Origin of the sequence: Pseudomonas sp. GGS8 (assembly GCF_024168645.1) — a bacterium.
In the GTDB taxonomy this organism is placed as follows: domain Bacteria; phylum Pseudomonadota; class Gammaproteobacteria; order Pseudomonadales; family Pseudomonadaceae; genus Aquipseudomonas.
Map to the genome: position 1 here is coordinate 3,994,209 of NZ_JALJWF010000001.1, position 115,343 is coordinate 4,109,551.

Annotated in this window: 72 protein-coding genes and 3 pseudogenes (2 of these 75 cut by a window edge); 42 read left to right on the plus strand and 33 right to left on the minus strand. The window is 61.1% G+C overall.

Annotated features, from left to right (window positions below; translation table 11 throughout):
• Positions 1–1,719: the 5' portion of an aconitate hydratase AcnA gene (acnA, locus tag J3D54_RS18120; RefSeq protein ID WP_253420929.1), read on the minus strand. It extends 1,023 nt beyond the left edge of the window; 1,719 of the gene's 2,742 nt are visible here — the first part of the coding sequence; it begins with the start codon at positions 1,717–1,719; its stop codon lies beyond the left edge, outside the window.
• 222 nt (positions 1,720–1,941) lie between these two features.
• Here acnA and rlmM point away from each other — a divergent pair, with 222 nt between their 5' ends.
• Both rlmM and tusA read left to right on the plus strand, forming a co-directional pair.
• On the plus strand, positions 1,942–3,015 hold the full coding sequence (gene rlmM, locus J3D54_RS18125) for a 23S rRNA (cytidine(2498)-2'-O)-methyltransferase RlmM (protein WP_253420932.1): 1,074 nt from the start codon (positions 1,942–1,944) through the stop codon (positions 3,013–3,015).
• A gap of 177 nt (positions 3,016–3,192) precedes the next feature.
• Positions 3,193–3,444 carry a sulfurtransferase TusA gene (tusA, locus tag J3D54_RS18130; protein WP_007907805.1) on the plus strand — a complete coding sequence of 84 codons (252 nt, stop codon included), beginning with the start codon at positions 3,193–3,195 and terminating at the stop codon, positions 3,442–3,444.
• On the opposite strand, the gene J3D54_RS18135 is transcribed toward tusA, so the two are convergent.
• Complete coding sequence (locus J3D54_RS18135; protein WP_253420935.1) at positions 3,441–4,850, minus strand: MATE family efflux transporter; 1,410 nt, start codon at positions 4,848–4,850, stop codon at positions 3,441–3,443. The genes tusA and J3D54_RS18135 overlap by 4 nt on opposite strands.
• A 345-nt stretch (positions 4,851–5,195) precedes the next feature.
• Here J3D54_RS18135 and pdxB point away from each other — a divergent pair, with 345 nt between their 5' ends.
• Complete coding sequence (gene pdxB, locus J3D54_RS18140; RefSeq protein ID WP_253420948.1) at positions 5,196–6,338, plus strand: 4-phosphoerythronate dehydrogenase PdxB; 1,143 nt, start codon at positions 5,196–5,198, stop codon at positions 6,336–6,338.
• Positions 6,339–6,527: 189 nt separating this feature from the next.
• On the opposite strand, the gene J3D54_RS18145 is transcribed toward pdxB, so the two are convergent.
• On the minus strand, positions 6,528–6,707 hold the full coding sequence (locus tag J3D54_RS18145) for a PA1571 family protein (RefSeq protein WP_253420951.1): 180 nt from the start codon (positions 6,705–6,707) through the stop codon (positions 6,528–6,530).
• 257 nt (positions 6,708–6,964) lie between these two features.
• On the opposite strand from J3D54_RS18145, the gene J3D54_RS18150 reads away from it, so the two are divergent.
• Positions 6,965–8,758: an ABC transporter transmembrane domain-containing protein gene (locus tag J3D54_RS18150; RefSeq protein ID WP_253420954.1), complete on the plus strand. Its 1,794-nt coding sequence runs from the start codon at positions 6,965–6,967 to the stop codon at positions 8,756–8,758.
• 79 nt (positions 8,759–8,837) lie between these two features.
• On the opposite strand, the gene J3D54_RS18155 is transcribed toward J3D54_RS18150, so the two are convergent.
• On the minus strand, positions 8,838–10,766 hold the full coding sequence (locus J3D54_RS18155) for a transglycosylase SLT domain-containing protein (protein WP_253420979.1): 1,929 nt from the start codon (positions 10,764–10,766) through the stop codon (positions 8,838–8,840).
• A 213-nt stretch (positions 10,767–10,979) separates the two neighbouring features.
• Between J3D54_RS18155 and J3D54_RS18160 the strand changes: the two genes are divergently transcribed.
• The gene (locus tag J3D54_RS18160; RefSeq protein ID WP_253420981.1) at positions 10,980–12,902 is read left to right on the plus strand and encodes an ATP-binding cassette domain-containing protein; all 1,923 of its coding nucleotides are present in this window, start codon (positions 10,980–10,982) and stop codon (positions 12,900–12,902) included.
• A 78-nt stretch (positions 12,903–12,980) separates the two neighbouring features.
• On the opposite strand, the gene J3D54_RS18165 is transcribed toward J3D54_RS18160, so the two are convergent.
• Positions 12,981–13,418, minus strand: a complete 438-nt coding sequence (locus J3D54_RS18165) for a universal stress protein (RefSeq protein ID WP_007933196.1) — start codon at positions 13,416–13,418, stop codon at positions 12,981–12,983.
• A gap of 104 nt (positions 13,419–13,522) precedes the next feature.
• Between J3D54_RS18165 and J3D54_RS18170 the strand changes: the two genes are divergently transcribed.
• The 7 genes from J3D54_RS18170 to J3D54_RS18200 all read left to right on the plus strand — a co-directional run bounded on the left by J3D54_RS18170 (position 13,523) and on the right by J3D54_RS18200 (position 21,949).
• Positions 13,523–13,960 (plus strand): hypothetical protein, encoded by a 438-nt coding sequence (locus J3D54_RS18170; protein WP_253420984.1) that lies wholly within the window; start codon positions 13,523–13,525, stop codon positions 13,958–13,960.
• 514 nt (positions 13,961–14,474) lie between these two features.
• Positions 14,475–16,622, plus strand: coding sequence for a fatty acid oxidation complex subunit alpha FadB (gene fadB / locus J3D54_RS18175; protein ID WP_253420987.1), 2,148 nt, complete (start codon positions 14,475–14,477; stop codon positions 16,620–16,622).
• Between the two features lie 30 nt (positions 16,623–16,652).
• The gene (gene fadA / locus J3D54_RS18180; RefSeq protein ID WP_007933190.1) at positions 16,653–17,828 is read left to right on the plus strand and encodes an acetyl-CoA C-acyltransferase FadA; all 1,176 of its coding nucleotides are present in this window, start codon (positions 16,653–16,655) and stop codon (positions 17,826–17,828) included.
• Between the two features lie 99 nt (positions 17,829–17,927).
• Positions 17,928–18,164 carry a DUF1653 domain-containing protein gene (locus J3D54_RS18185; protein ID WP_007933188.1) on the plus strand — a complete coding sequence of 79 codons (237 nt, stop codon included), beginning with the start codon at positions 17,928–17,930 and terminating at the stop codon, positions 18,162–18,164.
• A gap of 114 nt (positions 18,165–18,278) precedes the next feature.
• Complete coding sequence (topA, locus tag J3D54_RS18190) at positions 18,279–20,906, plus strand: type I DNA topoisomerase (protein ID WP_253420991.1); 2,628 nt, start codon at positions 18,279–18,281, stop codon at positions 20,904–20,906.
• Between the two features lie 143 nt (positions 20,907–21,049).
• Positions 21,050–21,574, plus strand: coding sequence for a DUF6586 family protein (locus J3D54_RS18195; RefSeq protein WP_253420994.1), 525 nt, complete (start codon positions 21,050–21,052; stop codon positions 21,572–21,574).
• Positions 21,575–21,715: 141 nt separating this feature from the next.
• A complete protein-coding gene (locus tag J3D54_RS18200) occupies positions 21,716–21,949 on the plus strand; it encodes a hypothetical protein (protein WP_007933173.1) in 234 nt (77 codons plus the stop codon).
• A gap of 94 nt (positions 21,950–22,043) precedes the next feature.
• Here the strand turns inward: J3D54_RS18200 and sulA are convergent, their stop codons facing one another.
• On the minus strand, positions 22,044–22,517 hold the full coding sequence (sulA, locus tag J3D54_RS18205) for an SOS-induced cell division inhibitor SulA (RefSeq protein WP_007933172.1): 474 nt from the start codon (positions 22,515–22,517) through the stop codon (positions 22,044–22,046).
• Positions 22,518–22,527: 10 nt separating this feature from the next.
• Entirely contained in the window at positions 22,528–23,136 is a 609-nt protein-coding gene (gene lexA, locus J3D54_RS18210) for a transcriptional repressor LexA (RefSeq protein ID WP_007933171.1), read from the minus strand.
• Positions 23,137–23,365: 229 nt separating this feature from the next.
• On the opposite strand from lexA, the gene J3D54_RS18215 reads away from it, so the two are divergent.
• From J3D54_RS18215 to J3D54_RS18235, 5 genes and pseudogenes are all read left to right on the plus strand, one after another.
• Entirely contained in the window at positions 23,366–24,073 is a 708-nt protein-coding gene (locus tag J3D54_RS18215; RefSeq protein WP_253420997.1) for a TetR/AcrR family transcriptional regulator, read from the plus strand.
• 155 nt (positions 24,074–24,228) lie between these two features.
• Positions 24,229–25,239 carry a beta-N-acetylhexosaminidase gene (gene nagZ / locus J3D54_RS18220; protein WP_253421000.1) on the plus strand — a complete coding sequence of 337 codons (1,011 nt, stop codon included), beginning with the start codon at positions 24,229–24,231 and terminating at the stop codon, positions 25,237–25,239.
• Between the two features lie 12 nt (positions 25,240–25,251).
• Entirely contained in the window at positions 25,252–25,989 is a 738-nt protein-coding gene (locus J3D54_RS18225) for an S-methyl-5'-thioinosine phosphorylase (RefSeq protein WP_253421003.1), read from the plus strand.
• An 11-nt stretch (positions 25,990–26,000) separates the two neighbouring features.
• Positions 26,001–26,201, plus strand: a pseudogene (locus J3D54_RS18230) (sigma-54-dependent Fis family transcriptional regulator); the annotation flags it as partial.
• 392 nt (positions 26,202–26,593) lie between these two features.
• A complete protein-coding gene (locus tag J3D54_RS18235) occupies positions 26,594–26,848 on the plus strand; it encodes a DUF1652 domain-containing protein (protein ID WP_253421006.1) in 255 nt (84 codons plus the stop codon).
• A gap of 48 nt (positions 26,849–26,896) precedes the next feature.
• Here J3D54_RS18235 and J3D54_RS18240 read toward each other — a convergent pair whose 3' ends face one another.
• The 3 genes from J3D54_RS18240 to J3D54_RS18250 all read right to left on the minus strand — a co-directional run bounded on the left by J3D54_RS18240 (position 26,897) and on the right by J3D54_RS18250 (position 29,001).
• Positions 26,897–27,253 (minus strand): hypothetical protein, encoded by a 357-nt coding sequence (locus J3D54_RS18240; protein WP_019579919.1) that lies wholly within the window; start codon positions 27,251–27,253, stop codon positions 26,897–26,899.
• 367 nt (positions 27,254–27,620) lie between these two features.
• The gene (locus tag J3D54_RS18245; RefSeq protein WP_253426651.1) at positions 27,621–28,022 is read right to left on the minus strand and encodes a lysozyme inhibitor LprI family protein; all 402 of its coding nucleotides are present in this window, start codon (positions 28,020–28,022) and stop codon (positions 27,621–27,623) included.
• 58 nt (positions 28,023–28,080) lie between these two features.
• On the minus strand, positions 28,081–29,001 hold the full coding sequence (locus J3D54_RS18250) for an ADP-ribosylglycohydrolase family protein (protein WP_253421008.1): 921 nt from the start codon (positions 28,999–29,001) through the stop codon (positions 28,081–28,083).
• 198 nt (positions 29,002–29,199) lie between these two features.
• On the opposite strand from J3D54_RS18250, the gene J3D54_RS18255 reads away from it, so the two are divergent.
• Entirely contained in the window at positions 29,200–29,688 is a 489-nt protein-coding gene (locus J3D54_RS18255) for an SRPBCC family protein (RefSeq protein WP_253421011.1), read from the plus strand.
• A 522-nt stretch (positions 29,689–30,210) separates the two neighbouring features.
• On the opposite strand, the gene J3D54_RS18260 is transcribed toward J3D54_RS18255, so the two are convergent.
• Positions 30,211–31,536: a PLP-dependent aminotransferase family protein gene (locus tag J3D54_RS18260; RefSeq protein ID WP_253421027.1), complete on the minus strand. Its 1,326-nt coding sequence runs from the start codon at positions 31,534–31,536 to the stop codon at positions 30,211–30,213.
• 89 nt (positions 31,537–31,625) lie between these two features.
• Here J3D54_RS18260 and J3D54_RS18265 point away from each other — a divergent pair, with 89 nt between their 5' ends.
• Both J3D54_RS18265 and J3D54_RS18270 read left to right on the plus strand, forming a co-directional pair.
• Complete coding sequence (locus J3D54_RS18265; protein ID WP_253421030.1) at positions 31,626–32,255, plus strand: LysE family translocator; 630 nt, start codon at positions 31,626–31,628, stop codon at positions 32,253–32,255.
• A 26-nt stretch (positions 32,256–32,281) separates the two neighbouring features.
• Positions 32,282–32,611 carry an antibiotic biosynthesis monooxygenase gene (locus tag J3D54_RS18270; protein ID WP_253421033.1) on the plus strand — a complete coding sequence of 110 codons (330 nt, stop codon included), beginning with the start codon at positions 32,282–32,284 and terminating at the stop codon, positions 32,609–32,611.
• A 37-nt stretch (positions 32,612–32,648) separates the two neighbouring features.
• Here J3D54_RS18270 and inhA read toward each other — a convergent pair whose 3' ends face one another.
• Positions 32,649–33,335 carry an isonitrile hydratase gene (gene inhA, locus J3D54_RS18275; protein WP_253426653.1) on the minus strand — a complete coding sequence of 229 codons (687 nt, stop codon included), beginning with the start codon at positions 33,333–33,335 and terminating at the stop codon, positions 32,649–32,651.
• A 90-nt stretch (positions 33,336–33,425) separates the two neighbouring features.
• Between inhA and J3D54_RS18280 the strand changes: the two genes are divergently transcribed.
• The gene (locus tag J3D54_RS18280; RefSeq protein ID WP_253421036.1) at positions 33,426–34,418 is read left to right on the plus strand and encodes a GlxA family transcriptional regulator; all 993 of its coding nucleotides are present in this window, start codon (positions 33,426–33,428) and stop codon (positions 34,416–34,418) included.
• A gap of 30 nt (positions 34,419–34,448) precedes the next feature.
• Here J3D54_RS18280 and J3D54_RS18285 read toward each other — a convergent pair.
• From J3D54_RS18285 to J3D54_RS18295, 3 genes and pseudogenes are all read right to left on the minus strand, one after another.
• Positions 34,449–34,574: pseudogene (locus J3D54_RS18285) on the minus strand (alpha/beta hydrolase); the annotation flags it as partial.
• Between the two features lie 77 nt (positions 34,575–34,651).
• Positions 34,652–35,041: a hypothetical protein gene (locus tag J3D54_RS18290; RefSeq protein WP_253426656.1), complete on the minus strand. Its 390-nt coding sequence runs from the start codon at positions 35,039–35,041 to the stop codon at positions 34,652–34,654.
• 495 nt (positions 35,042–35,536) lie between these two features.
• Positions 35,537–37,360 (minus strand): glycoside hydrolase family 15 protein, encoded by a 1,824-nt coding sequence (locus J3D54_RS18295; protein WP_253421039.1) that lies wholly within the window; start codon positions 37,358–37,360, stop codon positions 35,537–35,539.
• Positions 37,361–37,523: 163 nt separating this feature from the next.
• Between J3D54_RS18295 and J3D54_RS18300 the strand changes: the two are divergent.
• A pseudogene (locus J3D54_RS18300) lies at positions 37,524–37,688 on the plus strand (MFS transporter); the annotation flags it as partial.
• Between the two features lie 257 nt (positions 37,689–37,945).
• Here the strand turns inward: J3D54_RS18300 and J3D54_RS18305 are convergent.
• The gene (locus J3D54_RS18305; RefSeq protein ID WP_253421042.1) at positions 37,946–39,079 is read right to left on the minus strand and encodes a cupin-like domain-containing protein; all 1,134 of its coding nucleotides are present in this window, start codon (positions 39,077–39,079) and stop codon (positions 37,946–37,948) included.
• A gap of 142 nt (positions 39,080–39,221) precedes the next feature.
• On the opposite strand from J3D54_RS18305, the gene J3D54_RS18310 reads away from it, so the two are divergent.
• From J3D54_RS18310 to J3D54_RS18335, 6 genes are all read left to right on the plus strand, one after another.
• Positions 39,222–39,956: an alpha/beta fold hydrolase gene (locus tag J3D54_RS18310; protein ID WP_253421045.1), complete on the plus strand. Its 735-nt coding sequence runs from the start codon at positions 39,222–39,224 to the stop codon at positions 39,954–39,956.
• Positions 39,957–40,254: 298 nt separating this feature from the next.
• Positions 40,255–52,626, plus strand: a complete 12,372-nt coding sequence (locus J3D54_RS18315; RefSeq protein ID WP_253421048.1) for a non-ribosomal peptide synthetase — start codon at positions 40,255–40,257, stop codon at positions 52,624–52,626.
• The gene (locus tag J3D54_RS18320; RefSeq protein ID WP_253421052.1) at positions 52,626–66,125 is read left to right on the plus strand and encodes a non-ribosomal peptide synthase/polyketide synthase; all 13,500 of its coding nucleotides are present in this window, start codon (positions 52,626–52,628) and stop codon (positions 66,123–66,125) included. Before J3D54_RS18315 ends, J3D54_RS18320 begins: the two co-directional genes overlap by 1 nt.
• Complete coding sequence (locus J3D54_RS18325; protein WP_253421055.1) at positions 66,122–69,346, plus strand: amino acid adenylation domain-containing protein; 3,225 nt, start codon at positions 66,122–66,124, stop codon at positions 69,344–69,346. Before J3D54_RS18320 ends, J3D54_RS18325 begins: the two co-directional genes overlap by 4 nt.
• Positions 69,347–69,690: 344 nt before the next feature.
• Complete coding sequence (locus J3D54_RS18330; protein WP_253421058.1) at positions 69,691–72,168, plus strand: TonB-dependent receptor; 2,478 nt, start codon at positions 69,691–69,693, stop codon at positions 72,166–72,168.
• A gap of 480 nt (positions 72,169–72,648) precedes the next feature.
• A complete protein-coding gene (locus J3D54_RS18335) occupies positions 72,649–73,017 on the plus strand; it encodes a DUF6124 family protein (protein WP_253421061.1) in 369 nt (122 codons plus the stop codon).
• A 112-nt stretch (positions 73,018–73,129) separates the two neighbouring features.
• On the opposite strand, the gene J3D54_RS18340 is transcribed toward J3D54_RS18335, so the two are convergent.
• From J3D54_RS18340 to pvdM, 5 genes are all read right to left on the minus strand, one after another.
• Positions 73,130–77,305 carry a non-ribosomal peptide synthetase gene (locus J3D54_RS18340; RefSeq protein ID WP_253421064.1) on the minus strand — a complete coding sequence of 1,392 codons (4,176 nt, stop codon included), beginning with the start codon at positions 77,303–77,305 and terminating at the stop codon, positions 73,130–73,132.
• A gap of 29 nt (positions 77,306–77,334) precedes the next feature.
• The gene (locus J3D54_RS18345; protein WP_253421067.1) at positions 77,335–78,996 is read right to left on the minus strand and encodes a cyclic peptide export ABC transporter; all 1,662 of its coding nucleotides are present in this window, start codon (positions 78,994–78,996) and stop codon (positions 77,335–77,337) included.
• 80 nt (positions 78,997–79,076) lie between these two features.
• Positions 79,077–79,964: a formylglycine-generating enzyme family protein gene (locus J3D54_RS18350; RefSeq protein ID WP_253421069.1), complete on the minus strand. Its 888-nt coding sequence runs from the start codon at positions 79,962–79,964 to the stop codon at positions 79,077–79,079.
• A gap of 42 nt (positions 79,965–80,006) precedes the next feature.
• The gene (locus J3D54_RS18355) at positions 80,007–81,287 is read right to left on the minus strand and encodes an aminotransferase class V-fold PLP-dependent enzyme (RefSeq protein ID WP_253421072.1); all 1,281 of its coding nucleotides are present in this window, start codon (positions 81,285–81,287) and stop codon (positions 80,007–80,009) included.
• A complete protein-coding gene (gene pvdM, locus J3D54_RS18360; protein ID WP_253421090.1) occupies positions 81,284–82,654 on the minus strand; it encodes a pyoverdine-tailoring dipeptidase-like protein PvdM in 1,371 nt (456 codons plus the stop codon). The genes J3D54_RS18355 and pvdM overlap by 4 nt, the downstream gene beginning before the upstream one ends.
• Before the next feature lie 342 nt (positions 82,655–82,996).
• Here pvdM and J3D54_RS18365 point away from each other — a divergent pair, with 342 nt between their 5' ends.
• Complete coding sequence (locus J3D54_RS18365) at positions 82,997–84,625, plus strand: PvdJ/PvdD/PvdP-like protein (RefSeq protein WP_253421092.1); 1,629 nt, start codon at positions 82,997–82,999, stop codon at positions 84,623–84,625.
• 59 nt (positions 84,626–84,684) lie between these two features.
• Here the strand turns inward: J3D54_RS18365 and J3D54_RS18370 are convergent, their stop codons facing one another.
• Genes J3D54_RS18370 through J3D54_RS18380 form a run of 3 tightly spaced genes read right to left on the minus strand, consistent with a single transcriptional unit; the run spans position 84,685 to position 89,233 of the window.
• Positions 84,685–86,079 (minus strand): efflux transporter outer membrane subunit, encoded by a 1,395-nt coding sequence (locus J3D54_RS18370; RefSeq protein WP_253421094.1) that lies wholly within the window; start codon positions 86,077–86,079, stop codon positions 84,685–84,687.
• 7 nt (positions 86,080–86,086) lie between these two features.
• A complete protein-coding gene (locus J3D54_RS18375) occupies positions 86,087–88,060 on the minus strand; it encodes a MacB family efflux pump subunit (RefSeq protein WP_253421096.1) in 1,974 nt (657 codons plus the stop codon).
• Positions 88,061–89,233, minus strand: a complete 1,173-nt coding sequence (locus tag J3D54_RS18380) for an efflux RND transporter periplasmic adaptor subunit (protein ID WP_253421098.1) — start codon at positions 89,231–89,233, stop codon at positions 88,061–88,063.
• Positions 89,234–89,565: 332 nt separating this feature from the next.
• Here J3D54_RS18380 and J3D54_RS18385 point away from each other — a divergent pair, with 332 nt between their 5' ends.
• From J3D54_RS18385 to J3D54_RS18415, 7 genes are all read left to right on the plus strand, one after another.
• A complete protein-coding gene (locus J3D54_RS18385) occupies positions 89,566–90,048 on the plus strand; it encodes a sigma-70 family RNA polymerase sigma factor (RefSeq protein WP_301293394.1) in 483 nt (160 codons plus the stop codon).
• Positions 90,049–90,192: 144 nt separating this feature from the next.
• Positions 90,193–91,524 (plus strand): lysine N(6)-hydroxylase/L-ornithine N(5)-oxygenase family protein, encoded by a 1,332-nt coding sequence (locus J3D54_RS18390; RefSeq protein WP_253421103.1) that lies wholly within the window; start codon positions 90,193–90,195, stop codon positions 91,522–91,524.
• A 319-nt stretch (positions 91,525–91,843) separates the two neighbouring features.
• On the plus strand, positions 91,844–92,062 hold the full coding sequence (locus tag J3D54_RS18395) for a hypothetical protein (protein WP_253421105.1): 219 nt from the start codon (positions 91,844–91,846) through the stop codon (positions 92,060–92,062).
• 17 nt (positions 92,063–92,079) lie between these two features.
• Positions 92,080–94,797 (plus strand): magnesium-translocating P-type ATPase, encoded by a 2,718-nt coding sequence (gene mgtA / locus J3D54_RS18400; protein WP_253421107.1) that lies wholly within the window; start codon positions 92,080–92,082, stop codon positions 94,795–94,797.
• Positions 94,798–94,961: 164 nt separating this feature from the next.
• Positions 94,962–95,339, plus strand: a complete 378-nt coding sequence (locus J3D54_RS18405; RefSeq protein ID WP_253421109.1) for a response regulator — start codon at positions 94,962–94,964, stop codon at positions 95,337–95,339.
• A gap of 142 nt (positions 95,340–95,481) precedes the next feature.
• Positions 95,482–96,102: a response regulator transcription factor gene (locus J3D54_RS18410; RefSeq protein WP_253421111.1), complete on the plus strand. Its 621-nt coding sequence runs from the start codon at positions 95,482–95,484 to the stop codon at positions 96,100–96,102.
• Entirely contained in the window at positions 96,103–99,333 is a 3,231-nt protein-coding gene (locus tag J3D54_RS18415; protein ID WP_253421113.1) for a transporter substrate-binding domain-containing protein, read from the plus strand. It abuts the gene before it with no gap.
• Positions 99,334–99,336: 3 nt separating this feature from the next.
• Here J3D54_RS18415 and dkgB read toward each other — a convergent pair whose 3' ends face one another.
• A complete protein-coding gene (dkgB, locus tag J3D54_RS18420) occupies positions 99,337–100,140 on the minus strand; it encodes a 2,5-didehydrogluconate reductase DkgB (RefSeq protein ID WP_253421115.1) in 804 nt (267 codons plus the stop codon).
• Positions 100,141–100,305: 165 nt separating this feature from the next.
• Positions 100,306–101,214, minus strand: coding sequence for a LysR substrate-binding domain-containing protein (locus J3D54_RS18425; protein WP_253421117.1), 909 nt, complete (start codon positions 101,212–101,214; stop codon positions 100,306–100,308).
• Between the two features lie 105 nt (positions 101,215–101,319).
• Here J3D54_RS18425 and J3D54_RS18430 point away from each other — a divergent pair, with 105 nt between their 5' ends.
• The 4 genes from J3D54_RS18430 (at position 101,320) to J3D54_RS18445 (ending at position 105,152) form a co-directional block, all read left to right on the plus strand.
• Positions 101,320–102,186 carry a pirin family protein gene (locus J3D54_RS18430; RefSeq protein WP_253421119.1) on the plus strand — a complete coding sequence of 289 codons (867 nt, stop codon included), beginning with the start codon at positions 101,320–101,322 and terminating at the stop codon, positions 102,184–102,186.
• Between the two features lie 125 nt (positions 102,187–102,311).
• Entirely contained in the window at positions 102,312–102,938 is a 627-nt protein-coding gene (gene ycaC / locus J3D54_RS18435; RefSeq protein WP_253421121.1) for an isochorismate family cysteine hydrolase YcaC, read from the plus strand.
• Between the two features lie 143 nt (positions 102,939–103,081).
• Positions 103,082–104,527 carry a mechanosensitive ion channel family protein gene (locus J3D54_RS18440; RefSeq protein WP_253421123.1) on the plus strand — a complete coding sequence of 482 codons (1,446 nt, stop codon included), beginning with the start codon at positions 103,082–103,084 and terminating at the stop codon, positions 104,525–104,527.
• A 184-nt stretch (positions 104,528–104,711) separates the two neighbouring features.
• Complete coding sequence (locus J3D54_RS18445; protein ID WP_253421125.1) at positions 104,712–105,152, plus strand: carboxymuconolactone decarboxylase family protein; 441 nt, start codon at positions 104,712–104,714, stop codon at positions 105,150–105,152.
• Between the two features lie 9 nt (positions 105,153–105,161).
• Here J3D54_RS18445 and J3D54_RS18450 read toward each other — a convergent pair whose 3' ends face one another.
• The 3 genes from J3D54_RS18450 to J3D54_RS18460 all read right to left on the minus strand — a co-directional run bounded on the left by J3D54_RS18450 (position 105,162) and on the right by J3D54_RS18460 (position 108,736).
• A complete protein-coding gene (locus J3D54_RS18450; RefSeq protein ID WP_253421127.1) occupies positions 105,162–106,754 on the minus strand; it encodes a DHA2 family efflux MFS transporter permease subunit in 1,593 nt (530 codons plus the stop codon).
• Positions 106,751–107,878, minus strand: a complete 1,128-nt coding sequence (locus tag J3D54_RS18455; protein WP_253421129.1) for an HlyD family secretion protein — start codon at positions 107,876–107,878, stop codon at positions 106,751–106,753. Before J3D54_RS18455 ends, J3D54_RS18450 begins: the two co-directional genes overlap by 4 nt.
• Before the next feature lie 93 nt (positions 107,879–107,971).
• Positions 107,972–108,736, minus strand: coding sequence for a helix-turn-helix transcriptional regulator (locus tag J3D54_RS18460; protein ID WP_253421132.1), 765 nt, complete (start codon positions 108,734–108,736; stop codon positions 107,972–107,974).
• A 100-nt stretch (positions 108,737–108,836) separates the two neighbouring features.
• Here J3D54_RS18460 and J3D54_RS18465 point away from each other — a divergent pair, with 100 nt between their 5' ends.
• Positions 108,837–109,982 (plus strand): MFS transporter, encoded by a 1,146-nt coding sequence (locus J3D54_RS18465; protein ID WP_253421133.1) that lies wholly within the window; start codon positions 108,837–108,839, stop codon positions 109,980–109,982.
• A 61-nt stretch (positions 109,983–110,043) separates the two neighbouring features.
• Here the strand turns inward: J3D54_RS18465 and J3D54_RS18470 are convergent, their stop codons facing one another.
• On the minus strand, positions 110,044–111,195 hold the full coding sequence (locus J3D54_RS18470) for an MFS transporter (protein WP_253421135.1): 1,152 nt from the start codon (positions 111,193–111,195) through the stop codon (positions 110,044–110,046).
• A 165-nt stretch (positions 111,196–111,360) separates the two neighbouring features.
• Here J3D54_RS18470 and J3D54_RS18475 point away from each other — a divergent pair, with 165 nt between their 5' ends.
• On the plus strand, positions 111,361–112,353 hold the full coding sequence (locus J3D54_RS18475; RefSeq protein WP_253421137.1) for a diaminopimelate epimerase: 993 nt from the start codon (positions 111,361–111,363) through the stop codon (positions 112,351–112,353).
• 101 nt (positions 112,354–112,454) lie between these two features.
• Here J3D54_RS18475 and codA read toward each other — a convergent pair whose 3' ends face one another.
• The 3 genes from codA to J3D54_RS18490 form a co-directional block, all read right to left on the minus strand.
• Positions 112,455–113,699, minus strand: a complete 1,245-nt coding sequence (gene codA / locus J3D54_RS18480) for a cytosine deaminase (RefSeq protein ID WP_253421139.1) — start codon at positions 113,697–113,699, stop codon at positions 112,455–112,457.
• 13 nt (positions 113,700–113,712) lie between these two features.
• A complete protein-coding gene (codB, locus tag J3D54_RS18485) occupies positions 113,713–114,984 on the minus strand; it encodes a cytosine permease (protein ID WP_253421143.1) in 1,272 nt (423 codons plus the stop codon).
• Between the two features lie 310 nt (positions 114,985–115,294).
• Positions 115,295–115,343, minus strand: partial view of an alpha/beta fold hydrolase gene (locus J3D54_RS18490; protein WP_253421147.1) — the 3' portion only. Its footprint extends 782 nt past the window's final position; only the last 49 of its 831 coding nucleotides appear in the window; its start codon lies beyond the right edge, outside the window; it ends in the stop codon at positions 115,295–115,297.

The following is a 115,343-nucleotide window of genomic DNA, read 5'->3' on the forward strand; positions in this document are numbered from 1 at the left end:
CAGGGGCGGGGAGGCCAGCCAGTTGGTTTTCACCAGCGGATGCACACGACCTTCGAAGTTGCGGTTGCCCGACAGCACCGAGGCGACGGTCAGGTCGGCTTTCTGGATGGCTTTTTCGATCGGTTCCGGCAACGGTCCGGAGTTGCCGATGCAGGTGGTGCAACCATAACCGACCAGAGCGAAACCGAGTTCATCCAGGTAGTGTGTCAGGCCGGCTGCCTTGTAGTAGTCGGTGACCACTTTCGAGCCGGGAGCCAGCGAACTCTTGACCCAGGGTTTGCGCTTGAGGCCTTTCTCCACGGCTTTTTTTGCCAGTAGCCCCGCAGCCATCATCACGCTGGGGTTGGAGGTGTTGGTGCAGGACGTGATCGCGGCAATCACCACTGCACCGTTTTTCAGCCGATGCGTATGGCCTTCGTGGGCGTAGTCCGCTTCACCGATCAGATCGGCGTTACCCACCGCGACGCCACCGCCGCCCTCACTTTCGAGGCGACCTTCTTCCTTGCTGGTGGGTTTGATTTGCAGGCCGAGAAAATCAGTGAACGCTTGCGCGACATTCGGCAACGAGACGCGGTCTTGTGGGCGCTTCGGCCCGGCGAGACTGGCTTCGACGCTGCCCATGTCCAGGGCCAGGCTGTCGGTGAACACCGGTTCCTTGCCCGGCAGGCGCCACAGGCCTTGAATCTTGCTGTAGGCCTCCACCAATTTTACGGTTTGTGCGGTGCGACCGGATAGGCGCAAGTATTCCAGTGTCACCTCGTCCACCGGGAAGAAACCGCAGGTGGCGCCGTATTCCGGAGCCATGTTGGCGATGGTCGCGCGGTCGGCCAGCGGCAGATCAGCGAGGCCGTCGCCGTAGAACTCGACGAACTTCCCGACCACGCCTTTCTTGCGCAGCATCTGGGTCACCGTCAGCACCAGATCGGTGGCGGTAATGCCTTCCTTGAGTTTGCCGGTGAGTTTGAAGCCGATCACCTCCGGAATCAGCATCGACACCGGTTGGCCGAGCATCGCGGCTTCCGCTTCGATCCCGCCGACGCCCCAGCCGAGTACACCGAGGCCGTTGATCATGGTGGTATGGGAATCGGTGCCGACCAGGGTGTCCGGGAAGGCATAGGTGCGCCCGTCCTCATCCTTGGTCCAGACCGTGCGTCCCAGATATTCAAGGTTGACCTGGTGACAGATACCGGTGCCCGGTGGCACCACACTGAAGTTGGCGAAGGCGCTCTGGCCCCAGCGCAGGAAGGCGTAACGCTCGTGGTTGCGCTGCATTTCGATGTCGACATTCTGTTCGAAGGAGCTTGAGCTGGCGAACTTGTCGACCATCACCGAGTGGTCGATCACCAGGTCCACTGGCGACAGCGGATTGATGCGCTGCGGGTCGCCACCGGCCTTGGCCATGGCGGCGCGCATGGCGGCCAGGTCGACCACAGCGGGGACGCCGGTAAAGTCCTGCATCAATACCCGCGCGGGGCGGTACTGGATTTCGCGATCGGAGCGACGCTCCTTGAGCCAGGCGGCAATCGCCTTGAGGTCGGCGCCGGTAACGGTTTTTTCGTCTTCCCAGCGCAGCAGGTTTTCCAGCAGCACTTTCAACGACATCGGCAGTTTGTCCAGATCACCCAAGCTCTTGGCGGCTTCGGGCAGGCTGAAATAGTGGTAGGTCTTGTCGTCGACTTGTAAGGTTTTAAGGGTTTTCAGGCTATCGAGGGACGGCATTGAAATAACTCCTTTAAGTCCGCACGGCTACGGACGGAGGGAAGGGCAAAGGTTTAAACCTAGTCCTGTTTGGTGCTTAAGGCTAATAACTGGACCCTAAGGGCAAGTCCAAGGTTCCGATCTCGGCTATCATGCGCCGGTTTTCGTGACAGGCTTTGCTTCAACGCAAGCCTGGGCATCGCGCAGTGGCGCAATTTTTCCGCCAACTGCCCAGGAGTAAGAATGAACACCCTCTTTATGCATTGCCGGCCGGGCTTCGAAGGCGAAGTCTGTTCCGAGATTTCCGAACATGCCGCGCGGCTGAACGTGGCCGGTTATGCCAAGGCCAAGACCGCCAGCGCCTATGCCGAATTCATCTGCACCGAAGAAGACGGCGCCGAGCGCCTGATGCGTGGCCAGCGTTTCGCCGACTTGATCTTCCCGCGTCAGTGGGCCCGGGGGATCTTTATTGATCTGCCGGAAACCGACCGCATCAGCGTAATCCTCGCGCACATGGCGGACTTCCCGCTGTGCGGCAGCTTGTGGCTGGAAATGGTCGACACCAACGATGGCAAAGAACTGTCGAACTTCTGCAAGAAATTCGAAGTGCACCTGCGCAAGGCGTTGATGACAGCCGGCAAACTGGTGGAAGACCCCAATAAGCCGCGGCTGCTGCTGACCTTCAAGAGCGGCCGCGAAGTGTTCATGGGCCTGGCGGAGTCGAACAACTCGGCGATGTGGCCGATGGGTATTCCGCGCCTGAAGTTCCCCCGTGAAGCGCCGAGCCGTTCGACGTTGAAGCTGGAAGAGGCCTGGCACCATTTCATCCCCCGCGAGCAGTGGGACGAGCGCCTGCACAGCGACATGACCGGTGTCGACCTCGGTGCCGCACCTGGCGGCTGGACCTGGCAACTGGTCAACCGCGGCATGTTGGTGACCGCCATCGACAACGGCCCGATGGCCGAAAGCTTGATGGACACCGGTCTGGTGCAGCACTTGATGGCCGACGGTTTCACCTTCAAGCCCAAGCAGCCAGTGGACTGGATGGTCTGCGACATCGTCGAGAAGCCGGCGCGCAACGCGGCGATGCTGGAAGAATGGATTGGCGAGGGGCATTGCCGGGAAGCGGTGGTCAACCTCAAGCTGCCGATGAAACAGCGCTATGCCGAAGTGAAGCGTTTGCTGGAACGTATTGCCGAGGGGTTCAAGGCGCGGGGTATTCGGGTTGAAATCGGCTGCAAGCAGCTGTATCACGATCGTGAAGAAGTGACCTGCCATTTGCGCCGGCTTGACGTAAAAAAACCGAAAACCCGCTGATTCACACGGATCCCTGTGGGAGCGGGCTTGCCCGCGATGAGGACGGTACATTCAGCATTTATGCTGGCTGATCAACCGCTATCGCGGGCAAGCCCGCTCCCACAGGTCCGGTGTACGACACAGATGACGTCAAACCCGGCAATGCGCGACAATGCCGGCACGTTTCAGGAGTTAATCATGAGTGAAATGATCGATACGCCGGTCGACGGCACCCTCGATGCCACCGGCCTCAATTGCCCGGAACCGGTGATGATGCTGCACCAGCACATCCGTGACCTGGTGCCTGGCGGCCTGCTGAAGGTGATCGCCACCGACCCGTCGACCCGTCGCGACATTCCCAAATTCTGCGTGTTTCTCGACCACGAACTGGTCGCGCAGCACGAAGAGGCAGGCACCTACCTGTACTGGATCCGCAAGAAACTCGCTTAACCCGCCGAACGGTTGATGCGGATCCGCTTGCGCGCACTGCGCGCCAGGCGGATCGACAGCATCAGCGCCGCGCAACTCAAGCCGACGATCAAACCCTGCCACAGCCCGCTCGGGCCGCTCGGCGCGCCGAACCAATCGGTCAGGCCCAAGGCGTAACCCACCGGCAAACCGATGCCCCAATAAGCGAATAGCGTCAGGATCATTGTCACTCGCGTGTCTTGATAGCCGCGCAGGGCACCGGCCGCTGTCACCTGGATCGCATCGGAAAACTGGAACAGCGCCGAATACACAATCAGCATCGCGGCCACATGAATCACCGTCGGGTCGGCGGTGTAGATCGCGGCGATGGGTTCACGCAGCAACAGCATCAGGCTCGCCGACAGACAAGCGTAGGCCAGCGCCGTGCCCATACCAACCCCGGCGGCGAAGCGTGCTTCGCGCGGTTCTTCACGGCCAAGTGCCTGGCCAACCCGCACGGTCACGGCCATGCCGAGGGAGTAGGGGATCATGAACACCAGTGAGCTGAAATTCAGCGCAATCTGGTGCCCGGCGACCACAGTGGCGCCGAGGCTGCCGATCAGCAGGGCGATCACCGCAAAGATGCTCGACTCGGCGAACACCGCGATGCCGATTGGCAGGCCGATGCCCAGCAAGCTTTTGATCACCGCCCACTGCGGCCAGTCGAAACGGCTGAACAATTGACTCGACTGATAGGCCGGCGCCCAGCGCTCCCAGCCGGCCATGCCCAGCGCCATCATCCACATCACGATTGCCGTGGCCCAGCCGCAGCCGACACCGCCCATCGCCGGCACACCCAAGTGGCCGTAGATGAAGATGTAATTGAGCGGAATGTTCAGCGCCAACCCGCACAAACCCAGGACCATGGCCGGGCGCGTGCGACCCAGGCCATCACTGAAACAGCGCAGCACGTGATAGAACGCGACGGCCGGCAGCCCACTGGCGATGCCGTGCAGGTACTGCATGCACGGGCCGATCAGCTCGGGATCGACCTTCATGATGTGCAGGATCGGTTCGGCGCTGAACAGCAGGCCGGTCGCCATCAAGCCCACCACCAGCGCCAGCCACAAGGCCTGGCGCACGATCGGGCCGATCTCGCTGTGGGTGCCGGCACCGAAGCGCTGGGCGACTTTCGGGGTAGTGGCCAGCAACGTACCGGTCATCAACAGAAACACCGGCACCCAGATCGAGTTGCCGAGCGCGACGGCCGCCAGGTCGCGAGGCCCGACCCGGCCCGCCATCACCGCATCGACGAAGCCCATGGCGGTGGTCGCCAGTTGCGCAATCATGATCGGCAATGCCAGGCCGAGCAGGTTTTTCAGCTCCAGGCGAACCCGTGCCGGGCGGTTGAGGGAAATAGCGGCAGTGTGGTCAGTCACGGAATTCAAGGCGAAACGTCCAAAGGATTTTGATGCGCGAGGCGGCGCATTCTACGCCTTGACACAATGGTCAGGAAAAATCCTGTGTTGCGGATTTGTAAATGGTTTCGAACGTCGCGACATTCCCTGTGGCGAGGGGGCTTGCCCCCGTTCGGCTGCGAAGCAGTCGCCAATCCATTGCACGTGGTGTGTCTATAGCTGCACGTGCAGCTTCAAGGGGCCGCTTCGCAGCCCAACGGGGGCAAGCCCCCTCGCCACAGGGCGGTGGTGTCTCATCACTTCGAGTTGCGCAATGCCCGCTGGCCCACGACGGTCATCTGCGCCTAAACTGCCGGTCCGCCAAAGGAGCCTGCCATGTTGATTGTTGCCGACGAAAATATCCCGTTGCTCGATGCTTTCTTTGAAAGCTTCGGTGAAATCCGCCGAGTGCCGGGACGTTCCATCGACCGCGCCACTGTCGAGCAGGCCGATGTGCTGCTGGTGCGCTCGGTGACCAACGTCGACCGCACATTGCTCGAAGGCAGCAAGGTGCGCTTTGTCGGCACGTGCACCATCGGCACCGATCATTTGGATCTGGACTATTTTCAGCAGGCCGGCATCACTTGGTCCAGCGCGCCGGGCTGCAATGCCCGGGGTGTGGTCGATTATGTGCTGGGCAGCTTGCTGACCCTGGCCGAAATCGAAGGTGTCGACCTGACTCAGCGCACTTACGGCGTGGTCGGCGCCGGTGAAGTGGGCGGGCGCCTGGTCAAGGTTCTGCAAGGCCTGGGCTGGAACGTGCTGGTTTGCGATCCGCCACGACAAGCCGCTGAAGGGGGGGATTACGTCAGCCTCGAGCAGATCATCGAGCAATGCGACGTCATCAGCTTGCACACGCCGCTGGACAAGCAAGGCCCTCAGGCAACCTGGCATCTATTCGACAAGGGCCGTTTGACCCAGCTCAAGCCCGGCACCTGGCTGATCAACGCCAGTCGTGGCCCGGTAATCGACAACACGGCCCTGCGTCAGGTGCTGTTGCAACGCGAAGATCTGCAAGCGGTGCTGGATGTCTGGGAGGCTGAGCCTGAAGTCGATGTGGCGTTGGCGGAGTTGTGCGTCATCGCGACGCCGCACATTGCTGGCTACAGCCTCGACGGCAAGCAGCGCGGGACGGCACAGATCTATCAGGCGTTTTGCAAGTTCCTTGGGCAACCGGAACAGGTCAGCCTGAACGATTTGCTGCCAGCGCCATGGCTGTCAGCTGTGACGTTGAACGCCGACACCGATCCGGCCTGGGCGCTGGCGATGTTATGCCGTGGCGTGTACGACCCGCGCCGCGACGACGCGGATTTCCGCCGCAGCCTTGTAGGCAATGTGAGCGAACAGCGTGCGGCGTTCGATGCGCTGCGCAAACATTACCCGCTGCGGCGTGAGATCGATGGGTTGAAAGTGCGGATCGACGGGGAATCGCCGGTGTTGCAGAAGATCGTCGCGGCTTTGGGGGCTTTGGCGGTCTGAAGACCGTGTCGGCCCAATCGCGGGCAAGCCACGCTCCCACAGGTCATGCATCAATTTTGGAGTCGCGGTAATCCTGTGGGAGCGGCGGTGCGGCGATCCGACTTGCCCGCGATTGGGGGCGAAGCCCCCTCAAAAAGCATCCATAAAAAACCCGGCCAACAGGGCCGGGTCAAGAAGACGGTGGCTATATCACTTTTGTTCGGCAGGCTTGACCAATCGCTCTTCCAGTTCGCGGCAAGCGTCCTGGATCATGCTTTCAGTGATCGGTACTTCGCGCCCATCCTTATCAATAATCGAGCAACCCAGAGACTGGTCTGGCTGTGTGCGGATCACTTGAATCTTGTCGTCGCTGCTGTTTTGCAAGGACATGGCCTGTCTCCTCATCAGGTTGTGTGCTTACTGTAGAACCGCCAGGTGACCGGGCTGTGACAACTCCCTGCGATCTTCAGGTCGGCATCTTCAGTCCATCAGAAATACCCTGACGTTTCCACCCGGACTTTAGACCAATAATCTCTAGCCACTAGTCTAGGCGGTCATAATTAACCCGACTCATTGTGATTTACAGCGTTCAATCCGATTGAGCAGTGTAGGCTTGGTCGGGTCAAAACCATGGGTTAAACCTTCGGATGATCTTCATGTTCTCTGCCCGTCACCGCCGCGCCATTCGCTTGGCCAGCCGTTTCATCACGCCTTATCGCTGGCCGGCCTTCGGCGCCTTGTTGGCATTGATTGTCACTGCCGGCATCACCTTGTCCATGGGGCAGGGGATTCGCCTGCTGGTGGATCAGGGTTTCATGACCCAGTCGCCGCATTTACTCAATCAATCTATCGGCCTGTTCATGTTGCTGGTGATCGGTCTGGCAATCGGCACCTTTGTGCGGTTTTACCTGGTGTCGTGGATCGGTGAGCGCGTTGTCGCGGACATCCGCCGTCGGGTGTTCAACCACCTGGTCTACCTGCATCCAGGCTTTTATGAAGACAATCGCAGCTCCGAGATCCAGTCCCGGCTGACCGCCGATACCACGCTGCTGCAATCGGTGATCGGTTCTTCGTTGTCGCTGTTCCTGCGTAACGGGCTGATGGTGATCGGTGGGATTGTCTTGTTGTTCATTACCAATCCCAAGCTGACCAGCATCGTGGTGATTGCATTGCCGCTGGTGGTCGCCCCGATCCTGATTTTTGGCCGCCGGGTGCGCACCCTGTCGCGGCAGAGCCAGGATCGGATTGCCGATATCGGCAGTTATGTTTCCGAAACCCTGAGTCAAATCAAAACCGTGCAGGCCTACAACCATCAGGTTCAGGACGAGCAGCGTTTTGCCGCGACCGTGGAAGAGGCTTTCGACACTGCCCGCAAGCGCATCTTTCAGCGGGCCTGGTTGATTACCCTGGTGATCCTGCTGGTGTTGGGGGCGGTCGGGGTGATGCTTTGGGTCGGCGGCATGGATGTCATCGCCGGTCGGATTTCCGCCGGTGAACTGGCGGCATTCGTCTTTTACAGCCTGATCGTCGGCGGCGCCTTCGGCACATTGAGTGAAGTGATCGGCGAACTGCAGCGAGCGGCAGGGGCGGCGGAACGGATTGCCGAATTGCTGCGTTCGGAAAACATCATCCAGCCACCGACCCATGGGCTGGTGACCTTGCCTGAACGGGTGAAGGGCGATCTGGTGCTGCAAGATGTGCGCTTTTCCTACCCGTCACGTCCTGAAAGCTTTGCTGTCGATGGTTTGAGTCTGACGATCAACGCCGGCGAAACCCTCGCCTTGGTCGGGCCGTCAGGTGCCGGCAAATCGACGGTGTATGACTTGCTGTTACGTTTTTACGACCCCGCTGAGGGACGCATCCTGCTGGACGGTGTGCCGCTGACCCAACTCGACCCTCTGGACCTGCGCCGCTGCTTCGCCCTCGTCTCGCAAACCCCGGCGCTGTTCTTTGGCAGCATCGAAGAGAACATTCGCTACGGCCACCCGACGGCGACTTCGGACCAGGTCCAGGAGGCCGCGAAAATTGCCTATGCCCACGAATTCATCGAGCAAATGCCCAACGGCTATCAGACCCACCTCGGCGACGCGGGGCTCGGTTTGTCCGGCGGGCAACGCCAACGCCTGGCCATCGCCCGGGCGCTGCTGGTGGACGCACCGATCCTGCTGCTCGACGAAGCCACCAGCGCCCTTGATGCCCAGAGTGAGCACCTGATCCAGCAAGCCCTGCCCAGTCTGATGAAAAACCGCACCACGCTAGTCATCGCCCATCGACTGGCCACGGTAAAAAACGCCGACAGGATCGCGGTAATTGATCAAGGAAAACTGGTGGCGGTAGGGACGCATCAAGAGCTGATTGCGAGCAATGCGCTGTATGCCCGGTTGGCGGCGTTGCAGTTTAGTGATGGGCGCCATGCCCCAACCGACCAAGTAACCGACTAAGTAACCGACCAAGTAGAGCACCATAAAAAATGCCCGCATCAATCGATGCGGGCATTTTTTTCAGCGTTTCAAAGCAGGCTCATTGATCGTCAAAGTAACGTTCATGCCAATCCACCAGCGGCTGCGGTGAATTGAGCTTCTGGCCGTAGATCACCGAATACGACAGCACGTTCTGCACGTACTGGCGGGTTTCGTCGAACGGGATGCTTTCCACCCACACATCGAAGCTCAGGTGGTCGGCGCCGCGCAGCCATTGACGCACGCGGCCGGGGCCGGCGTTGTAGGCGGCGGAGGCGAGGACGCGGTTGCCGTTGAACTGGCTGTGGACCTGACTCAGATAAGCGGCACCGAGCTGGATGTTCTTGTCAGGATCGAGCACTTGTTGCGGCGAGGCCAGGGGAATGCTGAACTTGCGCGCGGTTTCCTTGGCAGTGCCGGGCATCAATTGCATCAGGCCGCTGGCGCCGACGCCGGAGCGGGCGTCGTCCATGAAGGCGCTTTCCTGACGGGTTATTGCGAACACCCAGCTCGAGTGCAGGCCACGGACCTTGGCTTCACGCACCAGGGTATCGCGGTGAGCCATCGGGAAGCGGATGTCCAGGTCGTCCCAGTACTGCGCCTGACTGATGGTGCGGATCGCCGGGAAATACCATTTCAGGTCGTAAGCCAGTTTCGCCTGGGCAACCATTTCATCACGGCTGAAGTGCCGGCTGACGTGATACCACTCGCGTCGGCCGTCGACGATCTGCCCGCGTGCATGGAACTCCAGCGCGCGGCGCACACCTGGGGTATTGCGCACCTTGTTGATCAGCGCCTGGCTGAGCACCAGCGGTTTGTTGATCAGCGAATAGGGCGACTGCGAACGGTCGGCCGCCAGGAAACCGTAGAAGTCACGCTCGCGAGCCAGGCCCTTGTAAAGCGTTTGCGCTTGCGGATTCTGTGGCTGCGCCAACTCCAGGGTGCGAGCCTGCCAGTAACGCCAGCGGTTGGTGGTGGCCAGGTCCTGAGGCAAGCGGCGGGTCAACTGATAGGCATCGTCCCAACGGGCCAGGCGCAACAGCAGGCGCAAGCGCCATTCCGACACCGTGTTGTCCCGCAGTTCCGGGTCGTATTTGGTCATCACGTCCAGCGCGCGGCTGTCGAAGCGTCGAGCGAGGGTCAGGCCGATTTCCCGGGCGATCGCGACTTTTTCGTCGCGGGAGAAGTGCATGCTGCTGGCGTAACCGTCGAGCAGCGCCATGGCCTTGTCTGGGTCCTGACGGGCCAGGCGGCGCAGGCCAAGGCTGACGATATCGGACATCGGTTCATCGGCGGGGATGAAGCGCGACGGCTGATTCAGCAGTTCGGGTTTCTGCGCCACATCCACCAGCAGGCGGCCGCGCGGGGCGAGGGTGGTCAGGCCATTGATCAGGCTGTTGGCCAACGGGTAGTTGCGCACGTGAGCGGCGAGCTTGGTGCGTTCCCAGCGTTTCTGTTCAGTCAGTTGACCATCGGCGGCCCACATGCCGAACACCGCATCGCATGCCTCGGGCTGGGTTTTGCCGCTCAGCCAGAGCTTGTCGGCACTGGCGTAGCCTTCGGCTTTACGGTTATGGCTGATCAGATACTGCGCGTTCAGGCAGTCCAGTTCGGTGAAATTGAGCTTGGGATCATAATATTTGACGAAGGTCGCCCAATCGCCGCGTTCAGCCAGCCAGCGCAGCCAGCGCAATTTCATCCAGTTGGCTTGCGGCAGGTCACCGTGTTCGGCGAGGAAGTTCTCGATTTCGGCATTGCTCGCGGTTTTCAGCCGCGCGGTCAGTTCGTCATAGGCCAGGTAAGGGGTCAGCGGATAATCGCTGAGCGCCTGGCTATAACGGAAATATGGGGCGGAATCGCCCTTGGCCAAGGCACGCTTGGCTTCGTCGTAATACTGGCGTTGGGTAGGCAGGTCTACCGCCTGGGCGGATTGAACGGCAGCGGCTGTAAGAAGCAAACACGAAAAAAGACTGAAAAGGCGACTGCGCATGAGACATCCGGGCAGAAAAATCATGACAAGTGCCGGCAAGACCGGCACCTAATTATCTGTAGCTTAGCCTTTTGCCAGCAACGGGTGAAAGCTTTGCCGACACGCCGGCATAAGTTCGCAACAATTGTTGTGCAGAGTGCTTCGACATTGAAATTGCCGGCCTTCTGTAGCCTCAAGTCAGGTAGAATGCGCGCCCGGTTTTTGGAGAAGCTCATGACCCTGCTCAAATTCAGCGATGTGTCCCTTGCTTTCGGCGCTATGCCGTTGTTGGACAAGGTGTCCTGGCAGATCGCCCGTGGTGAGCGGGTGTGCATCATCGGCCGCAACGGCACTGGCAAGTCCAGCATGATGAAGCTCGTCAAGGGCGACCAGAAGCCTGACGATGGCTCCGTTTGGCGCGCACCTGGCCTCAAGATTGGCGAATTGCCGCAAGAATTGCCGGTAGCCGACGAGCGGACGGTGTTCGACGTGGTCGCCGAAGGCCTCGACGGTGTTGGCGAGTTACTCGCGCAGTATCACCACCTGAGCCAGAACATCGTCACCGACGCCGATCTGGACAAACTGATGCACGTCCAGCACGACCTCGAAGCCCGCGATGGCTGGCGTTTGCAGCAATTGGTCGACAGCACCTTGAGCCGTCTGCAGTTGCCTGCCGACAAGACCCTCGCCGAATTGTCCGGTGGCTGGCGTCGTCGCGTCCTGTTGGCTCAGGCGCTGGTTTCCGAACCGGACCTGCTGCTGCTCGATGAACCGACCAACCACCTGGACATCGGTGCCATCGCCTGGCTCGAAGAAGCGCTGAAAGATTTCCAGGGCGCCGTGCTGTTCATTACGCACGACCGGTCATTCCTGCAGAACCTTGCAACCCGTATCCTGGAACTGGATCGCGGCGGCTTGATCGACTGGAACGGCGATTACGCCAGCTTCCTTGTGCACAAAGAGGCCACGCTGGCTGCTGAAGAAACCGCCAACGCGCTGTTCGACAAAAAACTGGCCCAGGAAGAAGTCTGGATCCGTCAGGGCATCAAGGCGCGTCGCACCCGCAACGAAGGTCGTGTCCGTGCACTGAAAGCCCTGCGCGTCGAGCGTAGCGAGCGTCGTGAGCGTACCGGCAAGGCGAACATTCAGCTCGATACCGCCGACAAGTCCGGCAAGCAGGTGATGGTGCTCGAGAACGTGAGTTTCGCTCACCCGGGTGGCCCGTTCCTGATCAAGGATTTCTCGATGGTCCTGCAGCGCGGCGACCGCATCGGTCTGCTCGGCGCCAACGGTACCGGCAAGACCACGCTGTTGAAGCTGATGCTCAGCGGTCTGCAACCGACCAGTGGCACAGTGGAAGAGGGGACGCGCATCGACGTGGCTTACTTCGACCAGTTGCGCCATCAGCTGGACCTGGAAAAGACCGTGATCGATAACGTGGCCGAAGGTCGCGACTTCATCGATATCGATGGCCAGAGTCGTCACGTGCTGAGCTACCTCGGCGACTTCCTGTTTAGCCCGCAGCGCGCCCGCACGCCGGTCAAGGCGCTGTCCGGTGGTGAGCGTGCGCGTCTGCTGCTGGCCAAATTGTTCAGCAAGCCGGCGAACCTGCTGGTGCTCGACGAACCGACCAACGACCTCGACGTGGAAACCCTCGAACTGCTGGAAGAGGTCTTGCTGACCTTCAACGGCACCGTGCTGATGGTCAGTCACGACCGGGCATTCCTCGACAACGTGGTCACCAGCACCCTGGTCTTCGAAGGCGAAGGCAAGGTTCGTGAATACGTCGGTGGTTATCAGGACTGGCTGCGTCAGGGCGGTTCGCCGCGCTTGCTGGGCGTGACTGAGAGCAAGTCCGGCAAGGCCGACTTGAACTCGGCTGTCGTGACGGCCGAACCTGCACCGGTTGCTGCAGCGGAGACGCCAGCGCCGGTGGCGAAGAAGAAGCTCAGCTACAAGTTGCAGCGCGAGCTGGAAGCCTTGCCTGGCCAGATCGAAGCCATGGAGCAGCAGATCGCGGTGGTTGAAGCGCAGATGGCGGATGCCGGCTTCTATCAGCGTCCTCCTGCCGAGACGGCTGCTGTGATCGCTCAACTTGAGCAGTTGCAGGCTGAACTCGACGTGATGGTCGAGCGCTGGGCCGAGCTGGATGCCTGATTGATCCGGCTATAAAAAAGCCCGGCTTCACTCGCGTGAATGCCGGGCTTTTTGTAAGGGGGTTATTGTTGCTTGTTGTCAGCTTTTTTGCAGGCGCACGGCAAGTACATCGCAAGGCGCGCCGTGCAGCACGTCATTGGCGGTGGAGCCGAGCAACAGTGCCAGACCATGCCGGCCATGACTGCCCACCACGATCAGGTCGCACGTTTGCTCCTTGGCAAGATGGTGAATCTCCTGGCGCGGCTGGCCGTAGGTCAAGTGGCTGTATTCCTTGGAGAGCTCCGGGTATTTCAGGATCAACCGCTCAAGGCGTTCCTTGGCCTGATCGAACTGTTGCTGTTGCAACTGGGAAAGGTCCATCGGCACGTCGCCGCCAAAAGCCATGGCCATCGGCTCGACGATATGCACCAGGGACAGCTTTGCGCCATTGCTCACCGAAAGTTCGCGGGCGCGGTGGATTACAGGATCGCACTCTTCGGTTAGATCTACAGCGACCAGAATATGGTGGTAGGGCATGAGGTGCTCCTCCTGAGGATTGCAATATTGGTAAGTATGGCTGGTTTCAAGCGCATTGGTTTCACAGTGACTCAATGGGCTCATCAAGAATCGGGAGTACAGATATGACGGTCTGGATAGTGGTGTCAATCCTGCTGGTGGTGCTGAGCCCGCTGGCCTGGTTGCGACCGTCTCGTGTCCAGAGCGGCCGCATGGCCCTACGCATGGAGGCGCGGCGTATCGGCCTTGCCATGCAATTGGCGCCCCAGGAGTGGCCGCACTGGCTGAGCCAGGAGCCGCCAAGCCCTTGCGCCCAGTACCACCGACCGCGCCGTGGTACTCAGCCCGCGTGCTGGAGCTATTGGCAGAAGGCGCCGGGTGTGTGGGTCAATCAGTGGCAGGAAGTCTGCGAGGATGGAGCGCTGCTGAATCATTTCGAAAAATTGCCTGCCAATGTCTACAAGGTCGAGGCAGACAAGCAAATGATCGCCCTGTATTGGGGCGAGAAGGGCGAAGCCGAGGTTCTGCAACAGATCGACGCTACGCTCAAGGCACTCGCCTGAACCCCGATCTGCTACAAAAGGCAATAAAAAGCCCGACATCGTCATCGGGCTGGGGTTGGCCAGGCAGGCCGGTAATTCTTTGTGGCACAGATCTTACGCTGGGCATTCGTCAAAAGCGTTCAAATTTTTTCTTCAGGGTTCCGCCAGCGTAGCTTGTTAAACACAGGTTGCCGCGAATTAGGGCGACTTTTCTAACTATTGATTCTATGAATGGCCTCACATGCATCAGCGTGTTGCAGGGCTTCGTGGTACGGAAGTGACCGGAAAGTCGCGTTTCAACCCGTATTTTGGGCGATTGACAATTGCCGGAAATTCCGTGAAGGTGACACACCCAAATCAAACGGGCGTATGAATTGAGCGTTTGTATTACAGGCCGCTCCTACAGAATCCCGACTATCGCGTTGGCGGGTGTGCCGGGTGAGTTGGCGTTAGCATTGACGATAAACGTCCCTGCCGAGCCAGCCGCCTGCGTCCGACGTGTACTGTTCAGCTTCCATATCGTGGAGATCAGTTGATGATTTACGAAGGTAAAGCCATCACGGTTAAGGCTCTTGAAAGTGGCATCGTCGAACTGAAATTCGACCTCAAGGGTGAGTCCGTCAACAAGTTCAACCGTCTTACCCTGAACGAATTGCGTCAGGCTGTAGACACCATCAAGGCAGATGCTTCGATCAAGGGTGTGATCGTCAGCAGTGGCAAGGACGTGTTCATCGTCGGCGCCGACATCACCGAATTCGTCGACAACTTCAAGCTGCCGGATGCCGAGCTTGTTGCTGGCAACCTCGAAGCCAACAAGATTTTCAGCGATTTCGAAGACCTCAACGTCCCGACTGTCGCCGCGATCAATGGCATCGCACTGGGCGGCGGTCTGGAAATGTGCCTGGCGGCAGATTTTCGCGTCATGGCCAGTACGGCCAAAATCGGTCTGCCGGAAGTCAAGCTGGGCATCTACCCAGGCTTCGGCGGTACCGTGCGCCTGCCGCGCATCATCGGTGCCGACAACGCTATCGAATGGATTGCCGCCGGTAAGGAAAACCGCGCTGAAGACGCACTGAAAGTCGGTGCCGTCGATGCCGTGGTCGACTCGCAGAAGTTACACGAAGCGGCGCTGAACCTGATCAAAGGCGCCATCTCCGGCACGTTTGACTACAGGGCCAAGCGTCAGCCGAAGCTCGAAAAGCTCAAGCTCAACGCCATCGAACAAATGATGTCGTTCGAAACCGCCAAAGGTTTCGTGGCCGGCCAGGCGGGCCCGAACTACCCGGCGCCGGTCGAAGCGATCAAGACCATCCAGAAAGCCGCGAACTTCGGTCGCGACAAGGCGCTGGAAGTCGAAGCCGCCGGTTTCGTCAAACTGGCCAAGACCTCTGCCGCACAGAGCTTGATCGGTCTGTTCCTGAACGATCAGGAACTGAAGAAGAAGGCCAAGGCCTACGACGAAATCGCCAAAGACGTGAAGCAGGCCGCCGTATTGGGCGCTGGCATCATGGGTGGCGGTATCGCTTATCAGTCGGCCTCCAAAGGTACGCCGATCCTGATGAAGGACATCAACGAGCACGGTATCGAGCAAGGTCTGGCTGAAGCCGCCAAGTTGCTGGTTGGCCGCGTTGATAAAGGTCGCATGACCCCAGCGAAGATGGCCGAAGTGCTCAACGGCATTCGTCCGACCCTGTCCTACGGCGATTTCGGTCACGTCGACCTGGTCGTCGAAGCCGTGGTCGAGAACCCGAAGATCAAGCAAACCGTGCTGGCCGAAGTCGAAGACAAGGTCAAAGAGGACACCATTCTGGCGTCCAATACCTCGACCATTTCCATCACCTTGTTGGCCAAAGCCCTCAAGCGTCCGGAAAACTTCGTCGGCATGCACTTCTTCAATCCGGTGCACATGATGCCGTTGGTTGAAGTGATCCGTGGCGAGAAGTCCAGCGAAGTGGCCGTTGCCACCACCGTTGCCTACGCCAAGAAAATGGGCAAGAACCCGATCGTCGTCAACGACTGCCCGGGCTTCCTGGTCAACCGCGTGCTGTTTCCGTACTTCGGCGGTTTCGCCAAGCTGGTCAGCGCCGGTGTGGACTTCGTCCGCATCGACAAGGTCATGGAAAAATTCGGCTGGCCAATGGGCCCGGCATACCTGATGGACGTGGTCGGCATCGACACCGGCCACCACGGTCGTGACGTCATGGCGGAAGGCTTTCCGGACCGCATGAAGGACGATCGTCGTTCGGCCGTCGACGTGCTCTACGAAGCCAAACGCCTGGGCCAGAAGAATGGCAAGGGCTTCTACGCCTACGAGACCGACAAGCGCGGCAAGCAGAAGAAAGTCGCTGACCCGTCGGTACTGGAAGTGCTCAAGCCGATCGTGTTCGAACAGCGCGAAGTCACTGACGAAGACATCATTAACTGGATGATGATCCCGCTGTGCCTGGAAACCGTGCGTTGCCTGGAAGACGGTATCGTCGAAACCGCCGCCGAAGCCGATATGGGTCTGGTCTACGGTATCGGTTTCCCTCCATTCCGTGGCGGTGCGCTGCGCTACATCGATTCGATCGGTGTGGCAGAGTTCGTTGCCCTGGCTGACCAGTACGCTGATTTGGGCGCGCTGTACCACCCGACCGCGAAGCTGCGTGAAATGGCCAAGAACGGTCAGAGCTTCTTCGGTTAAGCGCCCACACTAGAGCGAGAGTGAAAGTATATGAGCTTGAATCCTAGAGACGTCGTGATTGTCGACTTCGGTCGTACGCCGATGGGCCGCTCCAAGGGCGGCATGCACCGCAACACCCGCGCCGAGGACATGTCGGCACACCTGATCAGCAAGTTGTTGGAACGCAACGTCAAGGTCGACCCGAGCGAAGTCGAAGACGTGATCTGGGGCTGTGTGAACCAGACCCTGGAGCAGGGCTGGAACATCGCCCGCATGGCGTCCCTGATGACTCAGATCCCGCACACCTCGGCCGGCCAGACCGTCAGCCGTCTGTGTGGCTCGTCGATGAGTGCGTTGCACACTGCCGCGCAAGCAATCATGACCGGCAACGGTGACGTGTTCGTCGTTGGCGGCGTCGAGCATATGGGTCATGTGAGCATGATGCACGGTGTCGATCCGAACCCGCACATGTCCCTGTACGCGGCGAAAGCTTCGGGCATGATGGGCCTGACCGCAGAAATGCTCGGCAAAATGCACGGCATTACTCGCGAACAGCAGGACGCCTTTGGCGTGCGCTCCCACCAACTCGCCCACAAGGCGACCGTGGAAGGCAAGTTCAAGGACGAAATCATCCCGATGCAGGGCTACGACGAGAACGGTTTCCTGAAACTGTTCGACTACGACGAAACCATTCGTCCGGAAACCACCCTGGAAAGCCTGGCGGCTCTGAAGCCAGCGTTTAATCCGAAGGGCGGCACCGTGACCGCTGGTACTTCGTCGCAGATCACTGACGGTGCTTCGTGCATGATCGTGATGTCGGCACAGCGTGCCCAGGACTTGGGCATCCAGCCACTGGCGGTGATTCGTTCGATGGCAGTGGCAGGTGTGGACCCGGCGATCATGGGCTATGGTCCAGTACCGGCAACGCAGAAAGCATTGAAGCGCGCGGGCCTTGGCATCAACGATATCGACTTCTTCGAGCTCAACGAAGCTTTCGCGGCACAGGCCCTGCCAGTGCTGAAAGATTTGAAAGTGCTCGACAAGATGAACGAGAAGGTTAACCTGCACGGCGGCGCGATCGCCCTGGGTCACCCGTTCGGTTGCTCCGGTGCACGTATTTCGGGCACCTTGCTGAACGTGATGAAGCAGAATGGCGGCACCTTCGGGGTGGCTACCATGTGCATTGGTCTCGGCCAAGGCATCTCCACCGTCTTCGAACGCGTTTAAGCGTTTCGTCGATGGAAGCCGGGGCCATGTGCCCCGGTTTTTGTTTTTCCGGATTTATTTTTATTTTTATTTTGAAAAGATTTGAGTGAGGGCCAAAGCATGCCGATACAACCTGGGCTCTACCAGCATTACAAAGGTCCGCAGTACCGCGTATTCAGTGTTGCGCGGCATTCGGAAACCGAAGAAGAAGTGGTCTTCTACCAAGCCCTGTATGGCGATTACGGCTTTTGGGTACGCCCCTTGAGCATGTTCCTGGAGTCGGTCGAGGTTGACGGGGAACAGGTGCCACGCTTTGCTTTGGTGCAAGCCGAACCGAGCATTTTTCCGCAGCCATAAGGGGAGTGCGCGCAGAGCCCTGCGCTTGACCTCACCTTGTAGCCACTATATATAGCGGTGCCGCGTCAGGCGCATACCGCCTTTCACTTCTAGAATTCAGGAATTTTCTGATCCATGGGCAAATCGCTGGTCATTGTGGAATCCCCGGCTAAGGCCAAGACCATCAACAAGTATCTGGGTAACCAATACGTGGTGAAGTCGAGTATCGGCCATATCCGAGACCTGCCCACCAGCGGTTCGGCTAGCGCCAGCAAAGAGCCTGCCGCCAAGCGTGGCAAGGCCGCCGCAGGTGAAGGTCCGGTGCTCACGCCGAAAGAGAAAGCGCGCAAGCAGCTGGTCTCGCGCATGGGAGTCGATCCCGATCATGGCTGGAAAGCCAAGTACGAGATCCTCCCGGGCAAGGAAAAGGTTATCGAAGAGCTGCGCCGGCTCGCCAAAGATGCTGACACCATCTATCTCGCAACCGACTTGGATCGCGAGGGGGAAGCCATTGCCTGGCACCTGCGCGAAGCCATCGGTGGTGACGACAGCCGCTACAAGCGCGTGGTGTTCAACGAAATTACCAAAAAAGCGATCCAGGAAGCTTTCTCCCAACCGGGCGAGCTGGACATCGATCGCGTAAACGCTCAGCAGGCGCGTCGCTTCCTCGACCGTGTGGTGGGTTACATGGTTTCGCCGCTGCTGTGGGCCAAGGTCGCCCGTGGCCTGTCCGCTGGTCGCGTGCAATCGGTTGCGGTGAAGCTGGTGGTCGAACGTGAGCGTGAAATCCGCGCGTTCAACCCGGAAGAGTACTGGGAAGTTCACGCTGATCTCGGCACCGCCAAGGGCGCGACTGTGCGCTTCGACGTGGCTCGCGAGAAAGGCGAAGCCTTCAAGCCGCTCAACGAAGCCCAGGCCATGGCCGCGCTGGAGAAGCTCAAGGCCTCCAGCTACAGCATCGTCAAGCGCGAAGACAAACCGACCAGCAGCAAGCCGTCGGCACCGTTCATCACCTCCACCCTGCAGCAGGCCGCGAGTAATCGCCTGGGCTTCGGTGTGAAGAAAACCATGATGATGGCCCAGCGTCTGTACGAAGCCGGCTACATCACTTATATGCGTACCGACTCTACCAACCTCTCGGCCGATGCCGTGACGATGGCGCGTACATATATTGAAGGCGAATTCGGCAAGAAGTACCTGCCGGAAACCCCGAACGTCTACAGCAGCAAGGAAGGCGCCCAAGAGGCTCACGAAGCGATTCGTCCGTCCGACGCCAATACCGAGCCAAGCAAGCTGTCGGGCATGGAGCGTGATGCCGAGCGGCTTTACGAGCTGATCTGGCGCCAGTTCCTCGCCTGCCAGATGCTGCCGGCCCAATACCTGTCGACCACGGTCACCGTCGGTGCCGGTGACTTCGAGTTGCGCGCCAAGGGCCGCATCCTGAAGTTCGACGGTTACACTCGTGTCATGCCGCAAATCACCAAGCCAGGCGATGACGACGTGCTGCCGGACATGGCTCAGGGCGATGCGATGAAGCTGATCAAGCTTGATCCGACCCAACACTTCACCAAGCCGCCGGCACGTTACTCGGAAGCGAGCCTGGTAAAGGAAATGGAAAAACGCGGCATCGGTCGCCCTTCGACCTACGCGGCGATCATTTCGACCATTCAGGATCGCGGCTACGTGGCGCTGCATAACCGTCGTTTCTATTCGGAAAAGATGGGCGACATCGTCACTGAGCGTCTGGCCGAAAGCTTCTCCAATCTCATGGACTACGGCTTCACCGCCGGCATGGAAGAGAATCTCGATGACGTGGCCCAGGGCGAGCGCGACTGGAAAAACGTGCTCGACGAGTTCTACGGCGACTTCAAGAAGAAACTCGAAGTGGCCGAAAGCGCCGAAGGCGGCATGCGCGCCAACCAGCCGGTGATGACTGATATTCCATGTGTGGTGTGCGGTCGTCCGATGCAGATTCGTACTGCATCGACCGGCGTGTTCCTCGGTTGCTCGGGCTACAGCCTGCCGCCGAAAGAACGCTGCAAGGCCACCGTCAACCTGGTGCCGGGCGACGAAATCGCTGCGGACGACGAGGGTGAGTCGGAGTCGCTGGTTCTGCGCGGCAAGCACCGTTGCCCGATCTGCAGCACGGCGATGGATGCTTATCTGCTCGACGAGAAGCGCAAGCTGCACATCTGCGGTAACAACCCGGATTGCGCAGGCTACGAAATTGAAGAGGGCACATACCGTATCAAGGGCTACGAAGGTCCGAGCCTGGAATGCGACAAGTGCGGTAGCGAGATGCAGCTCAAGACCGGCCGTTTCGGCAAGTTCTTCGGTTGCACCAACGCAACCTGCAAGAACACCCGCAAGCTGCTGAAAAGCGGTGATGCGGCGCCGCCGAAGATGGATCCGGTGAAGATGCCTGAGCTCAAATGCGAAAAGGTCAACGACACCTACATTCTGCGTGACGGAGCTTCCGGCCTGTTCCTGGCGGCCAGCCAGTTCCCGAAAAACCGCGAGACCCGTGCTCCATTGGTCATGGAGATCGTGCCGCATAAAGATGAGATCGATCCGAAATACCACTTCCTCTGTGAAGCACCGAAGAAAGATCCTGACGGTCTGCCTGCAGTGATCCGTTACAGCCGCAAGACCAAAGAGCAATACGTGCAGACGGAAGTCGACGGTAAGCCGACTGGTTGGAAAGCGTATTACGATGGCGGCAAGTGGACGGTTGAAGACAAGCGTCCAGCAGCCAAGGCTTAAAAAGCCGCTGTAGATAAACAGGCCGCATGACAACCCTCGGGTTTTCATGCGGCCTTTTTGTTTTGGGCTTGCGGTGAGCTTGGGTGATCCACGACACTGTCAGACCTGCGTTAAGCAAATATTTCGTTGTGGAGGCTGCCGTCATGGCCCACGAACTCTATACCCGTACCAACCAGAAGATTTATTTCGCCGGTCTGTCGCTGGAAGCGCTCGCCAAGGCCGAAGAGGGGCGGGCGATGAACTCCCTGGCGCTGATTCAGGCCGGGCGCGAATCGGCGTTGTTTCACCTGTACGGAGCTCTGCTGGGGCTGTGCCATGAAATCGCCGGTTTCTATCGCTTACCTCAGGCCAATGCGCCGCGGGCAGAGATGCTGCTGACCCGCGAAGTGCTCGAAACCATCGCTATTCCGGAAATGTCCGAAATGGTCGAGTTGGCGCAAAACCCTGAAACCTGGCTGGCCAAACTGCTGTCGGCTTATGCCGCACTGTTTCAGCCGCCTCGTGCGCCGCACAAGCCCAAGGGCGATGTGACGCAGCCGCTCATTCTGGCCGTCAATCTGGACGAAGAAGAGGCGCCTGAAGAGCTGAGCCGGGAAGAACTGGAGAGCTGGCGGCAGAATCTGAAAAGCTTGGCGATCCGGTTTCGCGAAGGGCTGAACGAGTGCTGAAAGATTGAGTGTTTGGCGAATGGTCCGCTCAAAGAAGCGTGTTATCAGAAATTTTTCTTCGTGATGGCATCTGGTCAAGATCCCGAGCGAAGCTTGGCCGATGCCTATATAATCCCCGCCTTTCGTGGAGAACAGACCTTTATGCCAACGTCCTTTCTAGAAATTGTCGAGTTACCAGACGGCCGAATCGAGCTGCGTAGGGCCGAGGACGAGGGTTCTCTGGTTACTTTGGATTTCTCCGAGGATGCCAAGGCTTTCCTGCAAGGCCAGCACGTGGAAGTCGCCAAGGCGATGTTGAGTGTCGGTGTCCAGATGGCAGGACGCCTGGTTGAAGGCGAATTTGATAAGGAAGAGGGACCGCGGGTTCTTCATTGATCCCGCCCGTCGGATTTTGCGGATACCTCTACAGATCGGCTTCTCTGTCCTTGGAGAAGCCCCGCGCTGTTCAGCGCATACAGTGTTTTGTCAGTTAACCCAGTCGAATATTCAGACTTTGCGCATCCCCAGTACGGGCGGCGCTGATCAGCTGTTGCCGCGACGATGTGCTCAATGGGTTTAGCCAGCTGACGACCGTATGGCTGCGACCAAGTCGCAAGGCTTCACAGGTCAGCTGCTGAGCGCTCTGTGTACCGCGTGGTTGCAGCAGCAGAATGCGTTCACGGTTCAGGCCGGCGTCCCGCAGCCAAGCCTGGGTCAGGCTGGCGGGCGGGGCGATCAGAGTCAGCCAGCGAGCATCCTGGTCCTGACTCAGCTCCCTGAGGATGGGGGCCAGAAGGTTCAGGCAGTTCCCGGCCGCGCCACGCAATGACAGCTCGCTGAAGACTTCGGGCTCGGCGCTCCAGGGCGATTCGACCACGTCTTTCAGGATCGGCGCCAGCGGCTGCGCCATGAACGCCTCGAACAACGGGAGTTGGGCTTGCTGTGAAGTGTGTGGGAACTGCATAAAGCCTCCTTTAGCGGCGAATCACGCCGACGCTCAAGCCTTCGATCACCAGTTCCTGATCTTTCAGGTTGACTTCGATAGGGGCGAATTCAGGGTTTTCGGCAATCAGCCAGACCTTGCTGCCATCGCGCTTGAAGCGCTTGACGGTCACTTCGTCGCCGATCCGTGCCACTACGATCTGACCGTTACGGGCTTCACGGGTGGTATGGACGGCCAGCAGGTCACCGTCGAAAATGCCGACGTCCTTCATGCTCATGCCATGGACCCGCAATAGATAGTCAGCGCGAGGGTGGAAGAACGAAGGGTTGATGTTGCAGGATTCTTCGATGTGCTGCTGGGCGAGGATCGGAGCGCCCGCTGCCACTCGGCCGATGATTGGCAGGGTAGACTCGTCGGCCTTGGCTTCGAAGCCAGGAATGCGAATGCCACGGGAGGCGCCTGGGGTCATCTCGATCGCACCCTTGCGGGCCAGTGCCTTGAGGTGTTCTTCCGCTGCATTGGGCGATTTGAACCCCAGTTCCTGAGCGATTTCCGCGCGGGTCGGCGGGTAGCCGTTGTCTTCGAGGCAGCGTTTGATGAAGGCCAGAATCTCTGCTTGGCGTGGCGTCAGCTTTAGCATATTGATCGCTCTGTCTTTTTATACAGTGACTGGGATTATATACAGTGGACCGGTCTTGGCAATGCCCCTTTTTTTGCTGGCCGCTGGACGGTCATTCAGCTCGCCGATTGAAGCGCCAGTGTTGTATGGTTAAATAGCTGACCGACCATTCCAAAAACGAACCGCCAGACTTGACAAGGCCTGGGCTGAAACGTATGTTTCAAACAAGTGTTTGTCAGGCGGAGTAGCCATGGCCCAGTCGGAAACCGTTGAACGCATTCTCGATGCTGCCGAGCAATTGTTCGCGGAAAAAGGTTTCGCTGAAACCTCGTTGCGTCTGATCACCAGCAAGGCCGGTGTCAATCTGGCGGCGGTGAACTATCACTTCGGATCGAAGAAGGCGCTGATTCAGGCGGTATTCTCGCGTTTTCTCGGGCCGTTCTGCCTCAGTCTCGATAAAGAGCTGGAGCGCCGTCAGGCCAAGCCTGAGAACAAGCCGACCCTTGAAGAGCTGCTGGAGATCCTCGTCGAACAAGCCTTGGTGGTGCAGCCACGCAGCGGCAACGACCTGTCCATCTTCATGCGTTTGCTGGGGCTGGCTTTCAGTCAGAGCCAAGGTCACTTGCGTCGCTATCTGGAAGACATGTACGGCAAGGTTTTCCGCCGCTACATGATGCTGGTCAACGAAGCCGCTCCGCGCATTCCGCCGATCGAACTGTTCTGGCGCGTGCACTTCATGCTCGGTGCCGCGGCGTTCAGCATGTCGGGGATCAAGGCCTTGCGCGCGATTGCCGAGACTGATTTCGGGGTCAACACTTCCATCGAGCAAGTGATGCGTCTGATGGTGCCATTCCTGGCCGCGGGCATGCGTGCCGAAACCGGCGTCACCGACACCGCCATGGCCACCGCACAGCTGCGTCCTCGCGGCAAATCGACCCCGGTGGCCGCCAAGGTTTAACCGCACACGGGTGGGCGCGGCAGCTGACATCCGCTAAGCTAGTCGCCCATGCCGACTCTCGTTCTGAACCCCCTCATTGATGTCGCCGACCTGCCGGGCTCAGCCCATGGGGGCGAATTCGTGCGAGCCGGGTTTATCGTAACCAAGGAATTTCTATGACTGCTGGCCTGCAAGGCTCGTTGATGGTGGACGTCGCCGGTACCTGGCTGACGTCTGAAGATCGCCAATTGTTGCGCCAACCCGAAGTGGGCGGCCTGATCATTTTTGCCCGCAACATCGAACACCCGCGTCAGGTGCGCGAGTTGAGCGCCGCGATCCGCGCCATTCGTCCTGATCTGCTGCTGGCGGTGGATCAGGAGGGCGGTCGGGTTCAGCGACTGCGTCAGGGCTTCGTGCGACTGCCCGCCATGCGCGCCATCGCCGACAACCCGAATGCCGAATACCTGGCCGAGCAGTGCGGCTGGATCATGGCGACCGAAGTCCTCGCGGTCGGTCTCGACCTGAGCTTCGCCCCGGTACTGGACCTCGACTACCAGCGCAGTGCGGTGGTTGGCACGCGTTCGTTCGAAAGCGATCCGGAGCGCGCCGCCTTGCTCGCCGGTGCGTTCATCCGCGGCATGAACAGCGCCGGAATGGCTGCCACCGGCAAGCATTTCCCCGGTCATGGCTGGGCCGAGGCCGATTCCCACGTTGCGATTCCCAACGATGAGCGCAGTCTTGATCAGATCCGTGCCAACGACCTGGTGCCGTTCGCGCGATTGAGCAAACAACTGGCCGCGGTCATGCCGGCCCACGTTATTTATCCACAAGTCGATTCCCAGCCTGCCGGTTTTTCCCGCCGCTGGTTGCAGGACATTCTGCGCGGCGAGCTGCAGTTCGATGGCGTGATCTTCAGTGATGACCTGTCGATGGCCGGTGCACACGTGGTGGGCGATGCCGCCAGTCGCATCGAAGCGGCATTGACCGCCGGTTGCGACATGGGCCTGGTATGCAACGACCGCGCGGCTGCCGAACTGGCCTTGAGTGCCGCCCAGCGGTTGAAGGTCAAACCTTCAGCGCGTATTGCGCGGATGCGCGGGCAGGCGTACGCCAGCACCGAATACCGTCAAGACCCGCGCTGGCTGACGGCCGTCGGTGCGCTCAAAGAAGCTCAATTGATTGATTAAGGATTTTTCGTTATGACGGTTTACGCGATTATCGGTGGCACCGGCCTGACTGAACTCGAAGGCTTGAGCATTCGTCAGTCATTGGCGGTGGACACCCCTTATGGCGCGCCTTCGGCCGAGGTGCAGATCGGTGAATATGCCGGCAAGGAAGTGCTGTTTCTCGCACGTCACGGCCACCCACATCGCTTCCCGCCGCATCAGGTGAACTATCGCGCCAATCTATGGGCCTTGAAGCAGGCCGGCGCCGAAGCGATTCTCGCGGTCAATGCGGTGGGCGGGATTCATGCCGCGATGGGCACTGGGCATTTCTGTGTGCCGCATCAATTGATCGACTACACCAGCGGCCGCCAACACACCTATTTCGCTGATGACCTGGAACACGTGACACACATCGACTTCAGCTATCCCTACAGCGAACCCCTGCGCCAGCAATTGATCGCGGCGTTGGCGGCTGAAGGTGTCGGCTATAGCAGTCATGGCGTGTACGCCTGCACCCAGGGGCCGCGTCTGGAAACGGTCGCTGAAATCGCGAAGCTGGAACGTGACGGTTGTGACATCGTCGGCATGACCGGGATGCCGGAGGCAGCGCTGGCGCGTGAGCTGGAACTGGACTATGCCTGTCTGGCGCTGGTGGTGAACCCGGCGGCGGGCAAATCGACGGCGGTCATTACCATGGCCGAGATTGAACAGGCACTGCATGATGGCATGGGCAAAGTGAAGTCGACGTTGGCGCGGGTATTGAAAGGCTAAGCTCGACACTCTCGAGCGCCAGTCTCGACGTGCTGCTGGCGAGCAATCGGTTGTTGATCGATGCGGCGATGCCGGCCATCGACTATCTGACCGATCGCCAAGGCAAGGAAGGGCTGATCATCCTCACCAATTCCGACGCCACCATCCTCGCCGTCGAAGGTCGCGCCGACCGTCTCAAGGGCAGCGGCCTGCAAGACATCACCTTTGGCGCAGGGGCATGGTCTGGCCGTCGGCGGCCTCGACCCAGTCACCGCCGATGAGCATGCGCGGTGCGCGCTGGATGAACGCCGAAGTGGCGGGAAGCAGATAAGGGAGGGGCATGGCAAGACCTCTTGTTGTGCGTGAAAAAGGGGCTTGCTCACTGTTTGGCAATGGCTGTGTCAAGTGCCGGGAAGGGGCTGATAGCCCAGTGTCGGCGGGGTTTTGAGTGATGCGAGGGGCGGGTGACTCGCTTGGAGGTGTCGCAAATCGCGACAGCCCGATGAGACGACGAGCGACCTGTCACAGCCTTGAGACACCCGCTATTGAGGACTAGAATTTTCAGGCTAAAGGGTGAAATGACGGAGCATTTGCCCGGCATACATCTGGCGCGAGGGAGGTAGCGATGTTCCTATCACCTCTGGAAATCAAAAACATCATCGAGCAAAGTTTTCTGCCCGCCGTGTGCATCTGCAGTATGGAGGCAGACCAGTTCCTGACGATTCGGGTTTGCGATTGTATGACCGGCAAAGTGGATCTGGTGGCCACTCACGTACCGGTATGGACACTGGACAGTCCCCATGCAATTGCATCGCTGGTGGCTGATATGCGGTTGGAAATCGAGGCTCACAAAGGCGTTCACCCGACGTTCTACAGTTGAACCGATGTCACGCCGCACCTGTCGATGGTGCGGCGTGCGTCTGTCATGTCAGGACGGGATTTTTCGGGAAATCTCATCGAACGTGTCGCTGTCTACAGCTGCCAGCAACCTTCTTCCATCCTTGAGTGTGGCCAGAAAGGTTACCTCGGTTTCCTTGCCAGCCAACATGAAGCCGGCAATTGCGCCGATAGGCCCCAGCAACATGGCCCCCGCCACGCCGAAGCCGATGACATCCTTGATGTTGTTGATCGAATCCTCGTTGGCCACTTCTACACTCTTGAACAATGAGAGCGGGAGGGTGATGCCGGGCCACGGGTGAAGCGACGTCCTGAGCGTGAAAACGCCGTCTGTGTACTCTCCATCACCCTGCAGAAAGTCCCCCGCCAGGACCGTTATGCTTGCCATGTTCTTACCCTCTGACTGGCAATCGGTGAACCCTCATTTCGCGCCTGCACCGGAGCATCGTCAATCGCCGGGCGATGAAGTGTTCCGGCCGGGGGCCTCTATGCTTGTCTCACACTGCAACAGGTGTCGCGATATTAGACGCGGGCGATCTCGTTCAGACCCGCTCATAAGCCAGTGATTTCAAGTAACTGATTGATTTTTATAGTGATCGTTAAGCTGGCACGCGGCGCCTGAAAGGTCGCCTTCGCGGGCAAGCCTCGCTCCTACTCTGGAATTTTTTGGTGAACACACGATTTGTGTACCGCCGAAGACTCATATAGGAGCGAGGCTTGCCTGCGAAGAGGTCCTCAAGAACACCGCAGCAGCATCAAGCCTCAGGCACCGGACAGCTCAAATCCCCTTCCTTACACTTCAAGTAAGTCTTGAACGCTTCGACCCGCGCCTTGGTCAGCTCCGTGGTGCAGTTGCTGTAGATCAGCGGATACACGCTGCCACCTTCCACTCCGGATGCCGAGAACTTGCACTCGGCATCGCGAAACGCAATCCATGAGCGCTGGGCCCCGACCAGCAGTTTTTTGGTATCAGGGCTGTCCTTCAAGCGCGTGGTGATCTGCTGGTAAAGCGCATTCAGTTCTTGGTCGGCCGCCTTGTTCTGCTGCGCCGCGCACTGATTCATCGTCGTCTGGTCGGTGGCGTTGTCGCAGTTGGCGGCATGCGCAAGGGGGGTGAACAGCTGTGGCGTCAGCATCAGGAGAAAACGTGGAGGCATGGGAATTTTCACTGTAACAATGGAAAGATGAGGTTGCAGTGTAGCGAAGACGCAGGCTTCAGCTTGCAGCAAGGGCGCCTGAAGCCGCGAGTAATAGGTCTGCACAGGTCTGGATATCCTCGCGCATGTGCAACTTCGTCAGCCAACCGTCCGGGATCGCCTGCATACCGTAGTGGGCTCCGGCCAACTGGCCGACGATGGCGGCAGTGGTATCGGCGTCGTCGCCCAGGTTAGCGGCTTCGAGGATGGCAGCTTCAAAACTGCCCGTGTGGTGAAAACACCACAAGGCCGCTTCCAGTGATGCAACGCAGTAGCCGCTGCCCCGGATATCGTCTTTGGACTTGTCGAGGTAGTCGCCTCGGGCGATGGCCATGACTTTCGGTTCCAGGAGTATTGGCTCTGGCAGGCGCTGCAAATCCGGCTTGGTGGCGCCCAGCAATGCCTTGCGGAGCAGTTCGGCAAGCAACTGACAGCACTCGATGGCCTCTGGTGCAGCATGGGTGGTGCGCGAACTGTCTGCGGAAAACGTCTTGATCCGGTCTCGGTCGGGGAAGTAGTACAAAACTACCGGCGCTAGCCGCATCAGAGAACCGTTGCCTGCCGTGTCGGGATCGGTGGACCCAGCGAATGGCTGCCCGGTTTCCTGATAACGAGCCAGCGCTTCACGTACGGTCATGCCAATGTCGAAACATTCGCCGGTTGAACTCAGGTAACCCCATTGCCACCAGTTGAGGTAGCGCCCCATCTGGTCGGCCGCATCAAAACCTTTCTTGTTCAGCAGACTTTCTGCCAGGCAAAGTGCCATGGAGGTGTCATCGGTCCATTGCCCTGGCTTCAGATTGAACAGGCCGCCGCCAACCATATCAGTCAGGGGCTTGAACGAGCCGCGCGGCTGGAATTCGACACTGGTGCCGATAGCATCTGCGCAAGCAAGCCCTAACAGGGTTGCGCGATAACGCTCCGTGAGTGAAGGCTGCATGAATCTTCCTTGTAGGGGCCAACGTCGCTGTAAACGTTAGCAGTTTCAATCCGTTGACTGTGCCTTTCAAACTAGAACTTATGGCCAAAATCGAGGCCGAATATTTCAGGCATGCTTGCTTGTGGCACCCGTTTGATACAACTTTTAGGTTGGTCTTATGGGCTTTACAGGCCTACTGTTCAATACAGGAGGTGACTTATGAACCCTGCATCAGATCGCATCGAAAGGAAGATCTTGCTCAAGGCGCCGCGCTCGCGGGTCTGGCGCATGCTGGCCAATGCCGAAATGTTCGGGCAATGGTTCGGCGTGGCACTCAAAGGTAAACGCTTTGTCGCCGGCGAGTGGACCCAGGGGCAGATTACTTATCCTGGTTATGAGCACTTGTTGTGGAATGTCCTGGTGGAGCGGGTCGAGCCGGAGCGGGTGTTTTCGTTTCGCTGGCACCCGTATGCAGTGGAACCGGAAGTCGATTACTCCCAGGAGCCCACCACGCTGGTGAAATTCGAACTCCAGGACATGGGCGAAGACACGCTATTGACGGTCGTCGAGTCCGGTTTCGATCACATTCCTCAGTCGCGCAGGCTCAAGGCGTTCCGCATGGACAGCCGTGGCTGGGATGAGCAGATGAACAACATCGAACAGTTTCTGGCAGAAAACACCAAGACCCACGATCTTCAGGGAGGTTGATGGCTGCAGGCCGCGAAACTCGCGGCTTTGGCCCATGACGGTTGATACGTCTAAGGGTTTTCGGAAGGGCGGCTATGGCGAATGTCTTACACGCGGTAGTAGCTATGTCGTCTGTTGCAGATTGGATCCGAAGCGTAATCTAGCCCCATCAACTGAAGCACAGGAAGTGCTCCAGGGTCACGGATGATCGACCATAAGCAAGGATTGCTGCCGACAGGGAGTCGATATGGTCTTGGGAAAACCCGCTTCGGCGGGTTTTTTTTCGTCTTGAGAAAACTTCAACCTTATTCCCTACAAGGGCAGGTTCTGGTGTTGAGTGGTCAATGGCTTACACGCAGTCGGTGGTATGTCGTCTTTTGATGCTTCATCGATATGTTTAATCTGGATCCATCAACTGAAGCACAGGATGTGCTCAGGATCACGGATGATCGACCATACGCCAGGATGGCTGCCGACAGGATGTCGCAATGGTCTTGAGAAACCCGCTTCGGCGGGTTTTTTTATGGGCGTCAGAAAAATCCGTCAGATGTCCACGACTTCACGCAGAGTCTCCAGGGCGCGCTTCAACACGTCGAGGCTGATCGATCCCATGGCCACCCGCAGTGCTGGAGGCACATGAGCGGTCGTGGCAAAGGGATCGGCGCTGGTCACCTGCACACCTTTACGTTCCAGCTCGGCAACCGCAGTTTCGGCCCGTAAGCCTTCGGGCAATCTGAGCCAAAGGTAATAGGAAGCGGGATGCGCCACCCGTTCGCAATTATTCAGGATTTGCCGAGCCAGGTCCTGTCGCTGCCGGGCGTCCAGGCGCTTTTGCTCTTCGAGGTTGTCGACTTCGCCGCTATCGATCCAGCGGCAGGCCAGTGCGACGGTCAGCGACGGGGTGCTCCATGTCGACACGCGGATGGTTTGTTCCAGCGCCGGGATCATCGCTTTCGGTGCAACGATGAAACCGATGCGCAGGCCCGAGGCAACGCTTTTTGACAGGCCGCTGATATACAGCGTGCGTTGCGGGGCCAAGGTAAACAGCGGTTTGGGCGCCGGTTCTGCGAGGAAGGCATAGGCACCGTCTTCGATGATCAGAAAGTCGTAGCGTTCGGCCAATTGGACCAGGCGTTCACGGTCGGCGATGGACATCACCGTCCCCAACGGATTGTGCATCGTCGGCATGCTGTAGAGCGCCCGCACGGGGCGCCGTTTGCACAGCGCTTCCAGGGCGTCGAGGTCGGTGTGCCCGGCGATTTGCGGCAGGGCTTCGAGGTCCAGCCGATGGGCCAGGGCCAGGGTTTTCAGGCCGGGGTAGGTGAGGGCGTCGAGGGCCAGAATATCTCCCTGTTTGAGCAGTGCCATCAGCGTCACGGCAAGACCTTGCTGGGCACCGTTGACGATCAGCACCTGATCGCCACCCACCCGAATGTCCCGATTGCGTAAATGCCGGGCTGCCGTCTGCCGTTCATGGGCACGCCCGCCCTGAGGCGCGGAATGCAATAGCGCGTTGATATCCCCGCAGGCGGCAAGCGCTCGCAAACCCTCGCGCAATAACTCGTCCTGACCGGGTACCGACGGGTAATTGAAGGTCAGGTCCACCATGCCGACGCCCAGTGGTTGCTGTTCCAGCCCCAGTCCGCGTGGCAAGGACGTGTCGCGCACAAAGGTGCCGCGGCCGATTTCTCCGACCACCAGGCCCATCGCTTCCAGCTCGTGATAGACCCGCAATGCCGTGGCCAGGGCAATCCGTTCGCGCTGCATCAACGCGCGAATGGTCGGCAATTGTGTGGCGGGTGGCAGCTCACCGCTGCGAATCTGCCCGGCGAACTGATCCACCAGGCGTTTGTAGCGAATACGGGTCATGGGTGAGCGCTCTTTGTATCTGGATCAATTTTTTGTTTGTATCAGATTGGGGCTCTAACCTACAGGCCTTCCAGGATGGAGACTTCGCTGTGATTGACCCTGCGACCTTATCGATTTTCGTCGGCGCGGTGATGTTGTTGCTGCTGTCACCCGGACCGAACATGGCCTTCGTGATCAGCCATGGCGCCAGTTATGGCTGGCGCGGTGGTGTGGCGTCGGGATTGGGCATTGGCCTGGCCGATCTGATCCTGACGGCGCTGACCGCGATGGGCGTTACGACACTGGTTGCCAGTTGGCCGCCGGCCTTCGACCTGATCCGTTATGCCGGCGTCCTGTACCTGCTGTGGCTGGCGTTCAAGGCGTTGCAAAAGCCATCGGCCAGCGGCACGTCGGATGTTGCGCAGGTGCCGCTCAAGACCCTGCTGATCCGGGCGATGCTCAATAGCCTGTTGAACCCCAAGGCCTTGCTGTTTTTCATGGTGTTCCTGCCGCAATTCGTTAACGCGCAACGAGGCTCGATTGCCGTACAGCTGGTGCTGCTGGGGATGGTGCTGACCCTGGTCAGTGGCGTGTTTCACACCCTGCTCGGGGTTTTCGGCAGCACGGTCAGCCGGCGTATTTCCAGCACGTCGACATTCGCCAAATGGCAGTCATTGGGGCTGGCCGCGGTACTGCTGTTACTCGCCGTCCGGCTGGCCCTGATGACTCGTCCGGCCTGACTCATTCGCTGAAAAGGAACCTCTGCATGTACATCGCATCGTTTATCTACAAACCCGGGCAACGGGACGAGGAGTTCAACCGGTTGAGCACGTTGATCGACGAAGTCGCGATCAGCATCGAAGGGTTCGTCGGCACCCAATCCTGGTGTTCGGCCGATGGCGAGCTGGTCAACGCCAGTTACTACTGGCAGGACGAAACCTCTATCCGAGAGTTCGCCAGCCACCCCAAACACCTGGAGGCGAAGCGCCAGTACCGCAAGTGGTATGCGGGTTATCAAGTGGTGATCGCTAAAGTGGAGCGGGCTTATGGCGATGACTCGTTCGAGCTGTTTGTGCCGAATGGTCGGCGTGAGTGACTGGCTGCGGGGGCGATAGCTCCCGCAGCCATTTCTTTCACTGGAAGTTGAGTTTCGCCGCTGCACGTTCGGTGATTTCCGTACGTAATTTCAACGACCCGGCAGCACGTTTACGGGCTTCTTCCAGCACGCCGGCTGGCGCTGTCTCGGGGCTGCCTGACGCAAACGGTGGTGCCGGAGCGTATTCAAGCTGCAATTGCACCAGCTGTGCGGTGTCCTTATCGAACAACTCAGCGGCCAGGGTCAGGGCAAAATCGATGCCTGCGGTGATCCCGCCACCGGTCAGCAGATTGCCGTCGCGCACTACCCGATCCTTCACCGGGGTCGCCCCCAACAGCCCGAGCAATTCGTGATACGCCCAGTGAGTGGTGGCGCGCTTGCCCTTGAGCAACCCCGCCGCGCCAAGCACCAGAGCGCCCGTGCAAACCGAGGTGACATACCGCGCCGTGGCGGCCTGAACCTTGATGAAGGCCAGGGTCTGTTCATCCTCCATCAATGGCCCGACACCACCGCCGCCGGGAACGCAGATCACATCCAATGGCGGGCAATCGTCGAAGGTGATGGTCGGTTTCAGCACCAGCCCGGTACTCGCGGTGACGGGCATCAGGTCCTTCCAGATCAGATGCACCTTCACGTCCGGCAGTGAGGCCAGCACGTCATAAGGGCCGGTCAGGTCAAGTTGTTGAACCTGTGGAAACAACAGTAAACCGATCTGCAACGTCATGGCGTTTTTCTCCTGATTGGGGTGGACGACTTCACTGTAGGCTCGTAGGATCTGGCGCATACGCCAATAACCCCACGAATTACGCCAAACATGCCGAACCGCCCGAAAACCATTCATGTGCTGGCCTTCGCCAACGTGCAAGTGCTCGACGTCACCGGGCCGTTGCAGGTGTTCGCCTCGGCCAATGACATTGCCCGCCAGCAAGGTTTGCCACCACCCTATGCTCCGTCGGTGATTGCCAGCGGTGGCGGGGCGGTGATGTCGTCGGCGGGGTTGGCGCTATTGGCAGAACCGCTGCCGGACGGGGAGAGCGACACCTTGATCATTGCCGGTGGCTGGGGCGTTTACGCGGCAGCGCAGGACGCGTCACTGGTGGCGTGGGTGCGTGAGCATGCGCGAGGTTGCCGGCGGGTGTCGTCAGTGTGTACCGGCGCGTTTTTGCTGGCGGCCAGCGGTTGGCTCGACGGTCGACGGGTGGTGACGCACTGGACCCGCTGCGAGCAATTGGCGCAGCAGCATCCCAAACTGCAGGTCGAGCCCAACCCGATCTTCATCAATGACGGCCCGGTCTGGACCTCGGCCGGGGTTACCGCGGGCATCGACCTGGCCCTGGCCATGGTCGAACAAGACCTCGGCCGAACCATGGCCCTCGAAGTCGCCCGACAATTGGTGGTGTTTCTCAAGCGTCCGGGGGGCCAGTCGCAGTTCAGCGTGACCCTGTCTTTGCAGAAAGAAGGCAACCGATTCGACGACCTTCACGCTTGGATCAGCGAAAACCTCACCAAAGACCTCGGCATTCCGACCTTAGCCTTGCAGGCCGGCATGAGTGAACGCAGCTTCGTGCGCCACTACCGCGCCGACACCGGCCAGACCCCGGCCCGGGCCATCGAACTGATTCGGGTCGAGACCGCGCGACGGCTGCTCAGTGACACCGGCGTACCGATCAAACGGGTCGCGGTGCAATGCGGGTTTGGCAGCGAAGAGACCTTGCGCCGCAGCTTTCTGCGGGCCATGGGCGTGACACCGCAGGCTTATCGCGAGCGGTTTTCCGTCAGCCCTTCAGCAGATCCAGTATTGCCTTGAGCGTCGCTTCGGGCGCTTCTTCGGGAATGTTATGCCCGACGCCCGACCGCCCCAGTCATAACCGCACAAAGCGGCTTGTTTGATGGCGAACGCGTCCATCAGGTCCAGCAAGTCCTGGGCGAGGGCGGCTTGCTGGCCGGAGCGCAGGGTGTCAGGACATTTTGAATCTGCACTCGATGCTCCATTAGGCTCTCTATCAACGGCTGATTCAGATCGACCTGCGGCCTTACTGCTCAGGCTTCCACGTCCGCCACCTGATTGAAATACTTCGATCGATCCGGCGTAAACGTCACCACCATTTTGGTCCTGGAACAGGTCAACGCTCGTTCTGCGCTCAGATCAATATCCAGATCTTCACCGCGCAACCCCTGCCATTGGGCGAGGTACTTGAGGGAGCCGTATTTTTCGAGTTTCTTCAGGCTGCGATTGACGCCACCTTTCCAACCCAGCACCGGGAGTTCGCCGGTGAGGCATTGGTGGGCGAGGTCGGGGAAGCGGGCGGCGCGTTGGCGGCCGATTTCCCAGCATTTGATCAGGCCTTTGTCGGGACCTTCCCACAATTCAGTCCGATTCAGGCCTGATCGGAGTGGGGTATCAATGCTGCGATGGATGCGCTGGCTCATTCTGGTTCCTTGAATTCGGGTTTTGTTGGACAGCTCCGCTGTGCCCGTTGGGCGTGGATGGTAGGGATGGATGTAGGCGCTGGCAACAAGGTATTTCCGGATGTAGGAAAGAGTTACTACGTATTGAACGGGCAGGTTTGTGGAGTGTTTGTAGGCCGTTGGCTTACACGATCCTGTGGTGAGGGGGCTGGCCTCCGTTCGGCTGCGCAGCGGTCGAAAAGCCAGTAAATGCGCTGCTTCTGGAGGAATTTGGTTGAGCATTCGAGGGGCCGCTACGCGCCCCAACGGGGGCAAGCCTCCTCGCCACAGGTCGTCAGCAGTGTCAGGCGGAGGGTGTTTAAGTTCATTGCTTGTAAGCTTGGATCCTACAAAAAGAGTCGTAAAAGGGGATATTTCCGACGAGTTTTGGTGGTCACGACGGCGGCATCGAAGCCTGCGCCCACACAGCTGATCCCCTGTGGGAGCGGGCTTGCCCGCGAAGCAGGCGCCTCGGTCTCAAGGCTGCCAGAAGTTCTTTTCCCCGCTTAATTTACGATCCAGAAAACTCGCCGCGCTGATCAGCGCCAGGTGGGTCAGCGCTTGCGGTGTGTTGCCCAAGTGTCGGGCGTGGCTGTCGAACTCTTCGGCGTATAGCCCCAGCGGGTTGGCGTACCGCAGCAATTGCTCGAACTCCAGGTGCGCCTTTTCCACCTGGCCGGCGCGGGCCAGGCATTCGACGTACCAGAACGAGCAGGCGGCGAAGGCGCCTTCGGTGCCGGGCAGGCCGTCGATCTGGCTGTCGTCGTTGCGGTAGCGGTAGACCATGCCCGCGCGCACCAGGGTTTTCTCGATGGCTTCAAGGGTCGCGATCCAGCGCGGATCCTTGGCACTGACGAAGCGCACCAGCGGCATCAGCAGCATCGAGCCGTCGAGGCCGGTGCCGTCGATGTGCTGGACGAAATGCCCGCGTTCTTCATTCCAGAAGTTGCTCCAGATGTCGGCGTAGATCGCTTGACGAGTCTGGTCCCAACGGGCGAACGGGGCGGGCAGCGAGCGTTTGGAGGCCAGCCGGATGGCTCGATCCAGCGCCACCCAGCACATCAGTCGCGAGTGCAGGAAATCATACTGCTCGCCGCGCATTTCCCAGATGCCAACGTCCTTTTGTTGCCAGGTTTCGCAGACCTGATCGACCACTTCCACGGTGTGTTTCCAGCCTTCATGGGAGATCGCCTCACCATACTTGTTGACCAGGTACACCGCGTCCATCAGCTCACCGAAAATGTCGAGCTGGATTTGCTCATACGCCTGATTACCGATGCGCACCGGCGTCGCGCCGCCATGGCCGGACAGGTGCGAAAGTTCGGTTTCCGGCAGTTCCTGACGGCCATCGATGGCATACAGAATATTGAGTTTCATTGGCTTGCCACGGCAATCGCTGACCCTGCCGCGCAGCCAGCGCATGTAGGCGTTGGCTTCCTCGACGAAGCCCAGGCGCATGAAGGCGTACACGGTGAACGAGGCATCGCGGATCCAGGTGTAGCGGTAGTCCCAGTTACGTGCGCCGCCGGGTGTTTCCGGCAGGCCGAAGGTGGCGGCGGCGAGGATGGCGCCGTGTTTGCGCGAGGTCAGCAGCTTCAGCGCCAGGGCCGAGCGATTGACCATTTCCCGCCAGCGCCCGCGGTAATTGGACTGGCCGATCCAGTCGCGCCAGAACTTCAGGGTGCGCTCCAGGCACAGATCGGCGGCGCCTTCCTTGAAGCGCGGATCGTCAACACCGCCGAGCAGAAACTCGGCGCTTTGGCCCTGTTCGAGGGTGAATTCAGCAACCGCTGCGTTGTCCTCGATACGCAAGGGCTGATCCGAACACAGCTGCATGGGCGGCTGCCCGGAGGCCTCGAAATACACACTCCGACCACGTCCCCGGGCCGTGGTATGAGCCCGCGCATAGTCATGACGCGGGTTACAGAACATCCGTATCGTCGCTTGACCGCTGACCACACGCACCCGGCGCATCAACATCGGCCAATCATCCTCGCTGTCGCCGATGGGCAGCAGATCGGTGACCTCGACCACCGCATGATCGCTGAGCCAGCGGGTTTGCAAGACGTTAGTGTCGGGCAGGTAAATCTGCTCGCGGCGGGCGTCGGGCAGGTCCGGGGCCAGTTGGAAGATGCCCGCTTCGGGGCTGTCCAGCAGCGAGCAGAAGATCGATGGACTGTCGAATTCCGGCCAGCAGAAAAAGTCCACGCTGCCCTTTTCGTTGACCAGCGCCGCGCTGCGCATGTCGCCAATGATGCCGTGGGCATCGATCGCGCTTTGTCGTTCGGAATGATCAGCCATTGCCGCAGAACTCCTTGGACTGAGGGTCTAACCAGCTGACTGGTTTAAGCCGCAGAGAGTTCATTTGGCGACGAACCGGCGTTCACACTCAACCAACAATTCGCCGCTTTCCCGCAGGCCAACGTTTGTGGCAAGTTGCAAGCCCTTGTTGAGGCCCGATCCCATGGCAAACCCCTACCGCGAGCTGTTCCAAGCCCCAGGCGCGCGTGCCTTTATGCTGGCCGGGATGATTGCGCGCATACCGATTTCCATGACCGGCATCGGCCTGATCACCATGCTCTCGCAGCGCCAGGGCGGTTACGGCCTGGCGGGCTCCGTCGCGGCCAGTTCCGGCTGGCTGGTGGATGCATTTGGTGCGCGCAGCGGGTTTTGGGTGTCGATTGCCGCGGGTGCCGTGGTGCTGGGTTCGGCGGTGCAGAGTTTCCGCCATTTGAAATGAAGATTGACGGTGGGAGCAGGCTTGCCCGCGACTGCGTTTTTTCAGGTATTGCGCGTCATCGTTCATCGCGGGCAAGCCACGCTCCCACAGGTTCTGCGTCTTGACTTGGCATTAGGGCAAGCCCGCTTCCACAAGGGATGTTGTGGTTACCAGCCTCTTCCCGAGTTCACCCAGAAATTCACCGACAACGACGTCGAGACCGATTCCACCTGATGGAACCAGCCTTCGGGCAAAAACAGCAGATCGCCGGCCTCCAGGGTCACCCGCAAAAACGTCACGTCCTGCGCGCCGGGGAAGCGCTGGTAATCCGGCGCATCCGGGTTGAAATCACAACCGTCGAGCCCGCCCTGCGGGGCTGTTGACCAGGTGCCGAGCGCTTCGCGGTGATGGGGCGCGGCGAGGGTGAAGGTTTTCCGGCCCCAGACCTGAGCGAACAGGTTGTCGGTGTCGTCGCGATGCAGCGGTGTCAGCGTGCCCTTGGGGCCGATCCAGATGCGTGGCGGGATGAACAGCGCTTGATCGAAGTAGGGCGGGTACTTGATCTGCTCCATCAACTGCGCCGGCAGGATGTTGTTGCCCATATAGGCCGGGGGTTCGCCATCGGCGCTTTTCACCGCAGGAGTGTCCAGCGAGGCGATGAACTCGGCCATGGAGGTGGAGCGGAAATCCCGTTCCGTGGAGAAAGTTTTCTTCACGTAATCGCCATGGCGGGTGATGCCTTGCAGTTCGGCGAAATGCACCAGCGATGCTTCGCGGCTGAGCTTGAACAGAGGCCAGTCTTGCAGGGCATCGCTGATCACCAGCGGAATACCGTGGGGCAGGTAGCGAGTCTCGAACTCCAGCACTGACAATTCGCGACGTGGCCGGCGCTCCACCGAACGTTGGGTCGGCAGGCTGGCGGAGACCTTTTCGCTGAAACGCGGCGGGGTCGGGTAGCGCTTGTTCATGTCGACCTTTTCCACCACGCCGCCACCATGGCGGGCGTGCTCGATGATCTGCGGCAGCATCGTCGCCAGGCCCATGTTGCCGCCGATTTTCAAGCGGCCGCTGGCGAACAGCTCCTCGACATTGGCCATGCCGCCCATGATCCCGAGAAAGTCCTTTTCCGCGACTTCGATGGTCACGTCGGGGCTGGCATGACGGCCGGCTTCGGTGCGGCTGCTGGCCTTGACCTCTGACCAGTACGCCTGATGCGGGCCGAACACGAATTGAAAAACCCCTTCGATGCCGACGGCACCGGCATTGGCGAACAGTTTGCCCAGGATGGTCTGCAGGTCCACGGCGATGCCTCTTGTTGGTTTTGGTCTGAGCTGGTTTTTGTCTGAAGAGGAACGAGCATCCGCAGCGAAAATTTAACCGGCTCTGACTAATTTGCGCCGCTTGCGGACCGTCCTCCCTTACAGACGACTTTTTGAGGTAAACGTGGTGACCGAGTTGACCCTGCTGTGTCTGCCGTATTCTGGCGCCAGTGCCATGGTCTACAGCCGCTGGCGGCGCAAGTTGCCGCAGTGGTTGCAGTTGCAACCGGTGGAGTTGCCGGGGCGAGGTGCACGGTTCGGCGAACCGCTGCACACCGACATGCGCGCGCTGGCGATGCAATTGGCCTGGGAATTGCGTCCGACGCTCAAGGCGCCTTACGCCCTGTTTGGCCATAGTCTGGGCGCCTTGCTGGCGTGCGAGCTGGCTCATGCCTTTCGTGCGTTGGGTTGCCCGGAACCGGTGGCGCTGTTTGCCTCCGGAACGGCGGCGCCAACGATGCGCGCCGACTACGATCGGGGCTTTGCCGAGCCGAAAACCGATGCGCAGTTGATCGAGCAGCTACGCACGCTCAATGGCACCAGCGAAGAGGTGCTGGCCAATGAAGAGTTGATGAGCCTGACGCTGCCGATTCTGCGCGCGGACTTTCTGTTGTGCGGTCGTTTCCAGCCGGTGCAGCGGCCATTGCTCAAGTGCCCGGTGCATGTGTTGGGTGGTAAGGCCGACAAAGCCACCCCCGAACAGTTGATCGGTTGGAGCAAGGAAACCCACGGCAGCTTTTCGGTGGACATGCTGGCCGGTGGGCACTTCTTCATTCATGAGTACGAAGCCAAGGTGCTGCGGGTGATCAAGAATCAGCTGGAGGTTCATCATCGGCGGGGTGCCATGGCGGCTGTATAGATTGTGTGATCGATGCATAACCTGTGGGAGCGGGCTTGCCCGCGAAGCAGGCGACACGTTCTCTCAGGTACACCGCGTTTTCGTTCTTCGCGGGCAAGCCCGCTCCCACAAGATAGGCGTCAAGTTTGGCTGATGTGATTGGCCCCATGGCCTGTGGGAGTGGTTTTCATCGCTCCTGACCTACGCTTCACCTTCCTTCCTGATACTTGTTCTCAAACGCTAATTTTTCCGGTCTGCATTCGTTTCATAGGGACGACGTGCCTTTGTGCTTCCTGCCTACTGATCCGGATGCTAAGAAATGAATGCTGAAGACTCCTTGAAACTTGCTCGCCGGTTTATCGGGTTGCCCCTGGAAAAGCGCCAGATGTTCCTTGCGGCCTTGCACAAGGAGGGCGTGGACTTCGCCCGTTTTCCGATTCCACAAGGGGTCGAGGCCGAGGATCGGCAAGCGCTGTCCTACGCCCAGCAGCGCATGTGGTTCCTCTGGCAATTGGACCCGCACAGCGGCGCCTACAACTTGCCGGGCGCGGTGCGCCTGACCGGGAAACTGAACCTGCCAGCCCTGGAGCAGGCGTTCGTCAGCCTGGTGGCGCGTCATGAAACCCTGCGCACGGTGTTCCAGCGTCAGGCCGACGAGTCCCTGCAACAAGCACCAACCCGTGCGCCGCTGGTGATCGAGCAAGTCGATTTCAGCGCGCTGCCAACCCTTGAGCGCGAACAGGCCGTAGCCGAGGCCGCTCAGCAGCAATCATTGCTGCCGTTCGATTTGGCCGTCGGGCCACTGCTGCGGGTCAAGCTGCTCAAACTCGCCGAGCAGGAGCACGTGCTGCTGCTGACCCTGCACCATATCGTGTCCGATGGCTGGTCGATGAACGTGTTGATCGACGAGTTCATCCGCTGCTACGACGCCCATGATGCCGGCGCGCAACCGCCGCTCGCGCCGTTGCCGATTCAGTACAGCGACTATGCCTTGTGGCAACGCCGCTGGCTGGAAGCCGGGGAGCAGGCGCGGCAGCTGGAATACTGGCAAGCGCAATTGGGCTGTGATCATCCGGTGCTGGAACTGCCCACCGATCATCCGCGCCCGGCGATGCCCAGCTATCGCGGCACGCGTTATGAGTTCGGCATCGACGGCCAACTGGCCGAGCAACTGCGAGCCACCGCGCAGAAGCACAACATCACCTTGTTCATGCTGTTGCTCGGCGCGTTCAACGCGCTGTTGCACCGTTACACCGGGCAGACCGACATTCGCGTCGGCGTGCCGATCGCCAACCGCAATCGCGGCGAAATCGAAGGCCTGATCGGTTTCTTCGTCAACACCCAAGTGCTGCGCACCCGGCTCGACGGCCAGACCCGCGTGGCCGATTTGCTCAGTGATATCAAGGAAACCGCCCTCGGCGCCCAGGCCCATCAGGACTTGCCGTTCGAGCGACTGGTGGAAGCGTTGAAGCTGGAGCGCAGCCTCAGCCACACGCCGTTGTTCCAGGTGATGTACAACCATCAGCCGCAGGTGGCGGACATTTCCACGGTGACCACCGCCTCGGGCCTGGAACTGGGCGTGATCGAATGGGAAGGGCGCACCACCCAGTTCGACCTGACCCTGGACACCTATGAAAAGGCCGGCACACTGCACGCCGCGCTGACCTACGCCAATGACCTGTTCGATGCGCCGACCATCGAGCGCATGGCGCGGCACTGGACCCATCTGCTGCACGGCATGGTCAGCGATAGCCAGCGGTGCATCAGCGATTTGCCGATGCTTGAATCCGAGGAATACCAGCGCATCGTTCATGACTGGAACCGCGCTGACCCAGGTTTCGCCGATGACCTGTGCATTCATCAATTGATTGCCAGACAGGTCGCGATGATGCCGGACGCGCTGGCGGTGACCTTCGCGGCCAAACAACTGACTTACGCCGAGCTCGACAGCCGCGCCAACCCACTCGCCCACAAGCTGATCGAGTTGGGCGTGGGCCCGGAAGTGCGGGTCGGCGTGGCAATGCAGCGTTCCGATAGTCTGCTGGTAGCGCTGCTGGCGGTGCTCAAGGCCGGCGGCGCCTACGTGCCGCTGGACCCGGATTACCCGGCCGACCGCGTGGCCTACATGCTCGAAGACAGCCGCGCTTTGGTGCTGCTGACCGAGCAGGCTGTTGCGGCAACGTTGAGCATCGCTGCCGAGGCGCAAGTGTTGTTGATGGACAGCGCCGAGCCGTGGCTGGCCGCTTACCCAAACAGCGCACCGGTGACCCGCGTCACGCCGGATAACCTCGCGTACGTGATCTATACCTCCGGTTCCACTGGCAAGCCCAAAGGCGTGGCCATCGCCCATCGCAACGTGCTGGCGTTGATCGACTGGTCGCAATCGGTCTACAGCCGCGATGATATTCAAGGTGTGCTGGCCTCGACCTCGGTGTGCTTCGACCTGTCGGTGTGGGAGCTGTTTGTCACCCTGGCCAACGGCGGCTCGGTCATCATCGCCCGCAACGCCCTGGAGTTGCCGCAACTGCCGGCCCGCGATCAGGTGCGCCTGATCAACACCGTGCCCTCGGCGATCAATGCATTGCAGCGCGACGGGCAGATCCCGCCGAGCGTGCGCATCATCAATCTGGCCGGTGAGCCGCTGAAGCAGAGCCTGGTGGAGGCGCTGTATCAGCAGCCGACCATCGAGCATGTCTACGACCTCTACGGTCCATCGGAAGACACCACCTATTCCACCTGGACTCGCCGCCAGGCCGGCGGCAGCGCCAACATCGGCCGGCCGCTGAAACGCACCGCCAGCTATTTGCTCGACGCCGATTTGCAACCGGTGCCGCAGGGTGTATCGGCTGAGCTGTACCTGGCCGGCGCGGGCATCACCCGTGGTTACCTGGCGCGGCCGGGCATGACCGCCGAGAAGTACGTGCCGAACCCGTTTGCCAGCAACGGCGAGCGTCTATATCGCACCGGTGACCTGACCCGTTATCAGGTCGATGGCGCGTTGCAATACGTCGGGCGTATCGACCATCAGGTCAAGGTTCGTGGTTTCCGCATCGAGCTGGGTGAAATCGAAGCGCGGCTGTTGCAGCAGGACGCGGTCCGCGAACTGGCGGTGTTGGCTCAGGAGGGCGTTAGCGGTCAGCAGCTGGTCGCCTACATCGTGCCGACCGATGCCGCGGTGTTGGCGGACATTGCCGATGCTCAAGCGAACCTGCGCGAAATCCTGAAAGCCGCGCTGCGCCAACATTTGCCGGACTACATGGTCCCGGCGTATCTGCTGTTCCTCGAACAATTGCCGTTGACCCCCAACGGCAAACTCGACCGCAAGGCCTTGCCGGCGGTCGACGGCACCCAGCAGCAACGTGAGCACGTGGCGCCACGCACTGCGCTGGAAAAGTCGCTGGCGGCGATCTGGCAGGACGTCCTGGCCATCGACAACGTTGGCCTGGAAGACAACTTCTTCGAACTGGGCGGCGACTCCATTGTGTCGATGCAAGTGGTCAGCCGCGCGCGTCAGGCGGGCATCCTGTTGAGCCCCAAAGACCTGTTCCAGCACCAGACCCTCCGCAGCCTGGCGCAAGTGGCCCGCAGCGGTGAACAGAACCTGATCGATCAAGGTCCGGCCGTTGGCGCGGTGGCCCTGGCACCGGTGCAGCAGTGGTTCTTCGAGCAAGCCATCCCTGAGCGTCATCACTGGAACCAGTCGTTGCTGCTGGTCCCGCGCGAAACGCTGGATGCGGGGGCGCTGGGTCAGGCGTTGGCGCAGTTGCTCGCGCACCACGACGGTTTGCGTCTGCGTTATGAACAGACCGACGCCGGTTGGCAGCAGGCCTATGGCGCAGCGTCTGTTGAGTCGGTGCTGTGGCAACGCTCGGCGCAATCGCTCGAAGAACTGAATGCCCTGTGCGATAAAGCCCAGCGCAGTCTTGATCTGAGACACGGCCCATTGCTGCGAGCGCTGTTGGTGAACATGGCCGACGGCACGCAACGGCTGCTGCTGGTGATTCACCACTTGGCGGTGGACGGTGTGTCGTGGCGGGTACTGCTGGAGGATTTGCAGCAGTTCTATCGCCAGGCACGCGACGGCTCGACGCTGACGACGGCGGCGAAAACCAGCTCATACCAGCGCTGGGTGGCGCGTCTGCAAAGCCACCTGCCAACGTTCCACAACAGTGTCGATTATTGGCAGGCGCAACTGCGCGATGCAGCGCAACACGACTTGCCGTGCGACCGCCCTGACGGCGCGCTGCAAAACCGTTTTGAGCAGAAAGTCGAACTGACCTTCGACGCCGAACAAACCCGCAAACTGCTGCAACAGGCGCCGGCGGCTTATCGCACCCAGGTTAACGATTTGCTGCTGACCGCGCTGGCGCGGGCCGTGTGCCGCTGGACCGGGCAGGGCAGCACGCTGATCCAGCTCGAAGGGCATGGCCGCGAAGACCTGTTCGACGACATCGATTTGACCCGCACCGTCGGTTGGTTCACCAGTCTGTTCCCGGTCAACCTGAGCCCGGCCAACGATCTCGGCGCGTCGATCAAAACGGTCAAGGAGCAACTGCGCGCGGTGCCGGACAAAGGTCTGGGCTACGGCGTGCTGCGTTATTTGGCCGATTCGCAAACGAGCAGCGCACTGGCGGCCTTGCCGCAACCGCGCATCACCTTCAACTACCTGGGGCAGTTCGACCGTCAGTTCGACGAAGCGGCGTTGTTTGTGCCGTCCAGCGAAGGCAGCGGCGCGGCCCAGGATCCGTCGGCGCCGTTGGCCAACTGGCTGACGGTCGAAGGCCAGGTGTACGGCGGCGAGCTGTCGATGAGCTGGGGCTTCAGCCGCGAGATGTTCGACACCGCGACCATCCAGCAACTGGTCGATCAATACGCCGCAGAACTCAACGCATTGATCGAGCATTGCTGCACCCTCGAAGCCCCACAAGCCACGCCGTCGGACTTCCCGCTGGCGCGCATCACCCAGGTGCAACTCGATGCACTGCCGGTGGCCGTCGGCCAACTCGACGACCTCTATCCACTGTCGCCGATGCAACAGGGGCTGTTGTTCCACACCCTGTACGAGCAGGCGGCGGGTGAGTACATCAACCAGCTGCGGGTGGATGTGCAAGGCCTCGACCCTGAGCGTTTCCGCGCCGCCTGGCAGGCCACGATCGATGCTCAGGACATCTTGCGCACAGGCTTTGTCTGGCAGGGCGAACTGGAACAGCCGGTGCAGATCGTCCACAAACAGGTGCAATTGCCATTCACCGTGCTCGACTGGCGTGAGCGTGACGATCAGGTTCAGGCCTTGAGTGAGCTGGCCGATGCCGAACGCCAACAAGGGTTCGACCTGAGCCAGGCGCCGTTGCTGCGACTGGTGCTGGTGCACACCGCAGACGATAGCTGGCAGTTGATTTACACCCATCACCACATCCTGATGGATGGCTGGAGCAACTCGCAGTTGCTCGGCGAAGTCTTGCAGCGTTACAGCGGTCGCGTACCGATGGCCACCGGCGGGCGCTATCGCGATTACATCGCTTGGTTGCAGCGTCAGGATGCACAACTGAGCCAGGACTTCTGGCGCGAGCCGTTGGCCTCCTTGCAGGAGCCGACCCGACTGGCACGGGTAGTGTCCGGCAACGAAAGCCTGAGCGGGCATGGCGACCACTTCCAGACCCTGGACGTCAGTCGCACCCAAGGCCTTGAAGCCTTTGCCCGGCAACAGAAAGTCACCCTCAACACCCTGGTGCAAGCCGCGTGGCTGCTGTTGCTGCAACGCTACACCGGTCATGAAACCGTGGCGTTCGGCGCCACGGTGGCCGGGCGTCCGGCAGACTTGCCCGGCATCGAGCAAGCGGTCGGCTTGTTCATCAATACCTTGCCGGTGATCGGCGCGCCACGTCCGGACCAAAGCGTCGGCCACTGGTTGCAAGCGGTACAGGCGCAAAATCTCAGCTTGCGCGAGTTCGAACACACGCCGCTGGCGGACATTCAGCGTTGGGCCGGGCAGGGGGGCGAAGCGCTGTTCGACAACATTCTGGTGTTCGAGAACTACCCGATTGCCCAGGCGCTGCAACAGGGTGCGGAGCAAGGCGTGGTGTTCGGCGACGTCGCCAACCTTGAGCAAACCCATTATCCGTTGAGCGTTGCCGTGACATTGGGCCAGACCCTGACGCTGCATTACAGCTTCGACCGGGCGCATTTCTCCACGCCCGCGATCGAGCGCATCAGTGTGCACCTGCTGCAACTGCTGGAGCAGTTTGCCGAGTCGGCCGCACGCAACCTCGGTGAAATCGCCTTGGCCAGCGCTGCCGAACGGGCGCAGCAACAGGCCAATAACCAGCCGCAGCCGTACCCGGTGAATGTCGCCGTGCACCAGTGCATCGCCGAACTCGCCGCCCAGCGCCCGGAGCGCACAGCGGTGATCTTCGCCGGCCAGCGGTTCAGCTATGGCGACATCGACCAACGCGCTAATCAGTTGGCCCACGCCCTGATCGCGCGGGGTGTCGCCCCGGAAACCCGGGTCGGCGTGGCCTTGCCGCGCAGCGAAAGGGTGATCGTCGCGCTGCTGGCGGTGCTCAAGGCCGGCGGTGCCTACGTGCCGCTGGACACCAGCTACCCGCGCGAACGCCTGGCCTATCTGATCGAGGATTCGGGGCTGGCGTTGTTGCTCACCGATTCGTCGGTTTCTGCGCAATTGCCAGTGGATGATTCGGTCCCGGTGCTGGAACTCGACCGTCTCGATCTGCGCAGCCAATCCCTCACTGCGCCCAAGGTGCCGCTCGATCCGCAGAACCTCGCTTACGTCATTTACACCTCCGGTTCCACCGGTAATCCCAAAGGCGTGAGCGTCGCCCATGGCCCGCTGGCGATGCATTGCCAGGCCATCGGTCAGCGCTATGAAATGCGTGACAGCGACTGCGAATTCCACTTCATGTCCTTCGCCTTCGACGGTGCCCACGAGCGTTGGCTGACCAGCCTGACCCACGGCGCCTCGCTGCTGATTCGCGACGACAGCCTGTGGACGCCGGAACAGACCTACAACGCCATGCGCGAACACGGCGTGACGGTGGTGGCGTTCCCGCCGGTCTACCTGCAACAACTGGCCGAACACGCCGAACGTGAAGGCCACCCGCCGAAGGTGCGGATCTACTGCTTTGGCGGCGATGCCGTGCCCAACGCCAGTTTCGAGCGAGTCAAGCGCGCGCTCGATCCGGACTACATCATCAACGGCTACGGCCCGACCGAAACCGTGGTCACGCCGTTGATCTGGAAGGCCGGGCGCGACGTGCCGTGCGGCGCGGCCTACGCGCCGATCGGCAGTCGCATCGGTGACCGCAGCGCTTACGTGCTGGACGCCGACCTGAACCTGCTGCCCCAAGGCATGGCCGGTGAACTGTACCTGGGCGGCACTGGCTTGGCCCGGGGTTATCTGAACCGTCCGGGGCTGACAGCGGAGCGCTTTGTCGCCGATCCGTTCAGCGCGGTCGGTGGCTTGCTGTACCGCACCGGCGACCTGGTGCGGCAGCGGGCCGATGGTACGTTCGATTACCTGGATCGCATCGACAATCAGGTGAAAATTCGCGGTTTCCGCATTGAACTGGGGGAAATCGAAGCGCGCCTGCAAACCCTCGACGGGGTACGCGAAGCGGTGGTGGTCGCCCAGGAAGGCACCGCCGGCAGCGGCAAGCGTCTGGTGGCTTATGTGGTCGCCGATGCGCTCAACGCCGAACGTGCTGATTTCGCCGACAGCCTGCGCGAGCAACTTAAAGTCGCGCTGCCGGCGCACATGGTCCCGGCATATTTGCTGCTGCTTGAGCGCCTGCCGCTGACCCCCAACGGCAAACTCGACCGCAAGAACCTGCCCAAGCCGGACGTCAGCCAATTGCAGCAAGCCTATGTGGCGCCGCAAAGCGCGCTGGAGCAGCAACTGGCGACGATCTGGCAAGACGTGCTGAAACTCGATCAGGTCGGGTTGAGCGACAACTTCTTCGAACTGGGCGGCGATTCGATCATCTCGATTCAAGTGGTCAGCCGTGCTCGTCAGGCCGGAATCCGCTTCACCCCCAAAGACCTGTTCCAGCACCAGACCATTCAGGCACTGGCCACGGTGGCGCAGTTTGGCGAACAAGCCCAGGTCATCGATCAAGGGCCGGTGACCGGCGAATTGCCGCTGTTGCCGGTGCAGCGGGTGTTCTTCGAGCAGGCCATCCCCGAGCGTCAGCACTGGAACCAGGCGGTGATGCTCACACCGACGCAAAAACTGAATGCCAATGTGCTTGAGCAGGCGTTGAGCGCACTGGTTGTGCACCACGATGGCTTGCGCTTGAGTTTCGTCGAACAGGACGAGGGCTGGCAGGCACAGTACCGCGCGCCGGGCAGCCACACCGAGGCGTTGCTCTGGGCGGTCGACGTCGCCGACGCCACGGCACTGGAAGCGCTGGCCAACCAAGCGCAACGCAGCTTGAACCTGCAACACGGGCCGCTGCTGCGCGCGGTGCTGGCGAACCTCGATGACGGTACTCAGCGCATGTTGCTGGTGATCCACCATCTGGTGGTGGACGGCGTGTCGTGGCGGATTCTGTTTGACGATCTGCAAACCGCTTACCGTCAGCTGTTGACCGGCGAGCCCCTGCAATTGCCGGGCAAAACCAGTGCGACCAAGGTCTGGGCCGAGCACCTGCAAACCTACGCCCGCAGCGCGGAGCTGCGCAGCGAGCTGGCCTGGTGGCAACGGCAGTTGCACGGCGCCGACGTGGCGTTGCCGGTGGATAACCCCGAGGGCGGGCAACAGCACAAGCACGCACTGACGGTGCGCACGCAACTGAACAAGGCGCTGACCCGGCAACTGCTGCAAGACGCTCCGGCGGCGTATCGCACTCAGGTCAACGACCTGCTGTTGACCGCTCTGGCCCGCGTCATGGTGCGCTGGACCGGTACCGACAGCGCGTTGATCCAGCTCGAGGGCCATGGTCGTGAAGAGCTGTTCGACGGCGTCGATCTGACCCGCACCGTCGGCTGGTTCACCAGCCTGTACCCGGCGAAACTGACGCCGGTCGCTGACCTGGGTGGCTCGCTGAAACAGATCAAGGAACAGCTGCGCGCGATCCCGAACAAGGGCCTCGGTTTTGGTGCACTGGCCCATCTGGGTGACGACGCTGCGCGTCAAATCCTCAACCAATTGCCGGTGCCGTGCCTGACCTTCAACTACCTGGGCCAGTTCGACGGCAGCTTCACCGCAGCCGACGGCGCCTTGTTCGTACCGTGCAGTGACGCGGCCGGCGATGAACTGGACGCCCGGGCGCCATTGGCCAACCAGTTGGCCCTCAATGGTCAGGTGTATGGCGGCGAACTGAACCTGGGCTGGACCTTCAGCCGCGAACGGTTTAATGAGGCGACCATTCAAGCGCTGGCCGACGATTACGCCCAGGAACTGCAAGCGCTGATCGCCCATTGCTGCCAGGCCGGACAGCACGGCGTTACCCCGTCGGACTTCCCGCTGGCGCGCTTGAGCCAGGCACAACTGGACGGCTTGCCGCTGGCGCCGCAGTCGATCGAGGACCTGTATCCGCTGTCGCCGATGCAGCAGGGCATGTTGTTCCATGCCGTGTACCAGGAAACCTCCGGCGATTACATCAACCAGATTCGCCTGGACGTCGATGGGCTAGAACCCGAGCGTTTCCATCAGGCCTGGCAAGCGGCGGTGGAGGCCCACGACATTCTGCGCACACGCTTCGTCTGGCAGGGCGAACTGGAAAACCCGGTGCAGGTGGTCAGCAAGCACGCGCAGATGCCTTATAGCCTGCATGATTTACGCGCCCATCCGCAGCGCGATCAGGCCTTGCAGACGCTTGCCGACACGGAACGCCAACAGCTCAACTTGAGCGCACCGACCTTGTTGCGGTTGGTGATTGCGCGTATCGACGACCACCGTCATCACCTGATCTACACCAACCATCACATCCTGATGGATGGCTGGAGCAACTCGCAGTTGCTCGGCGAAGTGCTGCAGCGTTACAGCGGCCAGTTCAACGCCGCTCACAGCGGACGTTACCGCGATTACATCGCCTGGTTGCAACGCCAGGACACGGCGGCCAGCGAAGCGTTCTGGACCTCGGCGCTGCACGCGCTGGACGAGCCGACGCGCCTGGCCCAGACCGTCGCGAAACCACAAGCGTCTATCGACACCCAAGGTTATGGCGATCACTTCCAGGTGCTGGAGGCCGATCTGACCCTGCGTCTGGGCGAGTTTGCCCGGGCCGCGAAAGTCACCGTCAACACGCTGGTTCAGGCGGCCTGGTTGCTGCTACTGCAACGCTACACCGGTAAAGACACCGTGGCCTTCGGTGCAACGGTCGCCGGTCGCCCGGCGGACTTGCCGGGTGTCGAGCAGCAGATCGGGCTGTTCATCAACACCTTGCCGGTGATCGCCAGCCCTCGGGCCGAGCAATCGCTCACGAGTTGGCTGCAAGCGGTGCAAGGGAAAAACCTGGCGTTGCGCGAGTTCGAACACACCGCGCTGTTCGATATTCAGCGCTGGGCCGGGCAGGGCGGTGAAGCGCTGTTCGACAACATTCTGGTGTTCGAGAACTACCCGATTGCCCAGGCCCTGGAGCAGGGCGCCCCGCAAGGGCTGCGCTTTGGTCCGGTGGCCAGTGTCGAGCAGGCCAACTATCCGCTGACTCTGCTGGTGAGCCTCGACACGCAACTGTCGATGCACTTCAGCTATCAGCGCGGCAGTTTTGCGCCAGCGACGGTGACGCGATTGGCGGCTCATTTGCAGCACTTGTTGAGCCAGATGATCGACGCCGGTGAGCGCTGCCTCGGCGAGCTGGTGCTGTTGGATAAAACCGAGCAGCAACAAGTGTTGCTGGACTGGAACCCTACTGACGAAAGTTTTGCCCAGGAGCTGTGCATTCACCAGTTGATCGACCGCCAGGTCGCCGTCCAACCGGATGCACAGGCGGTGACCTTCGCGGCCAAAAAACTGACTTACGCCGAACTCGACAGCCGCGCCAACCCACTCGCGCACAAGCTGATCGAGTTGGGGGTTGGCCCGGAAGTGCGGGTTGGCGTGGCGATGCAGCGTTCCGATAGCCTGATGGTGGCGTTGCTCGCGGTGCTCAAGGCCGGCGGCGCCTATGTGCCGCTGGACCCGGATTACCCGGCCGACCGCGTGGCCTACATGCTTGAGGACAGCCGTGCTTTGGTGCTGCTGACCGAGAAGGCTGTTGCGGCAACATTGAACGTGACGGCGCACACTCAAGTGTTGCTGATGGAGCGGATCGAGGCGCAACTGGCGGATTATCCGCGCAGCGCGCCGGTCACTCGCGTCACGCCGGATAACCTCGCGTACGTGATCTACACCTCCGGCTCCACCGGCAAGCCCAAAGGCGTGGCCATCGCCCATCGCAACGTGTTGGCGCTGATCGACTGGTCGCAATCGGTGTACAGCCGCGACGACATTCAAGGTGTGCTGGCCTCGACCTCGGTGTGTTTCGACCTGTCGGTGTGGGAGCTGTTTGTCACCCTGGCCAACGGCGGCTCGCTGATCATCGCCCGCAACGCCATGGAGTTGCCGCAACTGCCGGCGCGGGATCAGGTGCGCCTGATCAACACTGTACCGTCGGCGATCAATGCGCTGCACAGTGCCGGGCAGATTCCGCCGGGCGTGCGCATCATCAACCTCGCCGGTGAGCCGCTTAAACAGTCGCTGGTCGACGCGCTTTATGGGCAGCCGACCGTTGAGCATGTCTACGACCTTTACGGCCCGTCGGAAGACACCACCTATTCCACCTGGACCCGTCGCGAAGCGGGTGGCACAGCGAACATTGGTCGCCCGCTCAAACACACCGCCAGCTATTTGCTCGACGCCGATCTGCACCCGGTGCCACAGGGCGTATCGGCCGAGTTGTACCTGGCCGGTGCCGGCATCACCCGGGGTTACCTGGGCCGGCCGGGCATGACCGCCGAGAAGTACGTGCCGAACCCGTTCACCAGCAACGGCGAGCGCCTGTACCGCACCGGCGATCTGACCCGCTATCAGGCCGATGGCGTGCTCGAGTACCGAGGCCGAATCGATCATCAAGTGAAGATCCGCGGTTTCCGCATCGAACTGGGTGAAATCGAAGCGCGCCTGCTGGAGCAGCCTGCGGTTCGCGAAGTGGCGGTGCTGGCGCAGGAAGCCCTGGGCACTCAGCAACTGGTGGCCTACGTGGTCGCTTCACCACTGGAGCTCGATGATCAGCAGTCCCTACGCGATGAACTCAAGGCACGGCTCAGGGAGTCTTTGCCGGAATTCATGGTCCCGGCGCACCTGCTGTTCCTCGAACAATTGCCGCTGACGCCCAACGGAAAACTCGACCGCAAGGCGTTGCCGACGGTGGAGGGCGGTCATTTGCAGGGGCGTTATGTCGCCCCGCAGAGCGAGCGGGAGCAGCAGGTCGCGGCGATCTGGCAGCACGTACTGCAAGTCGAACGGGTCGGTCTGCTGGACAACTTTTTTGAACTGGGCGGCCACTCGTTGCTGGCCGTCAATGTGGTTTCACGCCTGCAACTGGAACTGGGCCTGAAACTGACCCCGCAACTGATTTTTCAACACCCCGTACTCACGGATTTCGTCAGCCGTCTGGCAACCGCAGGTGAGCAGGTCGATACGTTGAAACTGAGCAAGCTGGACGCCCTGCTTGATGAAATGGAGGAAGCTTGATGGATACCAATGTCGCTTTGAAGATCGCCCGGCGCTTCATTACTTTGCCGCTCGACAAGCGCAGGGTCTATCTGCAGAAGATGCTCGAGGAGGGTGTTTCGCCAGCGAACCTGCCGATTCCCGAAACACAGTCGCAGTTCGATCCGGTGCCGCTGTCCTTTGCTCAGGAACGCCAGTGGTTTCTCTGGCAAATGGACCCCGACAGCGCCGCCTACAACATCCCCAGTGCCATGCACTTGCAGGGCAAACTTGACGTAGCAGCACTCGAACGCGGTTTCAATGCGCTGATTGCTCGTCATCAAAGCTTGCGCACCACGTTCCGGCAGCAGGATGAGCAAGCGGTGCAGGTGATTCATCCGCACATGAGCCTGACCGTCGCCGTGCATGAACTGGATGAACGCCCCGATGCCCTGCCGCCAGAGGCGCAGATTCAAGCGTTCGTCGCCGAACAGACCGGGCAGCCGTTCGACCTGATCAACGGACCGCTGTTGCGCGTCAACCTGCTGCGAATTGGTGCGCAGGAGCACGTGCTGACCCTGACCCAGCACCACATCGCCTCGGATGGCGCGTCGATGCGGGTCATGGTCGATGAACTGCTGCAACTGTATGGCGCTTATCGCCAGGGCCAGGAACTCGCTTTGCCGCCACTGTCGATCCAGTACGCCGACTATGGCATTTGGCAACGGCACTGGATGGAAGCCGGGGAGCGCGAGCGGCAGCTGGAGTATTGGCAGGCGCACTTGGGCCGCGAGCATCCGGTGCTGGAATTGCCCACCGATTACCCGCGCCCGGCGGTGCAGAGCCTGCGTGGTGCCCGTCATGAGCTGGCGTTGCCGCCGGCACTGGGTGAGCGCCTGAGGGCCTTGGCCAAAAGCGAAAACGTCACCCTGTTCATGCTGTTGCTGGCGTCGTTCCAGACCTTGTTGCATCGCTACAGTGGCCAGGCCGACATCCACGTCGGCGTGCCCACCGCTAACCGCAACCGGGTCGAGACCGAACGGCTGATCGGGTTCTTCGTCAACACCCAGGTGCTCAAGACCGAGTTCGATGCTCAGGCCACGTTCAGCACGCTGCTGGCCCAGGTCAAACAGACCGCGATGGCCGCCCAGGCGCATCAGGACCTGCCTTTCGAACAGTTGGTCGAGGCCTTGCAGCCGGAACGCAGCCTGAGCTACAGCCCGCTGTTCCAGGTCATGTACAACCACCAGAGCACCGGCGCCAGCCAAAGCCGCCAGGGCACGGGCGAGTCAGCGCTGACGATCCGCCACTTGCATCAGCCATCGCGCACCGCGCAATTCGACCTGACCCTGGAAACCTTCGACGGCCCCGAGGGCCTCGGCGCACAGCTGACCTACGCCACCGACCTGTTTGACGGCGCGACCATCGAGCGTCTGGCACGGCATTGGCAAAACCTGCTGGGCAGTATTGTTACCGATCCGCAGCAGCGTGTAGGCGAACTAGGCCTGCTCGACGAAACCGAACAACAGCAGGTGCTGGTCGACTGGAACCGCAGCGCCGTCGAATACCCGACCGACCGCTGCATCCATCAATTGATCGAAGCCCAGGCCCGGCGCACGCCAGAGGCCACGGCGCTGGTGTTCGCCGGGCAATCGTTGAGTTATGCACAACTCAATCGCCAGGCCAACCAGTTGGCCCATCGGCTGATCGAACGGGGCGTCGGCCCGGATCAGTTGGTCGGTATCGCCATCGACCGCAGCCTGGAAATGCTGATCGGTCTGTTGGCGATTCTCAAGGCGGGCGGTGCCTACGTGCCGCTGGACCCGCAATACCCTGAAGACCGTCTGGCGCACATGATCGAGGACAGCGGTCTGCAACTGCTGCTGACCCAGGCGCATTTGACCGGGCAGCTACCGATTCCGGCCGGCGTGCAGATCCTGTTGCTCGACCCGCAAGGCGAACACGCTCGCGGTTACAGCGAGGCCGATCCGCAGGTATCGCTCAGCGGAGAGAACCTGGCGTATGCGATTTACACCTCCGGCTCCACCGGCAAGCCCAAAGGGGTGATGGTGCGCCATCAGGCGCTGGTGAACTTCGTGGTGAGCATGGTCAAGGCGCCAGGCATCGATGCCCAGGACCGTATGCTGTCGTTGACCACGTTTTCGTTCGATATTTTCGGCCTGGAAATCTACGGCCCGCTGCTCAGCGGTGCCCGTGTGGTGCTGGTGGACAAGCACACCGCCCAGGATCCGCAAGCGCTGCTGGAGATGATCCGGCAGCAGCAAGTCACCGTGGTGCAAGCCACGCCGTCGACCTGGCGCATGTTGCTCGACCACGAGCAGGCGCCCATCCTCCAAGGCTGTAAATTCCTCTGCGGCGGCGAAGCGCTGGCCGATGACCTGGCCCAGCGCATGCTCGGCCTGGCGGGGCAGGTCTGGAACCTTTATGGCCCAACCGAAACCACCATCTGGTCGGCGGCCTGGCAGCTGACCCGTGAGCAGCGCCAGCCGTACCTCGGCCAACCGATTGCCAACACCACGCTGTACATTTTGGGCGATGACCTGGCGCCGAACCCGGCGGGCTCGATTGGCGAACTGCTGATCGGTGGCGACGGCCTGGCCCGTGGGTATCACGACCGTGCGGCGATGACCGCCGAGCGCTTTCTCCCCGATCCGTTCGGCAACGGTACGCGGCTGTACCGCACCGGTGACCTGGCGCGCCATCGTCACGACGGCGTGCTCGAATACATGGGGCGCATCGACCATCAAGTGAAGATTCGCGGTTTCCGCATCGAACTGGGTGAAATCGAAGCGCGTCTGCTGGAGCAGCCAGCGGTCCGCGAAGTCGCGGTGCTGGCGCAGGAAGCCCTGGGCAGCCAGCAACTGGTGGCCTATGTGGTCGCGCCGCAACTGGACCTCGATGCCGCCGACGATCAACTGCGCCTGCGCGATGAACTCAAGGCGCGGCTCAAGGCATGTCTGCCGGAATTCATGGTCCCGGCGCACCTGCTGTTCCTTGCCAGCCTGCCGCTGACGCCTAACGGCAAACTCAATCGCAAGGCGTTGCCAGCGGTGGATGCCAGCCAGTTGCAGGCGCGTTATGTCGCGCCGCAGAGCGAACGGCAACAGCAAGTCGCCGCCATCTGGCAGGACGTGCTGAAACTGGAGCGCGTGGGCCTGACCGACAACTTCTTCGAGCTGGGCGGGCACTCCCTGCTGGTGACCCAAGTGGTGTCGCGGGTGCGTCGGGTGCTGGACATCCAGGTGCCGCTGCGCAGCCTGTTCGAGCACAGCACCCTGGAGGATTTCGTCCGGGCACTGGGCGTCGAAGCCGGTGAGCAGTCACCGCCGATGGTCCGGGTCGACCGTGACCAACCACTGGCGCTGTCCTTTGCCCAGGAGCGGCAATGGTTCCTGTGGAAAATGGACCCCGACAGCGCCGCCTACAACATTCCGACTGCGCTGCGGATGCGCGGCGAGCTGGACAAAAATGCCCTGCAACGCAGCGTCGAGGCGCTGGTGGAGCGCCACGAAAGCCTGCGCACGGCGTTCGTCGAGGAAGGTGGCCGCACCTGGCAGGTGATCCGCCCGCAAGGTCGCGTGAGCTTTGTCGAACAACGCCTGGCTGCCAGCGATGAAGCGAGCATCAAGGCCTTCGTCGAACAGGAGACGCAACGCCCGTTCGATGTACTCGACGGCTCGTTGGTGCGCTTCGTTCTGCTGCCGGTGGGCGAGCAGGATCACGTGCTGATTCTGACCCTGCACCACATCGTCTCCGACGCCTGGTCGTTGCAGGTGATGATCGACGATTTGATGGCCTTGTATGCGGCGCTCAGCCAGGGCCGGCCGGCCGCACTGCCGGCATTGCCGGTGCAGTACGCCGACTACGCGGTGTGGCAGCGCCAATGGATGGCCGCCGGTGAACGGGATCGGCAGTTGGCCTACTGGCGCGAAAAACTCGGCAGCGAACAGCCGCTGCTGGAGCTGCCACTGGATCATCCGCGGCCGGCGCAGCAAAGTTTCCGTGGCGCGCGTCTGCCGATCACCCTCGACGAATCCCTGAGCAATGCCCTGAAGGCCTTGGCCCGGCGCGAAAACGTCACGCTGTTCATGCTGTTGCTTGGCTCGTTCCAGACCTTGCTGCATCGCTACAGCGGCCAGGCGGATATCCGCGTCGGCGTGCCGATTGCCAACCGCAACCGGCTGGAAACCGAGCGTCTGATCGGTTTCTTCGTCAACACCCAGGTGCTGCGCGCGGAGTTCGATGGCCAACTGACGGGTGCTCAACTGCTGCAACAGGTGAAGCAGACGGCCATGGCGGCGCAGATGCATCAAGACCTGCCGTTCGAGCAACTGGTCGATGCGCTGCAACCGCAACGCAACCTGAGCCATAGCCCGCTGTTCCAGGCGATGTTCAACCATCGCAGCGAAGCGGCCTCAACGCTGGCCGAATCCTTGCCGGGCATCGAGCTGGCAAACCTCAGTTGGGAACACCGCACCGCGCAGTTCGACCTGACCCTGGACACCAGCGATAACCCGCAAGGCCTGCACGCGTCGCTGACCTACGCCACTGATTTGTTCGAGCCATCGACTATCGAGCGCATGGGCCGGCACTGGCTGAATCTGTTGCAGGGCCTGGTCGAGGACATCCACCGTCCGGTCGGGCAATTGGCGTTGCTCGATGACCGCGAGCGGCAACTGACGGTCGTGGACTGGAACGCCACCGCTGTCGACTACCCGTTGCATCGCAGCGTGCAGGCGCTGATCGAAGAACAGGTCGGTAAAACCCCGCAGGCGTGTGCGCTGGTGTTTGCTGAGCAACGCTTGAGCTACGCCGAGCTCAATGGCCGCGCCAACCAATTGGCTCACGTGCTGATCGAGCAGGGTGTCGGCCCGGATGTGCTGGTGGGCATCGCGGTCGAGCGGTCGGTGGAAATGGTCGTGGGTCTGTTGGCGATTCTCAAGGCCGGCGGTGCTTATTTGCCGTTGGACCCGGAATACCCGCAGGAACGCCTGGCCTACATGTTTGAAGACAGCGGCATCCGGTTGCTGCTGACCCAGAGCCACTTGCTTGAGCAATTGCCGATCCCGACCGGCATTCGCAGCCTGGTGCTGGATCAGGACGGCGACTGGCTGGAAGGCCGCAGCGATGCCAATCCTGGCATTGACCTCGACGGGGAAAACCTTGCCTATGTGATCTACACCTCGGGCTCCACCGGCAAACCCAAAGGCGCCGGCAACCGTCATTCGGCACTGGTCAATCGCCTGTGCTGGATGCAACAGGCCTATCGGCTCGACGCCACGGACAGCGTGTTGCAAAAAACGCCGTTCAGTTTCGACGTGTCGGTCTGGGAGTTCTTCTGGCCGCTGTTGACCGGCTCGACACTGGTGGTGGCCGCGCCGGGCATTCATCGTGATCCGGCGCAGTTGATCGAGCTGATCACCGCGCAACGCATCACCACGCTGCACTTCGTGCCGTCGATGTTGCAAGCGTTCCTGCAAGACCCTGCGGTGGGCCAGTGCGCCAGCCTGACCCGGATCGTCTGCAGTGGCGAAGCCCTGCCAGTGGATGCGCAGCAGCAAGTGTTTGCCAAGCTGCCGAATGCCGGTTTGTACAACCTCTACGGCCCGACCGAAGCGGCCATCGACGTCACGCACTGGACGTGCATCGAGGAAGGGCGCGACAGCGTGCCGATCGGTCAGCCGATCGCCAACCTGGGCACTTACATTCTCGATCACGAGTTGTCGCCGGTGCCGGTGGGCGTGATCGGCGAGTTGTACCTGGGCGGCGAAGGTCTGGCCCGGGGTTATCACCGTCGCCCTTCGCTGACGGCGGAGCGCTTTGTCACCAGTGCCTTCGGTGACGGCCAGCGTCTGTACCGCACCGGCGACCTGGCGCGTTATCGCGCCGACGGGGTGATCGAATACGCCGGGCGCATGGACCATCAGGTGAAAATCCGTGGCCTGCGCATTGAGTTGGGCGAGATCGAAGCGCGTTTGGCCGAACACGCCGAAGTCCGCGAAACCGTAGTGATCGCCCAGGACGGCACGCTGTTGGTGGCGTATGTGGTGCCGGCCCGCGATGCATTGCTGCACGCCGACGATGAAACTCGCAACGCCTTGCAGCGCCGCCTCAAGGAACACCTGAGCCAGACATTGCCGGATTACATGGTCCCGCAGCATTGGCTGTGGTTGGAAAAAATGCCGGTCAGCCCCAACGGCAAGTTGGAACGCAAGGCGTTGCCCAAGGCCGACACCACGGCCAGCAGCAAGGTTTACGTCGCCCCGATCAGCGCCACCGAGCAGGCGCTGGTGGCGATCTGGCGAAGCGTGCTGGGTCGGCCGCAGGTAGGGATCAACGACAACTTCTTCGAGCTGGGCGGCGATTCGATCATCTCGATTCAGGTGGTCAGCCGGGCGCGTCAGGCGGGGATTCATTTCAGCCCCAAAGACTTGTTCCTGCACCAGAACGTGCAAAGCCTCGCGGCGGTGGCGAAGGTCGGCGACAGCGGCTTGCGCATCGACCAGGGAGCGGTCACTGGCGATACGCCGTTGCTGCCATTCCAGCAGTTGTTCTTTGAACGCGACATAGCCGAGCCGCACCACTGGAACCAGTCGGTGCTGCTCAAGTCCGCCAAACCGCTGCACGCCCAACACCTGGAGCGTGCGTTGCAGGCACTGGTCCGCCATCACGACGCGTTGCGCCTGGCCTTCACCCGTCAGGGCGACAACTGGACCGCGCAGCATCGCTCCCTGGCCGAGCAACAGGCGCTCTGGCAACAGTCGCCGCTGCTGTGGACCGCCGAGGTTACCGATGCGGCGGCACTCGAACAGTTGGGCGAACAGGCCCAGCGCAGCCTCGAACTGGCGAACGGTAATCTGCTGCGCGCGGTGTTGGCGAACATGGCCGATGGCAGTCAGCGACTGTTGCTGGTGATCCATCACCTGGTGGTCGACGGCGTGTCCTGGCGCATTCTGCTCGAAGACCTGCAACAGGCCTATGAGCAGTTGCAGGCCGGCGCAGCGCTCAAATTGCCGGCCAAGACCAGCGCCACCCAAACCTGGGCGCGACGCTTGCGACAACACGCCGACAGCCCGGCGATGCAGGCTCAACTGACGTTCTGGCAAGGGCAATTGCAGGGTTCACGCAATGACTTGCCCTGCGATCGACCCCAGGGCGAGTTGCACAATCGCCACGCCTTGCATGTGCACACCCGTCTGGACAAACAGCAAACCCGGCAACTGTTGCAGGAGGCACCGGCGGCCTATCGCACGCAGGTCAATGACCTGCTACTGACGGCGCTGGCGCGGGTGATCGCCGACTGGACGGGCGATGCATCGACCCTGATCCAGCTCGAGGGCCATGGCCGCGAAGCGCTGTTCGACGAACTCGATTTGAGCCGCAGCGTGGGCTGGTTCACCAGTCTGTTCCCGGTCCGGCTGACCCCGGCGAGCACGCCGCAGGACTCGATCAAGACGATCAAAGAACAACTGCGGACGATCCCTGATAAAGGCCTGGGCTTTGGCGCGCTGCGCTACCTGGGCAACGACCGCACTCGCCAGGCGCTGCAAGCCTTGCCCGTGCCGCGCATTACCTTCAACTACCTGGGCCAGTTCGATGCCGGGTTTGGCGACGAGGCGGGTGCATTGTTCACCCCGGCCAGCGAATCGGCGGGCGCGGAGCAAAGTCCGCTGGCGCCGCTGGACAACTGGCTGACCCTCAATGGCCAAGTGTATGGCGGCGAATTGAGTATCGGCTGGACGTTCAGCGGGCAGATGTTCGATCCGTCGACCATCGAGCGATTGGCGCAGGCTTATGCGCGGGAGCTGGGTCTGTTGATCGAACACTGCTGTGAGGCTCGGCATCAGGGGCTGACACCGTCGGACTTCCCGCTGGCCGGGTTGACGCAACGCCAGCTCGATGCGTTGCCCGTGACGCCACGCCAGGTCGAAGACATCTACCCGCTGTCACCGATGCAGCAAGGCATGCTGTTCCACACCCTCTACGAGCAGCAGGCCGGCGATTACATCAATCAGCTGTGCGTCGATGTCGAAGGGTTGCAGGTCGAGCGTTTCCGCGAGGCCTGGCAAGCGGCGCTGGATGCGCACGATGTGCTGCGCAGCCGTTTTGTCTGGGACGGTGAATTGCAGCGGCCACTGCAAGTGATCCACAAGCGCTTGCCGCTGCCGTTCACCTTCCTTGATTGGCGCGGGCAGAACGACCTGCCACAGGCGCTCGAGGCGCTGGCTGATGCGCAACGGCAACAGGGCTTCGACCTGCGTCAGGCGCCCCTGCTGCGCCTGGTGGTGGTACAAGTCGCCGCCGAACGCTTTCAGCTGATTTACACCAGCCACCACATTCTGATGGATGGCTGGAGCAACTCGCAGTTGCTGGGCGAAGTGCTGCAACGCTACAGCGGCCAGGCGCCGGTGATCGCGGCGGGGCGTTACCGGGATTACATCCAGTGGCTGGCGCAACAGGACGTGCAGGTCGCCGAGCACTTCTGGAAAGACCAACTGGCGGACTTCGAAGCGCCGACTCGTCTGGCCGACGCGCTGGTTTACCGTGGCAACCAGGCTGGCCTCGATTCCCAGGGCGAGCATTTCCTGACCCTGGACGCCGCGGTCACCGATGACCTCAACACCTTTGCCCGAAGCCAGAAAGTCACCGTCAACACGCTGGTTCAGGCCGCGTGGCTGCTGTTGTTGCAGCGCTACACCGGGCAGGACACCGTCAGCTTCGGCGCCACCGTGTCTGGCCGTCCGGCGCAGTTGAGTGGGGTCGAGCAGCAGATCGGCTTGTTCATCAACACCTTGCCGGTCATCGCCAGCCCCCGCGCCGAACAACCGTTGGCGCAGTGGTTGCAGCAGGTGCAGGCACAGAATCTGTTGCTGCGTGAGCAAGAACATACGCCGCTGTTCGACATTCAGCGCTGGGCCGGGCAGGGCGGTGAAGCCCTGTTCGATAACATCCTGGTGTTCGAGAACTACCCGATTTCTCAGGCGCTGGAGAAAGGCGCGCCGCAAGACCTGCGTTTCGGCGAGGTGGCCAGGCATGAGCAAACCAACTACCCGTTGACCCTGGCGGTGAGCCTGGACAGCCGGTTGTCTGTGCATTTCAGCTATCAGCACCGCCGTTTTGCCACGGCCACCGTGGCGACACTGGCCGCGCAGTTGCGGCACCTGTTGATCCAGATGAGCGCCAGCGCCGAGCGTTGTCTCGGCGAGTTGGAGTTGCTGGACCAAGCGGAACAGCAACAGCTACTGCGCGACTGGAATCACAACGAAGTCAGTGGCGTCGAGGAACTGTGCATTCACCAGATGATCGAGCGTCAGGTCGCCGAGCAGCCGCACGCGTTGGCCGTGACCTTCGGCAATCGGCAGCTGACGTATGCCGACATCGACGCGCGGGCCAATCGCCTGGCGCACAAGCTGATCGAGTGTGGTGTCGGCCCGGAAGTCCGCGTTGGCGTGGCGATGCAGCGTTCCGACCATTTGCTGGTGGCGCTGCTCGCGGTGCTCAAGGCCGGTGGCGCCTATGTGCCGCTGGACCCGGATTATCCGGCCGATCGCCTGGCCTACATGCTTGAAGACAGCCGTGCCCTGGTGCTGCTGACCGAACAGGCTGTCGCGGCAACATTGACCGTGACGGCGGGCAGCCAAGTGCTGCTGATGGACGCCGCCGAGCCGTGGCTGGCCGCTTACCCGAGCAACGCGCCGGTGACTGCGGTGACCCCGGACAACCTGGCTTACGTGATCTACACCTCCGGTTCCACCGGCAAGCCCAAAGGCGTGGCCATCACCCACCGCAATGTGTTGGCGCTGATGGATTGGTCGCGGTTGGTGTACAGCCGCGACGACATTCAAGGGGTGTTGGCCTCAACGTCGGTGTGCTTTGACCTGTCGGTGTGGGAGCTGTTTGTGACCCTGGCCAACGGTGGCTCGCTGATCATCGCCCGCAATGCGCTGGAACTGCCGCACTTGCCGGCGCGGGAGCAGGTGCGGCTGATCAACAGCGTACCGTCGGCCATTGCCGCGTTGCTGGATGCCGGGCAGATTCCGCCGAGCGTGCGCATCATCAACCTGGCCGGTGAGCCATTGAAGCAGCGCCTGGTGGAGACGTTGTACCAACAGGCGCACATTGAGCATGTCTACGACCTGTATGGCCCGTCGGAAGACACCACCTATTCCACCTGGAGTCGCCGCGAAGCCGGCGGCACGGCGAACATCGGCCGGCCGCTCAACGGCACCGCCAGCTATTTGCTGGGGGCCGATCTGCAACCGGCGCCGCTGGGCGCATCGGCCGAGCTGTACCTGGCCGGTGCCGGCATCACCCGCGGTTACCTGGGGCGTCCGGCGATGACCGCCGAGAAGTTTGTGCCGAACCCGTTTGCCGGCAATGGCGAACGCATGTACCGCACCGGTGACCTGACCCGTTATCAGGCCGACGGCACGTTGCAATACGTCGGGCGTATCGACCATCAGGTGAAAGTGCGTGGCTTCCGCATCGAGCTGGGGGAAATCGAAGCCCGCCTGCTGCAGGCGCCAAACGTGCGACAGGCGCTGGTGGTGGCGCATTCGGGCGCGTTGGGTCAGCAGTTGGTTGCCTACGTGGTGTTCGACGACCCGGCGCTGGCGCTTGGCGCTGCCTCGACGTTGGCCGTACTACGCGAACAACTCAAGGCGCATATCAAGGAAAGCCTGCCGGATTACATGGTGCCGGCGCATGTGCTGTTCCTCGAAAGCCTGCCACTGACACCCAATGGCAAAATCGATCGCAAGGCGTTGCCGAGCATTGATGCCAGCGCATCGTCGCGGGACTTTGTCGCCCCGGTCGGCGAACTCGAAGAGCAGATTGCGACGGTCTGGCAGAACGTGCTGGAGCTCGACCGGGTCGGTCGCGAGGATCACTTCTTCGAGTTGGGCGGGCACTCGTTGCTGGCGACTCAGGCGGTTTCGCGGCTGCGCAAATTCACGGCCGGTGCTTTGAACTTGCGTGACCTGTTCAACCATCCGCGCCTCAAGGATCTGGCGACCTGGATGCGTCAGCAGCAGGACGCGCCTACGACGGGTGCAGGTGCTGGTTCCGTGGCACTCAAGGCCCACGGCATCAAGCAACGTGCGCCGCTGTCGCTGGTGCAGCGCCGCTTGTGGATCGCCGAGCAACTGTCCGGCGGCTCCTCCGCCTACGGCATGCCGATGGCGTTGCGCCTGCGCGGCGAGCTGTCGGTCGAGCGCCTGTTGGGCAGCTTCGCCGAAGTGGTGCGCCGCCATGAAGTGCTGCGCACTGCGTATATCCAGGACGATGAGGGCGATCCGATTGCGCTGATCGCCGAACAGGTCGAGCTGGATTTCCCGGTGATCGACCTGTCCGGGCTGTCGCGCAGTGCTCAGGAAGAGCAGGTGGCGCAAGCGACGCTGGACAACGCACGCACACCGATCGGTCTGGAACAGGCGCCACTGTTGCGCGGGCGGATCCTGCACCTGGGGCCGACCGAGCATGTGTTGCTGTATGCCATGCACCACATCATTTCCGACGGTTGGTCGATGGGGGTTTTGATCAACGAACTGGTGCAGATTTACCACCGTGCCGAGCACGGCGACCTGACGCCACTGCCGGCGCTGGAGGTGCACTATTCCGACTTCGCGTTGTGGCAACAGGCGCTCGAGGAACAAGGGATCCTGGGGCAACAGGCCGCGTACTGGAAAGACCGGCTCGCCGGTTACAGCGGGCAAGTGACACTGCCATTGGATAACCCGCGCGGCCTGACGCCGTCCTATGCGGGCGACGCGGTGCGGTTCCAACTCACCAGCGCTCTATCCAGCGCTTTGCGCAAGCTGTCGATGGAGGCGGGCGTCACCTTGTACAGCACGCTGCTGGCATCGTTCCAGGTGCTGCTGCATCAGGTCAGCGGTGGCGCTGATGTGCTGGTCGGCGCTGACGTCGCGGGCCGTGAGCAGCCGGAGCTTGAACGGCTGATCGGCTTCTTCGTCAACATCCTGCCGTTGCGTTCGCGGTTCGCGGCCGGCGTGGCGTTCTCGAACTTCCTCGCGCAGACCCAGGAAACCCTGCTCAGCGCCCTGGAACATCAGGACTTGCCGTTCGACATGATCGTCGACGCCTCGGGCGTGCCGCGACACAAGGGCATGAACCCGCTGGTGCAGGTGTTGTTCGTGATGAACAACCTGCCGGGCCGCACCCAGGCCATGGGTGGTTTGAGTGTGGAAGCGCTGCCGGCGCTGGAGACCCATTCTAAATTCGACATGGCGTTGTTCGTTGACGATGAAGAAGGGCAATTGCTGGGTACTTGGCAATTCGCCACAAGCTTGTTCGGACACGAGCGCATTCAGTTCCTGGTCAAGGCCTGGATAGCCCTGTTGGAACAGATCGTCGCTGATCAGGACATTCAATTGGGAGCTATCAGCATGCCAGTCGACAACCGCGCGGTGGCCGCCATGCCCGCCGCCGCCCCGGGACCCAAGGCCGACAAACTCGGCAAGTTCCTCAAGCGTTCCGCAACGCCAGCCGCCAAAGCCCGGCCAACGCCGGTACGTGAATCGCTGCTGGTTGCACCGCAGCGGTTTCCGTTGCTGCTGGAGCCGAACGAGCCGCACCTGGACGTGATCCAGTGGATCAAGCACAACCGGCCACTGATCGAACAGAAACTGGCCGAGCACGCCGGCATTCTGTTCCGTGGTTTCGAATTGGACGGCATTCAGGGCTTTGAAGCCTTTGCCGAAGCGATCCAACCGGGGCTCTACGGCCAATACGGCGACCTGCCGAAGAAGGAGGGCGGCAAGAACACCTACCGCTCCACGCCGTACCCGGAACGCAAGATGATCCTGTTCCACAACGAGAGTTCGCATCAGGACCGCTGGCCGCGCAAGCAGATGTTCTATTGCGAGCAGGCGGCGCCCGTGGGCGGTGCGACCCCGGTGGTCGATTGCCGATTGATGTACGAAAAACTGCCGGCGGACCTGCGTGAGAAGTTCGAAGACAAGGGCTTGCTCTACGTGCGCACGTTCACCGACAAGCTCGACGTGTCCTGGCAGCATTTCTTCAAGACTGAAGATCGCGCCGAGGTCGAGGCCCGTTGCCGGGCCGGGGGTATCGAATGGCGCTGGCTCGACAACGATGAGTTGCAGACCCGTACGCCGGGGCCGGCGATCATCCGTCACCCGGTCACTGGCGAGAAGTCGTTCTTCAATCAGGTGCAACTGCACCACATCTATTGGCTGGAGCCGGATGTGCGTGAAGACCTGCTGTCGATGTTCGGTCTGGAACGCATGCCGCGGCACGTCTATTACGGCGATAGTTCGCCGATCGAAGACGAGGTGATGCAGCGCATCGGAGAGTTGTACGAAGCCTGCGCGGTGCGTTTCGACTGGCAAAAAGGTGATGCGATCCTGCTGGACAACATGCTCGTGGCTCACGCCCGTGACCCGTTCGAAGGCCCGCGCAAAATCGTCGTGGCCATGGGCGATATGTTCGACCGCAGCGCCCTGGAAAGCGCAATGAACACCGAGGAAACCGGAGCATGAACGAGGTATCGATGGACGCGCAGGACCAGGGTTACGCCTTGACCCCCGAACAGCAAGGGTTGCTCGAGCAACTGCCCAAGGCTCCGGCCTGCAGTGATGCGCTGCATTGGCTGGAAGTGGACATTGCCGGTGTGCTTGACCCGCAACGTCTGCAAGCGGCACTGGATGCGCTGTTGGCCCGGCAACCGATGCTGGTGCCACGCTTGGCCAAGGCGCCGGGTTTTCATGGCCTGCGCCAGTTCGCCGGGGGCGCCGAACGCTTCCCGTTGACGGTGCAGGCACGCCAGGCAACGGCGGCCGAGATTGAGGCTCAAGTCGCCGAATGGGCGGCGCGCTCGTTTGTCGCCGGTGAGTCGGAGAACGTTCAGGCGATGCTCTATCGCCTGGCGGACCGTCACTGGAAACTGCTGCTGGGCGTTGCCCGGCACTGCGTCGATGACAGCGGCTTGCGGCTGATTTATCAGCAACTGTTGCGGGCATATGAGCAGGGGCCGGTCGATGACGAGACCGGGGAATTCAGCCAGTACCTGGAATGGCGCAGCGAAGTGGTGCTCGATGAGGATGCGGCCAGTGCGCGGACTTACTGGCAACAGCACCTGCACGGCGCGGAGGTCGACCTGTCCACCCCATGGCTGGGCTACCGGGTTGCAACCGCTGAAGCCTGCACGTCGACAGCGCGGTTGACCACCACGCTTGAACCCGCGCTGCACAACGCGCTGCAGCAGTTGGGAGGCGCGCTGGAACAACCGCTGAAGGTGGTGATGCAAGCCGCCTGGTGGCTGCTGTTGGCGCGTCTGGGTGGCAATGAACAGATGCTGGTTGGCGTGCGGCACGACAGTCGCGACGATTACGAATATTTCGCCGACGCCGTGGGGGTTTTCGAGAAAACCCTGCCGCTGCACCTGTCGCTGGCGACGAGCCCCTCGTTCAGCGCCTGGGTCAGCCAACTGGCGGCGCGCCTGGATGAGCACCGTGCCTGGCAGGAATACTGGTCGCCGGAACTTGCACCCACAGCGGCCAGACCGGCCTATGGTTTCGCGGTCTGGCAGGCACCGCAGCCGGAGACTTCAAGCGCACTACGGTGGACACCCGTGCAGCGTCCAGCGGCTCGGCAAGCTCAATGTGAATTGCTGCTGCAGCTCGAATCGGGCGAGTCGGGCAACCTGCATCTTCATTACGCCGCGCCGCGCTACTCGACTCAAGCGGTCGAAGGTTTGATGGTGCAGTTCAGCGTATTGCTGGCGAGCATCGTCGCCAATCCTCAGGCCGAGCCGGGCCAACTGGCGTTGCTGGGCACCGCCGAGCAACAGCGCTTGCTGGCAATCAACCCGCCACTGCGGCCACTGGCTGATGGCCGATACCTGCCACAGCGCATTGCCGATTGGGCGCATGCCACCCCGGACACCGTTGCGCTGACCGACGCGCAGCAACAGCTGAGTTACGGGCAATTGCAGGCGAATGTCGAGGTGTTGGCCAAGGCCTTGAAAGCCCAAGGCCTGGCCCGTGGATCGATCGTCGCGTTGGCGTTGCCGCGCTCGGCGGATCTGGTGGTGGCGATGCTGGCGGCCTGGCGTGTCGGTGCCGCGTATCTGCCACTGGACCCACAATGGCCGGTGGCGCGTCAGGTGATGATGCTGGAACAGGCGGGCGCCGATTGGCTGCTGGTGGATGCCGCGCAAATCGATCAATGGCACGGTCATGCGCTGAGCGTCTGCACACTGAACCAATTGCTTCAATCGGCGGACCTTTCGGTTCCGGCCATCGAACTCGATACGCAGGGCAGCGATGCGGCCTATGTGCTGTTCACCTCGGGCTCCACCGGCGTGCCCAAAGGCGTGGTGATCGAGCATCGACAATTGCTCAATTACACCGCCCATGCCAGTCAGGCCCTGGGGCTGGATCAATGCAAACACGTCGGCTTCACCTCCAGCGTGGCGGCGGACCTGGGCAACACCGCGTTGTTTGGCGCCTTGTTCAACGGTGCGACGCTGCATGTGGCCAGTGACGAGCAGATGCAGGACGGTCGGTTGTTCGCCGACTACCTGAAACAACAGGAGATCGATTGCCTGAAAATCGTTCCGTCGCACCTCGCGGCATTGCTCGACAGCGACAGCCCGCCAGTGCTGTCCACGCTAATTCTCGGTGGCGAACCGATTGCCCCGGCGCTGCTTGAGCGTATTGCCCGGTTACGCCGCGATTGCCGGGTGTTCAATCACTACGGCCCGACGGAGGCGACGGTGGGTGTGTTGATTCATCCGCTGGTGTTGGACGGCGGAATTCAAGCAACTGCCGCCCTCAGTCAGGTGCTGGGGAACAATCAGGTGTACGTCCTCGACGATCGCCTGCAACTGGCCCCGGTCGGGGTGTTGGGCGAGTTATACCTGGGCGGCGCGCAATTATGCCGTGGCTACGTCAATGCCGAGGCCGACGCGCAGGTGTTCATTCAGAGCCCATTCAACCCTCAGGAGCGCCTGTATCGCACCGGAGACTTGGCGCGCTATCGCCCGGACCTGGCGATCCAGCTGCACGGCCGGCGCGATCAGCAAATCAAGGTGCGTGGGTTCCGTATCGAACTGGCGGAGATCGAGGCCCAATTGCTGAGCCTGCCTCAGGTGGCTGAAGCCCTGGTGTTGCCAGGGGCGACGGCCGAGCAGGGGATGCAAGCCTTCGTCGTGCCTCATCAGCCCCCTTCGCCGGCCTTGCTTGAGACGGTTCGCAGCGAGTTGGCCCAGCGCCTGCCCGCGGTGATGTTGCCGCAGCAGGTGCAGTTCATCGAGGGTTTTCCGCGGCTGGCCAATGGCAAAATCGACCGCAAGGCTTTGCAACAACTCAGCGCAAGCCTGGCTGACGACGACGGTCAGGCGCCCCGCGATGCGCTCGAACAATTGCTCGCGGCTCGCATGGCGCAGTTGCTGGGCGTTGAGCGCCTGGGCATTGATCGGGACTTCTTCGCTGCCGGCGGCCATTCGCTGTTGGTGATCAAACTGGTGGCCGGTATTCGCAAGTTGTTGCAGTGCGAAATCCATCCCGGTGTGGTGTTTGATCATCCGACGGTGGCGGCTCTGGCAGTGGCATTGCGCTCGCGCGAAAGCAGCCCCGGTCAACTGGAAAAACTGGCCCGGACGCGGTTGCGCCTGGACAGCATGAGCCCGGAAGAAAAAGCCTTGTTGACGGAAAAAGCCCGGCAACTGCACAACGCCAAAGCGGCACAGAACCACTGAGAACCGCGGAAACAGAAAGGCCGACGCCCAAAGCGTCGGCCTTTTTTTTAGCAGTGTCGTTAATGATAAATAAACTCATTCCGGTTTCTGCGCGGTGCTACGTCTTACTAAGGTATGCAGACAATTCGGGTCGGGCAGGGTAGCCCCAAGGTTCGGGTTTGTAGGGCAGAACACGATTTTGCCGTTGTCCAGACAGATGACCTGCGCCCGGGGAGGGGCCGGGTCGATCGCCAACTGGCGTGCTGCCCCTGAGGTGGTCGACAGAGCGGTTTACGTGTCCGGGCAGCGTCGGGCACTCGGTGGCCCATCGGTCTTATCCATTTCAACGAATAATAGAGAGCACGATGTCAGCAATTCATGAGTTGAAACCTCTGTTCAAGGCTTTGGTCGTTTCCCGAACGCTTCGCTCGCGTCACTCGCTGGCCAGTCTGGGCATGGTCTGCCTGATGCCGCTCAGCGCGCAGGTCTACGCCGAAGAGATCGCCGTCAACATTGCCGAGCAGCCCTTGCCGCAGGCATTGCAAGCATTTGGCGAGCAAACCAACCGGCAGGTGATCTACAACGCCGCCGACATGGCCGACCTGCGCAGCCACCGCGTCAGCGGCAAACTGAGCGCCGAAGCGGCCATTGCCGAATTGCTCCAGGGCACCGGCGTGCGCTACAGCTTTGAAGGCAACACGCTGATGCTGGTGCGCGGCAGTTCGACCAATGGGCTCGAACTGGGCGCCACCACCATCAACGCGCAACAGGTGGGCGCGACCACCGAAGGCTCGAATTCCTACACCTCGAATGCCGTGACCATCGGCAAGGGCACTCACACCCTCAAGGAAATTCCGCAGTCGGTCACGGTGATGACCCGCAAGCAAATGGACGACCAGGACCTTGTCGATCTCAAGGACGCGGCCAACAAGACCACCGGCCTGGTCGGCGCGCAAGGCGTCGGCAAAGGCTTGATCCTGAGCTCGCGCGGTTTCCAGATCGATGACTGGCAATACGACGGCGTGCCGATCCCGCGCAACACCTATGCGCTGGGCAACTGGGCCACGCAGGACCTGATCTTCTTCGATCGCATGGAAGTGCTGCGTGGCGCGTCAGGTTTGCTTCAAGGCACCGGCAGCCCCGGCGGCGCCGTCAATCTGGTGCGCAAACGTGGCCAGAATGCACCGACCGTGACCCTCACCGGCAAGGCCGGCTCCTGGGATCACTACGGTCTGCAACTGGATGCCGGCGGGCCGCTGAACCAGACCGGCACCGTGCGTGGACGCTTCGTTGCCGACCAGGATGACAGCCATTCGTTCGTCGATTCCGAATGGAGCAAGACCACTTCGCTGTACGGTGCGCTGGACTTCGATTTAAGCGAAGACACTACCCTGGGCGTGGCGGTCAGCCAGTCTGATGGCGAGTCGCGACCGATGGTCCGCGGCCTGCCGCGCTACGCTGACGGCAAACCCGTCGACGTCTCGCGCAGTACGTACACCGGTGCGAAGTGGAACCATTCGGACATCGATGTCACCACCGTCTACACCGACCTGGAACACCGTTTCAACGACGACTGGGCCTTCAAGGTCGGCGCCGTGCGCATGACTGAAACCAACAAGGCGAAGAACCAGCGGGTACAAGCCGCAGGCGACGGCCTGAATGCCGATGGCAGCGGCATTCAGTACGCTGATTTCGTCACGGACTTCGACTCCACCAAGCTCGGTCTGGACATGAACCTCACCGGCAAATTCGAAGCCCTGTCCATGGAGCAGGAAATCATGGTCGGCGGCAACTACTCCAAGCTGACCACGGACGACCGTTACGCTCGAACCTTCAATAACACCTCCGACAGCATTTTCGATATCGATCACGACCGTCCCGACATCAGCTATGAGGGTTTGATCGATTCCGGTGGCCGTGGGGTTCCGAGCAAATACGACATCCGCCAGAAAGGTTTGTACGGCAGCTGGCGGGTCAAGCCGATCGAGCGATTGACCCTGGTGCTCGGCTCCCGGGTCAGCTGGTACGACTACAGCTACAAATCGTCGACCGAAACCTCGTCGGGTATTACCGTCGACCCTGAAAGCACCTCCACCGAAACCGGGGAAGTCACACCCTATGCCGGCATCGTCTATGACCTGAGCCGCGAGTGGGCGGTCTACGCCAGCTACACCGACGTGTACCAGCCGCAAACCGCCCGAACCGAGGGTGGCACGGTGCTCAAGCCGGTGATCGGCACCAACTATGAAGTGGGTCTCAAGGGTGAGCTGATGGACGGTCGGGTCAACACGTCCCTGGCGGTGTTCCGTTATGACCAGGAGAACCGTGCCGTTCTCGATATGCAGTCAGCGCAAGTCTGCGACGGTTGGTACTGCTCGAAGGCCTCGGGGAAAGTGCGCAGCCAGGGGATCGACGCCGAAATCAGCGGCGAAGTGCTTGACGGTCTGCAACTGTTTGCCGGTTACACCTACAACACCACCAAGTACCTCAACGACCCGACCAACGAAGGCAAAGTCTTCAGCTGGTGGACGCCCAAACATATGCTGCGCGTTTGGGGCAACTACCAGTTCAGCGGTGACTGGAACCGTGTCAGCACCGGTCTGGGCTTCACCACCCAAAGCCATACGCTGGGTTACGACCACGTCGTCAACGTACCGGGTTACACCGTGTGGAATGCCCGTGTCGGCTACCAGCTCACACCGGAGATCGGCCTGGCCGTGAATGCCAACAACCTGTTTGACAAGACCTACTTCACCGCCGGCTACAACCAGCTCGATGGCAACAACAACTACGGTGATCCGCGCAACGTGATGTTCAGCGTGAAATACACTCCGCAGTTCTGATCCACGCTCCCGCTGGTATGAACCCGGCCCATGTCCCTTTGAGGGACATGGGCCAACCCCCTCTGCAGGAGCGAGCATGCTCCGCCATCCATTTTCCCCCCGCCAACACTCAACCGTTTAAGGTTTAACGACGCGTGTTTATAGACACTCAGTGTTACGTCATAAGCGGCTACAACACCTTGCGTCGTTACCTACGCGTGCGCCAGAATCCGCCGGCTTGTGCGGCTGTGGGGTGGGCTATATCGTTTCTTGGTCACTGAAAAACAGTGATCGGGTTTGGTAGCCCGTTTGTAGTAGCCGTATGGCAACACCTTATGCAGCCCCTGTTTAGGGACTCGCTTTTATGGTGGTCATGCGTGGGGCTCCTTCGTGAGCGCCGGGTTCCTACTACAACCGGTCTACCAACCCGCGTATGGCCGCCACCCCTCGTTTGGTAGCGAAGGTGACGGCTCCTTAAAATTTGTAGTAGGAGTTTCATCCATGTTCAAAGTCACACCCAACCCCCCGGATACCAATCCAGTACCTTACGACGTCTCTCTTGATCTTGACCCCAAGAAACTGAAAGAGGCGGCCGACCGCGCACTCAACTTCTACCTCAACCCAGGGGCGACGAAAACGCAGATACCGCCCCGCAGACCCAACACCATCTTCACCATCGACGCAGCGGTGGATGACGAAACGTTGCTGGTCGACGCCTGGGAATCGTTGACCTCAGCCCGCGAGATGGTCAACGACCTCGCCGAGCTGGCGGACGGCTCGCGACGCTATACGATGCTGGTGCTGCAACGGGTGATCCTGATGGGTGAGTTAGCGGTCAAACGCGTACTGGATAACCACAAGCCTGGGTAGTCGCCAGGCGGATAGTGAGGGCGCTTGCGCCCTCGCTATTTAGCGGCAGTCAACAAGCACAAACAAAAACGCAGAAGCCATGGCTTCTGCTTTTTTTTTTGCCGTCGCCCGGTCAGCTACATGACTCGCCCTGGCAGCCGAGGAACACTTCGGTAAACGACTCCAGTAGCGACTCGGCGTAGATCATGCTGCGGTGCGGCAGCGGTGAGTGGATCGAGGTGTGCAATTGGCCTGTCACGTTGTGGGCCCTGAGCAGTTGTTCCGAATGCAGCACTTGCTCCAGGGTTTTATGCGACAGCGACCACCAGCAACTGGCCTGGACCTTGAGCAGCGGCAGCGAGAAGGCATTGAACGCGTGCACCAGGCGATCGTGAATCGCATAGGCCTGGGCGTTCATGATTTCCTGCTTGATGCCTTCCAGGGTCGCGATCATCTCTTGCTCGCCGGTGGCCGTCTGTTCACTGGCCCAGCGATAGAAACCCTTGAGGTCGGTCGTCGGGTTTTGCGCCATGAAGGCGGCGGCCGCTTCTTCCAGATGCGCGAACATCAGGCTGAAGACTTCGAGGGCCGCCCGCAGTTCGTTTTGCGCACTGAGGTGGTTCGGGTCGTCTTCTTCCAGGGGCTTGCGCGGCAGATCCGCGGGCAGCTCATGGTCGGGCAATGTAGTGTCGACGAGGCCGAGGAAGGTCACTGCCTTGCCCTGGCGTTCCAGGTGGGCGGCGACGTCCATGGCGATCGCGCCACCCAATGACCAGCCCATCAATCGATAGGGGCCGTGGGGCTGTTTCTCGACGATCTGTGCGCTGTAGTCGGCAATCATCTCGGCCCAGCTCTGGGCGTTCGAGTCTTTATCGGCGAAGCCCTTGTGCATCACGCCGAAGGTGCGGGCATGGGCGCCGAGTTTCTTTGCCAGCGGCTGATAACAGAACACGATACCGCCGCTGGGGTGCAGGCAGAACAGCGGCGGTGCCGACGCGGTCGAGGCATTGAGTTCGACCACGCATTGCACATTCTGCTGATGCTCCAGAGCGATGAATCTGGCCAGTGCCCGGACGTTGGGGTGAGCCAGCATCTGTTGCAGCGCCAGTTTGATGCCCAGGCGTGCGTTGAGGGTCGAGATGAATTGAATGGCCAGAATCGAGTGGCCACCGAGTTCGAAAAAGTTGTCGTCCAGGCCGACACGCTCGACCTGCAACGCTTCTTGCCAGAGTTCGGCGAGCGCCTTTTCCAGGGGCGTTTCCGGAGCAATGAAGGGCCGCTGTGTCTGGCTGAAGTCGGGCTGCGGCAGGGCCTTGCGGTCGAGCTTGCCGTTGGGGCTCAACGGCAGGGCGGCCAGTACCAGCAGATGGCTGGGCACCATGTAGTCCGGCAGATTGGCCTTGAGCTCAGCCTTGAGGGTTTCGCGCAGGTCGAGTTGCTGCTGCTCGCTCAGCGAGTCGCTTTGGGCCACGACATAGCCGACCAACTGCAAACCCACCGCGCCTTCCCGGGCAACCACCAAGGCCTCGCGGACCTGCGGCGATTGCAGCAGGCAAGACTCGATTTCCCCGAGTTCGATGCGGAAGCCGCGAATCTTCACCTGGTGATCCAGCCGGCCGGCATACTCGATCACGCCATCGGCGCGGTAGCGTGCCAGATCGCCGGTGCGATAGAGACGGCCGCCGCCCTGAACATCAAACGGGTCGGGGATGAAGCGTTCGGCCGTGAGTTCAGGTCGCTTGAAGTAGCCGCGTGCGAGCAGGTCGCCGGCAATCATCAGCTCACCGACGACGCCCACCGGCACCGGCTGGCCGCCGGCATCGAGCAGGTAAATCGCCCGTCCGGCCAGAGGCTGGCCGATCGGCATGCTTTTGGGCAGGGCGATATGCCCCGTCACGTAGTCGCTGCAATCGAGCACCGTGGCGCTGACCGTCGTTTCCGTCGGCCCGTAGGTGTTCAGCAGTCGCACGTGCCCGAGGCCGGCCTTGCCCCAGGCTGCCACGCCTTCCGGTGGCATGGCTTCGCCACCGACGATCACTTGCCGCAATGCACCGTAGTCGCGCTGACCGGCTGCGGCGAAGTCCTTGGCCAGCATGTTCCAGTAGGTGGTGGTCAGGTCGCTGACGGTGAACTGTTTGTCGAGCAGTTCGCGGTACCAGGTTTCACTGTCCCAGATATCCGGCCCGCGCAGCACCACCGAGGCGCCGCAGATCAACGCCGGGTAAAGCTGTTCGACAAAGGCATCGAAGTTGAACGTGGCGAATTGCAAAGACCGGTCCTGTGCGCTCAGGCCGAGAAACTCCAGCGCCGCCTGGGTGTGACGGGTCAATGCTGCCTGGGTGATGCCGACCCCTTTGGGGCGACCGGTGGAACCAGAGGTAAACATCACATAAGCGAGGTTTTTGCCGGTGGTGCGGCAGGGCGGGTTAAGTGCGGGCAGCGTCCCCCGGGCATCGATGTCGTCGACGCACAGTCGCTGGACGCCAGGCATCGATGGCAGCCGATCAAGCAGCGAGCGCTGGCTCAGCAACACGCTCAGGCCACTGTCTTCCATCATCCAGGCCAGGCGTTCCTGCGGGTAATCGGGGTCCAGCGGTACATAGGCGCCGCCAGCCTTGAGCACCGCCAGCAGGCTGATGATCATCTGCGCCGAACGCTCCACGGCGATACCCACCAGCACTTCGGGGCCGACTCCGCAGTCAATCAGGGTGTGGGCCAAGCCGTTGGCCGCATGGTTGAGCTGCGCATAACTGAGTTCAAGGTCGTTGAAGATCAGGGCCACCGAGTCGGGGGTTGCCAGCGCCTGGCGTTCGAACAATTGATGCACGCCGTCCTCAGGCATGGCCGAGGCGGGCGGATTCCACTGCTGCAACTGAACCTGACGTTCGTCGCGCGTCAGCAGCGGCAATTCGCCGAGCGCACGCAGCGGATCCTCGGTGAGTGCCTGGAGCAGGTTCATCCAGTGCCGGGCCAGGCGTTCGAGGGTGGCGGGGGCGTAGAGGTCCCGGCTGTATTCGAGACTCGCGTGGATGCCATCGAGCGAATAGCCGACGTCCAGGGATAGATCGAATTTGGCCTGGCTGGCACCCGCGCCGAGGAACTCCAGCGCCAGCCCGTCCAGATCGATCCGCTCCGGTTGCCCGGCTTCGGTGCGCCAGTTGAACAGCACCTGGAACAGCGGATTGGCGTGTTCGCTGGCGTGCAATTGCAACGCGTCGAAACTCAACTCCAGCGGGTAATCGCCATGGTCCAGCGCCGCCAGCGATTCGCGCCGCAGCCGCTGGAGAAAGTCTGTGCAGGACTGCAGTGGATCAATGCGCGCCCGGTACACTTGGGAACTGACGAAAAAGCCGACAAGGTCCTGGGTTTCGCTGCGATTGCGGGTGGCGTTGGGTACGCCGACGGTAAAGTCGTGTTGGCCACTGTAGCGGCTCAATAACAATTGCCAGGCCCCGAGGGCGACGACGAAAGGCGTCAGTCTCTGCTGCTGGCAGAAGCGGTTCAGGGCTTGCGCGAGGGGCGCGGGCACACTGAAGTCATACTGCCCGGCAAGGTGGCTGTGCTGGGCATTTCGTGGGAAGTCCACCGGCAGATCGAGGGCCGGCAACGCTTGCCCCAGATAGTCTTGCCAGTATTCGGCGCTGTTCGCGCAGGCTGCGCTGTGCAGGTATTCGCCACGCTGCCAGGCGGCATAGTCGGCGTACTGAATGGCCGGGCGGGGCAAGGGTGATGGGTCGCCGCTGCCGGCCTGGGCGAAGGCCCGTGTCAGGTCTTGCATCAGAATGGCGTTGGACCAGGCATCGGAGACGATGTGGTGCATGTTCATCAGCAACAGATGCTCGTCGGTCGCAATCTGCAGCAGTGTCGCCCGCATCAGCGGCGCCTGACGCAGATCGAACGGCGTGCCGGCCTGGGCCTCGATACGCAATGCAATCCGGCTGGCGCGGGCCTCGTCCGACAGACCCGACAGGTCTTCGTGACCGAGCACCAGCGTTGCCTGCGCAGCGACCACCTGCATCGCGGTGCCATCGATTTCGACGAAGGCACTGCGCAAAATATCGTGACGCTCAAGCACCTTGTTAAGGGCTGTTTCCAGCCGCTGCGGCGCCAGGGGGCCGGTGATGCGCATGACACGGGGCAGGTTGTAAGCGGCGTTGTCCGGTGACAGTTGCTGGAGAAACCATAACCGCTGCTGGGCGAAAGACAGGGGCGCCGGGATCTGGTTGGCGCGGGCGGTTATGCCTTGGGGTTGATCACCGGCGTCTGCCAGCAGCAGCGCCAGTACATCATCATCGATCAAGTCGTTCATCGGGGCTCTCGTGGTCGGCGTTGGATCGGTCAGGCAGTCGTCAACGGTTTCTTTTGTGCGACGAGCTTGCCGCCTTCCATCCGCACCAATTGGTCGGCGACATCGAAGTAACGGTCGTCGTGGGAAATGACGATGATGGTCTTGCCCAGGTATTTGAGTTCCGGCAACAGCTCGGTGTAGAAGATGCGCCGGAAGGCCGGGTCCTGGTCGGCCGCCCACTCGTCGAACACCAGCACCGGGCGTTCTTCCAGCCAGGCATTGAGCAGGGCCAGACGCTTGCGCTGGCCGGTGGACAAATCCGTGGTGCTGAAGGCACCATCCTGAATGCTGACCTTGTGCGCGATCTCCAGGCGTTCGAGGTAACGGTTGGCGTCTTCCGGCACCTGTTGGTCCCCTTGCACCAATTCATCGAACAAGTAGTAGTCGGCGAAAATAGTGGTGAACAACTGGCGGTAGTCGTCGCGTCCCTTGGCATCGACGACCTTGCCATCGACGCACACTTCACCGCGCTGCGGTGCGTAGAGCCCCAGCAGCAGTTTGATCAGGGTGGTTTTGCCACCGCCGTTTTCGCCGACGATGAACACGATTTCACCTTGGGCAATCGTCAGGTTGACCGGGCCGAGTTCGAACGCGGCGCTGCCTTTGACGGCCGGGAAGGCATAGTGCACGTCGTTCATTTGCAACTGCTGCACCGTGGCCTTTTTCTCGGAACCGGTGTCGCGCAGCAACAGGTGAGGTTCCGGTGAGGAGAATTGCTCTGCCAGTTCGGCAATTCGCTTGAAGGCGATGTTGGCGCGGCTGACCACCGGCAGGTTGATGATCAGGTATTCCAGCGGACCTTTCATATACAGCAACACGAGCACGAAACCGCTGAGCACTGCTTTGTCGGTGCCCAGCCAGAACGATTGCAGGGCCAGTGCCAGGCCGATGACCACGAAGAACAGCATCGAACCGAAGGTTTTGGCCACCACGAATGTGTTGATCGAACGGATGTGGGTATCGCAGATATAGTCGGCGGTGCCTTCAATGCGCTGGCTGAACATGCGTTGGCGACGCGGACGATGAATGCGCAGTTCCTTGGCGCCGGCGGCAATCGCGTTGTAGTGCTTTTGCAGATCGTCTTCAGCTTCGCGCGCAGCTTCGAAGCCCTTGATGCCCTTGGCCCTGGCCACATACTGCACCACGGTGCCGATCACCAGCGCCACCAGCAACAGGGCAAACATCGGCAACGACAGATAAGCCAGGTAGCTCAGGCAGCCCAGGGTCACGGTGAAGGCAATCGCCAACGGCGCGAAGGAAAAGGCGAAGCTGCTGACGGTGTCGACATCGTGGGTCAGGACCGGAATGAGCCGATGACTGCGGTACCGCTCGATCTGTTCGATCGGGGCCAACAGGACTTTCTCGCCTAGGGATTTACGCAGCCCGGCAATGATGCGCTGGCCGACATGATTGGTGCCGATGTCCGACAGAATCGACGTCACCAGGGCCAGCACGCACAGGCCGACAAACGTCACCAGCACACGGGGGGTGGGACTGCCTTCGGCGTTCAGGGCGTCGTTGATGGTGGCTAGCAGCGCGGTGATGCTGAGTCCACCCAGCATGCCCAGCAGGATCGACAGCACCACGACGACCCGGTAAGGCTTGAGCAGGCTGAGGACTTCACTGATGGCTCCGCGGGAATTCGAGGTCATGGGGGTTTCCGCTTCAAGTGCCGTCAAGGGCAGAAGTTCAAGGGTTGAGGTTCAAGAGTTGAGCTGTTCGTGGGCGTGCATCACAGGTCTCGCGCGACGCGAAAACCGATCCAGTCGCCACGGGTGTCGGGGTAGGTGGCATTACGGTTGCCCGAACGCGAGAACACCGGCGCTTCACCCCAGTCATTGCCGCGAATGCGCCGGGCGGTGCATTCGCCGGTCAACCACGCGCTGCCATCGCTCGGTGCACCGACGTAGTTGTCGTTGTAGCAATCGGCGGTCCACTCATAGACGTTGCCGTGCATGTCGTACACGCCGAAGGCGTTGGCCGGGAAACTGCCCGCCGGTGAGGTGAAGTTGTAGCCATCGGCGGCGCCGTAGGTGTTGGCGTGCTTGGCGATGCTGTATTCCTTGCCTTCATCGAACGGGAAGGGGAACGGGCCGCTGCTGCCTGCGCGGGCGGCATACTCACGCAGCGATTCGCTGACCAGCCGATAGTGCTTGCCGGTCTTCTTCGAGAGCCAGGCCACGTAGGCATTGACCTCGGGGAAGTCCATGCACACCGCCGGATGCCTGGCCGTGCGTTCATAGCGCGGCACGCCGGCCTTGCACTCGCGGCCCGGCCGGGTGTCGCCGTCGGGCATGACGTAACCGCTGTCGCGCAGGTACGCGTCCCACTCGCCGGCCAGCACCTGAAAGCGGCTGATGGCCAGCGGTTTGGCGAAGGTCACCGGGTGCAACGGACCTTCGTCGGGCTCGCGGCCCACTTCATTGTCCGGGGTGCCCATGGTGAAGGTCCCGGTGGGTAGCACGACCATCTCCGGGCAGTCCTTGCAGTCCTTGAACACCTTGCCGGGCTGGGCGGGTGCGGCAGCCTGAGCAGCGCCCGGCAACAGGCCTGCAACCACGGCGGCGAAGGCCAGTGCGGGGAGCGTCTTCAGGGGAAAGCTACGCAGCTCACTGTTCATCATTGCTCTCGATAAAAAGTTGAAAGGAATCAGGGGGAGCGATCAGAGCTGTTTGCCGAGCAACGCGATGAAGCGGTCGACTTCAGCTTCAGTGTTGAGCAGCCCCGGCGCCGTGCGGATCACCGGGCCGACGTCGCGTTCCACGGCATCGGCGATCACGCGGTTTTGCATCAGCCAGGCGGCGATCTTTTCGCTGCTTTGGCCCTTGACCCGGAAGAAGCTGAAGCCGGACGACAGCTCGGGGCTCAGAGGCGTGACCAGTTCGATCTGCGAGTGCGCTTGCAGGCGTTTTTTCATATAGCTGTTCAGCGCATGGATACGCGTCTGAACATCGGCCTTGCCCAATTGCAAATGCAGCTTGAAGGCTTCGTTCAACGCCCAGCGGTGCTCGAACGAGTGGTAGCCACCCGGGGTCATGGTGGTGGAGAACGCCGTGGCTTCGGAGAAGGTCGGGATGATTGGCGTGACGTATTTGACCTCTTCACTGCGGCTGCAAACGATGCCCGTGCCACGGGGGCCGAATAGCCATTTGTGGGTGCCGGCGATGAAGAAGTCGCAGTTCATGGCGGGAAAACTCAAGTCCTCCACACCAAAGCCATGCACGCCGTCGACCAGGTAAATAATGCGGTCGTGGTCGGCGCGATTGCGGTTGTGCTTGTCCACCAGCGCGCCGATGTCGGCGATCGGCAGTTTCACGCCACTGCCGGAGTGCACCCAGGTCAGGCCTAGCACGCGGGTTTCGGGTTTGATGTTCTGCTCGATCGAGGCCAGGATCTCGGCTTTGGACACCGTCTGCGGATCCTTGAACAACCTGATCTTGCGCACCCGCGTGCCGTCCCGTTGGGTACGTAGATCGAGAATGGTGTGGGTCGCGTAATGCTCGTGGGCGGTGGTGAGGATTTCCTGATCCGGGCGTACATGAACGCCGCCGTAAATCATCGCCAGGCCTTCGGTGGTGCTGCCGGTCAGCGCGATCTGTTTGGCATTGGCTTGCAGGTAACGACCGGCCCAGACACGCACCTCTTCTTCACGCTGCTCGATCACACCCAGGTCCCAGTCCATCGCCAGCCCGGGGTTTTTATCGAGGGCGGCGCGGTGCATCTCGATCGCTTCACGCACTGGCGTCGGGTGCGAGGTGATCAGAAAATTGGAGAAGTGCAGGTAGTCCGGATCCTGGTCGAACAGCTGCCGCAGTTGCGCCCATTTGTCCCCAGGCGGCGTGGCCGCTGGCGTGGCGCTGGCGACGTTGCCCAGGCCGGCCGTCAAGGGCAGGCCGGCGGCGAGGATCCCGGCCTGTTTCAGAAAGGTGCGACGATCGCTCATGGTGTGCTCGTGCCTTGTTGTGAAATCAGCGCTGGCTTGGCGGCTTTCTGCACCTGGTCCCAGACCCGCAGGAAGTTGCCGCCCCAGAGCTTGGCAATGTCTGCTTCGGAGTAGCCGCGCGAGATCAGCTCCGCCGTGACGTTGCGAATATCACCGACGTTTTCCCAGCCTTTGACGCCGCCCCCTTCGTTGAAGTCGGAGCTGATGCCGACATGGTCAATACCGATTTTGCGCACCGTGTAATCGATGGCGTCACCGAGGTCCTTGAGGGTGGCTTTGGGTTCTTCTTCAAGAATCGCGTAGAGACGGCTGGCGTACTGGCCGAATTTTTTCTCAGGCCAGGCCGCGATGACCGGATCACCCGGCATCAATGCCACGGCGAGGTTCGGCAGGGGCGGCAGGTCGAACGCTTTGCGCAGTTCGTTGAGTTTGTCCTGGGTGGTCTGGGTCAGCGGTCGCAGGTATTGAGAGAAGGCGACCACCTGCACCACGCCGCCACTGTTCTTGATCAGCTGCATTTCCTTGTCGCTGAGATTGCGCGGGATATCGACCATCGCCCGCGGCGCCGAATGCGAGGCGACCATCGGCGTGCGGCTCAATTGCGCGACTTGCTCCAGGGCCTTGGTCGACATTTGCGACACGTCGATGATCACGCCCAGGTCATTCAAGCGATGCACCGCTTGCTTGCCCAGGTCCGAGAGGCCGTCGAGGGCATCGGGCGAATCGTTGAAAAACGGCAAGGGGCGCGAAGAGTCGGCCCAGTCGTTATTGCCGATGTAGCTGAAGCCGAACATGCGCATGCCGCGTGCGGTCCACAGGTCCAGCAGGTTCAGGTCGTGGCCCAGCGGGTAGGCATTGAGCAGGCTGATGAAAATCGCGAACTTGCCTTCACCGTGCAAACGACGGAAATCGTCGGGGGTGTAGGCAATGGCAACCTGATTGGGAAAGTCGCGGACCATCCCGGAAATAATCTTGTAGCGGATCTCCTGCTGGTTGCGTGCCTCTTCGACAAAACCGGCGGTGGGCTTGTGCGGTGCGTTGGCGCCATTCCACAGTTCCGGCCAGCCGAAAATCGTCAGGGCCGCGCCGGACAGGCGTCCGCGGTTGGCTTTGATCAGGTCGAACTGGCCTTTGCCGTCCTTGTCGGCTTCGTTGCCCTGGGTGCCGAAGTTCTGCATCAGGCTGATGTGGCTGTCGAAGGAGAGCATGCGCTGGTGCAACTCGTCGGCCTGTTGCATGACCTTGATCGGGTAACCGGGGTTGTCCTTGAACCCGTAATACCAGACCGCGAAGCTGGCGCCGGCACTGATCGCCAGGGCCAGCGGCAGGCCGATATAGAGAGCCTTTTTCGAACGTGGTTTTGTCATTGCCATCTCAGTCAGGTTCGCCGCCCCGGTACAGGTGCAGGGGCCTTTGCTATCTGGGAGGAACGAGTGTGTGGCAGAAAAAATTAGGGCTTTGCGCGATACTTTGTGGCGAGGGGGCTTGTCGGAACGCCGCATCGCCCCGTTCGGCTGCGAAGCAGTCGTAAATCCGCTGCATGCGGTGTGCCTGGCAGAACGAGGTTGCAGGTTTCAGGACTGCTTCGCAGTCCAACGGGGGCAAGCCCCCTCGCCACAAGGGATTGTGTTTGGCACGCTTAAATTTCCCCGCACAACAAACGTTCTAGCTTGGATAAAGCCTGCTTCATGGCTGACACAGGTAGGGCAATGACGATTTCTCGACGATGGTTCATGGCAGGCCTGGCGCTGACCGGCGCTGCCGTGCCTGCGGCTTTTTATGGGCATCGTGAATGGACGAAGCCGGACCCGACGATCACCCCCGGCGAAGCGACGGTCGACCTGGCGGATACCGCAGGTCAGCAGTTGGCGAACTCGTTGCGCGGCATCTGGGATATCCGCTTCGAAGGTTCGCAAACGGGCTTCGACGGTTTACCGCCGCACGGGCTGGAACTGTTCCTCGACATCGCCCAGCGCGGCCGTGGCCTGCGCGGCTGCCTCGATACCGCACAGCAGTTACGCAGCGCAGCCGAGCCGCGTTACCGGGTGATCGGCGATCTGGTGTCGCCTGATCCCGGCAAGCTGTACTGGCGTCTGGTCGATCGGCAATCGGCCAACGGCGCGCCGGCTTATGAGCTGGCGGTCACGCTCGATGAGGTCTGGGCCGATTTCGGCAATGCTGGCAGTGGCACGCTCAGCGGGCGGATCCTGCGTCTGGATCGCCCGCTCGGTTTGCCGGAACTGGACAATCGCTTTGTCGCGCGCAAACGGCTGTTTCCCGAAGCCCGCGAGCGTATCGGTCTGAATCCGCCGTTGCTGGCGTGGCTGATTTCCCCCGAACACCGCTTGTTCCACCAGCTCTGGCACGCCACGCGAGACAAATGGCACACACTCTCCAAAGACCAACAAGGAGCCTTGCGCGGCATCGGCTGGCAGCCGGGCCCGCGGGGCAATGAGCGCGATGCCCGAGGGCCGCGTAAAGACCGTAATGGCTCAGGCGTCGACTTTTTCTTCATGCACCGGCACATGCTTGGCACGGCGCGTTCGATGCAGGACCTGCCGTCCTGGTCGAGCTTCCCGATGCCGCAACCGGAACTTGAACGCGACCGTCAGGGCTTCGCCCGCTATTTCGACAATCACGATGGCACGGCGCTGCCGCCTACCTGGCTGGCCGCCGAAGACACCGAGTACACCCGGTGGGTCAGCGACATCAAGACTGCCGAGACCTACCACAGCAATTTTCAGGTGTGGGAATCCCGTTACCGCGACCCGCGTTATCTGTCGAAGCTGACCCTGGGGCAGTTCGGTTCCGAGGTCGAACTGGGCCTGCACGACTGGCTGCACATGCGCTGGGCTTCGGTGCCACGCGATCCGTCCAATGGTCAGCCAGTGCCTTTCGCCCGGGATCCGGCGGACTTTGCCGCGCGTTGGTATGCGCCGGAAAACGACTTTCTCGGTGACCCGTTTTCATCCCACGTGAACCCGGTGTTCTGGCACTTCCACGGCTGGATCGACGATCGTCTGGAAGACTGGTTCCACGCCCACGAGCGTTTCCATCCGGGGGAGGTCAGTCGGCTTGAGGTCAACGGCGTGCCCTGGTTCGCCCCGGGGCGCTGGGTTGAAGTGGATGATCCGTGGCTCGGCCCGAGCACCCACGGTTGCAGCACCACGCCGGGATTGCAGGTCGGCAAGTCGGTGGAAATGGACCCGGAAACCATGAAGCTGGCGCTGCGCATCACCTTCGGCACTGATGAAAAGAAACTCGCGGATTTGTTCCGGCGGGTGCCGCAACGGCCGTGGTATGCGCGGAATCTGAAGGTCAAGCCGATTACCCGCTAGGACCGCGTTATCGTTCAATCGCGGGCAAGCCCGCGATAGTGGTTTAACGGTCACCACTATTACAAAACCTGCCACCCCCCACCCAACGCCTTGTACAACGCAATGCTCGCCTGCAACCGCGACAGCCGCAGCTGCACGTTCGAATCCTGCGCCGCGTACAGCGTGCGCTGTGTCTCCAGCACCGTCAGCCAATCCTCGGCCCCCGCCTGATAGCGGCTTTGCGCAATGTTGAAAGCGGTCTGGGCCTGGTCCAGCTCTTCGCGTTGCCATCGCCGCTGCTCATCCAGGCCGCGAATGCTGTTGAGGGCTTTTTCGACGTCGGCAAAGCCATTGATGATCGCGCCTCGGTAGGCTTCCAGCAGTTCTTGTTGCCGGGCCGTGGCCTTGTCGCGCTCGGCGCCGAGGCGGCCGTTATTGAAAATCGGCGCGACCAGCCCGGCGGTGAGGTTGTAGAACGGGCTGCGCAGAATATCGTTGGCCGTGTTGGCGCCCGAGCCGAGGCTGGCGCTCAGGGTCACGGCGGGCAGCATCGCGGCGCGTGCGACCGTGACGTTGGCCTGGGCGGCGGCCAGTTGCGCTTCGGCGCGGGCGATGTCCGGGCGGCGGCTGAGCAGTTCGCTGGGCAACCCGGCATCGATGGAAGGCCACTGCAGTTGCTCGAAGGACTCCTGGCTAGTCGGCAGTTGCTGAACCGGTCGGCCCAGCAGGGCGGCGAGGCTGATCCGTGCGTCCTCGGCTTGCTGGCGAATCAGCGGCAGTTGCCGTTGTTGCGCCGCCACCAGGCTTTTCTGTTGCGCCAGTTCCAGTGCGGTGGCCGAGCCTGAGTCGAAACGGGTCTGCACCAGTTTCAAAACGTTCTGTGCGTTGGCCAGGTTCAGCTCGGCAATGCGACTTTGTTCATCCAGCGACAAGGCTTGCGCGTAGCTGTTGGCCACCCCGCTGAGCAAGGTCAATTCAACCGTGGCCTGATCGAACTCGCTGGCGCGCAGCCCGAATTGCGCATTGTCCCGGGACGCGCGTTTGCCGCCCCAGAAGTCGATTTCGTAACTGGCGCTGAGGTTGGCGTCAAAGTAGTCCACGGCATTGTTGCTGCTGTCGGCATCGAGTTGGCTGTAGCCGTTGCCGCGCAGCAATTTCTGCCGGTTGGCGTTCATGCCGGCCTTGATCTCCGGCAACTGCGAGCCGCCGGCTATCACTGTGTCGGCCCGGGCCTGGTGCACCCGAGCGATGGCGGCGGCCAGGTCATGACTGCCGACGCGGGCCTGTTCGATCAAGCGATCAAGCTGCGGGCTGCCAAACTGCGTCCACCATTGCCGACTCGTCCGGGAGGCACTTTCGTGGCGTGGCGATTGCCAGGCCGGTGGTGATTGAATGCCGCTGTCCGGGCGCGCAGCAGGGTGGCTGCACGCGCCGAGTAACAGGCAAAGGGTCAACAGGCTCAGTTGCGGTTTCATAGATCGATCATTCACTGGTAAGGGCCGTGACCGGGTCGAGCCGGGCAGCTTTGCGGGCCGGCATGAAGCCGAAGACAACGCCGGTGATCAGTGCGCAGGCGAAGGCGCCGATGACCGCCGCCAGGGAAAAGGCCACCGCGACTTTGCTGAGCACCAGTACGCCGCCGACGATCAGCGCCAGGGCGATGCCGGCGATCCCGCCGACCACCGACAGCATCACGGCTTCAGTGAGGAACTGGCGCAAAATGTCGCGCTGACGGGCGCCGGTGGCCATGCGGATACCGATTTCGCGGGTCCGTTCGCGCACGGTCATGAGCATGATGTTCATCACGCCGATGCCGCCCACCAGCAGCGAGATCGCCGCAATCGCGCCGAGCATCAACGACAGCGTATTTTGCGTGCGCGCCTCGGCCTGAATCATCGCGGCATTGTTGGTCAGTTCGAAATCGTGTTTGCCGTCGTGCAGGCGCAGCATCAACTGCTCGATGGCTTTTTCGGTCTCTTTGACCTTGCGCGCATCGGCGGCGGCAATGGCCACGTATTCGGGGTTGTGGGTGCCGAACAACCGGACACTGGCGGCCGAGTAGGGCACGGCAATCCGGTTGTCGCTGTCGGAATCGCCGGAACTGGCGCCTTTTTCCGCGAGCACGCCGACGACTTGAAAGGGCACGTTCTCGATCAGGATGTATTGGCCGATGGGGTTGGCGACATCCTTGAGCAACTTGGTGCGCACCTTGTGGCCGATCACCGCGACCGCCGCCGCGTTGCGCTCATCGGCTTCGGTGAAGTAACTGCCCTCGACCACTGGCCAGTTGAAGATCGCCGGAAAGTTGGTGTCGTTGCCGCCGACGTAGCTCAGATGGTCGAGGTTGCCGAAGCGCACCCCGGCTTCGGCGCCGTTGACCGGCATGATCCGCATGACCTGCGGCAAACTGGCCAGCGCCGCGACGTCATCCAGGGTCACGATGCCCGGCGGTGTGCGCGGGTTGGGGGCGGAGCCGCTGAGGTAAATAATGTTCGAGCCGAACGCGCCCATCTGCGCCATGACCTGACGCTTGCTGCCTTCGCCGACCGCCAGCATCACCACCACCGAGGCGACGCCAATGATGATCCCCAGCAGCGTCAGGGCGGTGCGGAAGCGGTTGATCCACATCACCCGCCAGGCCGCGCGTACGGCATCCACCAATTCGCCTTTCCAGGCGCCGGTGGCCTCGCTGCCTTCGCTCAGCCGCTTGCGCAAATCCACCGCTTGCAGCGCACCGGGATTGGCCGGGGCCTGCGCGGCGGGGTTGTCGCGAGCGCTGTCGCTGATGATCAGGCCGTCACGGATTTCGATTACGCGTTTGGCCCGGGCCGCCACGTCGCGGTCGTGGGTGATGAGGATCACCACATGGCCCTGGCGCGCCAATTCGTCGAGCAGTGCCATGACCTCGGCGCCGCTGTGACTGTCGAGGGCGCCGGTGGGTTCGTCGGCGAGGATGATGTGGCCGCCATTCATTAATGCACGGGCGATGGACACCCGTTGCTGCTGGCCACCGGAGAGCTGGTGCGGACGGTTGCCGGTGCGCTCGGCCAAGCCCAGACGGTCGAGCAGGGCGGCGGCGCGGGCGTGGCGTTCGGCCGCTGGGGTGCCGGCGTAGATCGCCGGCATCTCGACGTTTTCCTGGGCCGAGCCGGACGGAATCAGGTGGTAACCCTGAAACACGAAACCGAACGCTTCGCGGCGCAGCCAGGCCAGTTCATCGCTGTCGAGTCGGGCGACGTTTTCGCCGGCGAACAGATACTCGCCGGACGTTGGCCGGTCGAGGCAGCCGAGGATGTTCATCAGCGTCGATTTGCCGGAGCCGGAAGCGCCGACGATCGCGACGAACTCCCCGGCATGGATCGACAGGTCGATGCCGCGCAACACATGAACTTCAGGCGCGTCGCCGCCACCATAGGATTTACGGATGTCCTGCAGGTCGATCAGGGGCGTTTGCATTCAGCCTCCGCTGCCGTCGGCGGGGCCGATCAACAGGTGATCGCCTTCGGCCAGTCCGTCGAGGATCTGCACCTTCAGGCGATCGCTGATGCCGATGCGCACAGTCCGTTGTTCGATCTCACCGTTGAGGGCGACCACCCGAGCCGTTTGGCTGTCGGCCAGCGGGCCGCCCTGCAACGCCGCAACCGGCGCGGTCAGGACGTTTTTTGCCTGATTGGAAACGAAGAACACTTGGGTGGTCATTTCCGCCATCAGCGCGTTGTCGGCGTTGTCGACGTCCAGCAGCACCGTGTACAGCACCACGCGGGCAGTCCCGCTTTTATTGGCGCTGGCCGGGCTGCCGCCACCCCGGCTGGTCTGATCCAGCGGTTTGGGCGGTATCGGCAAGATCTGCCGCACCGTGCTGCTCCAGCGCCGATTGCCGCCGCTGAGCGTGGTGAACCAGGCGGTCATGCCGGGGTTGACGTGGCCGATGTCAGCCTCCGAGACCTCGGCCCAGACCGTCATCGGTGACAGTTTGGCGATGCGCAGGATCAGCGGCGTTTGTTGCTGGGCGTTGAGGGTCTGGCCTTCCCGGGCATCGAGGGCCACGACCGTTCCGCTCATCGGTGCGTAAATGCGCGTATAGCCGAGTTCGGCCTGATCGCTGCGCAGGCTGGCCTGGGCCTGGTGGATCTGCGCTTCGAACATGTCGATGCGCGCTTGAGTGGTGCGCAGTTCGGCCTGGGCGGTTTGCACGTCTTCGTCGCGTGTCGCACCGCCGGCGGCGAGGTGCTGCTGGCGTTGATATTTCTGCCGGGCCAGGTCGTGTTGTGCCCGTTGCTCCTGCAACTGCGCCTTGAGGTTGTCGATGGAAAAACGTCCGGCGTCGAGTTTGGCCTGTTGGGTGGCCGGGTCTATTTCCACCAGCAACTGGCCTTCCTTGACCACGTCACCGACCTCCACATGGATCTTGTTGATCTGCCCGGAGGCCTGGGCGCCGACATCGACATAACGCCGCGGTTGCAGGGTTCCCAGTGCCGTGACGCTGCTTTCGATGTCGCCGCGCGCGACCTGGACCGTGGCGAACCGGTCGCGACCGGGAGGCAAAACCTGCCAGGTCGCGACGGCGATAACGGGGATCAGACAAAGGGCTACAAGCAGGGCGCGTCGGGTGTGACGGGGACGTTTCATGCAGGGTTCCGGCCAATAGGGTTCGGCCCGTCGTTCAGCTGGCGCGCGAAACCTGGCGACAGCTGAACGCTGTCGGAGGGCCGACAGACACGGGGAGCTGTCCTGTAAACGAGGGAAGGGGCGGGGAATTTAAGCATTGAGGCTTTGAGTGACAGACAAAGTTACAGGTATAGGACAGCACTATTTAGCAGGCAAATGGAAACAGCACTTTAAATCTATATGAGAATTACTATAAATTACACACTCGAAATCGCCACCATCGTGCCACTGCCTGCCTGGCGGTCGCGGATCTGGCTCAAGGATAGAAACCGCACCCTGTGCGGCCGGGAGTCATGTTGGAAAACTACTATCGCGAGCTGGTGTGTTTCCTGAACGCCAAGCTAGGCAACCGCCAGGTGGCTGAAGATGTGGTGCATGACGCGTATCTGCGGGTACTGGAGCGTTCCAGCGACACGCCGATCGAGCAACCCCGGGCGTTTCTTTACCGCACCGCGCTCAACCTGGTGATCGACGACCACCGCCGCAATGCCTTGCGCCAGGTCGAGTCGCTGGAGGTGCTCGACAGCGAAGAGCGCTACTTCATCCCTTCACCCCACAACAGTCTCGATCATGGTCAGCGCCTGGACATGCTCCAGCGCGCGCTGGCGGAGTTGCCACGGTTGTGTCGCGAGAGCTTCCTGCTGCGCAAGATCGAAGGCCTGTCACACCCGCAAATCGCCGAGCACCTGGGTATTTCCAAAGCGCTGGTGGAAAAGCACATCGTCAATGCCATGAAGCATTGCCGGGTGCGAATGCGCCAGTGGGACGCTCACTGATCGCCACCGTTTAATCAGCCCTCGTTAAATTTTTTTTCATTGTCCTCGTTCCTATTCAACAGACGATCTGCTGCCGCCAAAGGCCGGTCAGGTCACCCAGGCTTTATCCCCGCAGCTGTGGGGTTTATCCAGAGGACACTGGAAATGACACAGGCAATTGCATCGCCCATCGTTCACGACCTGATCGGCGTCGGTTTCGGCCCTTCGAACCTGGCCCTGGCCATCGCCCTGCAAGAGCGCGGACCGAGTCAGGGCGAGCTGGATGTGCTGTTTCTCGACAAGCAGGCGGACTACCGCTGGCACGGCAACACCCTGGTCACCCAGAGCGAACTGCAGATTTCTTTTCTCAAGGACCTGGTGACGCTGCGTAACCCGACCAGCCCGTACTCCTTCGTCAATTACCTCAAGCACCACGGTCGTCTGGTGGACTTCATCAACCTCGGCACCTTCTATCCGTGTCGCATGGAGTACAACGACTACCTGCGCTGGGTCGCCGGGCAATTTACCGGGCAGAGCCGCTACGGCGAGGAAGTGCTGACCATCGAGCCGGTGCTGCACAACCAGCAGGTCGAGGCGCTGCGGGTGATCTCGCGTGATACCCAGGGTTTGCAGCATGTGCGCACCACCCGTTCGGTAGTGGTCAGCGCCGGCGGTACACCGCGCATTCCCGAAGCGTTCAAGGCACTGAAGGATGACGGTCGGGTGTTCCACCATTCCCAGTACCTGGAGCGCATGGCCAGGCAGCCATGCGTGAATAACCAACCGATGAGCATTGCGATCATCGGCGGCGGGCAGAGCGCGGCGGAGGCCTTCATCGACCTCAACGACAGCTTCCCGTCGGTGCAGGTGGACATGATCTTGCGCGGCTCGGCCCTGAAACCGGCCGATGACAGTCCCTTCGTCAACGAAGTGTTCTCGCCGGAGTTCACCGACCTGGTGTTCCAGCAGGCCAGCAGCGAACGCGAGCGTCTGGTCAACGAGTACCACAACACCAACTATTCGGTGGTGGACATCGACCTGATCGAACGCATCTACGGGATCTTCTACCGGCAGAAAGTCTCGGGCATCGCGCGCCATGCGTTCCGTACCCTGACCACCGTCGAACACGCCACCGCCAGCGAACGCGGTATCGAATTGACGGTACGCAACAACGCCACCGGTGAAGTCACGGTTCACCGTTACGACGCCGTGGTGTTGGCCACCGGTTACGAGCGTCAGATGCATCGCAAACTGTTGGCGCCGCTGGAGCAATACCTGGGTGATTTCGAGGTCGATCGCCACTACAAGCTGATCACCGATGAGCGTTGCAAGGCCGGTATCTACATGCAGGGCTTCTGCCAGGCCAGCCACGGTTTGAGCGACACCTTGCTGTCGATCCTGCCGATCCGCGCCGATGAAATTGCCGGCTCGTTGTATGACCATGGCAAATCCCGTGGCCGATCGGTGAGGGACTTGTTGTTGGCGACTGCCAGCTGAGATTTTGTGGCGAGGGGGGGGGTGTCGGAACGCCGCACCGCCCCGTTCGGCTGCGAAGCAGCCGTAAATCCAGCGTCGCGGTCTGTCTGACAAATTGCGATTGCAGGTTTGGGGGCGCTTCGCACCCCAACGGGGCGGTGCGGCGTTCCGACCAGCCCCCTCGCCACAGGTTTGCGATCAACCTGAACCCTTCCTGAAGAACCCCGAAATTCCCCCACCACACCCCTGTGCAGCGTTTACTCTCTAGGTATCGCGGCGTAAGCTTCGCGCGTTTTCATCAATAGCGGAGACCCACAGTGGGTACTTGTTCGAGTGACAGTTGTCGGCCGGTCTCGATAACCGGCATTTTCCCGGCAAGATAACGCGCAGCCTTTTTGTGCCGTTGTCTCGCCGTAAAGCGAGCAGCGGCATCCCGATCGTGGCCGGTTCCGGCCCGACTCTCGACGTCTCTCTCATCGACGCTGAACAGCGTGTGATGTTCGACCCCGTGTCGTCATCGCAGCGCCTCGACACGCCTGCTCGACGGTTTCCCGGCTGACCCTGGGGGGCACTGCCATGAACCTGACCTGGCTGAAAGAATTCTTCGCCGGATTCCTGCGAAACCGTCACATCGCCCGGCACTTCCGTCGACTGGCGCTGCTGGAAAGCTTCACCGACACCACGGTCAGCCGTGAAGTCCCGCCGACGCTCGCGCAAACCCTGGTTGCCGCCGCCAACAGCGACACCGGCCAATTGCTGGATAACCTCGGCAGCCACCCTGACGGCCTGAGTGAACCCGAGGCCGATGCCCTGCGCGAACAATACGGCCTCAATGAAGTCGAGCACGAGCAACCGCTGCCGTGGTGGACGCACCTGTGGCACTGCTACAAAAACCCGTTCAACCTGCTGCTGACCTTGCTGGCGGTGATCTCCTGGCTGACCGAAGACATGAAAGCCGCCATCGTGATTTTCTCCATGGTGGTGCTCTCGACCTTGCTGCGTTTCTGGCAGGAAACCAAATCCAACCAGGCCGCCGACGCCCTCAAGGCGATGGTCAGCAACACCTCCACGGTGATGCGTCGGGAGGTGGCGAACAACGGTGCGCAACGCCTCGAATTGCCGATCAAGCAACTGGTGCCGGGCGACCTGATCGTGCTCTCGGCCGGTGACATGATTCCTGCCGATTGCCGGGTGCTCAACGCCAAGGACCTGTTCGTCAGCCAGGCCGCGATGACCGGTGAATCGATGCCGGTGGAGAAGTTTCCCCGTCAGCAGAACAACCATACCCACAACCCGCTGGACCTCGACAACATCCTGTTCATGGGCACCAACGTGGTGTCCGGCACGGCCATGGCGCTGATTCTCACCACCGGCAACAACACCTATTTCGGCGCGCTGGCGCAGCGGGTCGGTGCCACTGATCGTGCGCCGACTTCATTCCAGACCGGGGTCAACAAAGTCAGCTGGTTGCTGATCCGCTTCATGTTCGTCATGGCGCCGCTGGTGTTGTTCATCAATGGTTTCACCAAAGGTGACTGGACCGAAGCATTGCTGTTCGCGCTGTCGATTGCCGTGGGCCTGACCCCGGAAATGCTGCCGATGATTGTCACCTCGACGCTGGCCAAGGGCGCGGTGTTCCTGTCGCGCAAAAAAGTCATCGTCAAACGCCTCGACGCGATTCAGAACTTCGGCGCCATGGACGTGCTGTGCACCGATAAGACCGGCACCCTGACTCAGGACAAAATCTTTCTCGCGCGCAACGTCGATGTCTGGGGCAACGATTCCGATGACGTGCTGGAGATGGCTTACCTCAACAGCTACTACCAGACCGGCCTGAAAAACCTGCTGGACGTGGCCGTGCTGGAGCACGTGGAAATCCACCGCGAACTGAAAGTCGGCACGGCGTTTCGCAAGGTCGACGAGATTCCGTTCGACTTCACTCGTCGGCGCATGTCGGTGGTGGTGGCCGAGCGTGATCAGCCGCATCTGCTGATCTGCAAAGGCGCGGTGGAAGAAGTGCTGGCGGTGTGCACCCGGGTGCGCCACGGCGACGCCGACGAGGCGCTGAGCGACGAATTGCTGGCGCGCATCCGCCAGGTCACCGCGACCTTCAATGCCGAAGGCCTGCGGGTGGTGGCGGTGGCGGCGCGGCCGATGATCGAGGGCCGTGACACTTACAGCCTGGCCGATGAACAGGCACTGACGCTGATCGGCTACGTGGCTTTCCTCGATCCACCGAAGGAAAGCACCGCGCCGGCGCTCAAGGCCCTGGCCGCGCACGGTGTGGCGGTGAAAGTGCTGACCGGCGACAACGAACTGGTGACCGCGAAAATCTGCCGTGAAGTCGGGCTGGAGCAGCAAGGCCTGCTGATGGGCAACGATATCGAACGCATGAGCGACGCCGAACTGGCGGTGGCGGTGGAGACCACCAATGTCTTCGCCAAACTCACGCCGTCGCACAAGGAACGCATCGTCCGTCTGCTCAAGGGCAACGGCCATGTGGTGGGTTTCATGGGCGACGGGATTAACGATGCGCCAGCCCTGCGCACCGCCGACATCGGTATTTCGGTGGACAGCGCGGTGGACATCGCCAAGGAAGCGGCGGACATCATCCTCCTGGAAAAGAGCCTGATGGTGCTGGAGGAGGGCGTGCTGGAAGGGCGGCGGACGTTCGCCAATATGCTCAAGTACATCAAAATGACCGCCAGCTCGAACTTCGGCAACGTGTTCTCGGTGCTGGTGGCCAGTGCGTTCATCCCGTTTCTGCCCATGCTGCCGATGCACCTGCTGGTGCAAAACCTGCTCTACGACATCTCGCAGATCGCCATCCCGTTCGATAACGTCGATGAAGAGATGCTGAAACAACCACAACGCTGGCAGCCGGCGGACGTCGGGCGCTTCATGTTGTTTTTCGGCCCGATCAGCTCGATCTTCGACATCAGCACCTTTGCCTTGATGTGGTACGTGTTCGATGCCAATACCCCGGACCACCAGACCCTGTTCCAGTCCGGCTGGTTCGTGGTCGGGCTGCTGACCCAGACGCTGATCGTGCACATGATTCGCACGCCGAAGGTCCCGTTCCTGCAAAGCCGCGCCGCCATGCCGCTGCTGGTGATGACCGGCGTCATCATGGCCGTGGGGATTTTCCTGCCGATGGGGCCGCTGGCGCATTACTTCAAACTGCAGGCGCTGCCGTCGCTGTATTTCGTGTTCCTGCCGGTGATTCTGCTGGCGTACATGGCGCTGACCCAGGCGGTTAAAGGCTTCTACATTCGGCGGTTTGGCTGGCAGTAATGCTGCCAAACGGAGCTGCCGAAGGCTCGGGCCGCGTTCGGACGATCTTTTGATCTTTAAGTCGGACAGAGCCCCCTATTTTTAGGAAAAGTCCTACAGAAGACTTCCTTGGTCTTCCGTAGCCTTGCCGCCTCACTCATCAGCCATTGACCTGGAGGCCCGCGATGATCAACAAAGCCTTGCGCATCCTGATCGCCGACCAACAGCATTTTCACCGGATGAGAACCGAGCGGTTGTTCAACCAGCTCGGTTATTACCGAGTGGCGCCGGTGCAAAGTCTTGCCGACATGCTGAATCTGGTCGAGTACGGATGCGAGCCGTTCGACCTGGTGGTCATCAATGCCTCACTGGCGGGTGGGGCATTGGATTTGTCCGGGTTCTTCCGCGATAACCGCCAGGTTCACCACGCCTGGATCTACGACGACCACGCGGCGCTGCCGGATTTAGCCGCCATTCGACGGCTGATGGAGCTCATCGATCCGCCTGCGTGTGAAGCTGCATCGCCACTGGATCAGGAGCGGAGTCGACAACGGATGGGTTGAGTTCAGGGTTACCGTTCGTCGGTACTATCATTTCTGATAGGTACATTTCTCCTGCTTTCCGTGCAAAAGTCATTGCGCAGCCGCTGCGTCTATCCCGGCGGTTACCGGCGGGCAATCGTTGAGTTTTTGCAAAGGAATTGCCATGAAGAAAGCGCTGATTGTGGACGATCATCCGGTGATACGCGCCGCAGTCAGACTTGTACTTGAGCGGGAAGGTTTCAAACTCATTTATGAGGCGTCCAGTGTTGGTGAGGCCTTGTCGATACTTCGTGAGCATGCAGTCGATCTGGTGATATTGGATCTGGTTATGCCCGGTGGCGATGGGCTGGAGCTGCTGGACCGGATCAGGGCCAATGGTTGGCTATGTCTGGTACTGGTTTTCACCTCCCTGGATCCGCTGTTTTTTCAAGAGCGTTGCATGCGCGCCGGAGCCATGGCGTACGTCGCCAAGACCAACGACTTGAATCAGTTGCAAAAAGCCGCGCACGCCGTCATGTCCGGTTACACCTATTTCGCGCGTTTGCCTGCGGGATCGCAGGACCCCCGGCAACGCAGCGAAAAAGAGATGATCGACAAACTCTCCAACCGCGAACTGACGATCCTGCGCTATTTGGCCCAAGGCATGAGTAACAAAGCCATCGCCGAGCTTATGCACCTGAGTCACAAGACCGTCAGCACCTACAAGACCCGCTTGATCGAAAAACTGGGCGTGAACGCTGCGGTACACCTGCGCGATTTCGCCAAGCGCAATCATCTGATCTGAATGAACCCGACCGTGCGCATCTTCCTGTGGGCATTGATGCTGTGCCTTGCAACGCGGGTTGCCCCGGTGCTGGCCGACGAGCCACAGCGCTTGCATCTGCTGGGGCGCTCAACAGTGGAGGGCTTCCAGGTCAAGCTGGATGAAAGGGACTGGCAATGGCTACGCGATCAACGGGTCCTGCGCCTGGGGGTGACGGGGCCCGACTACCCGCCATTCGAGGTGACACGCCACCGCGATGAGCTGGAAGGCATCACGGCCGATTACGCCGAACTGCTGGGGCAACTGCTGCACGTCAGGATTGACGTGCTGCGTTATGCCACACGTGAAACCGCCATGGACGCCCTCAAACGCCATGAGCTGGATCTGCTCGGAACATCGAACAACCTCGAGGCGGCTGATCCTGCGCTGACCAGGTCCCGAGCCTACGCCGAAGATCAGCCGATGCTGGTCACCCGAGTGGACGAGCGAATGCCCGTCGACCTTGCCGGCAAATGTATTGCCATGGTTGAAGACTATTTACAGGCGCAGGCTGTTGAAGATTTTTATCCCGACGCACACTTGCAGCGTTACCCCTCGACCCTCGACGCGCTCGGGGCCGTGGCGTTTGGTCAGTGCGATGTGTATCTGGGCGACTTCATCAGCGCCAATTACCTGATCAACAACAACTACCTCAATAACGTTCAGCTGGCGGGGCCTTCCGGTCTGGATGCCAATCCGTTCGGCTTCGCCCTGGCTGTGGACAACCCGCGTCTCAAAGGCATCGTCGACAAGGCGCTGGCGGCGATTCCCATGGAGCAGCGCTTGGCCATCGAGGTGCGCTGGAGTGCCGGCAGGGCCAGTACGGCGGGTCAACAGCAGGTGCGTTTGAGTGCCAGCGAGCAGCGCTGGCTGGACCGGCATCCGAAAGTCATTGTCGGTGCGATCGATAACTTTTTCCCGCTGACATTCTATGATGCCCAAGGCCAGCTGAACGGGTTGACGGCACAGTTGCTGACGTTGATCAGCCAGCGCAGCGGTTTGACCTTTGAGGTGCAACGCGGCCACTCGCTGGACCGGCAAATCGAGCAACTCCAGAACGGCGAGATCGACCTGCTGCCGGTAGTCACGCCCAGTACCGAGCGTGAAGACACGTTGCTATTTACCCGATCCTACCTCAGTAATCCCTTCGTGCTGGTCAGTGCAACGACGGCGGGCAGCCCCCGGACGCTGGACGATCTGGCCGGTAAACGCCTGGCGATTTATCGTGGTCATCCGTTGTTCGGATTCATCCAGACTTGGGTGCCGCAGGTGCGCCTGGTCGAGGTGCAAAGCCCGGCCGAGGGCATGGAATGGGTGATCAAGGGACAGGCTGACGCAACGGTCAGTTCATTGATCGTCGCCCGTTACCTGATCGCCCGGCAGTATCGCGATCGTCTGCGTGTCAGCAGCACCGTGGGCGATCAGCCCGCCCGCATCGCCCTGGCCACCGCCCGCGGCGCGCTGGAGTTGCACTCGATTCTGAACAAGGCATTGCTGAGTATTTCGCCGAAGGAAATGGACGATCTGGTGGCGCGTTGGAGCCATGATGTGGTGGTGGATGACAGCTATTGGCTGCGTCATCGCCAAGGCATTCTTCAGGCCTTTGCAGCGGCGGGCGCCATGCTGTTGCTCGCCCTGGGCTGGATCGCCTGGCAGCGCCGGCAGATCCGCCAGCGCCAGCAATGGTTGCGGCAATTGCAGGACGCCAAAGACATGGCGGACGATGCCAATCGTGCCAAAACCACCTTTCTGGCGATCATGAGTCATGAGATCCGCACACCGATAAACGCGCTGATCGGCATGCTCGAACTGGCCCTGAAACGTGCGGATGAGGGCGTCACCGACCGTAGCGCCATTGAGGTGGCGTTTAGTGCCGGCCAACAATTGCTGGCACTGATCGGCGACATTCTGGATATCGCGCGTATCGAGTCCGGGCATTTATCCCTGACACCTGAGCGCGCCAATCTGCGGGCGCTGGTGGAATCGGTGTGTCGGGTTTTCGAAGGCCTTGCACGACAGAAAGAGCTGGCGTGGCGAATTGATCTGGACGAACACAGTGACTGTGATGTGTTGATCGATTCCACACGCTTCAAACAGGTGCTGTCCAATCTGCTGGGTAACGCCATCAAGTTCACCCATGAGGGGGAGGTAAGCCTGACGCTACGGGTGGCGGCCGTTGCGTCGGGACGTCTGGCGGTCAGCGTGCGCATTGAAGACACCGGTATCGGTATCAGTACCGTCGATCGGCAACGGTTGTTCAGCCCGTTTACCCAAGCCGATAACGGCCGGCAGTCAGCTCAAAGCGGTTCTGGTCTGGGGTTGGTGATCAGCCGCACGCTGTGCGAAATGATGGGCGGCCGGTTGCAACTCGACAGCGTCCTTGGACAAGGCACGCGGGTCGACATCCACCTTGATCTGATTGCATTGCAACCGTTGTCTTCCAGTGTGGAGACACAGGGCGGGCTGCAGGCGCCGATGCAGCCACTGACGATTCTGGTGGTCGACGATCACCCGGCCAATCGATTGTTGCTTTCACGGCAATTGAGCCACTTGGGGCATCGTGTACTGGAGGCCGAAGAGGGCGCGCAGGGACTTGAGTTGTGGCGTGAGCATGAGTTCGATCTGGTCGTCACCGACTGCAGTATGCCGAGGCTCAGCGGTTATGAACTGGCCGGTGCCATACGCGATGAAGAGCGCGCCCTGGGATTGCCGAGGACGCTGATTCTGGGGTTTACCGCCAATGCGCAGCCCGAGGAGAAGCTCCGCTGTCTGGAGGCGGGCATGGACGACTGCCTGTTCAAACCCATTCTGCTGGCGGATTTGAACGCTTGGCTGGCGTCTTGGTTGGTGAACCAGGCGCCAGAACCTATCGCAGAACCCTCAACGCCGGAGATGGACCTCAGTGGCCTGGAGCAATACGTCGGCGCGGACCGCACGTTGATTGATCGCCTGGTACGCGAACTGATGGTGACCAACCGGGCGGATCGGGATGATCTGCTCCATGCGCACACCAGTGGCAATCACCGTGTGCTGCGCGACCTGGCGCACCGCATCAAGGGTAGTGCGCGTATGGTCCGGGCGCAGCGCTTGATCGAGCATTGCGAGCAACTGGAGCGTGTTATCGATGTGGGGGATTCGGCGCTGCTCGACAAAGCTGTCGATCGATTGCAGCGCGCGATGTCATCGCTGGATGAGCGCTTGAACCAAGGCTGAAGCTCAATCCCACTGCGGCGCAATGCCGTTGGGACTGGTCAGCCGCTGGCCACGATCCAGGCCCGCGATCAGCGCCATGTCGGCGGCGCTCAGGGTCAGGGCGCAGGCGTGCAGATTGCTTTGCAAGTTGGCGCGTTTGGTGGAAGAGGGGATCACCGCGTACCCCAGTTGCATGGCCCAGGCCAGCGTAACCTGGGCGGGGGTTGCCTGAAGACGATCGGCGATCTGCTGGATGACCGGATCTTTCAGCACTTCGCCGTAGGCCAGGGTCATGTAAGAGGTGATCTGGATGCCTTGGCTTTGCGCGAATTCGACGACCTTGCGGTTTTGCAGGTACGGGTGCAGCTCGATCTGGTTGGTGGCAATGTTCTCGGCGCCGACCGCAGCGATGGCTTGCTTCATCAGGTCGACGGTGAAGTTCGACACGCCAATCCGGCGGGTCAGGCCCAGTCGTTTGGCTTCGAGCAGCGCGCCCATGAATTCTTCGACCGGCACCTGATCCTCCGGCGACGGCCAGTGGATCAGCGTCAGGTCCAGATAGTCGGTTTGCAGCTTATCCAGGCTCTCTTTGAGGCTGTCGATCAACCGGTCCTTGGCAAAATTGGCGACCCAGATTTTGCTGGTGATGAACAACTCTTCACGGGCAATGCCGCTGGCAGCGATAGCCTGGCCGACTTCGGCCTCGTTTTCGTAGATTTGCGCGGTGTCGATGACCCGGTAACCCAGCTCAAGACCGGTGCTTACCGAATCGATGACCACTTGGCCTTGCAGGCGAAACGTACCAAGACCGAATGCGGGAATAGACATCAATGACTCCAGGGTTTGCAGTTGGAATGGGCGGGAGTATCCCCGGCTGGACCCTTGAGAAAAACCGCTGGTTTGGCAAAGCACTGTTTACCGCAAGTCATGAATGGGTGGGGGGCAGTTGCATTGATGGTGTCTGGTCTGGCGCCATCGCGACGCGGTCCAGCCCTAAGCCATATCGCTATGACTGAATTCCTCACCGAGAAAGTCGATCAAGGTGCGCACCGACGGCAGCAGTCCGCGGCGTGAAGGGAAGATCGCATGCACGATCCCGCACTTGGGTGTCCAGCCCGGCACCAGTTCCACCAGGCGACCGGCAGCAATGTCATCACGCACCACCACTTTGGGCAGGTGGGCGATGCCGATCCCGGCGAGCACCGCGTGACGCAAGGCCAGCAAGTCATCGGTGACCATTCGCGGGGTATGCCGAATCAGCGCGCTGGCGCCGTCGGCGCCAAACAATTCCCACTGATATTCACGCTGCGCGCTACCCCAGTGCACGCTCGGCAAACCGCTGAGATCTGCCGGCGTGGCCGGTGACGACAGACGTTGCGCGAATGCCGGGCTGCCCACCAGGCATTGGGTGCTGTTGCCCAGCACCTTCATCACCATGTCGGTGTTTTCCAGCGGTGGAAAGCGTACTCGCAGGGCGATGTCGATCCCCTCGTGGATCAGATCGACTCGGCGGTTGGTGCTTTCGATGAACAACTCCACCAACGGGTATTTGAGCATATAGCGAGTCAGCATCGGCCCGACCCAGGTGTTCAGCAGCGCGGTAGGGCAACTGATGCGCACCACGCCTTGGGGTTCGGAACGGTTGCGTTCGATCAGTTCGGCGGCGCTTTCGGCTTCCACCCGCATGGCCAGGCAGCGCTGGTAATAAGCCTGGCCGATTTCGGTCAGCGAGCAATGCCGACTGCTGCGGTGCAGCAGGCGCACGCCCAGGCGCTCTTCAAGCTCGGCGATGCGCCGGCTGAGCTTGGATTTGGGCATGTCCAGCGCGCGCCCGGCCGGGGCGAAACCGCGGTGTTCCACCACTTGAGTGAAGTAGTAGAGGGTGTTGAGGTCTTCCACCATCGTTCTCCAAATAGAACGCTAAGGCTGATTTTTGCAGTCTACCGCACAAATTGTCGTGGTTTTAAGCTTTGTCCATCGCGTCACACAACAGATTCGGAGGCAAAGATGAAAAACATCATCGGCATCTACACCAGCCCGCGACCTCACTGGGTCGGCGACGGTTTTCCGGTTCGCACGCTGTTTTCCTACGACAACCTGGGCAAACACATCAGCCCGTTCCTGCTGCTGGATCACGCCGGTCCCGCCGATTTCACCCCGACCACCGAGCGTCGTGGCGTGGGTCAGCATCCGCACCGCGGGTTTGAAACCGTGACGATCGTCTACAAGGGTGAGCTGGAACACCGTGACTCCACCGGCAGCGGCGGCAAGATCGGCCCTGGCGATGTGCAATGGATGACCGCGGCTTCGGGGATTGTTCATGAAGAGTTTCACTCCGAAGGTTTCGCCAAAACCGGTGGCACCCTGGAAATGGTGCAGCTGTGGGTCAACTTGCCGGCCAGGGACAAGATGGCCGAGCCCGGCTACCAGACGATTCTCGACGGCGACATTGCGCGCCTCCCGCTGAAAAACAACGCCGGCAGCCTGCGCTTGATCGCCGGTGAGTTCGACGGCCACAAAGGCCCGGCGCGAACTTTCACGCCGATCGACGTGTGGGATATGCGCTTGAACGGCGGCAAGTTGCTGACCCTGGATCTGCATGAAGGGCGCAACACGGCACTGGTGGTGCTGCGCGGCACGGTTCAGGTCAATCAAAAGGAACTGGTGCGAGAAGGGCAGTTGGCATTGTTCGAGCGCAACGGTGATCAGCTCAGCCTGGAAGCCAACAACGATGCAGTCGTGCTGCTGCTCAGCGGCGAGCCGATCGACGAACCCATCGTCGGCCACGGCCCGTTTGTAATGAACAGCGAGCAGGAGATTCACCAGGCCTTCGCCGACTTCCAGTCCGGCCGGTTCGGCCGGATGAGCGATTGAATTCAATGCAGTAGTGCTGTGGTGCGTCGGGCTTGGCTGACTACGCCTGCCTGGCGCGTTTAAACGAACAATCAGAGTCACTTACGCCGGCCCGTTCGGCATCAATTAAAAGCGAGGATTACCCCATGACTACTTCCTACAAACGTCTCGACAAGGATAACGCCGCCGTTCTGCTGGTCGATCACCAGGCGGGCCTGCTTTCTCTGGTGCGTGACATCGACCCGGATCGCTTCAAGAACAACGTACTGGCCCTGGCCGACCTGGCCAAGTACTTCAAGCTGCCGACGATTCTGACCACCAGTTTCGAAACCGGCCCCAACGGCCCGCTGATGCCGGAACTCAAGGCGCTGTTCCCGGACGCGCCGTACATCGCTCGCCCTGGCCAGATCAACGCCTGGGACAACGAAGACTTCGTCAAGGCGATCAAGGCCACCGGCAAGAAACAGTTGATCATTGCCGGGGTGGTGACCGAAGTCTGCGTGGCATTCCCGGCACTGTCGGCCCTGGCCGAAGGCTTTGAAGTGTTCGTGGTGACCGACGCTTCCGGCACGTTCAACGAACTGACCCGTCAATCGGCGTGGGATCGCATGTCGTCCTCGGGTGCCCAGCTGATGACCTGGTTCGGCCTGGCCTGTGAACTGCATCGCGACTGGCGCAACGATGTGGAAGGTCTGGCGACTCTGTTCTCCAACCACATCCCGGACTACCGCAACCTGATGACCAGCTACAACACCCTGACCAACGCCAAGTAAACCCTGGCAGCACATACACACATAACCTGTGGGAGCGGGCAAGTCGGATCGCCGCACCGCCGCTCCCACAGTGTTTTGTGTTGTTCTGAAGACATCAAATCCTCCTACACTGTGCCCATCCGTACTATTGCTGGAGTTACTTGATGCTGTCACTGCTCACCGATCATCCGTTGCTGTGCGCGCTGGTCCTGATCCTGATCGATCTGGTGTTGTGGCGCTTGATTACGGCCAGTGGCAGTAACTGGAAACTGGCTGTGCGGCTGGTGATTTTCTCGCTGTTCAGCGTGCTGCTGTTCAATGAAGGTTTGAACCCCATGGCGCCAGCGCCGTGGGCCGACAATGTGCCATTGCACCTGGCGGCAACCGGTTTGCAGATCGGCTGGTGGTTGTATGCGGCGCGCACCCTGACGGTATTGATCGGCACGCTGATGATGCAACGGGTCGGGCACACCGGGCGCTTGTTGCAGGACCTGCTCGGTGCGGTGATTTTCCTGATCGCGGTCATCGCCGCCCTGGCTTACGTGTTGGAGTTGCCGGTCAAGGGCGTACTGGCGACGTCCGGTGCCTTGGCGATCATCGTCGGCCTGGCCCTGCAAAGCACCCTCAGCGACGTGTTCTCCGGGATCGTCTTGAACACCACCAAACCCTATCAACTGGATGACTGGATCTCTATCGATGGCACCGAAGGCCGGGTCACCGACATTGACTGGCGCGCCACGCGCCTGCAAACCGCCCAAGGCAGCATGGCGGTGATTCCCAACTCCCTGGCGGCCAAGGCCAAGATCATCAACTTCAGCCGCCCCAGCGATATTTTCGGCGTCTCGATCAGCTTGCAAGTGAGCCCCCACGCTCGTCCGCAAACGGTGATCGATGCGCTGGATCGGGCCATGCAGGGCTGCCGCTTTCTGCTGAACAAACCGGCACCGTGCGTGGCGTTGAAAAGCTCCGACAGCACCGGTGTGGAGTATGAAATCAGCGGCTTCGTGGTCTCCATGGAGCAGAAACGCATGGTACGTAATCAGCTGTTCGATCTGGCGTTCCGGCACTTGCAGGCGTCCGGTGTCAGCCTGTTGTCGAGCGTTGAACCCAGTGGGCCGGCTGCCTTGTCGCGGTCGCGGGCGCTGTTGGATAGCTCGACCATCTTCTCGACCCTGCGTCAGGAAGAGAAAGAAACCTTCAGCCAGAATATGACGCTGCAAACCTTCCGCGCCGGGGAGATGATCCTGCCGGCAGGGGAGGTCAGCGATCACCTGTTCATTATCGAGTCTGGCGTGGTGTCAGTGGCCCTGAGCCGTGGCGGCACCCAGTTCGAAGCCGGGCGTATGGGGCCGGGGGAGGTGATTGGCGAGGCCGGGATTCTTTCCGATGAATCGGCGCTCGCCGACTTTACGGCCAAGACCTTTTGCACGCTTTATCGCATCGAGAAGGAATACCTCAAGCCGTGCCTGGATGCGCGTCATGACATCAATGAGGCGATGAAGTCCTTGCTGGATTTCCGTATGCACACGGCTCAGACGTTGATGCAGGAGGTTCCGAAGGTGGCGCCGAAGAAGGGGTTTTTGCAGTGGTTGCGCAGCCGTAGCCACTGATAGGTTGATTGCCTGTGCCGACGCCTTCGCGACCCTGCTCCTGCTCGCGAAGGCGTCGGCGCTGTCACCGTCACTGAAAACCTTCTGGTCTATTGGCATCCTCAACTTCCCAATAATTGGCTATTTGTTCAACCTGAGGTCCGCATTAACGTAGCGCCAACACCCACTGTGATTGGAGCTCACCATGCAAACTCGTATCGATTTCTACACCGCCTCCCCGGACGCCCTCAAGGCCATGATGGCCCTGGAAACCGCTGTCTCGAAGCTGCCCTTGGAAAAGTCACTGATCGAGCTGGTCAAGCTGCGCGCGTCGCAGATCAACGGCTGCGCCTTCTGCATCGACATGCACACTGCCGATGCCATCAAGGACGGGGAAACGCCACGTCGACTGTTCGCCGTGACCGCCTGGCGCGAGGCACCGTTTTTCACCCATCGCGAGCGCGCCGCACTGGCCTGGACCGAGTCCTTGACCCAACTGAGCCTGACCCATGCGCCGGACGAAGACTATGCACTGCTCAGCGCCGAGTTCAGCCCCAAGGAAATGATCGACCTGACCGTGGCGATTTCCACCATCAACAGCTGGAACCGCCTGGCCGTGGGTTTCCGCAAGATGCCTCAGGAGTAACAAGCAGGCTCAATGAGCATCGGCACTCGGCGCGGCCGGTGGTTGCACCTTGCGCATCAGGGGCACCATCGCCGTGGCGAGAATGAAGCAGACCATGATCATCAGGAACGCGTCGCCGTAGGTTTGCGTCTGCGCTTCGCGGTAGGTCAGCAGCCATAGCTGATGCAGGCTGGCGGTGACGCCGATGTCACCGCTCTGGCCGAGGGCGGCGAAGTTATGGCCGACCTGTAACAGCCACTGATTGAGGGCTTCGTTGGTGCTGTTGAGGTTCTCCGCCAACCGGGTGAAGTGCAGGTTGGTGCGGTCATTGAGAATCGTCGCGCACGCGGCGATGCCCATCGCGCCGCCAAGGTTACGCATCAGGTTGAATAACCCCGAAGCATGTTTAAGCCGCGCTGGCGCCAGTCCTCCCAGGGTCAGGGTCACCGCCGGCGGCACCGCCAGTTGTTGCGCGATTCCGCGCAAGGCTTGCGGCAGCATCAATTCTCTAGCCCCCCAGTCATGGGTGATCGGGCTGAAATCCCACATCGACAGGGCGAACAGCCCAAGGCCGGTCATCATGATCCAGCGCAGGTCGATGCGATTGGCCAGAAAGGCGTACAGCGGAATCGCCATAATCTGGAACACCCCGGTGGAAAAAACCGCCAGGCCAATGTCCAGCGCGCTGTAGCCACGCACTCGGCCGAGAAACAGCGGCGTCAGGTAAATCGTCGCGAACAGGCCGATCCCGGTGACGAACGAAAAGAAACAGCCGAGGGCGAAGTTGCGGTCCTTCAAGGCGCGCAGATCGACGATCGGGTTGGCCACGTGCAAGGTTCGACCGATGAAGGCCAATCCGGCCAGGCCGCTGATCCACGCGGTGGTCAGAATCGTGCTGTCGCTGAACCAGTTCCAGCGCGGGCCTTCTTCGAGGGTGTATTCCAGGCAGCCGAGAAACACCGCCAGCAACAGCATGCTCAGGTAATCGGCGCCCTTGAGCAACGACAATTCCGGCTGGTCGATTTTCACCAGCATCGGCACTGCCACCGCGACGAAAATCCCCGGTACCAGGTTGATGTAGAACAGCCAGTGCCAGGACGAAATGTCAGTGATCCAGCCACCGATCACCGGCCCCAGCGTCGGTGCCAGTGAGGCCACGGCGCCGATGGTCGCGGCGGCGATCACCCGTTGCTTGCCGGTGAAGAAAAAGAACGCGGTGGTGAACACCAGAGGAATCATCGAGCCACCGAGAAACCCTTGCAGGGCGCGGAAGGCGATCATGCTCTGGATGTTCCAGGCCACGCCGCAGAGCAGGCTGGCCAGGGTGAAACCAATTGCCGAGGCGCAGAACAGCCAACGGGTTGAGAACACCCGGGACAACCAGCCTGACAGCGGAATCACGATGATTTCGGCGATCAGGTAACTGGTCTGCACCCAGGCGGTTTCGTCGGTGCCGGCCGAGAGCCCGCCGCCGATGTCACGCAGCGACGCCGAGACGATCTGGATATCCAGCAACGCAATGAACATGCCGATACACATCGTGGCGAAGGCGAACACCTTGGTCGCCGTCGCCATGTTGGCGGCGTTGAACGGTTGCGCGGGGGCGGCGAGGGCGCGGCTCATGGTGCGCTGGCCACGGCCGGGGTTTGAGCTTCAGGCTCGGCGCGGGTGTCCACTTCGGCGGTCACCGACAAGCCGGGGCGCAGGTGACCGAGTACGCCATCCGCCGGGTCGAGCAGGATCCGCACCGGCACCCGTTGGACAATTTTGGTGAAGTTACCGGTGGCGTTTTCCGGTGGGAGCACGCTGAACTGCGAACCGCTGGCCGGCGCCAGGCTGTCCAGGTGACCGTGGAATTCATGACCTTTGAGCACGTCGGCATGAACGATCACACGCTGGCCTGGGGTCATCCGCGACAGTTGGTCTTCCTTGAAATTGGCATCGACCCATAACCCGTTGGACGGCACCACCGACAACAGTTGCGAACCGGCCTGGGCGTAAGCGCCAACCCGCGCCCGACGATTGCCGATCACGCCGTCGACGGGGGCTTTCAACTCGGTGTAGCCGACGTTCAACTGCGCTATTTCACGCTCGGCCCGCGCCTGTATCAACGCAGCGCGGGCTTGCTGCTTCTGGGTTTCGATCACGTTCAACTGGCGTTGCGCGGCCAGCAATTCGGCCTGGGCCCGGGCACTCTGCGCTTGGGCAGTCTTGAAGGTAGCGTCGGCCCGTTGCGCGCTTTCCACCGAGACGGCATTGCTGCCCACCAGGCGTTTGTAGCGGGCGTTATCGTCGCGCGAGCGCGCGGTTTCGGCGCCCGCGGCATCAATGCCGGCGCGGGCCTGGCCGATCACTGCGTGCTGCAGTTGTTCGGTGGCGTCGAGATTGGCGAGCAGCGCTTCTTCAGCGGCCACCGCGCCTTCGGCCTTGGCCAGGCTGGCGCGATAGTCGCGGGCATCGAGCCGGATCAATACATCGCCGGCCTTGACCTTCTGGTTGTCGGTCACCAGCACTTCTTCAATATAGCCTGCGACTTTCGGGCCGATCACCGTGACATCACCGCCGATGTAGGCATCGTCGGTTTCTTCAATGAAACGTCCGGCGGTCCACCAATGGGTCGCGTACAGCCCAATGAACACCACGGCCGCGATGGTCGCCGTCAGCAGCATCAGCCGTTTGAGCAGGGGAGGCTTGGGTGGGGTCACCGTGACAGCAAGGTCGGGTTCAAGGCTGGGCATGCTGGTCATGGACAAATACCTGTGAGAAACAGTGCTTTATTACTGATGTAATATGATGCAGGTAATATTGTGTTGCAATAGGTTTCTGCAGCCAGTCGTCGCTTATCTAAGCCACGCGCCAGGGGTGATGCCGGTCATGTCCTTGAAGAACGCAATGAACGCGCTGTCGCTGGCAAACCCTAGTTCAAATGCGCTGTAACTGAGGTTGCGTCCGGTTGCGAGTAATTCCATGGCGCGCATCAACCGCCACTGTTGGCGCCATTGCTGATAGCTCACGCCGGTTTCGCGCTGGAAAATTCGACTGATCGTGCGGCCGCTGGCACCGATCTGTCTTTCCAGAACCTGGAGCTCCGGCGGCAGTTGCTCTGGTGTTGCGAGCAGTGGCGCCAGACGCTTGTCCCGAGGCAGAGGCAAGAGCATCGGTTGTTGTGCGGCATCGCGTATTTCGCTCCGGCACAGACCCAACAGGTGGACAAACTTGCCCTGCTGCCAATCGGTGTCGAAGTCGGCCCTGGCGATCGGTTCCAGCACCGCTCGCAGCAGCGGGCTGACTTCAATGACGCAAACCTGTGGCGGTAGTTCGGCGCATAACTCGGGTTTCAGGTAAATGGATCGATAGTCCACGCTCTGTTTCATCACTGCGCAGTGAATGATGCCCGGCGGAATCCATGCCGCGCGGGACGGCGGCAATAGGCACAATTGCTGCGTCAGCGTGATGCGCATGCAGCCCTGACGCGTGAACAACAACTGCCCGCGCGCGTGTCGATGAAGCCCGGAATCGTGATCGCCCAGGGTCGCAGCGATACCGATAACCGGTGCCGGGAAGGTGTCGGGGTCGAATGGTGCATCGGCATCGAGCCAGGCCATGGTTGTCCGATTTCAACGATTAATTGTCAGGATTTGGATAATACGTCAGCCACGGCTTCTTAAACTCCTCGGCAGTTTTTTCTTGAGGAGTGAAGTCGTGATGAATTCCAGAAATCTGCTGGTGCTGGCTATTGCCTTGCTGATGTTTGCGCAAATCGCCCAAACCCTTTACAGCCCGGCGTTGGCGGATATCGCTCAGGTGTTTGCCGTTAGCCCCCAAGCGGCGGCGCAAACGCTGTCGGTGTATTTTGTGGCCTTTGCATTCGGCGTAGTAGTGTGGGGTCGGGTGTGCGACCGTATTGGCCGTCGCCCCTCGATGCTCGCCGGCCTGATGTTGTACGTCGGCGTGACGGTGATGGCGCTGAGTGTCAGCACCTTCAGCGCGCTGCTGGTGGCTCAGGTGCTGGCTGCGTTTGGCGCGGCGGTCGGCTCGGTGGTGACGCAAACCCTGCTGCGCGACCGCTTCAAGGGCGCGGAACTGGCGCAGGTGTTTTCGGTGATGGGTATCGCCCTTGCCGCGAGTCCGGCGATCGGCTTATTCAGCGGTGCGAGCCTGGTGCAAGCTTTTGGATATCGCGGCGTGCAGGGCTGTCTGTTGCTACTGTCCCTTGGATTGTTGCTGTGGTGCTGGCGCACGTTACCGGAAACCCGACCACAGCACCTGACCACGGCCAACCTGTTCGAGACACTGTGGCAGATGCTGCAAGACCGCGATATCTGGCGTTCGACGCTATTGGTGGCGTTATTCAATGTTGCCTTGTTCAGCTACTACAGCCTCGGCCCCTTCATATTCGAGCGACTGGGCTTGAGTGCACAGCTGTTTGGTTACAGCGGTGTGATCCTGGCCTTGGGCTCCGGTCTTGGCGCCTGGCTCAACAAGCGCTTGCTCCATCGAGGGGTGAGTGGTCCGCGGCTGATCCGGTTTGCGGCGTTGTTGGCATTGCTGGGTGGTTTCGGCGTATGGCTGATGCAGGACAGTGGTCTGTTCGTGCTGGCGATGTTGCTGGTGGTACTGGCGTTCGGTATGGCAATCCCGAATATCCTCGGCTCGGCCTTGGCGAATTACGGCGATCGACTGGGCACTGCTGGCGCACTGTTCGGTTTGTTGTACTACCTGTTGATCGGCGGTGGGCTGATGTTGGCAGCCTGGAGTCAGGCGTTGGGTGAAACCTTGATGTTGTGCGGTGCGCTGGCCTTGCTATTGGCGGGGACTCATTCGCGGGCAAGCCTCGCTCCTACGGATTGAGTCGTTCGCATTGTCGGCGAACGACGCAAATCTGTAGGAGCGAGGCTTGCCCGCGAAGCTTTTAAACCTTCAACACCTTCCCGCCAATGGCCACAGCCACCAGCAACACCGCCATCAACCCAAAGGCAAAACTCAAATTGCTGCCATGGGCGATAAAACCGATCACCGCCGGCCCGGCGAGAATCCCGGCATAACCCAACGTGGTAATGGCCGGCACGGCAATGCTTTCGGGCATGACGGTCTGTTTGCCGACGGCGGTGTACAGCACCGGCACAATGTTCGAACAGCCAGCCCCCAGCAGCGCATAACCCACCAGCGCCGCTTCCCATGCCGGTGCGAATGTCGCCAACGCCAGGCCCGACGCGGCCATCAAGCCACCGAACACAATCACTCGCGTATAACCAAGACGCCGAACAATCCTGTCGCCGGTCAAGCGCCCGAGCGTCATGGTCAGCGCAAACGCCGCATAACCCAGGCCTGCATACGCCGTGTCGATGCCGCGCTCCTGCGCCAGGAACACCGCGCTCCAGTCGAGCGCCGCGCCTTCGGCCAGGAACACGATGAAGCACATCCCGCCGATAAACAGCACGATGCCGTGGGGCACGGCAAATGCCGGGCCGGAGCTTTCACTGCCGTAAGGCAACAGGTGCGGCGCGGCTTTAAACAATGCCAGCACCAGCACCACGATCACCACGCACATCGCACCCAGCGGCGAAAAACCCAAACCGAGCAGGGCGCTGACACCCGCCGCGCCGATGATCCCGCCGAGGCTGAACAGCCCATGAAACCCCGACATCATGGTCTTGCCGCTGGCCCGTTCGACGATCACCGCTTGCAGATTCACCGTCGAATCCACCGTGCCCAGGCCCGCGCCGAACATGAACAACACTGCGATCAACGCCGGAATCGAAGACACCGTCGCCAATAGCGGCAGTGCCGCGCAGATCAACAAGGTGCCGCCGCTCAACACCCGGCGGCAGCCGAAACGCGTCGCCAGAATCCCGGCCATCGGCATCGACAGAATCGAGCCCACCCCCAGGCACAACAGCAACAGCCCGAGGGTGCCTTCATCCAGCCCGGCCCGCGCCTTGGCGTAAGGCACCAGCGGCGCCCAGGCCGCGATGCCGAAACCGGCGATGAAAAAGGCGATGCGCGTGGACATCTGTTCCAGGCGTCCGGGGACGAAGGCGGCTTGGGTGTTGAGGCTGGTCATATTGATCCTTGGCAAAAAACGTCGCGTCCCCAAAGGACAGTGAACAACCGCAAAGGGGTTCTATCACCACGTTCGGGAGGGGCAGCAGTCAGGGTGACATCCTTGCACAGCCAGCCGTTGTTTCGCGATATTGTCGACGCATCAATTGTTCATACAGGGGGCGCCATGACGCGGATGTACGATGCTCGAGGCAATATCTACGCGGTCGTGGCGCCTGACGCCCTGCGCGGTATCGGTATCGACCTGCCTGAACAGGCCAGCCAGGCGGCGCAAACCCGTGAGGCCTGGGCCTTGTCGGCCATTGAGGCGTTCTGTAGCTGGCCTCCCGGCACACAACCGTCCGGCAGCAAGGCGCATCGTTGCGATGGTCTGCTGGTGGGGCCGTTTCAATCGTCGCCGCCTTTTGACCTGTTGATCGTCAACACCGACGGTTCCCTGGCCGAACGCAGTGGCAATGGTCTGACGATTTTTTCCCAGGCCCTGAGTGAACAAGGGCTGATGCCGAGGGAGGAGGCTTGCCTGCTCAGGGTTCATCACGACAAGAGCGATGCGCTCTCGCCAGTGGCGACTCCGGTGAAATCCGCCGAGATTGATGGCGTGCAAGGGTTCTGGCTGGACTTGGGAAAACCCTCGTTCGGGCCGCAAGCAGTGGCCGCGCAAGGGGTTGAACCGGTGATGTTGAATGGTCGTGAAGTCAGTCATGTGCGGCCGTTGTCTGCGCTCGACCCTGCCTGGCACCGCAGTCAGTTCGTGCGTATCGGTAATCCCCATTGCGTGACGTTGGTGACAGGCGCCGATGCATTGCCCAGTAATGAGCAAATGCGTGAACCGGGGTTGTCTGGCGGATTGACCCGCATTGCCTATGCCATGCCGACCGGAGCAGGGCAGCCGTGTGCGGCAGGGCTGAACCTGCAGTGGGCGATGCTTGAGTCCGAGGGGCGAATCGTTGCGCGGGTGTTCGAGCGTGGCGAAGGGCCGACCGCGTCGTCGGGCACCAGCGCCAGTGCGGTGGCGTGCGCGGCGTGGCGAGTGGGTTGGGTGACGGCCGGGGAAGTGCAAGTGCTCATGCCCGGCGGCACGGCGCCGATTCTGCTGGAGGAAGTGAAGGGCGAATTGAGTCGGGTCAGGTTGTTTGGGACGGCGCGGTTGATGGAGTGAATTCAAGATCGCCATCGCGGGCAAGCCCGCTCCCACAGGTTCAGCGTGATCCCTGTGGGAGCGGGCTTGCCCGCGATGACGTCCGCACTGTCAGCGAAAATTTAAAACCGATCCGCCCATTCCACCACCGGCATCTGCCGCTTCATCAACACCTTGCCCTCGCGAATCGAATACAGCGGCAGCCCCTGACTACGGATCACCTCGTAATCGCTGTCCGCCGACAGAATCAGCAGATTCGCCGGCCGCCCCGGTTCCAGCCCATACCGATCTCCCAACGCCATGGCCTTGGCACTGTTGTCCGTGACCAGGTCCAGCGCACTCTGCAAATTGCGATAACCGAGCATGTGGCAGATGTGCAAACCGGCCTCGAGCACCCGCAGGATGTTGCCATTGCCCAACGGATACCACGGGTCGACGATCGAGTCCTGACCGAAACACACGTTCATCCCCGCTTCGAGCAACTCATTCACCCGGGTCACGCCACGGCGTTTCGGGAAGTTGTCGAAGCGGCCTTGCAGGTGAATGCTTTCGGTGGGGCAGGAAACAAAGCTGATTCCCGAATGCCCGAGCAGGCGAAACAGTTTCGCGCAGTAAGCATTGTCGTAGGAGCCCATCGCCGTGGTGTGGCTGGCGGTGACGCGCGAACCCATGTCGCGGCTGCGCGCTTCTTCGGCCAGCACTTCAAGGAAGCGCGAGTGCGGGTCGTCGGTTTCGTCGCAATGCACGTCCACCAGGCAGCCAGTGCGTTCAGCCAGGTCCATCAGGAACTTCACCGAGCTCACGCCTTGATCCCGGGTGTATTCGAAATGCGGAATGCCGCCGACCACATCGGCACCCAGGCGGATCGCTTCTTCCATCAACTCGCGCCCGTTGCGGTACGACTCGATGCCTTCCTGGGGGAACGCGACGATTTGCAGGTCGATCAGGTGGCGGCTTTCCTCGCGGACTTCGAGCATCGCCTTGAGCGCGGTCAGCTCCGGGTCGGTGACATCGACGTGGGTGCGCACGTGCTGAATGCCGTGGGCGGCGAGGGTCTGGATGGTTTTTTTGGCGCGGGTCTTGGTGTCTTCCTGAGTGATGGTGGCCTTGCGTTCGCCCCAGCACTCAATGCCTTCGAACAGCGTGCCGCTCATGTTCCAGCGCGGTTCGCCGGCAGTCAGGGTGGCGTCGAGGTGAATGTGTGGTTCGACGAAGGGCGGCACCACCAGATTACCGTCGGCGTCCAGGTCATCCGGCCCCAGTGACGGGGCTTCGGTTTGCCGGGCGATGCTGTGAATCAGGCCGTTTTCCAGGTGCAACTCATGCAGGCCTTCTTGGTTGCGCAGGCGGGCGTTGATGATGTGCATCAGGCGAGTCCTTTTAGAGATCTTGTAATGGTGCGTTGGCGGTTCGAGCGCCGAGTACGCCGGTCAATAGCACATACGTTAGCGCGGCTGCGGCAATCCCTACCAGTGGCGCGACCCACGGGGAGCTGAATGCCGCGACGGTGCCGACGGCATAAGCGCTCAGGCCAGGCCAGTTGAACGCCGGCAACCGAACATCGGCCAAGCGTGGATATTGACCGCGATAGCGGAAGAAAAAGTCGGCCATGATCACCCCGCCAATCGGTGGAATCACCGTGCCCAGCAGAATCAGGTAAGGCACCAGCATGTCATACATGCCCAGCAGCGCCAGCAGGGTGCCGATCACCGCGCCGGCCAGGGTCACGGTTTTGCGCCGGCCGGTGCGCAGCAGGTTGCAGCCGGCGACGGCGAAGTTGTAGATGGTGTTGTCCTGAGTGCTCCAGATATTGAGCAGCAACATCGCCATCGCGGCCATGGCGAAGCCTTGCAGCAACAGCACTTCGACCACGTCCGGTTGCTGGTAGACGATGGCGCCATAGGCACCGATCAACACCATCAAGCCATTACCGATGAAAAAGCCGATCAGGCTCGCCAGCACCGCGACCCGCGCCGAACGGGAGAAGCGTGTCCAGTTGGTCGCCTGAGTCGCGCCACTGACGAAGGTGCCGAATACCAGGGTAATCGCGGTCGACCAGTCCAGTGTTGCCGTCGGCACCACCGCGAGCAAACCGTCGAGCCCGCCGACCTTCACCGTCGCGACCCACATCGACAGCATCAGCAGCAACATCATGGCGGGTACGGCGATGTACGACAGAATCTCCAGCCCGCGATAGCCGATGTACGCCGTGGCGCAAAAGCCCAGGCCGAACAGCACCATCAGCCCCAGAACGGTGCCATCGCTCAGTTGGAAATATTTGCCGAGGACCACGGCGGCGGTCGCGGTGCCCCAGGCGTACCAGCCAATCTGGGTGAAGCCGAGGATCAGGTCGCTGAGCTTGCTGCCCACTTCGCCGAAGCAGAAACGGCCCATCAGTGCCGAGTTGAGGCCGCTTTTGAAGGCGATGTAGCCAAGCCCGGCGGCGTAAATCCCCAGCAGCAGATTGCCGATGATGATCACCGTCAGCATCTCGCTGAAACTGAACGCCACCCCCAGCTTGCCGCCGGCAAACATGGTCGCCGTGAAGAAGGTAAAACCCAGCAGCACCATGGCCGTGGAGGCAAGCCCCTTGCGGGCATGCATCGGGACTTCGCTTAAGGGGTAATCGTTGCCCGGATCGTTCTGCGTCATGTGGCATTCCCTGCTGGATGGAGGACGCGAGGGTGTTGCAGTGCTCGTGCCAATGGCGCGAGGGTGTTGTTATTTATAGCCGAGCAGGCGGATTTGGCCTGAAGAGGGGCACGAAAGCAGTGCGGCTGTGGTTCAAATTGGGACGCAGCAATCAGGTAGTCACAAAGTCCTGTGGCGAGGGGGCTTGCCCCCGTTTGAGTGCGTAGCGCTCACAAGATCTTTGGTATATCAGAGATTTTGGGGCCGCTTCGAGACCCAACGGGGCGATGCGGCGTTCCGACAAGCCCCCTCGCCACAGGGTCTCCGTCGATCAGGCGTTCTGTGCCAACGGCAGAAACCGCAATATCGCCGTCATGATC

Coding starts and splice junctions, on each gene's coding strand:
- rlmM (WP_253420932.1), top strand. CDS start 1,942: ATGAACACCCTCTTTATGCATTGCCGGCCGGGCTTCGAAGGCGAAGTC.
- tusA (WP_007907805.1), top strand. CDS start 3,193: ATGAGTGAAATGATCGATACGCCGGTCGACGGCACCCTCGATGCCACC.
- pdxB (WP_253420948.1), top strand. CDS start 5,196: ATGTTGATTGTTGCCGACGAAAATATCCCGTTGCTCGATGCTTTCTTT.
- J3D54_RS18145 (WP_253420951.1), bottom strand. CDS start 6,707: ATGTCCTTGCAAAACAGCAGCGACGACAAGATTCAAGTGATCCGCACA.
- J3D54_RS18150 (WP_253420954.1), top strand. CDS start 6,965: ATGATCTTCATGTTCTCTGCCCGTCACCGCCGCGCCATTCGCTTGGCC.
- J3D54_RS18155 (WP_253420979.1), bottom strand. CDS start 10,766: ATGCGCAGTCGCCTTTTCAGTCTTTTTTCGTGTTTGCTTCTTACAGCC.
- J3D54_RS18160 (WP_253420981.1), top strand. CDS start 10,980: ATGACCCTGCTCAAATTCAGCGATGTGTCCCTTGCTTTCGGCGCTATG.
- J3D54_RS18165 (WP_007933196.1), bottom strand. CDS start 13,418: ATGCCCTACCACCATATTCTGGTCGCTGTAGATCTAACCGAAGAGTGC.
- J3D54_RS18170 (WP_253420984.1), top strand. CDS start 13,523: ATGACGGTCTGGATAGTGGTGTCAATCCTGCTGGTGGTGCTGAGCCCG.
- fadB (WP_253420987.1), top strand. CDS start 14,475: ATGATTTACGAAGGTAAAGCCATCACGGTTAAGGCTCTTGAAAGTGGC.
- fadA (WP_007933190.1), top strand. CDS start 16,653: ATGAGCTTGAATCCTAGAGACGTCGTGATTGTCGACTTCGGTCGTACG.
- J3D54_RS18185 (WP_007933188.1), top strand. CDS start 17,928: ATGCCGATACAACCTGGGCTCTACCAGCATTACAAAGGTCCGCAGTAC.
- topA (WP_253420991.1), top strand. CDS start 18,279: ATGGGCAAATCGCTGGTCATTGTGGAATCCCCGGCTAAGGCCAAGACC.
- J3D54_RS18195 (WP_253420994.1), top strand. CDS start 21,050: ATGGCCCACGAACTCTATACCCGTACCAACCAGAAGATTTATTTCGCC.
- J3D54_RS18200 (WP_007933173.1), top strand. CDS start 21,716: ATGCCAACGTCCTTTCTAGAAATTGTCGAGTTACCAGACGGCCGAATC.
- sulA (WP_007933172.1), bottom strand. CDS start 22,517: ATGCAGTTCCCACACACTTCACAGCAAGCCCAACTCCCGTTGTTCGAG.
- lexA (WP_007933171.1), bottom strand. CDS start 23,136: ATGCTAAAGCTGACGCCACGCCAAGCAGAGATTCTGGCCTTCATCAAA.
- J3D54_RS18215 (WP_253420997.1), top strand. CDS start 23,366: ATGGCCCAGTCGGAAACCGTTGAACGCATTCTCGATGCTGCCGAGCAA.
- nagZ (WP_253421000.1), top strand. CDS start 24,229: ATGACTGCTGGCCTGCAAGGCTCGTTGATGGTGGACGTCGCCGGTACC.
- J3D54_RS18225 (WP_253421003.1), top strand. CDS start 25,252: ATGACGGTTTACGCGATTATCGGTGGCACCGGCCTGACTGAACTCGAA.
- J3D54_RS18235 (WP_253421006.1), top strand. CDS start 26,594: ATGTTCCTATCACCTCTGGAAATCAAAAACATCATCGAGCAAAGTTTT.
- J3D54_RS18240 (WP_019579919.1), bottom strand. CDS start 27,253: ATGGCAAGCATAACGGTCCTGGCGGGGGACTTTCTGCAGGGTGATGGA.
- J3D54_RS18245 (WP_253426651.1), bottom strand. CDS start 28,022: ATGCCTCCACGTTTTCTCCTGATGCTGACGCCACAGCTGTTCACCCCC.
- J3D54_RS18250 (WP_253421008.1), bottom strand. CDS start 29,001: ATGCAGCCTTCACTCACGGAGCGTTATCGCGCAACCCTGTTAGGGCTT.
- J3D54_RS18255 (WP_253421011.1), top strand. CDS start 29,200: ATGAACCCTGCATCAGATCGCATCGAAAGGAAGATCTTGCTCAAGGCG.
- J3D54_RS18260 (WP_253421027.1), bottom strand. CDS start 31,536: ATGACCCGTATTCGCTACAAACGCCTGGTGGATCAGTTCGCCGGGCAG.
- J3D54_RS18270 (WP_253421033.1), top strand. CDS start 32,282: ATGTACATCGCATCGTTTATCTACAAACCCGGGCAACGGGACGAGGAG.
- inhA (WP_253426653.1), bottom strand. CDS start 33,335: ATGACGTTGCAGATCGGTTTACTGTTGTTTCCACAGGTTCAACAACTT.
- J3D54_RS18280 (WP_253421036.1), top strand. CDS start 33,426: ATGCCGAACCGCCCGAAAACCATTCATGTGCTGGCCTTCGCCAACGTG.
- J3D54_RS18290 (WP_253426656.1), bottom strand. CDS start 35,041: ATGAGCCAGCGCATCCATCGCAGCATTGATACCCCACTCCGATCAGGC.
- J3D54_RS18295 (WP_253421039.1), bottom strand. CDS start 37,360: ATGGCTGATCATTCCGAACGACAAAGCGCGATCGATGCCCACGGCATC.
- J3D54_RS18315 (WP_253421048.1), top strand. CDS start 40,255: ATGAATGCTGAAGACTCCTTGAAACTTGCTCGCCGGTTTATCGGGTTG.
- J3D54_RS18320 (WP_253421052.1), top strand. CDS start 52,626: ATGGATACCAATGTCGCTTTGAAGATCGCCCGGCGCTTCATTACTTTG.
- J3D54_RS18325 (WP_253421055.1), top strand. CDS start 66,122: ATGAACGAGGTATCGATGGACGCGCAGGACCAGGGTTACGCCTTGACC.
- J3D54_RS18330 (WP_253421058.1), top strand. CDS start 69,691: ATGTCAGCAATTCATGAGTTGAAACCTCTGTTCAAGGCTTTGGTCGTT.
- J3D54_RS18335 (WP_253421061.1), top strand. CDS start 72,649: ATGTTCAAAGTCACACCCAACCCCCCGGATACCAATCCAGTACCTTAC.
- J3D54_RS18340 (WP_253421064.1), bottom strand. CDS start 77,305: ATGAACGACTTGATCGATGATGATGTACTGGCGCTGCTGCTGGCAGAC.
- J3D54_RS18345 (WP_253421067.1), bottom strand. CDS start 78,996: ATGACCTCGAATTCCCGCGGAGCCATCAGTGAAGTCCTCAGCCTGCTC.
- J3D54_RS18350 (WP_253421069.1), bottom strand. CDS start 79,964: ATGAACAGTGAGCTGCGTAGCTTTCCCCTGAAGACGCTCCCCGCACTG.
- J3D54_RS18355 (WP_253421072.1), bottom strand. CDS start 81,287: ATGAGCGATCGTCGCACCTTTCTGAAACAGGCCGGGATCCTCGCCGCC.
- pvdM (WP_253421090.1), bottom strand. CDS start 82,654: ATGACAAAACCACGTTCGAAAAAGGCTCTCTATATCGGCCTGCCGCTG.
- J3D54_RS18365 (WP_253421092.1), top strand. CDS start 82,997: ATGACGATTTCTCGACGATGGTTCATGGCAGGCCTGGCGCTGACCGGC.
- J3D54_RS18370 (WP_253421094.1), bottom strand. CDS start 86,079: ATGAAACCGCAACTGAGCCTGTTGACCCTTTGCCTGTTACTCGGCGCG.
- J3D54_RS18375 (WP_253421096.1), bottom strand. CDS start 88,060: ATGCAAACGCCCCTGATCGACCTGCAGGACATCCGTAAATCCTATGGT.
- J3D54_RS18380 (WP_253421098.1), bottom strand. CDS start 89,233: ATGAAACGTCCCCGTCACACCCGACGCGCCCTGCTTGTAGCCCTTTGT.
- J3D54_RS18385 (WP_301293394.1), top strand. CDS start 89,566: ATGTTGGAAAACTACTATCGCGAGCTGGTGTGTTTCCTGAACGCCAAG.
- J3D54_RS18390 (WP_253421103.1), top strand. CDS start 90,193: ATGACACAGGCAATTGCATCGCCCATCGTTCACGACCTGATCGGCGTC.
- mgtA (WP_253421107.1), top strand. CDS start 92,080: ATGAACCTGACCTGGCTGAAAGAATTCTTCGCCGGATTCCTGCGAAAC.
- J3D54_RS18405 (WP_253421109.1), top strand. CDS start 94,962: ATGATCAACAAAGCCTTGCGCATCCTGATCGCCGACCAACAGCATTTT.
- J3D54_RS18410 (WP_253421111.1), top strand. CDS start 95,482: ATGAAGAAAGCGCTGATTGTGGACGATCATCCGGTGATACGCGCCGCA.
- J3D54_RS18415 (WP_253421113.1), top strand. CDS start 96,103: ATGAACCCGACCGTGCGCATCTTCCTGTGGGCATTGATGCTGTGCCTT.
- dkgB (WP_253421115.1), bottom strand. CDS start 100,140: ATGTCTATTCCCGCATTCGGTCTTGGTACGTTTCGCCTGCAAGGCCAA.
- J3D54_RS18425 (WP_253421117.1), bottom strand. CDS start 101,214: ATGGTGGAAGACCTCAACACCCTCTACTACTTCACTCAAGTGGTGGAA.
- J3D54_RS18430 (WP_253421119.1), top strand. CDS start 101,320: ATGAAAAACATCATCGGCATCTACACCAGCCCGCGACCTCACTGGGTC.
- ycaC (WP_253421121.1), top strand. CDS start 102,312: ATGACTACTTCCTACAAACGTCTCGACAAGGATAACGCCGCCGTTCTG.
- J3D54_RS18440 (WP_253421123.1), top strand. CDS start 103,082: ATGCTGTCACTGCTCACCGATCATCCGTTGCTGTGCGCGCTGGTCCTG.
- J3D54_RS18445 (WP_253421125.1), top strand. CDS start 104,712: ATGCAAACTCGTATCGATTTCTACACCGCCTCCCCGGACGCCCTCAAG.
- J3D54_RS18450 (WP_253421127.1), bottom strand. CDS start 106,754: ATGAGCCGCGCCCTCGCCGCCCCCGCGCAACCGTTCAACGCCGCCAAC.
- J3D54_RS18455 (WP_253421129.1), bottom strand. CDS start 107,878: ATGACCAGCATGCCCAGCCTTGAACCCGACCTTGCTGTCACGGTGACC.
- J3D54_RS18460 (WP_253421132.1), bottom strand. CDS start 108,736: ATGGCCTGGCTCGATGCCGATGCACCATTCGACCCCGACACCTTCCCG.
- J3D54_RS18465 (WP_253421133.1), top strand. CDS start 108,837: ATGAATTCCAGAAATCTGCTGGTGCTGGCTATTGCCTTGCTGATGTTT.
- J3D54_RS18470 (WP_253421135.1), bottom strand. CDS start 111,195: ATGACCAGCCTCAACACCCAAGCCGCCTTCGTCCCCGGACGCCTGGAA.
- J3D54_RS18475 (WP_253421137.1), top strand. CDS start 111,361: ATGACGCGGATGTACGATGCTCGAGGCAATATCTACGCGGTCGTGGCG.
- codA (WP_253421139.1), bottom strand. CDS start 113,699: ATGCACATCATCAACGCCCGCCTGCGCAACCAAGAAGGCCTGCATGAG.
- codB (WP_253421143.1), bottom strand. CDS start 114,984: ATGACGCAGAACGATCCGGGCAACGATTACCCCTTAAGCGAAGTCCCG.